General features: G+C 70.2%; 113 protein-coding genes and 1 tRNA gene (1 of these 114 running past the window's edge). 41 read left to right on the top strand and 73 right to left on the bottom strand.

The window, feature by feature from the left end:
- Positions 1–513, bottom strand: partial view of an ROK family glucokinase gene (locus RWN05_RS12890; RefSeq protein WP_064297010.1) — the 5' portion only. It extends 441 nt beyond the left edge of the window; only the first 513 of its 954 coding nucleotides appear in the window; its start codon is at positions 511–513; its stop codon lies off the left edge, out of view.
- Positions 514–700: 187 nt separating this feature from the next.
- Here RWN05_RS12890 and RWN05_RS12885 point away from each other — a divergent pair, with 187 nt between their 5' ends.
- Positions 701–2,530, top strand: coding sequence for a long-chain fatty acid--CoA ligase (locus RWN05_RS12885; protein WP_079002576.1), 1,830 nt, complete (start codon positions 701–703; stop codon positions 2,528–2,530).
- 52 nt (positions 2,531–2,582) lie between these two features.
- Here the strand turns inward: RWN05_RS12885 and RWN05_RS12880 are convergent, their stop codons facing one another.
- Complete coding sequence (locus RWN05_RS12880; RefSeq protein WP_064297012.1) at positions 2,583–3,074, bottom strand: peptide deformylase; 492 nt, start codon at positions 3,072–3,074, stop codon at positions 2,583–2,585.
- A gap of 89 nt (positions 3,075–3,163) precedes the next feature.
- Positions 3,164–6,571: a pyruvate carboxylase gene (locus RWN05_RS12875; RefSeq protein WP_314139786.1), complete on the bottom strand. Its 3,408-nt coding sequence runs from the start codon at positions 6,569–6,571 to the stop codon at positions 3,164–3,166.
- Positions 6,572–6,644: 73 nt separating this feature from the next.
- Between RWN05_RS12875 and RWN05_RS12870 the strand changes: the two genes are divergently transcribed.
- On the top strand, positions 6,645–7,511 hold the full coding sequence (locus RWN05_RS12870) for a ParA family protein (protein ID WP_079002579.1): 867 nt from the start codon (positions 6,645–6,647) through the stop codon (positions 7,509–7,511).
- Positions 7,512–7,684: 173 nt separating this feature from the next.
- On the opposite strand, the gene RWN05_RS12865 is transcribed toward RWN05_RS12870, so the two are convergent.
- The 4 genes from RWN05_RS12865 to RWN05_RS12850 form a co-directional block, all read right to left on the bottom strand.
- Entirely contained in the window at positions 7,685–8,233 is a 549-nt protein-coding gene (locus RWN05_RS12865; RefSeq protein WP_064297014.1) for a MerR family transcriptional regulator, read from the bottom strand.
- 202 nt (positions 8,234–8,435) lie between these two features.
- Positions 8,436–9,140 (bottom strand): MerR family transcriptional regulator, encoded by a 705-nt coding sequence (locus tag RWN05_RS12860; protein ID WP_079706024.1) that lies wholly within the window; start codon positions 9,138–9,140, stop codon positions 8,436–8,438.
- The gene (locus RWN05_RS12855) at positions 9,140–9,661 is read right to left on the bottom strand and encodes an FHA domain-containing protein (protein WP_314139783.1); all 522 of its coding nucleotides are present in this window, start codon (positions 9,659–9,661) and stop codon (positions 9,140–9,142) included. The genes RWN05_RS12860 and RWN05_RS12855 overlap by 1 nt, the downstream gene beginning before the upstream one ends.
- Entirely contained in the window at positions 9,654–10,352 is a 699-nt protein-coding gene (locus tag RWN05_RS12850) for a CDP-alcohol phosphatidyltransferase family protein (RefSeq protein WP_314139781.1), read from the bottom strand. The genes RWN05_RS12855 and RWN05_RS12850 overlap by 8 nt, the downstream gene beginning before the upstream one ends.
- A gap of 38 nt (positions 10,353–10,390) precedes the next feature.
- Here RWN05_RS12850 and RWN05_RS12845 point away from each other — a divergent pair, with 38 nt between their 5' ends.
- The 3 genes from RWN05_RS12845 (at position 10,391) to RWN05_RS12835 (ending at position 12,173) form a co-directional block, all read left to right on the top strand.
- Positions 10,391–10,762: an RNA-binding S4 domain-containing protein gene (locus tag RWN05_RS12845; protein ID WP_079002582.1), complete on the top strand. Its 372-nt coding sequence runs from the start codon at positions 10,391–10,393 to the stop codon at positions 10,760–10,762.
- Between the two features lie 97 nt (positions 10,763–10,859).
- Complete coding sequence (locus tag RWN05_RS12840) at positions 10,860–11,315, top strand: VanZ family protein (protein ID WP_314139780.1); 456 nt, start codon at positions 10,860–10,862, stop codon at positions 11,313–11,315.
- Positions 11,316–11,426: 111 nt separating this feature from the next.
- Positions 11,427–12,173 (top strand): GTP pyrophosphokinase family protein, encoded by a 747-nt coding sequence (locus RWN05_RS12835; protein WP_082916274.1) that lies wholly within the window; start codon positions 11,427–11,429, stop codon positions 12,171–12,173.
- Here the strand turns inward: RWN05_RS12835 and RWN05_RS12830 are convergent.
- Entirely contained in the window at positions 12,170–12,634 is a 465-nt protein-coding gene (locus RWN05_RS12830) for an N-acetyltransferase (protein WP_064297018.1), read from the bottom strand. The two genes, RWN05_RS12835 and RWN05_RS12830, sit on opposite strands and share 4 nt — an antisense overlap.
- Positions 12,635–12,784: 150 nt before the next feature.
- Between RWN05_RS12830 and RWN05_RS12825 the strand changes: the two genes are divergently transcribed.
- From RWN05_RS12825 to RWN05_RS12795, 7 genes are all read left to right on the top strand, one after another.
- Positions 12,785–13,549, top strand: coding sequence for a DUF1684 domain-containing protein (locus tag RWN05_RS12825; protein WP_285039621.1), 765 nt, complete (start codon positions 12,785–12,787; stop codon positions 13,547–13,549).
- Positions 13,550–13,609: 60 nt separating this feature from the next.
- On the top strand, positions 13,610–15,103 hold the full coding sequence (locus RWN05_RS12820) for an ABC transporter substrate-binding protein (protein WP_285039620.1): 1,494 nt from the start codon (positions 13,610–13,612) through the stop codon (positions 15,101–15,103).
- 62 nt (positions 15,104–15,165) lie between these two features.
- Positions 15,166–16,134, top strand: a complete 969-nt coding sequence (locus tag RWN05_RS12815; protein ID WP_314139777.1) for an ABC transporter permease — start codon at positions 15,166–15,168, stop codon at positions 16,132–16,134.
- Positions 16,131–16,997 carry an ABC transporter permease gene (locus tag RWN05_RS12810; RefSeq protein WP_314139776.1) on the top strand — a complete coding sequence of 289 codons (867 nt, stop codon included), beginning with the start codon at positions 16,131–16,133 and terminating at the stop codon, positions 16,995–16,997. The genes RWN05_RS12815 and RWN05_RS12810 overlap by 4 nt, the downstream gene beginning before the upstream one ends.
- Positions 16,994–17,815 carry an ABC transporter ATP-binding protein gene (locus RWN05_RS12805; RefSeq protein ID WP_064297022.1) on the top strand — a complete coding sequence of 274 codons (822 nt, stop codon included), beginning with the start codon at positions 16,994–16,996 and terminating at the stop codon, positions 17,813–17,815. Before RWN05_RS12810 ends, RWN05_RS12805 begins: the two co-directional genes overlap by 4 nt.
- A complete protein-coding gene (locus RWN05_RS12800; protein WP_071260309.1) occupies positions 17,812–18,594 on the top strand; it encodes an ABC transporter ATP-binding protein in 783 nt (260 codons plus the stop codon). The genes RWN05_RS12805 and RWN05_RS12800 overlap by 4 nt, the downstream gene beginning before the upstream one ends.
- Positions 18,595–18,709: 115 nt before the next feature.
- Positions 18,710–20,212 (top strand): MFS transporter, encoded by a 1,503-nt coding sequence (locus RWN05_RS12795; protein WP_240555467.1) that lies wholly within the window; start codon positions 18,710–18,712, stop codon positions 20,210–20,212.
- Positions 20,213–20,219: 7 nt separating this feature from the next.
- Here RWN05_RS12795 and RWN05_RS12790 read toward each other — a convergent pair whose 3' ends face one another.
- From RWN05_RS12790 to RWN05_RS12780, 3 genes are all read right to left on the bottom strand, one after another.
- Positions 20,220–22,403, bottom strand: a complete 2,184-nt coding sequence (locus RWN05_RS12790; protein WP_071260311.1) for an ATP-dependent DNA helicase RecQ — start codon at positions 22,401–22,403, stop codon at positions 20,220–20,222.
- A gap of 91 nt (positions 22,404–22,494) precedes the next feature.
- A complete protein-coding gene (locus RWN05_RS12785) occupies positions 22,495–22,977 on the bottom strand; it encodes a VOC family protein (RefSeq protein ID WP_371743530.1) in 483 nt (160 codons plus the stop codon).
- 32 nt (positions 22,978–23,009) lie between these two features.
- Entirely contained in the window at positions 23,010–24,020 is a 1,011-nt protein-coding gene (locus RWN05_RS12780) for a Ku protein (protein ID WP_314139774.1), read from the bottom strand.
- A 111-nt stretch (positions 24,021–24,131) separates the two neighbouring features.
- Between RWN05_RS12780 and RWN05_RS12775 the strand changes: the two genes are divergently transcribed.
- The gene (locus RWN05_RS12775; RefSeq protein ID WP_079002592.1) at positions 24,132–26,576 is read left to right on the top strand and encodes an ATP-dependent DNA ligase; all 2,445 of its coding nucleotides are present in this window, start codon (positions 24,132–24,134) and stop codon (positions 26,574–26,576) included.
- Positions 26,577–26,603: 27 nt separating this feature from the next.
- Here the strand turns inward: RWN05_RS12775 and RWN05_RS12770 are convergent, their stop codons facing one another.
- The gene (locus RWN05_RS12770; protein ID WP_079002593.1) at positions 26,604–27,338 is read right to left on the bottom strand and encodes a LuxR C-terminal-related transcriptional regulator; all 735 of its coding nucleotides are present in this window, start codon (positions 27,336–27,338) and stop codon (positions 26,604–26,606) included.
- Positions 27,339–27,442: 104 nt separating this feature from the next.
- Between RWN05_RS12770 and RWN05_RS12765 the strand changes: the two genes are divergently transcribed.
- Entirely contained in the window at positions 27,443–28,657 is a 1,215-nt protein-coding gene (locus RWN05_RS12765; protein ID WP_079002594.1) for a sensor histidine kinase, read from the top strand.
- 6 nt (positions 28,658–28,663) lie between these two features.
- Here RWN05_RS12765 and RWN05_RS12760 read toward each other — a convergent pair whose 3' ends face one another.
- Positions 28,664–29,713 (bottom strand): LLM class flavin-dependent oxidoreductase, encoded by a 1,050-nt coding sequence (locus RWN05_RS12760; protein WP_079002595.1) that lies wholly within the window; start codon positions 29,711–29,713, stop codon positions 28,664–28,666.
- 197 nt (positions 29,714–29,910) lie between these two features.
- On the opposite strand from RWN05_RS12760, the gene RWN05_RS12755 reads away from it, so the two are divergent.
- Positions 29,911–30,372: a DUF3817 domain-containing protein gene (locus tag RWN05_RS12755; protein WP_064296132.1), complete on the top strand. Its 462-nt coding sequence runs from the start codon at positions 29,911–29,913 to the stop codon at positions 30,370–30,372.
- A 42-nt stretch (positions 30,373–30,414) separates the two neighbouring features.
- Here the strand turns inward: RWN05_RS12755 and RWN05_RS12750 are convergent, their stop codons facing one another.
- Positions 30,415–31,188, bottom strand: a complete 774-nt coding sequence (locus tag RWN05_RS12750) for an alpha/beta hydrolase (protein ID WP_314139771.1) — start codon at positions 31,186–31,188, stop codon at positions 30,415–30,417.
- A gap of 159 nt (positions 31,189–31,347) precedes the next feature.
- Here RWN05_RS12750 and RWN05_RS12745 point away from each other — a divergent pair, with 159 nt between their 5' ends.
- Entirely contained in the window at positions 31,348–32,346 is a 999-nt protein-coding gene (locus RWN05_RS12745; protein ID WP_240555469.1) for an NAD(+)/NADH kinase, read from the top strand.
- A 38-nt stretch (positions 32,347–32,384) separates the two neighbouring features.
- Here the strand turns inward: RWN05_RS12745 and RWN05_RS12740 are convergent, their stop codons facing one another.
- The gene (locus RWN05_RS12740) at positions 32,385–33,224 is read right to left on the bottom strand and encodes a siderophore-interacting protein (RefSeq protein WP_153303437.1); all 840 of its coding nucleotides are present in this window, start codon (positions 33,222–33,224) and stop codon (positions 32,385–32,387) included.
- Between the two features lie 67 nt (positions 33,225–33,291).
- Between RWN05_RS12740 and RWN05_RS12735 the strand changes: the two genes are divergently transcribed.
- The gene (locus tag RWN05_RS12735; RefSeq protein ID WP_121290535.1) at positions 33,292–33,690 is read left to right on the top strand and encodes a hypothetical protein; all 399 of its coding nucleotides are present in this window, start codon (positions 33,292–33,294) and stop codon (positions 33,688–33,690) included.
- Between the two features lie 66 nt (positions 33,691–33,756).
- Here RWN05_RS12735 and RWN05_RS12730 read toward each other — a convergent pair whose 3' ends face one another.
- The 5 genes from RWN05_RS12730 to RWN05_RS12710 form a co-directional block, all read right to left on the bottom strand.
- The gene (locus tag RWN05_RS12730) at positions 33,757–34,272 is read right to left on the bottom strand and encodes a CarD family transcriptional regulator (RefSeq protein ID WP_064296128.1); all 516 of its coding nucleotides are present in this window, start codon (positions 34,270–34,272) and stop codon (positions 33,757–33,759) included.
- A 65-nt stretch (positions 34,273–34,337) separates the two neighbouring features.
- Entirely contained in the window at positions 34,338–35,063 is a 726-nt protein-coding gene (locus RWN05_RS12725) for a TetR/AcrR family transcriptional regulator (protein WP_079002599.1), read from the bottom strand.
- Between the two features lie 158 nt (positions 35,064–35,221).
- On the bottom strand, positions 35,222–36,418 hold the full coding sequence (locus tag RWN05_RS12720; RefSeq protein ID WP_314139770.1) for a DUF222 domain-containing protein: 1,197 nt from the start codon (positions 36,416–36,418) through the stop codon (positions 35,222–35,224).
- 116 nt (positions 36,419–36,534) lie between these two features.
- Entirely contained in the window at positions 36,535–37,017 is a 483-nt protein-coding gene (locus RWN05_RS12715; protein WP_314139769.1) for a hypothetical protein, read from the bottom strand.
- 56 nt (positions 37,018–37,073) lie between these two features.
- A complete protein-coding gene (locus RWN05_RS12710; protein ID WP_079002602.1) occupies positions 37,074–37,499 on the bottom strand; it encodes a VOC family protein in 426 nt (141 codons plus the stop codon).
- A 136-nt stretch (positions 37,500–37,635) separates the two neighbouring features.
- Between RWN05_RS12710 and RWN05_RS12705 the strand changes: the two genes are divergently transcribed.
- The gene (locus RWN05_RS12705) at positions 37,636–38,868 is read left to right on the top strand and encodes a glycosyltransferase (protein ID WP_314139767.1); all 1,233 of its coding nucleotides are present in this window, start codon (positions 37,636–37,638) and stop codon (positions 38,866–38,868) included.
- A complete protein-coding gene (locus RWN05_RS12700; protein ID WP_314139766.1) occupies positions 38,865–39,632 on the top strand; it encodes a PIG-L family deacetylase in 768 nt (255 codons plus the stop codon). Before RWN05_RS12705 ends, RWN05_RS12700 begins: the two co-directional genes overlap by 4 nt.
- On the opposite strand, the gene RWN05_RS12695 is transcribed toward RWN05_RS12700, so the two are convergent.
- On the bottom strand, positions 39,629–40,852 hold the full coding sequence (locus RWN05_RS12695; protein ID WP_314139764.1) for an MFS transporter: 1,224 nt from the start codon (positions 40,850–40,852) through the stop codon (positions 39,629–39,631). The genes RWN05_RS12700 and RWN05_RS12695 overlap by 4 nt on opposite strands.
- A 21-nt stretch (positions 40,853–40,873) precedes the next feature.
- The gene (locus tag RWN05_RS12690; RefSeq protein WP_064296121.1) at positions 40,874–41,917 is read right to left on the bottom strand and encodes an NAD(P)-dependent alcohol dehydrogenase; all 1,044 of its coding nucleotides are present in this window, start codon (positions 41,915–41,917) and stop codon (positions 40,874–40,876) included.
- A 260-nt stretch (positions 41,918–42,177) separates the two neighbouring features.
- On the opposite strand from RWN05_RS12690, the gene RWN05_RS12685 reads away from it, so the two are divergent.
- Positions 42,178–42,498, top strand: coding sequence for a Fe-S cluster assembly protein HesB (locus RWN05_RS12685; protein ID WP_314139761.1), 321 nt, complete (start codon positions 42,178–42,180; stop codon positions 42,496–42,498).
- Between the two features lie 64 nt (positions 42,499–42,562).
- Here RWN05_RS12685 and ligD read toward each other — a convergent pair whose 3' ends face one another.
- From ligD to RWN05_RS12670, 3 genes are all read right to left on the bottom strand, one after another.
- A complete protein-coding gene (gene ligD, locus RWN05_RS12680) occupies positions 42,563–43,588 on the bottom strand; it encodes a non-homologous end-joining DNA ligase (protein ID WP_314139760.1) in 1,026 nt (341 codons plus the stop codon).
- A gap of 70 nt (positions 43,589–43,658) precedes the next feature.
- Positions 43,659–45,140 (bottom strand): MFS transporter, encoded by a 1,482-nt coding sequence (locus RWN05_RS12675; protein WP_314139759.1) that lies wholly within the window; start codon positions 45,138–45,140, stop codon positions 43,659–43,661.
- A 173-nt stretch (positions 45,141–45,313) separates the two neighbouring features.
- Positions 45,314–46,246, bottom strand: a complete 933-nt coding sequence (locus RWN05_RS12670; protein ID WP_314139758.1) for an alpha/beta hydrolase — start codon at positions 46,244–46,246, stop codon at positions 45,314–45,316.
- Between the two features lie 116 nt (positions 46,247–46,362).
- Between RWN05_RS12670 and RWN05_RS12665 the strand changes: the two genes are divergently transcribed.
- Positions 46,363–47,199, top strand: a complete 837-nt coding sequence (locus tag RWN05_RS12665; protein WP_314139757.1) for a DUF1206 domain-containing protein — start codon at positions 46,363–46,365, stop codon at positions 47,197–47,199.
- 92 nt (positions 47,200–47,291) lie between these two features.
- Entirely contained in the window at positions 47,292–49,130 is a 1,839-nt protein-coding gene (locus RWN05_RS12660; RefSeq protein WP_079002607.1) for a DEAD/DEAH box helicase, read from the top strand.
- Between the two features lie 84 nt (positions 49,131–49,214).
- Here RWN05_RS12660 and RWN05_RS12655 read toward each other — a convergent pair whose 3' ends face one another.
- From RWN05_RS12655 to RWN05_RS12645, 3 genes are read right to left on the bottom strand one after another with little or no spacing between them, the layout of a single operon-like run.
- Entirely contained in the window at positions 49,215–49,778 is a 564-nt protein-coding gene (locus tag RWN05_RS12655) for a hypothetical protein (protein ID WP_079002608.1), read from the bottom strand.
- 57 nt (positions 49,779–49,835) lie between these two features.
- Complete coding sequence (locus tag RWN05_RS12650; RefSeq protein WP_314139755.1) at positions 49,836–51,194, bottom strand: HAMP domain-containing sensor histidine kinase; 1,359 nt, start codon at positions 51,192–51,194, stop codon at positions 49,836–49,838.
- Positions 51,187–51,864: a response regulator transcription factor gene (locus RWN05_RS12645; protein WP_064295445.1), complete on the bottom strand. Its 678-nt coding sequence runs from the start codon at positions 51,862–51,864 to the stop codon at positions 51,187–51,189. Before RWN05_RS12645 ends, RWN05_RS12650 begins: the two co-directional genes overlap by 8 nt.
- A 122-nt stretch (positions 51,865–51,986) precedes the next feature.
- Here RWN05_RS12645 and RWN05_RS12640 point away from each other — a divergent pair, with 122 nt between their 5' ends.
- The 6 genes from RWN05_RS12640 to RWN05_RS12615 all read left to right on the top strand — a co-directional run bounded on the left by RWN05_RS12640 (position 51,987) and on the right by RWN05_RS12615 (position 57,233).
- Positions 51,987–52,814, top strand: coding sequence for an AraC family transcriptional regulator (locus RWN05_RS12640; RefSeq protein ID WP_071260670.1), 828 nt, complete (start codon positions 51,987–51,989; stop codon positions 52,812–52,814).
- A 239-nt stretch (positions 52,815–53,053) separates the two neighbouring features.
- Positions 53,054–54,079 carry an iron-siderophore ABC transporter substrate-binding protein gene (locus tag RWN05_RS12635; protein WP_314139753.1) on the top strand — a complete coding sequence of 342 codons (1,026 nt, stop codon included), beginning with the start codon at positions 53,054–53,056 and terminating at the stop codon, positions 54,077–54,079.
- The gene (locus RWN05_RS12630; protein WP_254773596.1) at positions 54,079–55,122 is read left to right on the top strand and encodes an iron ABC transporter permease; all 1,044 of its coding nucleotides are present in this window, start codon (positions 54,079–54,081) and stop codon (positions 55,120–55,122) included. Before RWN05_RS12635 ends, RWN05_RS12630 begins: the two co-directional genes overlap by 1 nt.
- On the top strand, positions 55,119–56,171 hold the full coding sequence (locus tag RWN05_RS12625) for an iron chelate uptake ABC transporter family permease subunit (RefSeq protein WP_314139752.1): 1,053 nt from the start codon (positions 55,119–55,121) through the stop codon (positions 56,169–56,171). Before RWN05_RS12630 ends, RWN05_RS12625 begins: the two co-directional genes overlap by 4 nt.
- A gap of 34 nt (positions 56,172–56,205) precedes the next feature.
- Positions 56,206–57,009: an ABC transporter ATP-binding protein gene (locus RWN05_RS12620; RefSeq protein ID WP_071260675.1), complete on the top strand. Its 804-nt coding sequence runs from the start codon at positions 56,206–56,208 to the stop codon at positions 57,007–57,009.
- 38 nt (positions 57,010–57,047) lie between these two features.
- Entirely contained in the window at positions 57,048–57,233 is a 186-nt protein-coding gene (locus RWN05_RS12615) for a hypothetical protein (protein WP_079002613.1), read from the top strand.
- 6 nt (positions 57,234–57,239) lie between these two features.
- Here the strand turns inward: RWN05_RS12615 and RWN05_RS12610 are convergent, their stop codons facing one another.
- Together RWN05_RS12610 and RWN05_RS12605 are read right to left on the bottom strand one after the other, a co-directional pair.
- The gene (locus tag RWN05_RS12610; protein WP_079002614.1) at positions 57,240–57,704 is read right to left on the bottom strand and encodes a carboxymuconolactone decarboxylase family protein; all 465 of its coding nucleotides are present in this window, start codon (positions 57,702–57,704) and stop codon (positions 57,240–57,242) included.
- A 101-nt stretch (positions 57,705–57,805) separates the two neighbouring features.
- A complete protein-coding gene (locus RWN05_RS12605; protein WP_079002615.1) occupies positions 57,806–58,024 on the bottom strand; it encodes a hypothetical protein in 219 nt (72 codons plus the stop codon).
- 25 nt (positions 58,025–58,049) lie between these two features.
- Here RWN05_RS12605 and RWN05_RS12600 point away from each other — a divergent pair, with 25 nt between their 5' ends.
- Positions 58,050–58,595, top strand: coding sequence for a CGNR zinc finger domain-containing protein (locus tag RWN05_RS12600; RefSeq protein WP_079002616.1), 546 nt, complete (start codon positions 58,050–58,052; stop codon positions 58,593–58,595).
- Here the strand turns inward: RWN05_RS12600 and RWN05_RS12595 are convergent.
- From RWN05_RS12595 to RWN05_RS12565, 7 genes are all read right to left on the bottom strand, one after another.
- A complete protein-coding gene (locus tag RWN05_RS12595) occupies positions 58,584–59,768 on the bottom strand; it encodes an ATP-binding protein (RefSeq protein ID WP_079002617.1) in 1,185 nt (394 codons plus the stop codon). The two genes, RWN05_RS12600 and RWN05_RS12595, sit on opposite strands and share 12 nt — an antisense overlap.
- A gap of 123 nt (positions 59,769–59,891) precedes the next feature.
- Positions 59,892–61,073: a M20 family metallopeptidase gene (locus RWN05_RS12590; RefSeq protein ID WP_314139750.1), complete on the bottom strand. Its 1,182-nt coding sequence runs from the start codon at positions 61,071–61,073 to the stop codon at positions 59,892–59,894.
- Complete coding sequence (locus RWN05_RS12585) at positions 61,070–62,740, bottom strand: amidohydrolase (RefSeq protein ID WP_079002619.1); 1,671 nt, start codon at positions 62,738–62,740, stop codon at positions 61,070–61,072. The genes RWN05_RS12590 and RWN05_RS12585 overlap by 4 nt, the downstream gene beginning before the upstream one ends.
- A complete protein-coding gene (locus tag RWN05_RS12580; protein WP_079002620.1) occupies positions 62,740–64,203 on the bottom strand; it encodes an amidohydrolase in 1,464 nt (487 codons plus the stop codon). Before RWN05_RS12580 ends, RWN05_RS12585 begins: the two co-directional genes overlap by 1 nt.
- Complete coding sequence (locus RWN05_RS12575) at positions 64,200–64,874, bottom strand: FMN-binding negative transcriptional regulator (protein ID WP_314139749.1); 675 nt, start codon at positions 64,872–64,874, stop codon at positions 64,200–64,202. The genes RWN05_RS12580 and RWN05_RS12575 overlap by 4 nt, the downstream gene beginning before the upstream one ends.
- Positions 64,871–65,827, bottom strand: a complete 957-nt coding sequence (locus tag RWN05_RS12570) for a hydroxymethylglutaryl-CoA lyase (RefSeq protein ID WP_314139748.1) — start codon at positions 65,825–65,827, stop codon at positions 64,871–64,873. The genes RWN05_RS12575 and RWN05_RS12570 overlap by 4 nt, the downstream gene beginning before the upstream one ends.
- Before the next feature lie 20 nt (positions 65,828–65,847).
- Complete coding sequence (locus RWN05_RS12565; RefSeq protein ID WP_079002623.1) at positions 65,848–67,122, bottom strand: hydroxymethylglutaryl-CoA reductase, degradative; 1,275 nt, start codon at positions 67,120–67,122, stop codon at positions 65,848–65,850.
- Positions 67,123–67,324: 202 nt separating this feature from the next.
- Between RWN05_RS12565 and RWN05_RS12560 the strand changes: the two genes are divergently transcribed.
- Positions 67,325–69,130 (top strand): GAF domain-containing protein, encoded by a 1,806-nt coding sequence (locus RWN05_RS12560; protein ID WP_071260734.1) that lies wholly within the window; start codon positions 67,325–67,327, stop codon positions 69,128–69,130.
- Positions 69,131–69,144: 14 nt separating this feature from the next.
- Here RWN05_RS12560 and RWN05_RS12555 read toward each other — a convergent pair whose 3' ends face one another.
- The 9 genes from RWN05_RS12555 to RWN05_RS12515 form a co-directional block, all read right to left on the bottom strand.
- Complete coding sequence (locus RWN05_RS12555) at positions 69,145–69,570, bottom strand: cupin domain-containing protein (RefSeq protein WP_079002625.1); 426 nt, start codon at positions 69,568–69,570, stop codon at positions 69,145–69,147.
- 36 nt (positions 69,571–69,606) lie between these two features.
- Positions 69,607–70,380 (bottom strand): ABC transporter ATP-binding protein, encoded by a 774-nt coding sequence (locus tag RWN05_RS12550; protein WP_079002626.1) that lies wholly within the window; start codon positions 70,378–70,380, stop codon positions 69,607–69,609.
- Positions 70,377–71,246 carry an ABC transporter ATP-binding protein gene (locus tag RWN05_RS12545; RefSeq protein WP_079002627.1) on the bottom strand — a complete coding sequence of 290 codons (870 nt, stop codon included), beginning with the start codon at positions 71,244–71,246 and terminating at the stop codon, positions 70,377–70,379. Before RWN05_RS12545 ends, RWN05_RS12550 begins: the two co-directional genes overlap by 4 nt.
- Positions 71,247–71,303: 57 nt before the next feature.
- Positions 71,304–72,875 carry an ABC transporter substrate-binding protein gene (locus RWN05_RS12540; protein ID WP_064295464.1) on the bottom strand — a complete coding sequence of 524 codons (1,572 nt, stop codon included), beginning with the start codon at positions 72,873–72,875 and terminating at the stop codon, positions 71,304–71,306.
- Complete coding sequence (locus RWN05_RS12535; protein WP_064295465.1) at positions 72,872–73,852, bottom strand: ABC transporter permease; 981 nt, start codon at positions 73,850–73,852, stop codon at positions 72,872–72,874. The genes RWN05_RS12540 and RWN05_RS12535 overlap by 4 nt, the downstream gene beginning before the upstream one ends.
- On the bottom strand, positions 73,849–74,799 hold the full coding sequence (locus RWN05_RS12530) for an ABC transporter permease (protein ID WP_071260690.1): 951 nt from the start codon (positions 74,797–74,799) through the stop codon (positions 73,849–73,851). Before RWN05_RS12530 ends, RWN05_RS12535 begins: the two co-directional genes overlap by 4 nt.
- 4 nt (positions 74,800–74,803) lie before the next feature.
- Positions 74,804–75,964 (bottom strand): N-methyl-L-tryptophan oxidase, encoded by a 1,161-nt coding sequence (solA, locus tag RWN05_RS12525; RefSeq protein ID WP_079002628.1) that lies wholly within the window; start codon positions 75,962–75,964, stop codon positions 74,804–74,806.
- 129 nt (positions 75,965–76,093) lie between these two features.
- The gene (locus tag RWN05_RS12520) at positions 76,094–77,797 is read right to left on the bottom strand and encodes an AarF/UbiB family protein (RefSeq protein WP_314139746.1); all 1,704 of its coding nucleotides are present in this window, start codon (positions 77,795–77,797) and stop codon (positions 76,094–76,096) included.
- A gap of 61 nt (positions 77,798–77,858) precedes the next feature.
- Positions 77,859–78,446, bottom strand: coding sequence for a PadR family transcriptional regulator (locus RWN05_RS12515; protein WP_399543004.1), 588 nt, complete (start codon positions 78,444–78,446; stop codon positions 77,859–77,861).
- A gap of 103 nt (positions 78,447–78,549) precedes the next feature.
- Here RWN05_RS12515 and RWN05_RS12510 point away from each other — a divergent pair, with 103 nt between their 5' ends.
- Positions 78,550–79,422 carry an oxidoreductase gene (locus RWN05_RS12510; RefSeq protein WP_314139745.1) on the top strand — a complete coding sequence of 291 codons (873 nt, stop codon included), beginning with the start codon at positions 78,550–78,552 and terminating at the stop codon, positions 79,420–79,422.
- A gap of 21 nt (positions 79,423–79,443) precedes the next feature.
- Here RWN05_RS12510 and RWN05_RS12505 read toward each other — a convergent pair whose 3' ends face one another.
- Entirely contained in the window at positions 79,444–79,929 is a 486-nt protein-coding gene (locus tag RWN05_RS12505) for a glutathione peroxidase (protein WP_121290470.1), read from the bottom strand.
- Positions 79,930–80,114: 185 nt separating this feature from the next.
- Between RWN05_RS12505 and RWN05_RS12500 the strand changes: the two genes are divergently transcribed.
- The 3 genes from RWN05_RS12500 to RWN05_RS12490 are packed head-to-tail and all read left to right on the top strand — an operon-like array spanning position 80,115 to position 82,518.
- A complete protein-coding gene (locus RWN05_RS12500; RefSeq protein WP_314139744.1) occupies positions 80,115–80,741 on the top strand; it encodes a dihydrofolate reductase family protein in 627 nt (208 codons plus the stop codon).
- Positions 80,738–82,150 (top strand): NAD(P)/FAD-dependent oxidoreductase, encoded by a 1,413-nt coding sequence (locus RWN05_RS12495; RefSeq protein ID WP_314139742.1) that lies wholly within the window; start codon positions 80,738–80,740, stop codon positions 82,148–82,150. The genes RWN05_RS12500 and RWN05_RS12495 overlap by 4 nt, the downstream gene beginning before the upstream one ends.
- A 44-nt stretch (positions 82,151–82,194) precedes the next feature.
- A complete protein-coding gene (locus RWN05_RS12490; protein ID WP_314139741.1) occupies positions 82,195–82,518 on the top strand; it encodes a YciI family protein in 324 nt (107 codons plus the stop codon).
- Positions 82,519–82,639: 121 nt separating this feature from the next.
- Here the strand turns inward: RWN05_RS12490 and RWN05_RS12485 are convergent, their stop codons facing one another.
- Together RWN05_RS12485 and RWN05_RS12480 are read right to left on the bottom strand one after the other, a co-directional pair.
- Positions 82,640–83,200: an NAD(P)H-dependent oxidoreductase gene (locus tag RWN05_RS12485; RefSeq protein ID WP_314139740.1), complete on the bottom strand. Its 561-nt coding sequence runs from the start codon at positions 83,198–83,200 to the stop codon at positions 82,640–82,642.
- Positions 83,201–83,361: 161 nt separating this feature from the next.
- Positions 83,362–84,219 carry a helix-turn-helix transcriptional regulator gene (locus RWN05_RS12480; RefSeq protein WP_314139739.1) on the bottom strand — a complete coding sequence of 286 codons (858 nt, stop codon included), beginning with the start codon at positions 84,217–84,219 and terminating at the stop codon, positions 83,362–83,364.
- Between the two features lie 174 nt (positions 84,220–84,393).
- On the opposite strand from RWN05_RS12480, the gene RWN05_RS12475 reads away from it, so the two are divergent.
- Positions 84,394–85,314, top strand: a complete 921-nt coding sequence (locus RWN05_RS12475; protein ID WP_314139738.1) for an SDR family oxidoreductase — start codon at positions 84,394–84,396, stop codon at positions 85,312–85,314.
- Positions 85,315–85,435: 121 nt separating this feature from the next.
- Here RWN05_RS12475 and RWN05_RS12470 read toward each other — a convergent pair whose 3' ends face one another.
- Positions 85,436–86,425 (bottom strand): YafY family protein, encoded by a 990-nt coding sequence (locus tag RWN05_RS12470; RefSeq protein WP_314139736.1) that lies wholly within the window; start codon positions 86,423–86,425, stop codon positions 85,436–85,438.
- A gap of 96 nt (positions 86,426–86,521) precedes the next feature.
- Between RWN05_RS12470 and RWN05_RS12465 the strand changes: the two genes are divergently transcribed.
- A complete protein-coding gene (locus tag RWN05_RS12465) occupies positions 86,522–86,905 on the top strand; it encodes a VOC family protein (protein ID WP_314139735.1) in 384 nt (127 codons plus the stop codon).
- Positions 86,906–87,037: 132 nt separating this feature from the next.
- Positions 87,038–87,589: an AAA family ATPase gene (locus RWN05_RS12460; protein WP_079002635.1), complete on the top strand. Its 552-nt coding sequence runs from the start codon at positions 87,038–87,040 to the stop codon at positions 87,587–87,589.
- A 73-nt stretch (positions 87,590–87,662) separates the two neighbouring features.
- Here the strand turns inward: RWN05_RS12460 and RWN05_RS12455 are convergent, their stop codons facing one another.
- The gene (locus tag RWN05_RS12455; protein WP_314139734.1) at positions 87,663–88,292 is read right to left on the bottom strand and encodes a helix-turn-helix domain-containing protein; all 630 of its coding nucleotides are present in this window, start codon (positions 88,290–88,292) and stop codon (positions 87,663–87,665) included.
- A gap of 86 nt (positions 88,293–88,378) precedes the next feature.
- Here RWN05_RS12455 and RWN05_RS12450 point away from each other — a divergent pair, with 86 nt between their 5' ends.
- Positions 88,379–89,341: a zinc-dependent alcohol dehydrogenase family protein gene (locus tag RWN05_RS12450; RefSeq protein WP_314139733.1), complete on the top strand. Its 963-nt coding sequence runs from the start codon at positions 88,379–88,381 to the stop codon at positions 89,339–89,341.
- A gap of 34 nt (positions 89,342–89,375) precedes the next feature.
- Here the strand turns inward: RWN05_RS12450 and RWN05_RS12445 are convergent, their stop codons facing one another.
- Complete coding sequence (locus tag RWN05_RS12445; RefSeq protein ID WP_079002637.1) at positions 89,376–89,741, bottom strand: DoxX family protein; 366 nt, start codon at positions 89,739–89,741, stop codon at positions 89,376–89,378.
- A gap of 119 nt (positions 89,742–89,860) precedes the next feature.
- On the opposite strand from RWN05_RS12445, the gene RWN05_RS12440 reads away from it, so the two are divergent.
- Complete coding sequence (locus RWN05_RS12440; RefSeq protein ID WP_079002638.1) at positions 89,861–90,235, top strand: helix-turn-helix domain-containing protein; 375 nt, start codon at positions 89,861–89,863, stop codon at positions 90,233–90,235.
- 63 nt (positions 90,236–90,298) lie between these two features.
- Here the strand turns inward: RWN05_RS12440 and RWN05_RS12435 are convergent.
- A tRNA-Pro gene (locus RWN05_RS12435) sits at positions 90,299–90,375 on the bottom strand.
- Between the two features lie 231 nt (positions 90,376–90,606).
- Here RWN05_RS12435 and RWN05_RS12430 point away from each other — a divergent pair.
- On the top strand, positions 90,607–90,807 hold the full coding sequence (locus tag RWN05_RS12430) for a hypothetical protein (protein WP_153303440.1): 201 nt from the start codon (positions 90,607–90,609) through the stop codon (positions 90,805–90,807).
- A gap of 84 nt (positions 90,808–90,891) precedes the next feature.
- Here the strand turns inward: RWN05_RS12430 and RWN05_RS12425 are convergent, their stop codons facing one another.
- From RWN05_RS12425 to RWN05_RS12410, 4 genes are all read right to left on the bottom strand, one after another.
- Positions 90,892–92,586, bottom strand: a complete 1,695-nt coding sequence (locus tag RWN05_RS12425) for a long-chain-fatty-acid--CoA ligase (RefSeq protein ID WP_399543022.1) — start codon at positions 92,584–92,586, stop codon at positions 90,892–90,894.
- Positions 92,587–92,865: 279 nt separating this feature from the next.
- On the bottom strand, positions 92,866–94,386 hold the full coding sequence (locus tag RWN05_RS12420; RefSeq protein WP_079002641.1) for a flotillin family protein: 1,521 nt from the start codon (positions 94,384–94,386) through the stop codon (positions 92,866–92,868).
- A gap of 46 nt (positions 94,387–94,432) precedes the next feature.
- Positions 94,433–94,921, bottom strand: a complete 489-nt coding sequence (locus RWN05_RS12415) for an NfeD family protein (protein ID WP_079002642.1) — start codon at positions 94,919–94,921, stop codon at positions 94,433–94,435.
- Between the two features lie 100 nt (positions 94,922–95,021).
- Positions 95,022–95,936, bottom strand: coding sequence for an NUDIX domain-containing protein (locus tag RWN05_RS12410; RefSeq protein ID WP_079002643.1), 915 nt, complete (start codon positions 95,934–95,936; stop codon positions 95,022–95,024).
- 146 nt (positions 95,937–96,082) lie between these two features.
- Here RWN05_RS12410 and RWN05_RS12405 point away from each other — a divergent pair, with 146 nt between their 5' ends.
- Positions 96,083–96,730, top strand: a complete 648-nt coding sequence (locus tag RWN05_RS12405) for a TetR/AcrR family transcriptional regulator (RefSeq protein WP_167620468.1) — start codon at positions 96,083–96,085, stop codon at positions 96,728–96,730.
- 93 nt (positions 96,731–96,823) lie between these two features.
- Here RWN05_RS12405 and der read toward each other — a convergent pair whose 3' ends face one another.
- The 16 genes from der to RWN05_RS12325 form a co-directional block, all read right to left on the bottom strand.
- Entirely contained in the window at positions 96,824–98,332 is a 1,509-nt protein-coding gene (der, locus tag RWN05_RS12400) for a ribosome biogenesis GTPase Der (protein ID WP_079002645.1), read from the bottom strand.
- Positions 98,319–99,056 carry a (d)CMP kinase gene (gene cmk / locus RWN05_RS12395; RefSeq protein WP_064295487.1) on the bottom strand — a complete coding sequence of 246 codons (738 nt, stop codon included), beginning with the start codon at positions 99,054–99,056 and terminating at the stop codon, positions 98,319–98,321. Before cmk ends, der begins: the two co-directional genes overlap by 14 nt.
- An 8-nt stretch (positions 99,057–99,064) precedes the next feature.
- On the bottom strand, positions 99,065–100,165 hold the full coding sequence (locus RWN05_RS12390; protein ID WP_079002646.1) for a prephenate dehydrogenase: 1,101 nt from the start codon (positions 100,163–100,165) through the stop codon (positions 99,065–99,067).
- Positions 100,162–100,983 carry a pseudouridine synthase gene (locus RWN05_RS12385; protein WP_079002647.1) on the bottom strand — a complete coding sequence of 274 codons (822 nt, stop codon included), beginning with the start codon at positions 100,981–100,983 and terminating at the stop codon, positions 100,162–100,164. The genes RWN05_RS12390 and RWN05_RS12385 overlap by 4 nt, the downstream gene beginning before the upstream one ends.
- A complete protein-coding gene (scpB, locus tag RWN05_RS12380) occupies positions 100,949–101,584 on the bottom strand; it encodes an SMC-Scp complex subunit ScpB (RefSeq protein ID WP_079002648.1) in 636 nt (211 codons plus the stop codon). Before scpB ends, RWN05_RS12385 begins: the two co-directional genes overlap by 35 nt.
- Positions 101,577–102,344: a ScpA family protein gene (locus tag RWN05_RS12375; protein WP_064295504.1), complete on the bottom strand. Its 768-nt coding sequence runs from the start codon at positions 102,342–102,344 to the stop codon at positions 101,577–101,579. Before RWN05_RS12375 ends, scpB begins: the two co-directional genes overlap by 8 nt.
- Before the next feature lie 103 nt (positions 102,345–102,447).
- Positions 102,448–103,323 (bottom strand): ParA family protein, encoded by an 876-nt coding sequence (locus RWN05_RS12370; RefSeq protein ID WP_071260744.1) that lies wholly within the window; start codon positions 103,321–103,323, stop codon positions 102,448–102,450.
- Positions 103,324–103,408: 85 nt separating this feature from the next.
- A complete protein-coding gene (xerD, locus tag RWN05_RS12365) occupies positions 103,409–104,344 on the bottom strand; it encodes a site-specific tyrosine recombinase XerD (RefSeq protein ID WP_064295491.1) in 936 nt (311 codons plus the stop codon).
- 3 nt (positions 104,345–104,347) lie between these two features.
- Positions 104,348–104,986, bottom strand: coding sequence for an NUDIX hydrolase (locus RWN05_RS12360; protein ID WP_314139730.1), 639 nt, complete (start codon positions 104,984–104,986; stop codon positions 104,348–104,350).
- A complete protein-coding gene (locus RWN05_RS12355) occupies positions 104,979–106,673 on the bottom strand; it encodes a CTP synthase (RefSeq protein ID WP_314139803.1) in 1,695 nt (564 codons plus the stop codon). The genes RWN05_RS12360 and RWN05_RS12355 overlap by 8 nt, the downstream gene beginning before the upstream one ends.
- 86 nt (positions 106,674–106,759) lie before the next feature.
- Positions 106,760–108,457 carry a DNA repair protein RecN gene (gene recN, locus RWN05_RS12350; protein WP_079002651.1) on the bottom strand — a complete coding sequence of 566 codons (1,698 nt, stop codon included), beginning with the start codon at positions 108,455–108,457 and terminating at the stop codon, positions 106,760–106,762.
- Positions 108,454–109,464 (bottom strand): NAD kinase, encoded by a 1,011-nt coding sequence (locus tag RWN05_RS12345; protein ID WP_079002652.1) that lies wholly within the window; start codon positions 109,462–109,464, stop codon positions 108,454–108,456. The genes recN and RWN05_RS12345 overlap by 4 nt, the downstream gene beginning before the upstream one ends.
- A 4-nt stretch (positions 109,465–109,468) precedes the next feature.
- A complete protein-coding gene (locus RWN05_RS12340; protein WP_314139728.1) occupies positions 109,469–110,320 on the bottom strand; it encodes a TlyA family RNA methyltransferase in 852 nt (283 codons plus the stop codon).
- A 3-nt stretch (positions 110,321–110,323) separates the two neighbouring features.
- The gene (locus RWN05_RS12335) at positions 110,324–110,482 is read right to left on the bottom strand and encodes a hypothetical protein (protein ID WP_167620469.1); all 159 of its coding nucleotides are present in this window, start codon (positions 110,480–110,482) and stop codon (positions 110,324–110,326) included.
- Between the two features lie 91 nt (positions 110,483–110,573).
- The gene (locus RWN05_RS12330) at positions 110,574–111,575 is read right to left on the bottom strand and encodes an HAD-IIA family hydrolase (protein ID WP_240555473.1); all 1,002 of its coding nucleotides are present in this window, start codon (positions 111,573–111,575) and stop codon (positions 110,574–110,576) included.
- 4 nt (positions 111,576–111,579) lie between these two features.
- Positions 111,580–112,248, bottom strand: coding sequence for a hypothetical protein (locus RWN05_RS12325; RefSeq protein WP_314139727.1), 669 nt, complete (start codon positions 112,246–112,248; stop codon positions 111,580–111,582).
- Between the last annotated feature and the right edge of the window lie 923 nt (positions 112,249–113,171).

Genomic DNA, 113,171 nt, shown 5'->3' with positions numbered 1-113,171 from the left:
GCCGCAGCCGCAGGGCAGCCCGTCCGGGATGAGGCGCATGTGTCCCAGTTCCGCACCGCTGCCGAAACCACCGGTCAGCAGCCGGTCGTCGAGGACGATCGCCCCGCCGACACCCGTGCCGATCGTCACCATGACCATGCTGCGTTCCTCGCGCCCCGCACCGAACCGGAACTCGGCCCAACCCGCGGCGTTCGCGTCGTTCTCGATCGTCACGACCTTGTCGGGCAGCCGCGCGGCCAGCCGGGCCTGCAGGGGCTCGTTCCGCCAGGCGATGTTCGGCGAGTAGTAGACGGTCGAGCGCGTGGCGTCGAAGAACCCCGGCGCTGCGACGCCCACGCTCGAGATGCTGCCGTCGTCCAAGGACCGGACCATGGCGACGACGTCGTCGATGATGGCGTCGGGATCGGAGGCCTGCGTCGGCGTGCGCCCGGCCGCGAGGATCCGGCCGTCGTCGTCGACGACCCCGCCCGCGATCTTCGTCCCGCCGATGTCGATGCCGATCGCGTTTGCCATAACGGTGCCGTCTCCCTGTCCTGATGTCGCCGATACCGGCAGCGGCGTGTGACCGACCGTCAGTCGAGTCGGTCGCCCGCGCGCCGCAGTCGAGTCTACTGAGCGTCTGCGCGCCACAGAAACCGCGCAAACACCCGTGCTCTAGGATGGAGCAACATCTTGCCGACCTGGTACCGAAGGAGTTGCCGTGGAACAGTTCGACGTCCCTGCAGTCGTCGCAGCAGACCCATCCGCCAATGCGACCGATCTGCTCGTGAAGCGCCTGGCTGCTGCGCCCGACGCCGCGCTGTTCGCACTTCCCCGCGGGTCGGAGTGGGTGGACGTGACCACCGCCGAATTCCACGCGCAGGTCGTCGCCCTGGCGAAGGGCCTCGTCGCCGCGGGGATCGAACCCGGCGACAAGATCGGGCTCATGTGCAAGACCCGGTACGAGTGGACCCTCATCGACTTCGCCGTCTGGTTCGCCGGAGCACTCCTCGTCCCGATCTACGAGACCAGCTCGCCGAGCCAGGTGCAGTGGATCCTCAGCGACTCGGGAGCGACCAGCGTGCTGGTCGAGACACCCGACCAGTTCGCCCGCTTCGACGAGGTGCACGGTGACCTCCCCGACGTCGCGCGGGTCTGGCAGATCGATCTCGGTGACCTCGACAAGATCGCGGCCGCCGGCGTCGACGTCCCCGACGAGGAGATCGAACGCCGTCGCAACCTCGCCGTGGGTTCCGACATGGCGACCCTCATCTACACCTCCGGCTCGACCGGTCGGCCGAAGGGGTGCGTCCTCACCCACTCGAACTTCGTCGAGCTGTCGCGGAACTCGGCAGTCGCACTCAAGGACGTCGTGTCCGCTCCCGGTGCCTCCACCCTCCTCTTCATCACGACGGCGCATATCTTCGCGCGCTTCATCGCCGTGCTGTGCGTGCACTCCGGCGTGAAGACGGGCCATCAGCCCGACACGAAGCAGCTGCTCCCCTCGCTCGGCACGTTCAAGCCGACGTTCCTCCTCGCGGTCCCCCGGGTCTTCGAGAAGGTCTACAACTCCTCCGAGCAGAAGGCGGAGGCCGGCGGCAAGGGCAAAATCTTCCGTGCAGCCGCCGAGACCGGGATCGCCTACTCGAAGGCCCTCGAGAGCGGTTCCGTACCGTTCGGCCTGAAGGTGAAGTTCCGGGTCCTCGACCGCCTCGTGCTGTCGAAGATCCGCACGGCCATGGGCGGCCGGGTGCGGTACGCGGTCTCCGGCAGCGCTCCACTCGGTCCGCGACTCGGTCACTTCTTCCATGCGCTTGGCATCGTGATCCTCGAGGGCTACGGCCTCACCGAGACCACCGCGCCCGCGACGGTCAACCTCGCCCAGAAGTCGAAGATCGGGACGGTCGGACCGGCACTCCCCGGCGTCTCCCTCCGCATCGCCGACGACGGCGAGGTCGAGGTGCGCGGGATCAACGTCTTCAAGGAGTACTGGCAGAACCCCGAGGCGACGGCGGAGGCCTTCGACGACGGCTGGTTCCGCACCGGCGACATCGGCTCCTTCGACGCCGACGGCTTCCTCACGATCACCGGGCGGAAGAAGGAGATCATCGTCACCGCCGGCGGGAAGAACGTCGCCCCGGCGGCGCTCGAGGACCCGATCCGCGCGACCCCGGTCGTCGGACAGGTCGTCGTCGTCGGCGATCAGAAGCCGTTCATCAGCGCCCTCATCACGCTCGACACCGAGATGCTGCCCTCATGGCTCGCCAACAACGGCCAGGACGCGTCAATGAGCGCCGCCGAGGCTGCTCGGAACCCCGCAGTGCTCGCCGCCGTCCAGCGCGCCATCGACGAGGCCAACACCAAGGTGTCCCGCGCGGAGTCGATCCGCAAGTTCGTCATCCTCGACGACGAGCTCACGGAGGCGAGCGGTCACCTCACGCCGAAGCTCAGCATCAAGCGGAACGTGATCCTCAAGGACTTCGCGGAGACCATCGAGGGCATGTACCTCGGAGCGGGTTCGCCCGAGACCCAGGGGATGTCCCTGAAGTAGCGCCTCGACGGGCTCGGCGGTCGGTCGACGACCGCCGGGCGTCGACCGGCGTCTAGAACCAGTCGCTCTCGCGGACCTGCTTCATCGCCTCGCGGCGGTGCTCCTTCGACAGCCGGTCGAGGTAGAGCATGCCGTCGAGGTGGTCGGTCTCGTGCTGCAACGCCTGGGCGAGGAGTCCTTCACCCTCGACGACGAGCTCCTGCCCGTCGAGGTCGATGCCGACGGCACGGGCGTAGGGATGGCGCGGCGTCGGGAACCAGAGTCCGGGCACCGACAGGCAGCCCTCGCCGATCTCCTCGAGTTCACCGCGCACCTCGACGAGCTTCGGGTTGATGAGGTACCCGATGACGCCGTCGACGTTGTAGCTGAACACGCGGAGTCCGACACCGATCTGCGTCGCGGCGACGCCGGCACGGCCGGGGAGCTCCACGCTGTCCACGAGATCGCGGACGAGGCTGCGGATGTCGTCGTCGATCGTGACGACCTCGGCCGTCGGAGCCTTCAGGACCGGGTCGCCGAAGTGTCTGATGGGTCGTGTCGTCACGGGTTGGATCCTTCCGGGCGGGACAGGTGTGGTGGACGCGGAGACCGGCCGCGTCGCCTCGAGGAGGGACGCGGCCGGTCTCGGGAGGGTCAGGCGCTCGGCTTCACGACGACGAGCAGGTCGCCCGCCTCGACCTGCTGGGTCGCCGGGATGGCGAGGCGATCGACGACGCCGGCGACGGCGGTCGTGATCGCCGCCTCCATCTTCATGGCCTCGATCGAGGCGACCGGCTGGCCGGCCTCGACGCGGTCGCCGACGGCGACCTTGACGGTCACGACACCGGAGAACGGCGCGGCCACCTGACCGGGGACGGAGGTGTCGGCCTTCTCGGCCGCGCGGGAGTCGACCTCGATGCCGCGGTCGCGGACGAACACCGGCCGCAGCTGACCGTTGAGGGTCGCCATGACGGTGCGCATGCCCTTCTCGTCAGCCGCACCGATCGCTTCGAGCCCGACGAACAGCCGGACGCCCTTGTCGATCTCGACGACGTGCTCCATGCCCGGCTCGAGGCCGTACAGGTAGTCGGCGGTGTCGACGACGGAGAGGTCGCCGTACAGGTCGCGCTGCTGCTCGAACTGCTTGGTCGGCGCCGGGAACAACAGGCGGTTGAGGGTCGAGCGGCGCTCGGCGGACCCGCCGTCGAGCGAGGCCTGGTCCTCGGCGGAGATCGGCGTGATCCCGATGTCGACCGAACGACCGGCGAGGACCTTCGAGCGGAACGGCTCCGGCCATCCGCCCGGGAGCTCCCCGAGTTCGCCCGCCATGAACCCCACGACGGAGTCCGGGACGTCGTACTTGTCGGGGTTGGCCTCGAAGTCCGCCGGATCCGCCTTGACGGCGGCGAGGTGGAGGGCGAGGTCGCCGACGACCTTGCTCGACGGGGTCACCTTGGGCACCCGACCGAGGATCTTGTTGGAGGCCGCGTACATGTCCTCGATGAGCTCGAAGTGGTCTGCGAGTCCGAGCGCGATCGCCTGCTGGCGGAGGTTCGACAGCTGACCGCCCGGGATCTCGTGCGTGTACACGCGACCGGTCGGGCCCGCGAGTCCTGACTCGAACGGCCGGTACATCGCGCGGACGGCCTCCCAGTAGGGCTCGAGGTCGGCGATCCCCTGCAGGGAGATGCCGGTGTCGCGCTCGGTGTGGGCCAGCGCGGCGACCAGCGAGGAAGCGGACGGCTGACTCGTCGTGCCGGCCATCGGCGCGCTCGCGACGTCGACCGCGTCGGCGCCCGCGTTGCTCGCCGCGAGGAGGGTCGCCAGCTGTCCACCGGGGGTGTCGTGCGTGTGCACGTGGACCGGCAGGTCGAACCGCTCGCGGAACGCCGCGACGAGCTTGGCCGCCGCGGATGGACGGAGGAGCCCCGCCATGTCCTTGATGGCGAGCACGTGGGCACCGGACTCGACGATCTTCTCGGCGAGACGGAGGTAGTAGTCGAGGGTGTACAGGTCCTCGGCCGGGTTCAGCAGGTCGCCGGTGTAGCAGACCGCGACCTCTGCGACGGTCGTCCCCGTCTCCAGGACCGCATCGATGGCCGGGCGCATCTGCGACACGTCGTTGAGGGCGTCGAAGATCCGGAAGATGTCGATACCGGTGTCGGCGGCCTCCCGCACGAAGGCGTTCGTCACCTCCGTGGGATAGGGCGTGTAGCCGACGGTGTTCCGGCCGCGCAGCAGCATCTGGATAGCGATGTTCGGCATCGCCTGACGCAGCGAGGCCAGTCGCTCCCACGGCTCCTCACCGAGGAAGCGGAGGGCCACGTCGTACGTCGCGCCACCCCAGGCCTCGACGGAGAGCAGTTCGGGGGTGAGCCGCGACACGAACGGTGCGACCGCGAGCAGGTCCTTCGTCCGGACGCGCGTGGCCAGGAGCGACTGGTGGGCGTCGCGGAAGGTGGTCTCGGTCACGGCGAGGGCGGTCTGGGCGCGGAGGGCGTCAGCGAAGCCCTTCGGCCCGAGCTCGAGCAGCCGCTGACGCGAGCCGGCCGGGGCGTCGGTCGTGATGTCGATCGCGGGCAGCTTCTCGACCGGGTCCGGTCCGGACGGACGCGACCCGTTGGGCTGGTTGACCGTGACGTCGGCGAGCCAGTTGACGATCTTCGTCCCGCGGTCCTTCGAGACGTGCCCGCGGAGGAGCTGCGGACGCTCGTCGATGAAGGAGGTGCTGAGGTCGCCGGCCACGAACGAGGCGTCTTCGAGGACCGCCTGCAGGAACGGGATGTTCGTGGAGACGCCACGGATGCGGAACTCGGCGAGGGCGCGCTTGGCGCGGGTGACGGCCGCCTCGAAGGTGCGCCCGCGGCAGGTGAGCTTCGCGAGCATCGAGTCGAAGTGGGGGCTGATCTGGGCGCCGGAGGCGACCGTACCGCCGTCGAGTCGGATGCCGCCTCCGCCCGGAGAACGGTAGGTCGTGATCTTCCCGGTGTCGGGACGGAAGCCCGCCGTGGGGTCCTCGGTGGTGATGCGGCACTGGAGCGCGAAGCCGCGGAGGTGCAGGGACTCCTGCGTGAGGCCGAGGTCGCCGAGCGACTCGCCGGCGGCGATGCGCATCTGCGACTGGACGAGGTCGACGTCGGTGACCTCCTCGGTCACGGTGTGCTCGACCTGGATGCGCGGGTTCATCTCGATGAACACGTGCTGGCCGGCCCGCTCCCCCGCGGTGTCGAGGAGGAACTCGACCGTCCCGGCGTTGACGTAGCCGATCGACTTGGCGAACGCGATGGCGTCGCGGTACATCGCCTGACGGGTGTCCTCGTCGAGGTTCGGGGCCGGCGCGATCTCGACGACCTTCTGGTGTCGGCGCTGCACCGAGCAGTCGCGCTCGAAGAGGTGGATGGTCTCGCCGTCGGCGCTCGCCAGGATCTGGACCTCGATGTGCCGGGGGCGGACGACGGCCTGCTCGAGGAACATCGTCGGGTCGCCGAAGGCGCTGTCCGCCTCGCGCATGGCGGCTTCGAGGGCTCCGCGGAGGTCCTCGGCGTTGTCGACGCGGCGCATGCCACGTCCACCACCACCGGCGACCGCCTTCGCGAAGATCGGGAACCCGATGTCGGCGGCACCGGCGAGCAGCTCCTCGATGTCGCGGCTGGCCGGCGTCGACTTCAGGACCGGGACCCCGGCCGCGATGGCGTGCTCCTTGGCGGTCACCTTGTTACCGGCCATCTCCAGGACGGAGGACGGCGGACCGATGAAGGTGATGCCGGCTGCCCGGGCGGCCTCGGCCAGTTCGGGATTCTCTGAGAGGAAGCCGTACCCGGGGTAGATCGCGTCGGCGCCCGACTCCTTCGCGACGCGGATGATCTCCGAGACGTCGAGGTAGGCGCGCACCGGATGACCCTCCGTGCCGATCTGGTAAGCCTCATCGGCCTTCAGCCGATGCATCGAGTTGCGGTCCTCATAGGGGAACACCGCAACCGTCTTCGCCCCCAGCTCGTACGCGGCACGGAACGCCCGGATGGCGATCTCTCCGCGATTGGCGACAAGAATCTTCCTGAACATGGAACCCTTCCCACAACAGCCAACTCAGCAAACGTTGAGATTCCCTAGCCTAGTCACGGTAACGTTGAGCCTTGTGCATGTACTCAGCGTTAGCTCCCTGAAGGGGGGCGTCGGCAAGACCACCGTCACCCTTGGCCTGGCTTCCGCCGCGTTCTCGAAGGACATCCGCACGCTGGTCGTGGATCTCGACCCCCAATCCGACGTCTCGACCGGCATGGCCGTCGACGTCGCAGGGCACCTCACGGTGACGGATGTGCTGACCTCGCCGAAGAAGAAGATCGTCGAGCAGGCGATCGTGGCGAGCGGCTGGACGAAGATCCACCCGGGCAAGATGGACGTCATGATCGGCAGCCCGTCTGCGATCAACTTCGACGGCCCGCACCCCAGCATCCGCGACATCTGGCGCCTGGAAGAGGCGCTCGCGCACGTCGAGGAGGAGTACGACCTCGTCCTGATCGACAGCGCCCCCTCGCTCAACGCGCTCACCCGCACCGCCTGGGCGGCGAGCGACCGCGTCGCCGTCGTCACGGAGCCGGGCCTGTTCTCGGTCTCCGCAGCCGACCGCGCCCTCCGCGCCGTCGAGGAGATCCGTCGCGGGCTGAGCCCCCGGCTGCAGCCGCTCGGCATCATCGTCAACCGGGTGCGTCCGCAGTCGATGGAGCACCAGTTCCGCATCAAGGAACTGCGCGACATGTTCGGTCCCCTCATCCTCAACCCGCAGCTGCTGGAGCGCACGTCCCTCCAGCAGGCTCAGGGTGCCGCCAAGCCCGTCCACGTGTGGCCGGGTGACACGGCGCAGGAGATGGCGAAGAACTTCGACTCACTCCTCGACCGCGTGTTGCGCACGGGCCGCGTCGGCGAGTACGCCGACGGCGCTCCCCCGGAGCCGGCTGCCGTCACCAGCCCCGCCGCCGTCGAAGCGCCCTCCACCGACAGCTGAGGTCGCGGCGAGAACGCTCGGCCGCCTCCCGGCCCAGGCGCTCGCTCGGGTCGCCCTTCGACAGGCTCAGAGACCGGCAGGAGCACCAAGTACCCGGGATGCGTGCTCAGGGAACGTGTGGCGCGCGTCGGTGAGCCCTTCGACAGGCTCAGGACCTGCGCCTTCGGCTCGGGTCAGGCGCTACGAGCGGAGCGACGTGCTGCGAGCTCGTCCATGGGGTCGGCCGACTGTGCGTCGAACTCGATGAGCGTGGACTCCACCTCGCGCAGCACCTTGCCGACGGCGATGCCGAAGACGCCCTGTCCGCGGCTGACGAGGTCGATGACCTCGTCGTTCGAGGTGCAGAGGTAGACACTCGCGCCGTCGCTCATGAGCGTGGTCTGAGCGAGGTCGACGATGCCCGCTTCGCGGAGCTGGTCGACCGCCGTGCGGATCTGCTGCAGGGAGATGCCCGTGTCGAGCAGTCGCTTGACGAGCTTGAGGACGAGGATGTCGCGGAAGCCGTAGAGGCGCTGCGTTCCGGATCCGGATGCACCGCGGACGGTGGGCTCGACCAGACCCGTCCGGGCCCAGTAGTCGAGCTGGCGGTAGCTGATGCCGGCTGCGCGGGCGGCGACCGCTCCGCGGTAGCCCTGGCCCTCTTCGAGTTCTGGAAGCCCGTCGGTGAACAGCAGCCCGAGGTCACCGTACCGTGACGCCCCGTCGCGACTGAGTTCACTCATGTCTGCTTCTCCTCGATGTTCGCTGCACGGTCGGTACGGTCTCGACGGGGGCGTCGAGACGGCTTGACCACTCCCACCACGCTACCGATCCGCCCCGGTCAACGCTGCGACATCCGTTCGAAACGGACGGCGTGTCGTGACGAGTGATCGAACTGTGACCTGGCCGTGATGGATGAGGGCAGTCTACGCCCTGGGAGGTCGATCAGGAGGATTGGTGTCGCTCGAGTGCCGAGCGGACGAGGTTCGACCGCACACCCTCGAGCTGTGCGGCGATCTCCAGCGCCCGGTCGGCGGTGCGTGCCCGGCCGGCGGCGTCGTTCCGCTTGGCGACGGCGCTCAACGCGCTCTCGATGAGCCCGACCTCGCGCTCGATCGAGGCGCGGAACCCGCGGAGGTGCCGTGGTTCGATGCCGGAGCGCTGCAACTCCACCAGGATCCGCAGGAGGGACGCGACGTCCTCGCCGTAGTTCTCGGCGGGCAGGATCAGCGACGCGCTCACGGCGTCGTTGAAGAGCATCGGGGTGGCGCCGGCTTCGCGGATCAGTTCGTTCCGCGAGAACCTGCGAACGCCGGGATGGATCGACGGCGCGCCGACGGCCTGCCCGCTGCCCGGGAACAGGGGCGACCGTCCCGCGTCGACCTCGACGAGGTAGGTGCGGATGACCTTGAGGGGGAAGTAGTGGTCGCGCTGCATCGACAGGATCAGCCGCAGACGTTCGAGGTCATCACTCGAGAACTTCCGGTAGCCCGACTTCGTCCGTGCCGGGGACACCAGCCCCTGCTCCTCGAGGAACCGGAGCTTCGAATTGCTCAGTTCGGGGAACTCCGGAGTGAGGCGTGCGAGCACCTGCCCGATGCTCAGCAGCGGAGCGCCGTCGCTTCGCGCGTTCGCGCTGGCTGCCGCCACTAGCTTCCCAGCTGGGAGGCGAGGTCGATCCGCGACGCGTAGAAGGTGAGGCGGAACTTGCCGATCTGCACCTCGGCGGCGTCACGCAGGATCGCCTTGTCGATGCGGACACCGTCGAAGTACGTGCCGTTCAGCGAGTTGAGGTCGCGGATCTCGAACGCGGTGCCGTGACGGTGGAACTCGGTGTGCCGACGCGACACCGTGACGTCGTCGAGGAAGATGTCGGCCTCGGGGTGACGTCCGACGGTCGTGACGTCGGCGTCGAGGAGGAACCGCGCACCGGCGTTCGGACCACGACGGACGATCAGCAGGGCGGAACCGGACGGCAGGGCCGCGATCGCCTCGTGCTCCTCAGTGGTGACGTCGGAGTCGATCGCCGCGAGGGCCGCTCCGAGGTCTTCACCGAAGGTGAGTGTCGTGTCGACTTCCCGATCGCCCGAGCCGCTCGTCGGGCCGCCGTCGTCGACAGCTCCCGGCGTGTACGCCCCGGTCGCGGGATACTTCTCATCGTGCTCAGCCACCGTCGACCTCCTCTCCGTCAAGCGTATCCGATGTGGCGTCGCTGTCGAGCCGCCGGGTCGAGGGTGACCCGCTGGATCCGGCCCGTTCCCGCTGCTTCGAACGGGCATCCCCCGCGATGCGCACGGTCTGCAGCAGATAGAGGATGCCGGCCCACCAGTAGAGCGTCGCTCCGGCGATCACCGACACCCAACCGAGCGGCGCCGCGATCATCGCGACGGCGGGGAACGCCTGGCCGAGCATGAGGACCGGGAGCCCGATGAAGAGCAGCGCCGTACCCCACTTCCCCACGCGGATGACCGGCAGCACGCCGGTGCCGGACCGGTGGAGCGCGACGGCGAGCCCGACGAGCAGCAGGTCGCGGGCGAAGACGACGACGAGCAACCACCACGGGATCAGTCCGCGGGCCGCGAGACCGATCAACGCCGCGAGGATGTAGAGGCGATCGGCGGCCGGATCGAGTTGACGGCCGAGCTTCGTCATCTGGTCGAACCGTCTCGCGATCCACCCGTCGAGCAGGTCGGTGACGCCGGAGAACGCGAGCGTCGCGAGGGCCAACAGGTCCTGCCCCTGCACGAGGAGGATCAGGAAGACCGGGACGAGGAGGATCCGGAAGACGCTGAGCGCGTTCGGGAGGGTGACGACGCGGTCTTCACCGGTCCGTCGAGCCCCGCGCCCCGCCCCGTCAGTCACGGGTCGAGTCTACCGACGGGCTGCTCTACCATCGGAGGATGGACAGCCCGTCGAGCGTACGCGTCGACGCATGGATCTGGGCGGTCCGGCTGACGAAGACCCGCTCGGCCGGCGCGACCGCCTGCCGAGCCGGCCACGTCCGGGTCAACGGCGATCGGGCGAAGCCGGCACAGGCCGTCAGGATCGGCGACGAGGTCCGGCTCCGCGTGGCGGGCTTCGACCGGATCGTGGAGGTCCGGCGCCTCATCGCGAAACGGGTCGGCGCCGACGTCGCGGCGGAGTGTCTCATCGACCGCTCTCCCCCGCTGCCGACGCCGGCGGAACGGCAGGTCGTGGCCGTCCGCGACCGGGGCGCCGGTCGACCGACGAAGCGTGAACGACGCGACATCGAGCGGTTGCGAGGGCGCTGACGCGCTGCTGACGATCCGACGGGCCTCATCGGCGACGCATCGACCCCGTCCAGGGAACACTCAAGCGCCGCCAAGGTGACTGGGGCATGCTGGGCCGATGTTCCGCCGCCATCCCGTGCTCAGCACCCTCACCGTGGTGTACCTCGCGCTCGTGGCGACCATCACCCTCGGCCCTCGGCCCTTCGACGGCAGGACCCAATCCCTCGTATACCGACTCGTCGACGTCCTCGCTCGGTGGGAGTCGACGGCTTGGATCACCTACGAACGCCTCGAGTTCGGGGCGAACATCGCCATGTTCGTCCCGATCGGCGTCTTCTTCCTGCTCCTGCTCGGACGGCGGCGCTGGTGGCTCGCCATCCTCGTCGCAGCGGCGCTGACGGTCGGCATCGAGGCCGCGCAGCTCGCGATCCCCGGACGCGTGAGCGATCCCCGCGACCTCCTCGCGAACACGTCCGGTGCCGTCGCCGGGGTCGTCCTCGGCCTGATGCTGACCGCCGGGCGCGCCCGCCGGCTCCAGGCCTCGTCACGCCGCCGCGCGGCCCTGCAGCACTGAAGCGCCCGGCACGGTCCTGATTCACAGGAGGCTGAGAGGCGTTCCAAGGCCGCTTCAGTAGAGTGCGAGCGGGCCGTCGGCCCGTCGGAGACAGAGCTGGAGTGCACGCCCATGACCGGACCAACGTCGTCGGACAACCTCGAGGAGCTGAAGCGCCTCAAGGACGAGTTCACGCGGTTCATGATGCTGTACAAGTTCGGCATCGACGAGATCACCACGAAGCTCAACATCCTCAAGGAGGAGTTCACGCAGATCCACGACTACAACCCGATCGAGCACATCAGCTCGCGGTTGAAGTCGCCGGAGAGCATCATCGGCAAGATCGAACGCAAGCAGTACGGGCAGGACATCGACGACATCCGCGAACACATCACGGACATCGCGGGCATCCGCGTCACCTGCAGCTTCATCTCCGACACGTACAAGGTGTTCGAACTCCTGACGAGCCAGCAGGACATCACCGTGGTGAAGGTCAAGGACTACATCGCGAACCCGAAGCCGAACGGGTACCAGAGCCTCCACGTGATCGTCGAGGTTCCGGTGTTCATGTCCGACGGCGTCGTACAGGTGCCCGTCGAGATCCAGTTCCGGACGATCGCCATGGACTTCTGGGCGAGCCTCGAACACAAGATCTACTACAAGTACGACAAGGCCGTGCCGGACAGTCTGCTCGCCGAGCTCAAGCACGCCGCCGAGGCGGCCTCCAGGCTCGACGCGAAGATGGAGCACCTCCACGGAGAGGTCCTCGCGCTCGACCGCGCGACGACCTCGCGGACCACCGCCGACGGGCACCCGAAGCCTCCATCACTCGCCGACCGGGTCATGACCGAGCTGATCGACGGGCTGGACCCGCGTTAGAGCGCCTTGCGCATCTGCACGGCCATCGTCTCGTAGCCGAGCGACTCGTACAGGCCGCGCGCGATCCGGTTGAACCCGAACACGTTCAGCCCCAGCGTCTTCGCGCCCTGCTCCTTGGCCGCCGTCTCGGCGAGCTGCATGGCCTGCCGACCGAGCCCACGGCCACGGAACGACTCGTCGATCTCCACGTCCCAGACCCACCACTCGTCCGGGTGGCTCGTGCTCCGCGGTCCGATCCAGAGCACGCCGACCGCGGCGTCGTCGAGGACCACCTCGAAGACGAGGTGTCCGACCTGGAGCCGGCCGGCCGGGAACGTCTCGGCGAGGGACTGCGCCGCCTTCGCCGTCGCCTCCGCCTCGGTCTCCCCCGCCTCGATGCGTTCGAGGCGGTACTGCGCGTTCGCGGCGAGCATCCACCCCCGCAGTCGATCGGCGGGCATGCGGACGAGCGTGGCGTTCATGAGGACATCCTCCCAGAACGGCGCGACCCCGTCGCTCGCCGTCCTGCGCAGGGTCGTCGCCGGGCTCGGGAATAGTTCCCGCCCGAAACGAGCTGGACTCCGAAGGACACACGATTGGGACCCGCCCGCCGTCATCCGGAGAATCGAGACATGCCGATCCACACCGCCCCGCAGCCGAACGCGATCGCCGAGCACGACGCCTGGCGCGACGACCGCCGAGCCGCCGTGACCTCGCCGCTCGGCAACCTCGCCCTCGTCGAGACACGGTGGCTCGCGGAGGAGACGCCGGCCACCGTCGACGAGGCCGCAGCCGCCATCGCCGCCGAGCAGCCGAGCGGCGTCACGGTGACGACGCTCCGCCGCACCCACCTCGACACGGGCCAGGACGAGGTCGGTGTCCGCCGCTGGGACGCGAACGCACCCGCCATCCGCGCGTTCGAGGGCATCGACGTCTTCCCGTACGACCCCGCCTGGGTCCAGACGGCGCGGTTCACGCCGGTCGACGGCTCGCGGACCGTGCCCTTCGAGCACATCCGCGACAACGGCGGATCACGGGAGCTCGTCGTCCCCGGCGACATCGTGTTCACGCGAGACGGGGTCGAGTACACGATGAGCGCCTTCGACGACGGCGGCACGCTGCTCCTCGTGTTCGGCGACGCGACGAACGGTCGCGACGACGAATCGGGCACCTACGGCGCCGGCCGGTTCCTGTTCGTGCAGCGGACCGACGACGGCGGCTTCGGCACGGCGGGCGAGGTCGTCCTCGACTTCAACCGCGCGTTCGTGCCGCCCTGCGGCTTTTCCGTGCAGTACAACTGTCCGATGCCGCCGCCGCAGAACCGGTTCGCCGGAGCGGTCCTCGCCGGGGAACGGATCGTCCGGTTCCGCGAGGGCTTCGACCTCTACGCCGTCTGACCCGTCCACACCGCCACAGCCCGCACCCAGCACCAGCACCCCCACACCACAGGAGTATCCGTGAAGAGAACCATCGGGCTCGTCGCCCTGTCCGTCGCCGCCGCCGTCGCCCTCGCCGGCTGCGCCGGTGGTGGTGGCGGCTCGGCGACGGGCGACGACGCGACCATCGCCGTCGGCTCGCTCTACGAGCCGCAGAACCTCAGCAACACCGGCGGCGGCGGCCAGGGCGTCACGGAGGCCTTCACCGGCAACGTGTACGAGGGCCTCTACCGCCTCACGGACGACGGCGAGGTCGAGCCCGTGCTCGCCGCCGACAGCACCGTGAGCGACGACGGCCTGACGTACACCTTCACCCTCAAGGACGGCGTCACCTTCCACTCCGGCGACCCGCTCACCTCGGCAGATGTGAAGTCGAGCATCGAGGCCGTGACCGCCGAGGACTCGCAGTCGGCGCGGAAGAGCAGCTTCGCGGTGATCTCGGACATCGCGACCCCCGACGACAAGACCGTCGTCATCACCCTCTCCGAGCGCTCCATCTCCTTCATCTACAACCTGAGCTACGTCTGGATCGTCAACGACGCGGCGAAGGACCTCAAGACGACCGAGGACGGCACAGGTCCGTACACGCTCGGCGACTGGAAGCGCGGCAGCACTCTGAGCCTCGAGCGCTGGGACGACTACTGGGGTGAGCCCGCCAAGAACGCGGAGGTGGTCTTCACCTACTTCACCGACGCGACCGCGCTCAGCAATGCGCTCGTCACGAAGCAGATCGACATCATCACGAGCGTGCAGAGCCCCGACCAGCTGAGCCAGTTCACCGACAACGCGGACTACGTCGTCTCCGACGGCGACTCCACGACGAAGGAGCTGCTCGCCTTCAACGACCGGGTCGCCCCGTTCGACCAGGCGCTCGTCCGGAAGGCCGTGTACTCCGCGATCGACACCAAGAAGCTGCTCTCGTCCATCTGGGGTGACTACGGCACACTCATCGGGTCGATGGTCCCGCCGACGGACCCCTGGTACGAAGACCTCACGCAGGTGAACCCCTACGACCCCGAGCTCGCCAAGCAGCAGCTCGCCGAAGCGGGCTTCGCCGACGGCTTCACGTTCACGCTCGACACCCCGAGCTACGACCCGCACCCGGCCGTCGCCGAGTTCCTCCAGAGTGAACTCGCGAAGGTCGGCATCACGGTCGAGATCAACACGATCAGTGCGGACGAGTGGTACTCGAAGGTGTTCAAGGAACGCGACTTCCAGGCGACGCTCCAGGAGCACGTGAACGACCGTGACGTCGTCTGGTACGGCAACCCGGACTTCTACTGGGGCTACGACAACCCCGAGGTGACCCAGTGGGTGTCGGAGGCAGAACAGGCGACGACCACCGAGGAGCAGACCGCGAAGCTGAAGCTCGTCAACGAGCAGATCGCCGAGGACGCGGCGAGCGTGTGGCTGTACCTCTACCCGCAGATCGTCGTCGCCGCGAGTGATGTCTCGGGATACGGCGTCAACGGCCTGAACTCGCAGTTCTTCGTGGCGGACATCGTCCGCAAGTAGTCGTCGCCCGGGCCGACCGGCACCGCCCGGTCGGCCCGGGCCTCGCTACGCTGAGGTCCACCATGCTCGCTTACCTGCTGCGCCGATCCGCGTTCCTCGTGGTGTCGTTCCTCGTCGCCATGACCGTGCTGTTCGTGCTGCTCCGCCTGCTGCCGGGCGACCCGTCGAACGCCCTCCTCTCGGTGAACGCCACGCAGGAGCAGATCGACGCTGCACGCGAGCAGGTGGGAGCCGACCGGCCGCTCGGCGAGCAGTTCGCGGCCTGGTTCGGCGGCGTCCTGACCCTCGACCTCGGTTCCTCGTTCGTGAGTTCGCTCCCGGTCGGGCCCGAGATCGCGTCGCGCCTCCAGGTCACCGTGCCGCTGACGCTCCTCGCGTTCCTCCTCGCCGTGGTGCTCGCCCTCGTGGCCGGTGTCGTGTCCGCGCTGCGAGCCGACCGCTGGTACGGCATCGCGTTGTCCGGCCTCTCGCAGCTCGGGATAGCCGTGCCGGTGTTCTGGGTCGGCATCCTGCTCGTCAGCGTGTTCGCGGTGACGCTCCGGCTGTTCCCGTCCGGCGGCTTCCCGCGCGACGACTGGGCCGACCCCGCCGCGGCGCTCACGAGCCTCGCCCTTCCGGTCATCACCATCGCCATCGTCATGAGTGCGTCGATCACCCGGTACGTCCGTTCCGCCACGCTCGACGTGGTCGGCAGCGACTACCTGCGGTCCTCGCGGGCGCAGGGAGCCGGCTTCGGCGAGGCCCTGCTCCGACACGGCGCCCGGAACGCCGCGGTGCCCGTCGTCGCGATCCTCGGCATCGAGCTCGCCACCACCTTCCTCGGCGCCGTCGTGGTCGAGAGCGTGTTCAGCCTGCCGGGCCTCGGGTCGATGCTCCTGACGGCGATCCAGCAGCACGACTACCCGAACATCCAGGGCATCCTCCTCGTCTCGACCCTCGTCGTCCTCCTGACTGGCTTCGTCGCCGACATCGCGCAGCGGCTCATCGATCCGCGTCTGCGCACCTCGATCTCGGGGAACGGGCTCCGATGAGCGCCGTCGACGCCCAGACCGCGCTCACCGACCGCCGCCCGGTGCGGCGACGCGCCAGGTCCGCGACGCTGACCGTCGGACTGGCCCTCGTCGGCGTCATCGCCGTCCTGGCGGCCGTCTCGCTCGTGTGGTTGCCCTTCGCCCCCACGGACACCTCCGGCGGTCGTCTCGAAGGTCCGACCGGCACCCACTGGCTCGGTACCGACAAGCTCGGTCGCGACCTCATGACCCAGCTCATGATCGGCGCGCGCATCGCGCTCGTGACCGGCGCCGGGGCCGTCGCGGTCGGGGCGGTCATCGGGATCGCCGTGGGACTCGCCGCGGCCTTCGCATCGGCCTGGCTGGACGACACGATCTCCGCCGCGCTCGACGTCGTGATCGCCTTCCCGGTGCTCCTGCTCGCCATGCTCATCGTGGCCGCGCAGGGCGCGTCACTCGGCACCGCGATCATCGCGATCGGACTCGCCATGTCGGCCATCGTGGCCCGCCTGACCCGGATCCTCACGAAGCGGGTCCTCAGCGAGCAGTACGTCGTCGCGGCCAGGACCGCCGGGACGAGCTGGGCCGGTGTCATCGGCCAGCACGTGCTCCCGAACATCTGGCCCACCCTGAGCGTCAACCTCGCACTGCAGTTCGGCATCGCCGTCCTCGCCGAAGCGAGCCTGTCGTACCTCGGCCTCGGTGCGCCACCGCCGAACGCCTCCTGGGGACGCCTGCTGCAGGAGGCCCAGGCCACCGTCACGACGGCACCGATCGGCGCGATCGCTCCGGGCGTCGCCGTGGTGATGCTCGTGGTGGGTGTGAACTTCATCGCGGACGGCCTGCGGGACCTCGGCGATCCGACGAGGAGGCGCGGCGCATGAGCGATCTCCTCGACATCTCCGGCCTGACCATCACCCGAGGCATCCGGCGCGGAGCTCCCGACGGCACGGACCGGCCGCTCCTCGACGGGCTGGACCTGACCATCGCCGCCGGGGGTCGCCTCGGCCTCATCGGCGGTTCCGGGTCCGGGAAGTCCTTGACCTCCCTCGCAGTGATCGGGCTGCTCGGCGAGCAGCTGAGCGCGAGCGGCAGCGTCGAACTGGCCGGCACCCAGGTGATCGGCGCCCCGGACCGCGCGCTGCGGCCGCTCCGCGGCCGGGTGGCGGGACTCGTCTTCCAGGAGCCGCTGACCGCACTCGACCCGCTCATGCGGGTCGGCGCCCAACTCGCCGAGCCCCTGCGTCGCCATCTGGGGCTCCGGGGCGAACGGCTCGAGGAGGCCGTCGAAGCGGCCCTCGTCGAGGTGTCCCTCACCGACACCGCCCGCATCGCCGCCTCCTACCCCCATGAGCTGTCCGGCGGGCAGCGGCAGCGGGTCGCGATCGCCATCGCGCTCGCCGGTCGCCCGCAGCTCCTGATCGCGGACGAGCCGACGACGGCGCTCGACGTGACCGTCCAGGCGGAGGTGCTCGCGCTCATCGACCGGCTCGTCCGGGAACGCGGCATGGCGCTCCTGTTCATCAGTCACGACCTCGCCGTCGTGTCGGCCATGGTCGACGAGGTCGTCGTGCTGAGCGATGGTCGGGCCGTGGAACGCGGCGCGGTGGCGCAGGTGCTGACGGCGCCGCAGCACGAGGACACCCGTCGTCTGGTCGCCAGCGCCCGCGCGCTCGACGACGCGCTGGAGGACCCGCGATGACCGATGCACCGATCACGGCGACGCCGATCCTCGAGCTTGACGCGGTCGGCTTCCGGTACCGCGGTGGTCAGGAGGCCCTGGACGACGTCTCGCTGGCCGTCGGCGCAGGCGAGGCCGTCGGGATCGTCGGGCAGTCCGGCGCCGGCAAGAGCACCCTCCTCCGACTGCTGCTCGGCCTCGACCGGCCGACCTCGGGCTCGGTCCGGTTCGACGGTGGCGCGCTGGACCCCCGCGACCGGACGCGGGTCCGTCGATTCCGCACATCGGTGCAGGCCGTCTTCCAGGATCCGTACTCCTCGCTCGACCCGCGGCAACGTATCGGGCGCATCGTGGCCGAACCGTTGCGCTCCCTCCGGCTGGCGACCACCGAGCAGGCGGCCGTCCGCGCGTCCGCGGCGCTCGAGGCGGTGGGACTGCCCGCCGACGCGGCGTCGCGGTTCCCGCACGAGTTCTCGGGCGGCCAGCGGCAGCGGATCGCCATCGCCCGCGCGATCGTCCCGAACCCCCGGCTCCTCCTCGCCGACGAGCCCGTCAGCGCCCTCGACATGAGCACCCGGATCCAGATCATCGAGCTCCTCGCCGAGCTGCGGGCTTCGAACGGCCTGGCCCTCGTCATGGTCTCGCACGACCTCGGCACGGTGGCAGCGCTGTGTGAACGCACGGTGGTCCTCCGACACGGGCAGGTCGTCGAGGCCGGCGCCACCGCTCAGATCCTCCATGATCCCGCCGAGGCCTACACGAAGCAGCTCATCGCGGCGATCCCCCGCCTCCCGCGCTGAACCGACGACGAGGCCGGACGACATCGGCCCGGCCGAGCCGGGAATACCGCGCCGGCGGACGGTGTTCGACTCCGAGTGGCCTCGGCCGCATCGACTCTCCACAGGAACAGGACCCGTGACGCAGGATTCAGCGCAGCCCGACGACCACGACGAGGACCAGCCTGAGGCCGAGCGTCCCTGGCTCAGCGACGAGGAGCGGGAGGCACTCCGCAAGCCGCTTCCGGAGCGCGCGGTCGTCACGAGCCTCGCCTTCACCGGTCTCGTCGCGGCGTTCATGATGACACTCGTCACCCCGCTCGTGCCGTCGCTCCCCACGATCCTCGGCGTGCACGCCTCCGACAGCATGTGGGTCGTGACGGCGACGCTCCTGTCGGCCGCGGTCGCGACCCCGATCGCCGGTCGGCTCGGCGACCTCTATGGCAAACGACGGATGGTGCTCGTCCTGCTCGGGATCATGATGGCCGGTTCGGTGCTCGCCGCCTTCTCATCCACGATCGTCCCGCTCATCGTCGCCCGGGCCCTCCAGGGGATGGCGATGGGCGTGATCCCGCTCGGCATCAGCATCCTGCGCGACGTGCTCCACGCGAAGCGGCTCGGCCCCGCGGTCGCGCTCGTGAGTGCCACGCTCGGTATCGGTGGTGCCGTCGGTCTGCCGATCTCCGCGGTGATCTCGCAGTACCTCGACTGGCACGTGCTGTTCTGGGTCGCCGGCGCCCTCGGGCTCATCGGCTTCGTCCTCGTCGCACGCTTCGTCCCGGTGAGCACCCTTCGGAGTGAAGGTGGTTTCGACTGGATCGGCGCGATCGGTCTCGCCGCCGGCCTCGTCCCCATCCTCCTCGCCGTCTCGAAGGGCAACGAGTGGGGTTGGACGAGCGTCGGGACGCTCGGCTGCTTGATCGGCGGCGTCGTCGTGCTCCTGCTCTGGGGGTGGTTCGAGGTACGCTCCGCCAGCCCACTCGTCGACCTGCGCATCGCCGCCAGGCGGACGGTGCTCTTCACGAACCTCGCGTCCATCACGGTCGGCTTCGCCTTCTTCGGCAGCACGGTCGTCCTCCCAGGCATCCTCGAGGCGCCGGTCGGCACCGGGGTCGGTCTCGGGCAGAACATGCTCATCGCGAGCCTCTGCCTCATGCCGAGCGGTCTCATCATGTGGGCGATGTCGCCGGTCGCCGCGCGGTTGACCGCAGCCAAGGGCGCCCGATTGAGCCTGCTGATCGGCATCGCGATCATCGCGGTCGGGTACGCGATCGCGATCGGACTCATGACCGAGGTCTGGCACACCGTGCTCACGGCCACCGCGGTCGGCTTCGGAGTGGGGTTCGCCTACGCCGCCATGCCGACGCTCATCATGGGTGCCGTCCCGCCCAGCGAGACGGCGGCGTCCAACGGACTCAACTCCGTCATGCGGACGCTCGGTTCCACGATCGCGAGTGCGGTGATCGGCGCCATCCTGGCCTCCCAGGTCGTGACCGACGGAGCTGTCACGACACCCAGTGCGGACGCCTTCCGCCTGAGCTTCGCGATCTGCGCTGCAGCAGCCGTCGTCGGACTCGTCTGCACGATCCTGCTGCCGCGGCACCTGGCCAAGGACACCCGCTCCAGTCTCCACGAGGGCTGACGGGCGATCAGCCCACGATCCCGAGCGCGAACGGGAGGACCGGGCCGGCCCCTGCGCGGCGGAGCGCGCGACCGGCGACGGTGAGCGTCCACCGACTGTCGGCGCGGTCGTCGACGAGCAGGACCGGCGCACCCTCGAGCGCTGCGAGCTGCGCCCGGAGTTCGGATCCGACGGTGAAGGCGTCCCAGACCCCGGCCAGCCGGTAGGCGCTGTTGCCGCCGGGACCACCGCGCGGGCCGTCGCCGACGAGGTCGAGCTCCCCGAGGTAGGGCAGTCGCCCGAGCGACGCGATGCCCCTCGCCACGGAGTCGACCAGCTGCGGACGCGACCGTGACGGCACACTGACCACGGCGGCCGGTCGTTGCGTCCACGGCCAATCCGCCAGGACGCGGACGCTCGCGTCGATGACCGCGCGGGAGGCGGGAGCATCGGGCGCGCCGGCGGCGAAGAGCTCGCGGAGGACACCGCCCCAGCCGAGGTCGGTGAGCCGAGCGAGGGCGCGCCCGGCCTCGAGGCGGTCCTCGAGCGCGATGCGTCCCTTCACCGCTGCGCCGTCCGCGGTGACGCCGAGGCGGTCGGCTCCCGTCGGCCATTGCGCCCGCGGTTCGAGCTCGACGCCCACCCGCCCGAGCGCCTCCGACGCCGAAGCGGCCGCCGCACTGTCGAGTTCGGTGGGGAACCACGGCCCGGCGCACCGGTCGCATCGGCCACAGGGCACCGCGCTCGCGTCGTCGAGCTCACGTTGCAGCACGAGCATCCGGCACTCGTCGCCCCGCTCGTAGGCCAGCATCGCCTGCTGCTCCGCCACCCTGGCCTCGGCGATCCGCCGGTACCGCTCCCGGTCGTAGACCCACGGCTGCCCGGTCGACACCCACCCCCCGGCCACCCGCTGGACCGCGCCGTCCACGTCGAGCACCTTGAGGAGGAGTTCGAGGGGTGTGCGACGCAGGTTCACGAGTGCCTCGAGCGCGGGCGTGGACCGCGGCTGGCTGTCGAGTGCGTCGAGGACCGCGGTGGCCCGCGCTTCGTCCGGCATCGACGCGGTCGCGAAGTACTGCCAGATCTCCTCGTCCTCCGCTCCGGGCAGGAGCAGGACGTCTGCGTGCTCGGTGGCACGGCCCGCACGACCGACCTGCTGGTAGTACGCGACCGGCGAGGACGGAGCGCCGAGGTGCACGACGAACCCGAGGTCCGGTTTGTCGAACCCCATGCCGAGCGCGCTCGTCGCGACCAGCGCCTTCAGGCGGTTCTCCTTGAGGAGCCGTTCGGACTCCTCGCGTTCGTCGGGATCGGTCCGGCCGGTGTACGCCCGGACCTCGTGACCGGCCTCGCGCAGCAGCCGCGCGGTGTCCTCCGCGGCGGACACCGTGAGCGTGTAGATGATGCCGGACCCGGTGAGCCCGCCGAGGTGGCTGAGCAGCCAGGTGAGGCGGTCCCGTGACTCCGGCAGCCGGAGCACGCCGAGCCGGAGGGACGCCCTCGCGAGCGAGCCACGGATGGTGAGCACCTCGGCTCCGCGGGAGGCTGCGGCACCGGGTGCGGTGAGCTGCTCGGCGATGTCGCGGACGACGCGTGCGTTGGCCGTCGCGGTGGTCGCCAAGACCGGGACCTCGGTAGGAAGACGCCCGATCAGTTCCGCGAGCCGCCGGTAGTCGGGTCGGAAATCGTGACCCCAGTCGGAGATGCAGTGCGCCTCGTCCACCACCAGCATGCCCGTGCGGGCCACGAGGGTCGGGAGCTGCTCATCGCGGAAGCGCGGATTGTTGAGCCGCTCGGGTGAAACGAGCAGGACGTCGACCTCGTCGGCCTCCAGCCGCGCCCGGACGTCGTCCCATTCGTGCGCGTTCGCCGAGTTGATCGCCACCGCGCGCACACCGGCGCGCTCGGCGGCCGCCACCTGGTCGCGCATGAGCGCGAGCAACGGCGAGACCAACAGGGTCGGCCCGGCGCCCCGTCGGCGCAGGAGGGCGGTCGCGATGAAGTAGACGGCGGACTTGCCCCAACCGGTGCGCTGGACGACGAGCGCACGACGATGTTCGTCGACGAGCGCGAGGATCGCCTCGAGCTGACCGTCGTGGAACGTGGCCCCCGGAACGCCCGTGAGTGCGGCGAGCGCCGATGTGGCCTCGGCGACCGATCCGGTGGGGGCTGGTTCGGGGTGGGCGGGGGTGGGCGTGCTGGGGTGGGACATGCGGCAAGTCTGTCAGGAGCTGCTGACGGTGGACTGCGTCGGTGTCTCGGAGGGGCGGTGTCCCGTCGGTCGGTCGGTTGTGGAGGAGCCGCTAGCGATCGTCCGCGGCGGCGACGAGTTCGGCGATGACGAGCTTGGTCTGCCCCATCATGCATCGCATGGCTCGTGCCGCGCGTTCACGGTCGGGGTCGTTCTGCAGTTCGGCGAGGATGCCGGGCACGATCTGCCAGGACAGTCCCCAGCGGTCCTTGAGCCAGCCGCATTGGCTCGGGGCGCCGCCGTCGGCGATGAGGGCGTCCCAGAGTCGGTCGATCTCGTCCTGGGTGTCGGCTCTGACGGAGAAGGAGAACGCCTCGGTGAAGGAGAAGATGGGCCCGGCGTTCATCGCGCTGACGGGGAGGCCTTCGAGCTCGAACTCGACGACCATCGCCTGACCGGCCGGCATGGGTCCGCCTTCCGGGTAGCGGCTCACCGAGGTGATCCGGGAGTCGGGGAACAGCGACACGTAGAAGGTCGCCGCCTCCTCGGCCTGTGAGTCGTACCAGAGGAACGGGGTGATGCGGTGCTCCATCATGTCGTGCTCCCTCTCGGCCCGGGCGTCGTCGCTCAGGCGCTCTTCTTGCGTTTCGTCGCGGTCGACGCTTTCGACGGCGCGGTCTTGGCGGTACCGGTCTTCGCGGTACCGGTCTTCGCGCCACTCGTCTTGGCGGTACCGGTCTTCGCGGTACCAGTCTTCGCAGTACCGGTCTTCGCCGAGCGGCTCGTCGCTGCGGGCTTGGCGGTGCCGGATCGCTTCGCCCCGCTCGCCGTCTTCGCGCCGGTCGTGCCGCGTTGCCGTTCGATACTGCGCTGCAGCACCTCCATGAGGTCGATCGGCTCGGCGCCCGTGTCGTCATCGGGCTCGGGCTGCTCGCCGAAGGTGGCGGCGGTGTCGAGGGCATCGCCCTGCTCGAGTTTCGCCTCGATGAGCTTCCGGAGCTGTGCCTGGTATTCGTCGACGAACGCGTCCGGGCGGAAGCGCGACGAGAACGACTCGACGAGCGCCTCCGACATCTCGAGTTCCTTGGCGGAGATGCGGACGCGTTCCTCGAGTGCCGGGAACCGCACCTCGCGGACCTCGTCCTCCCAGAGCAGCGTCTGCAGGAGGATGACGTCCTCGCGCACCCTGAGGGCGCCGAGACGCGTCTTCTGGCGGAGGGCGAATCGCACGATGGCCGTGCGGTCGGTCTCCTCGAGCGTCCGCCGGAGCAGGACGTAGGCCTTCGACGAGGAGGAGTCGGGTTCGAGGAAGTAACTGCGGTCGAACATGATCGGGTCGAGGTCGTCGCTCGGCACGAACTCGACGACCTCGATCTCGCGGCTGCGTTCCTCGGGGAGCGATGCCAGGTCGTCTGCGGTGAGGACCACCGTCTGCTCGCCGTCCTGGTAGGCCTTGTCGATGTGGTCGTAGCTGACGACCTTGCCGCAGACCTCGCACTTGCGCTGGTACCGGATGCGCCCGCCGTCGGCGTCGTGGACCTGGTGGAGTGACAGGTCGTGGTCCTCCGTGGCGCTGTACACCTTCACCGGGACGTTCACCAGGCCGAAGGTGACCGCACCCTTCCAGATCGCGCGCATGACCGCTCCCGTCCGCCGGCGGATCCGCCCGCGCTGTCGTGGTGACCAGTAGACACCCGGAGCGGCGTCAAGGGCTAGCCCTTGACGGCCGTGGGCGGCAGGCTGATCGCCATGGCGAGGACGAGCGGTGGCGGCGCGCAGTCGCAGTGGGTCGACGTCGACGGACGCCGGATCCAACTCACCCATCTCGACAAGGTGCTGTACCCCGAGACCGGCACGACGAAGGCCGAGGTCCTCGCCTACTACGCCGCGGTCGCCGAACACCTCCTCCCGCACCTCGCCGATCGGCCGGTGACCCGGAAACGCTGGGTGCACGGCGTCGGGACGGCTGCGGCGCCGGAGTCGGGGTTCTTCCAGAAGGATCTGGGCACCGCGGCTCCCGACTGGGTCCAGCGGCTCCCCATCGAGCACAGCGATCACACGAACGAGTACCCGATCGTCGACGATCTCGCGACGCTCACGTGGCTGGCGCAGTTGGGTGCGCTGGAGCTGCACGTGCCGCAGTGGCGGTTCGACCGATCCGGCGAGCGCCGTCCGCCCGACCGTCTCGTCCTCGACCTCGATCCGGGTGAGGGGGTGTCCCTCGCAGAGTGCGCTGGTGTCGCGGGCCTGGCGCGGGCGGTGTTGGTGGACATGGGGCTGGATCCGGTCCCGCTCACGAGTGGGAGCAAGGGGATCCACCTGTATGCGGCGTTGGACGGCCGGCAGAGTTCCGAGGAGGTGTCGCTCGTGGCGCATGAGCTCGCGCGGGCGCTGGCCGCGGACGAGCCGGGCCTCGTGGTGAGCGAGATGTCGAAGCAGCGACGCACGGGGAAGGTCTTCGTCGATTGGAGTCAGAACAACGGATCGAAGACGACGATCGCGCCGTTCTCGTTGCGTGGTCGGTCGCGGCCGACGGTGGCGGCTCCCCGCCGGTGGGAGGAGCTCGACGATCCGGGGCTGGTGCAGCTGGAGTTCCCTGCGGTGCTCGAGCGTCTGGCGGACGGTGAGGACCCGATGCGGGTGCTCGGCGACCCGCGTCCGTCGATCACGATCCGCCCGTCGGAGCACGAGGACCGGCTCGTGGAGTACCGGCGGAAGCGGGACGCGGAGCGGACGCCCGAGCCGGTCCCGGATGGACCGCCGTCGCCTGCCGCTGCTGGGACACCGCCCTCGTTCGTGATCCAGCGACACGAGGCGCGGAAACTGCACCATGACTTCCGGCTCGAGCACGACGGTGTGCTGGTGTCGTGGGCCCTGCCGAAGGGGGTCCCGACGGATCCGAGCAGCAACCACCTGGCGGTGCGCACGGAGGACCACCCCATCGAGTACGGCAGTTTCGAGGGGACGATCCCGGCTGGGGAGTACGGGGCCGGTGAGGTGACCATCTGGGACGCGGGCACCTACGAGCTGGAGAAATGGCGCGATGACGAGGTCATCGGGACCCTGCACGGCCGGGCGGGAGGCGCGCTCGGCGGGCCGATGCGGTTCGCGCTCATCCGGACCGCGGGCGGGACGGGACGGGAGGCGCCGTCGTGGCTCATCCACCGGATGCGCGCGCCGGGTGACCCGCCGGCTCCACCGGTCGTACGGCCTCGTGGGATCCCCACCCCCATGCTCGCGAGTGTCGCGGCACCCGGCGAGCTGGTCGACGACGGATCCTGGGCGTTCGAGATGAAGTGGGACGGCATCCGTGCGATCGCGAGCGTCGACGGCTCGACGGGGCGGGTGCGGTTGTCGAGCCGGAACGGCAAGGACCTGACGATGGCGTACCCGGAGGTGGTCGAGGAGCTCGCGACGTCGCTCGCCGGCCGTGCGGTCGTCCTCGACGGTGAGATCGTGGCGTCAGGGCCTGACGGCCGTCCCGACTTCTCGCTCCTGCAGCGTCGGATGCAGCTCACCGCGGAGCGGGACGTCGAACGGGAGCGCCGTCGGACACCGGTCCGTCTGCTGCTGTTCGACCTGCTCGCGCTGGACGACACGGATCGGACGGAACTGCCGTACCGGGAGCGTCGGGAGCTGCTCGAGCGGACGATCGCGTCCGGGACCGTCGTCCAGGTGCCGCCGACGATCGACGGCTCGCTCGACGATGCGCTCGAGGTGAGTCGGGGGTTGCGGTTGGAGGGGGTGATGGCGAAGGAGCTCGACGGCCGCTACCGACCGGGTCGGCGCAGCAGCACCTGGGTCAAGTTCAAGCACGAACGCATGGAGGAGGTGGTGGTCGCGGGCTGGCGTCCCGGTCGGGGCGGGCGCTCGGGTGGGATCGGGTCGCTCCTGCTCGGGGTGCCGGGCGCGGATGGGCTGCTGCACTACGCGGGGCGGGTCGGGAGCGGCTTCAGCGATCGGGAGTTGGCGGCGACCGCGCTGCGCTTCGAACGGTTGGGTCGGGCGTCGACGGCTCTCGTGGGTGTCCCGCCGGCCGACGCGGCCGACGCCAACTGGGTGGAACCGGTCCTCATCGGGGAGGTCCGCTTCAGCGAGTGGACACCGGATGGACGGTTCAGGCATCCGGTCTGGCGCGGATGGCGCCCTGATCGGACGGTGGACGACCTCGAAGCGCCGGACCGCGGACGCTGAGCCCGCGCACCGATCGCGGACGTCGGGTCAGGACAAGCGGCCGGATTCGGAGAGGAGGGCGAGAACGGCCGACACCCGTGGGTTGCTCGAGGTGTCATGCTCGATCCCGAGTGCGGCGTAGATCGCCGTGAGGTGGTTCTGAACGGACTTCTCCGCGATCCCGAGCCTGGTCGCGATCCCCGTGTTCGAGCGACCGGTCGCGAGCAGCTGCAGCACGGCGTACTGCCGGTCGGTGAGCGACTCGAGACTCGACCCCGCCCTGGGCCTGGTCCGGTCGATGAGTTCGGGATCGAGCATCGTCTCGCCGCGTGCGGAGACCCGGATGGCCTCGAGGAGGATCTCGCGCGTGAGTGACGAGGTCTTCGACAGGTAGCTCCACCCTTCGCGGACGTCGGCCGGCATCTCGAGCAGCATGTCCATGAGGTCGTAGGCGGACAGCAGGACGACACCGAGGCCGGGTTGCGCCCGGCGGAGGGAGACGCCGAGGCTCACCCCGTTGCCGTCGGGCAGCTCGATGTCCATGGTGAGCACGTCCACCGTCCCCGGGAGGAACAGCCTGCGGGCCTCGGCGACCGTACCCGCACGCCCGACGAACGTCACGCCTGGCGCCCCGTCGAGCAGCTCGGCGAGCATGCCGCCGAGCAGCGGCTGGTCCTCGATCACCCCGACACGCAGCGGCCTGGTGGTCGCGGCGTCCGTCGTCGCATCGTCGACCGTGGACAGCGCGGCGGGCGAGGGGTCGGAGTGCGACTGGTGGTGCATGTTCCGAGTATCCCGGATCGAGATGGGAACGACCGAGGGGGAAGCTCCCGAGCGACCGCACGTCGATGTCGGCGGTGGCGCGCACGGCAGGTCAGAATGGAGCCATGACCCAGGAGGCCCGGACCGCTCGCGCTGAGCGCTGGAGCGACAGCCGGGCGTTCATCACGGCCAGTGGTGCCATGGCAGCGGTCTTCGGACTCGCGGTGTCCTTCCAGAGCGTCTACATCTACACCTGGGTCGCCCCGGGTGGGACGCGTGGCATGCTCGCCGAACGGGTCACCGCCAACCTCGTCTCGTTGAGCGCGGCGATCCTCGTACTCGCACTCCTGCTGTGGTCGAGGTGGGGGCCGTCGCTCCACGAGTGGTGGCGCCCGAAGGTGCTCGGGGGTGTCCTCCTCGTGGCGGTGCTGACGGGGCTGCTGCGAAGCGGCCTCCAGCTCCTGCTGGGCGTGTACCGCGACCCGAGCTTGCAGACGGTCCTCGTCGAGGCCGGGACGACGACGCTCGCCCTGGCGGTCTGCGCGACGTTCGGGTTCAGCCTCAGTGCCGCCCGGCGACGCGCCCGCGAGCAGGAGCGCGCGCACGCCGATCAGCGACACCGGGCCGACCTCGCCCTCCAATCCCTGCAGGGTGAGGAGCTGCGGGTGAAGCGGGAGGTCGCGGAAGGGCTGCACGGCACGTTGCAGCAGCACCTCGTCCTGATCAGCGCCCAGCTCGCGTCCGTCACGACAGCACTCGAACAGGGCGGCCCGGACGTCGGGTCGGATGCGGCCAGGACCCTTCGGTCCCTCGGCGAGGAACTCCGGACCGTGCGCGAGCGCGACGTCCGCGAGCTCAGCCGGCTCCTGTCACCGCCGCTGCTCGAGGTCGGGATCGCACCGAGCATCCGCGCGATCCTGCAACGGCTCCCCCCGTCGATCACCACCAATCTCGACGTCTCGCCGGACTTCCGGCTCCTCGACGACCCGATCGACAACGTCTTCACGACGGCGGAGCGCGCGGTCGTCGTCCGCACGCTCGAGGAGGGCGTCACGAACGCGCTGACCCACGGGGCGGCCGATCGACTGGTCGTGGACCTCCGGGTCTCGTCGCCAGCCACCGAGCGGCGAGGGACGATTGCGGGCGCCGTCGAGCTGCGCGTCGTCGACAACGGCTCCGGTCTCCGCGAGGGCACCGAACCGTCCGGCGGCCTGCTGCAACTGGATCGACGGGCCGGCGCCTTCGGCGGGTCCCTCAGGGTCGGCCCGGCAGCCGACGACGAGACCGGCAGCACCGTCCTGACGCTGACGATGCCCTACCGCCCGCCGGCGATCCGCTGAACCGGATCAGGCGGTCGAGGCCTCGGTCAGCAGTTCGCGGACGCGCGGGACGACCACGGAGCCGTACAGCCCGATGCTGTCCATGAGGTGCTCGTGCGATAGCGAACCGTTGCTGATCTTCAGATCCACGCGGGACAGCCCCAAGCCGTCGACCGCGGTCGCGACCTTCCGTGCGACCGTCTCCGGCGAACCGACGAACAGGGCACCCTCCGGGCCGGCCTCCTGCTCGAAGTGCCCACGGGTCATCGGGCTCCAGCCCCGCTCGCGGCCGATCCGGTCCATCATCGCCCGGTAGTGCGGCCACAGCTGCTCCTGCGCGAGCTCATCGGTCTCGGCGATGTGCGCCGGAGAGTGCATGCCCACGGGCTGGGTCGGCAGCTGGAACTGCGCGAGTGCGCGGTGGTAGAGGTCGACGAAGGGGGCGAACCGCAGCGGCCCACCACCGATCACGGCCAGCATCATCGGCAGGCCGTATCGAGCGGTCCGCACGACCGACTCGGGGCTTCCACCCACACCGACCCACGTCTTCAGCTTCCCGTGTTCCACCCGCGGGTAGACCGACTGCTCCCGGAGCGGCGCGCGCGTCTTGCCCGACCAGGTGACCGGTCCCTGCTCGAGGAGGGCGACGAACAGCTCGAGCTTCTCCTCGAAGAGCTCCTCGTACTGCGACAGCTCGTACCCGAAGAGCGGGAACGACTCGGTGAAGGATCCGCGGCCCAGGATGGCTTCGGCCCGCCCTCCCGAGATGCCGTCGAGCGTCGCGAACCGCTGGTAGACGCGCACCGGGTCGTCGGAACTCAGCACCGTGACGGCGGATCCGAGACGGATGCGCTCGGTGCGGGCCGCGATCGCCGCCAGCACGACCTCGGGTGACGAGACCGCGAAGTCCTCACGGTGGTGCTCTCCCACCCCGATGAAGTCGAGGCCGACCGCCTCGGCGTGGACACCCTGCTCCACGACGTTGCGCAGGACCTGCGCCTGGGACAGTGGTGCGCCGTCGGCGTCGACCGTGACGTCACCGAAGGTGTCGATGCCGAACTCGAGGGGTGTGGTCATGGGGTTCTCCAACGTCGTGTGGCTCGCCGCGAGCTGTCACGGCGATTGTATGTGTTTGCATACATCTCGGTGAACCGCGTCGCTCCGACGCGTATTCCCGATCCACCCAGGGTGGCAGAACCGGGCGCCCGCTGGGAGCACCCTCTCAGCAGTGCCTGGCAAGCTGGAAGACCTGCACCCCGAGCCTTGGAGCCCCTGTGTCGCCGCGCCGCCTCTTCCGCCTGATCGCGATCGCCGAGGCGATCACCTGGACCCTGCTCATCATCGGGATGATCCTCAAGTACGTCACGAAGACGACCGACCTCGGCGTGAGCATCGGTGGCGCGCTGCACGGCTTCGTGTTCCTCGTCTACGGCGCGACGGTCCTGCTCATCGGGATCAACCAGCGCTGGCCCATCGGCACGATCCTCGTGGGCCTCGTGAGCGCCGTCGTCCCGTACGCGACCATCCCCTTCGACCTCTGGGCGGACCGCACCGGCCGACTCGACGGGACATGGCGCCGTGAGGCGGGTGCCGACCCGCGCGACCAGCGCGTGCTCGACCGCCTGACCCGCTGGCTCGTCCGACACCCGGTCCTGCTCGTGGTCGTCGGCGGCCTCGTGGTCGTCGCCGTCTTCACGGCCCTGCTCGTCGTCGGGCCGCCGGTCCCGAAGGGCTGATCGTCAGGGTCCCTGCGGACCGCCGGGGCCCACCCCGTCCGCTCAGCCGAGCAGCTCGACCAGATTCCGCGTGATCTCGGAGCGGGCCTCATCACTGGAGATCGTCGCCGAACCGTCACCGGGCTGCACCCCGTAGTCACCGAAGCTCGCGTGGTTCGCCCCGCCGATCTCGACCATCGTCGCGTCGGCGGGCAGCCGGACGCGCGCGTCGGCGACCTTCTCCGGGGTACTCAGTCCGTCATCGCTCCCCGCGAGGCTCAGCACCTCGAGAGCCGAGCCGGAGAGGTCGTTCGCGCAGTAACTCCCGAACAGGACGAGACCCGTCACCGCGGGATCCTCTGCGAGCTGGCAGGCGCGCACCCCGCCGAGCGAGTGGCCGCCGACGAACCAGGTGTCGACGTCCGGGGCGGCGGCGGTGAACGTCTCCAGCGGCCGCTGGTCGAAGAACGCCAGGTTGAGCGTCGGCTTCGTGATGACCACGGTCACGCCGGCCTCCTCGACGACGCCGGACAGCTTGTACAGGTAGGCGTAGGGGTCGACCTTCGCCCCGGGGATGAAGACGAGACCGGTACCGGAGGCCGGACGCTCGGCGTCCGCGGTCGGGGCGAGGACCACGGCGTCGCCGACGTCGGTGACGGAGACCGCAGGGTCCTCCCACACCGCGAGTGCGGCGGGACGGGTGCCCTGCATGACGATCTGGGTCCAGACGACGAACCCGAGGACGACGACGAGCACCGCGCAGAGGATTCCGATGAGGATCGACGTCAGCCGCCCCGCCCGCCGCGGTCGGCCAGGGTGCTCGGTCACTTCGCTCATGTCGTTCCTCCACGCTCGGCGCCCCGCGAGGATCACGGTGGACCGGCTCCCTCCAGTATCCCAAACCGGCCCGGCGCGCGTCAGTCGTGAGGCACGCCACTGCCCGCCGGGAGCCCGGGTCCCGGTCGCGCTGTCAGGCGATCCGCCTATGCTCGACGGGTGACCACCACTCGCACGAAGCACCCCAGCGGGCCGTCGATGACGATCGGCCTCATCACGCACCCGACGAAGAACATCGACGACTCCGTCCGCATCCTCCGCTCATGGCAGCTCGAACACGGCGCGCGCCTCGTCGGACTCCGCGCGGAGGCCAACCGGCTCGGCGACGACGTCGAACTGCTCGACGAGGACGCCTTCGCGTCGTCGGTCGACGTCGCCGTGGCGATGGGCGGCGACGGCACGATGCTCGGCGCGATGCGGCTGCTCGCCGGCCGATCCGCACCGGTGCTCGGCGTCAACTACGGCAACGTCGGCTTCCTCGTCGAGGTCGAGCCGGCCGCGCTCGCGGAGGCACTCCAACGGGTCAGCGACAACGAGTTCTCCCTCGAACCGCACCACGGCCTCGAGGTGACGATCACCACCGGCGAGCAGGTCGCCCATCTCCTCGCCTTCAACGACGTCTCCATCGCCCGGCGCCCGGGAACCGGCGTGGTCATGGCCGACCTCGCCGTGGACGGCACCGCCTACGGGTACTTCAAAGCCGATGCGATCGTGATCGCCACCCCGACCGGATCGACGGCCTACAACTACGCGGCCGGCGGGCCGGTGCTCTCCCCCGCCGTCGCCGCCACCGTCGTCACGCCGGTCGCGCCCATGTCGGGCATCGACCGCTCGTTCATCCTCGGGCCGGCGGAGCGCCTGCAGTTCTCGATCGGCACGGCGACGAAGCAGGCCGCCGTCGAGATCGACGGCCAGGTCCTGTCCGATGTCGCAAGTGGCGCGGTCGTGACCGTCCGGCTCGTGCGCGACGCAGCCAACGTCGTGCGACTCGACCCGAGCCGGCACTCGCGCAAGGGCCGGATGAAACTCAGCCTGCTCGACCTCCCGTTGCGTCGCGATCAGCTGCTCGACCTCGTTCCACCGGACATCCGGGCACGCGTCGAGCGTCCGTCGCGGGTCCGCCGGACGCGCAGCAAGCCGGCCGACCCCTCACATTGAGTCAGGCGCCCGCCCGCAGCGCGGCGCCGGGGCGGGCGTCACGAGGCCGGCAGGACGACCCCGATCGGTTCGCGCTTCTCCGCCTGGAAGCGGTCTTCGGTGCGTCCGTAGGCCCAGTACCCGGACAGTGAGAGCTGGGAGCGGTCGAGCCCGCGCTGGGTGAGGAACACCTCACGAAGTGCTTTCATCGACTCCCGCTCGCCGTGGGCGAAGACCTGCACGCGTCCGTCGGGCCACGGGTGTCCGGCGATGGCGGTCGCGAGGAGCGCGACCGTCGATTCGTCGCGGGCCGCACGGCCGACCCAGATGAGATGCACCCCGGCCGGGTGGTCGAGCTCGACGAGGTCGTCCCGCCCACCGATCTCGAGGAACGCGAGCCCCTTCGCTTCCGCCGGGAGCGCCTCGAGGGCGGCGGCGATCGCGGGGATCGCCGACTCGTCGCCCGCGAAGAGGTGCCAGTCGGCGGTCGGGTCGGGCCGGTAGGCACCGCCGGGGCCGGCGAGCACGACGCGGTCTCCCGGCTGAGCGGCAGCGGCCCACGGGCCGGCGATGCCCTCGTCGCCGTGCACCACGAAGTCGATGTCGATGGTGCCCGCCGCCTGGTCCACGCGTCGCACCGTGTAGGTGCGGGTGACCGGGAGGTCGGCGGGTGCCAGCGTCTCACGGAGCGCCGCGAGGTCATACGGTGGCTCGAGGCCGAGTTCGGGCTTGGCGAAGGAGATCTTCACGTAGCTGTCGGTGGCGTCCTTGGGCTGGAAGTCGGCGAAGCCTGGACCGCCGAGGGTGAGGCGCACGAGGTGCGGTGTGACCCAGGAACTGCGGACCACCTCGAGGATGATCTGTGGACGTGGGGCTCGAGGTCGCGGTGTCGTCGTCATGATTGTCTCCATTCTGCCGCCCATCGGACGGTCTCGGCATCCCCGATCCCGCTGTCATACTTGAGGGATGGCTACGACCGCAGGCTGGTACCCGCACCCCGACGACCCGACGAAGGAACTCCACTTCGACGGCGAGACCTGGGGCGACTCGAGGGTGCTGCGGTTCCAGCGGGACAAGCCGTCGCAGGCCGACGCCGCGGGCTGGTACCCGCACCCGACCGACGAGGAACGCCAGGTCCACTTCGACGGACGAGCATGGACGGACACGCGGGTGTTGCAGCTCAGCGGCGGCGCGTCCGCTGACGGCGGGCAGGCTCCGGTCTACGTGTCGCCCGCCGAACTGCCGGCCCCGGAACGCGAGAGCCGTGCCTGGACGATCACCAAGGCCGCCCTGTCCTTCGGGCCGATCATCGCCATCGCGGTCGTCGGCGTGCTGGCGATCGTCAGCGGCAACACCGGGAGCTGAGGCACCCTCCACGACGACGAAGAGCGCCCCACCGAACCGGCGGGGCGCTCTTCGTCTGCATGGGTCCTACTTGGCTGCGACGGCCTCGGGGGTCGCGATCGACGAGGCGAGCACCTCGTCGAGGCCCGCGGACGCCTCTTCGTCGGTCATCGACTGCGCGAGCGCGAGTTCGGAGACGAGCACCTGGCGCGCCTTCTGGAGCATGCGCTTCTCGCCGGCCGACACGCCGCTGTCCTGGTCGCGACGCCACAGGTCGCGGACGACCTCGCCGACGCGGTGGACGTTGCCACTGGCCATCTTCTCCTGGTTGGCCTTGTATCGACGCGACCAGTTGCCGGGCTCCTCGACGAACGGCTCGCGGAGCACGCCGTAGACGGCCTGGACGCCGTCGTGGTCGATGACGTCGCGCACACCGACGAGGTCGGCGTTCGCGATCGGCAGCTTGATGGTGAGCTCGGACGTGTGCACGCGAAGCGTCATGACGTCCTGCTCGACACCCTTGATCGTCACCTTCGACAACTCGGTGATGGTGACCGCTCCGTGGTGCGGGTAGACCAGGGTCTCTCCAACGATGAACTGCATGGTTCCTCTTCTCTTCTCAGGTCGTCACCGGTACTCGCGCACCGGCGTCGTCGTGCTCCGGCGGTTCAGCGGCCGGATGGTTCGGGGGTCGGTGGTGGCGGTGACGCGCCGACGGATCGTTCGTCGAGCAGCCAGGCGGGCAGCAGGGCGACCAGGGCTTCGACCAGTTCGTCGTCCGAGACGTCGATGCGTCCGCGGCGCCAGCCGTCGACGAGGGAGAGCGTGCCACCGGCGACATAGGCGGAGACCAGGCCCGCCGGGATGCCGACCGGGACCTCGGCGCGCTCGAGCAGCGAGCCGATGAGGTGGTCGGCGTGCTCGCCGACGAGGTCGTCGAACGCGCTGCGGGCGACGGGGAGCTCGAGCACGCTCGAGTAGAGCGGTGCGTCTTCGAGGAGCTGGGCGACGAGGCGTCGGTAGGCTTCGCGGGCGCGCTCGGCGCTACCCAGCGACTCGCCCGCGGGCCGCACCGAGACTCCGGACGCGGCAAGGCCGGCGAACTGCACCCGCAGGTAGGCCGCGGTGAGGTCGTCGAGGCTGGCGAAGTGGGCGTAGAACGAGCTGCGGCTGATCCCGGCGACGCGGACGATGTCGCCGACGGACACGCGTTCCGGCCGACCGGCGAGGATGGTGGCGACGGCGTCGAAGATCGTCTGCCTGGTGCGCTCGGCACGTGGGTCGCCCGTCGCTCGGAGGACGGGAGTGAAGCGCTCGACGCGCGACGGCGGAGCGGGACGTTCTGTGGTGGACTGCTCGACACCGAGGGCGGGAACTCCTGATGTGCGAGGCATTCCCACCAGTGTACCACGACTTCTCGGACAGCTGTCCGAGACAGCACCTGTCGGCTTCGAGTGGGTCCCTCCTCCAGGTCCATCCGGGCACACCTCTCTCCCCCGAGCCGAGGCAGCGCGACCCGAGTGCCCTTCGACAGACTCAGGACCGGCGCAGGTCAGAACGGTGCGGGATCCGGTTCCGTCCGATGATGTTTCCCGTCGGGTGTCGTCCAGTCGAGTACTCCGCCGGGTCCGTGGTCGAGGTTCCATCCGGGGAGGTGCTTCATCCGGTGGTGATGTCGGCACAGGCAGGCGAGATTCGCGACATCCGTGGTGCCGCCGTCCTCCCACGCGACCGAATGATCAAGATCGCACGCTCTGGCCCGTCTGCCGCAGCCTGGTGCGCGACAGGTGCCGTCCCTCAACCGCACCGCGCGTTGCAGGTCGGCCGGAACGCGATACTGGTTCCGGCCGACGGAGAGGACCGCACCGGTTTCCGCCTGGACGAGGATCCGGGTGAAGTTGGGCGCGTTCACCGCGATACGTGCAGCGGTCTCGGGGTCGATTGGCCCGTAGCCGTCCAGGGTCGCCGGGGCATCGGAGACGCCGGCCGTGCTGAGCGCAGGGACCGTGATCTGAACCGAGGGCTTGATGTGTTCCTGCACTTCGATCGGGTGCGGGAGCACCGGGCTCGACATGACGCCTTCAGGCGTCACACCGGTCAGGGCGAGCGCCGCCAGGGCGTCGGCCTGCAGTTGTGCGCACGTGCGAGTGTCGCCCACGGCGCGTGACTCCGCTGCCGCCGCTTCGATCCGCTCGGAGACGCCCTGCGCGATCGGTGCCGTCGTGAAGAGGTGCACCCACGCCATCCCGTCGGCGGCGGGCTCGAACTCGACCCGGCGGTCGGCCTCGGAGCGGACGGCTCGGGCGGTGATGGATTCGGGGTGGAGGCGCTCGCGCAGGACGCGGGCGCGCTTCCGGAGGCACGCATCGGTGGATTGTTCGGCGACCGGCAGGACCTCGGCGAGGAACACCGCCCGCCCCTCGACCGGCACGTCACTGAGTTGGTCGATGATCGTCTGCGCGTGCCGCGCCGAGATGCGCCCGGCCTCAAGTGACGCCAGCACGGCCGGCGCGTCGTTGACGAGGCGCTCGGCATCGTTCGTCGCACACTGAACCGTCCGCTCCGGGATCCGGGTCGCCATCGCGAGGGCTGCACAGGTGGAGCGACGGGACAGGGCCTGGCGCTCAACCCGCGGGAAGATCGCCGGGACGGTGGCGTCGGCGAAAGCGTCCGCGTAGGCAGCTGAGCGGGCGAGGAGGCGCGCCTTGCGTGCGTCCAGGACGGCCTGCTGGCGGTGGAGTTCCGCCACTCGTCCGAGAACTCCGCGAGGCGCGCCGCGCAGTCGTCGCTCGCGCGGATCGCGCTGTGCTCGACGGCCGGGAGGGGGTGCTCGGAGTCGCTGTGGCGCTCAGGGGTCGGAGGAGACTACCGGAGGATCTCCACGAGCAGCACCCATGCACCGACCACGGAGCCGATGAACACAAGGATGAAGCCGGCAGCCAGCCAGCCGAGACCGACCGACGAACCGAGGAGGAGCAACACACCGCCGATCACGAACGGGATCATCTGCAACACCGGCACCGCAGCCTTGAGGGCGCGCGGTCCGTGCTCGGCATCCTGGTGGCGGAGGATCCGGACCGCGGCGTCGATCGCGAACCACAGGGCGAGGGCGGTCAGGAGCAGGACCTCGACACCGTACAAGACGTCGGCCTGACCCGGGATGAGTCCTGCGGCAGCGACGACGACGATCAACACCAGGGAGCTGATCGTCGCCGCCGCCCGCGCCGGCATGGACGGGATCTCGATGATCTTGGCGATGTTCACGGACATCGCGACGATGATGAGTCCGGCGAGCGCCGCCGCAGCGCCCGCGGTCGCCACGAAGAAATCGTTCCACGCTTCAGCCATCGCTGCTCCTCGGGAAGCCGATGTCCCCTCGCGACACCACCGCCGTCACGCTCACGTCACCCCTCTGCAGGGGCGGCGATGTTCACCAGCCAGGTGATCCCGAAGCGGTCCTGCACCATGCCGAAGGAGTCGCCCCAGGGCGCCACGGTCAGCGGCTGCTGGACGGTGCCGCCATCAGAGAGCCGCTCGAAGTACTCGCGCAGTTGGGTCTCGTCGGTGTCCGACCCACTCAGCGACATCGAGAAGTTGCTGCCCTCGCGGTAGTCCATGTGCTTCGGCGTGTCCGACCCCATGAACACGACCCCGGCGTCGCCGGTCAGCTGGGAGTGCATCACCAGATCGACCTCGTCCGGCTCGACCGCGGCACCGAAGTCGCCGAACGTCGACACCGTCAGTTCGCCGCCGAAGACCCCCTGGTAGAACTCCATCGCCTCACGGGCTGTCCCGCGGAAGCCGAGATACGGGTTGAGCGTCGTCATGATCGTCCCTTTCGCCTGGACGGGCGCATCGTCGCGCTCGTCTCGCGATCATTCTCACGCTCCGGCGTCGGATGTGCGAGCACGTTCTGGTGTCTCCGTCACGAGGGGCTGGGACGCCCACGGCTACTAGGCTCGTCTGGTGCCCTCGCAACCCCAGCCCCTCCGCATCGCGATGATCTCGCTCCACACCAGTCCCGGTGACGAGCCGGGTTCCGGTGACGCCGGCGGGATGAACGTCGTGGTCCGTCATCAGGCCGTCGCGATGGGCGCAGCGGGCCACGAGGTCGACGTCATCACCCGGCGGTCCTCTGCCGACCAACCGTCCGCCGCATCCCTCGCCCCCGGCGTGACCCTGCGCTTCCTCGACGCCGGTCCCGCCGAACCGGTCGCGAAGGGTCGGCACGAAGAGTTCGTCGACGACTTCCGCTCGGAACTCGCCCGACTGTCGCGATACGACGTCCTGCACGCCCACCACTGGTTCTCCGGCATGGCCGCACTCCCCCTCGCGCGGGAACTGGGGATCCCGCATGTGCAGAGCTTCCACAGCATCGCCGCCGAGTCCACCACCCCGCTCTCGCACGGCGAGCGCGCCGAGTCCCCCGGGCGCCTGGCCGGAGAGGCACGGCTCGCCGCGGAGTCGGACGCGGTCGTCGCGATCAGCGCGGCCGAGGCCGACACCGCGATCACGCGGCTCGGAGCCCGCCCCGATCGGGTGTCGATCGTGCCACCCGGTGTCGACGGGACGCTGTTCCACCCGCTGGACGGTCCTCGTTCCGGTCGCCCGACCGCGGTGGTCGCCGGTCGCCTCCACCCGCTGAAGGGCTTCGACCTCGCCATCGAGACCATCGCCGCGGTCGCGCCCGAGCTCCGCCCCGAACTCGTCATCGCCGGGGACGTCTCCGTCGACTACGACCGCTACGCCGAGGAACTCGCCGCCCTCGCCCGCGACCTCGGTGTCGCCGACGACGTCCGCTTCGTCGGGCCGCAGTCGCGCATCGGGCTCGCCACGCTGTTCCGCGAGAGCACGCTCGTGCTCGTCCCCTCGCACTCGGAGACGTACGGTCTCGTCGCGCTCGAAGCCGCGGCGAGCGGCGTGCCGACCGTCGTGGCCGCCTCAGGCGGATTACGGGAGGCCGTCGTCGACGGAGAGACGGGCATCGTCATCGACTCCCGCGACCCGCACATCTGGGGCGCTGCGGTCTCGTCCATCCTGGGCGACCCGAAGCGGCTCGCGCAGCTCGGTTCGGCAGCGCGACGTCGGGCGGAGCGGTTCGACTGGCAGCGCTCGGGAGACGCCCTCGTCGACGTCTACCGGACCCTGCTCGAGACCGCTCCCGCCGTCGCCACCGCCCCGGCGACCTCGACCTCGTGAACCACGGACTCCTCCCGCTCATCGACAGCGGGCGCACCGTCCTGTTCGCGCACGCGCATCCGGACGACGAGACCCTCGCTTCGGGCGCGCTCATCGCCGAACTCGCGGACCACGGTGCTCGCGTCGTCCTCGTGACGGCCACGCGAGGCGAGCGCGGCGAAGTCGTCGACGGCCCGCTCCGGTCCCTCGCCGGAACCGCTGCTCTCGCGTCCCACCGCGAGTCGGAGCTCGCCGCCGCCTGCCGCACGCTCGGCGTGGCCGAGCAGTTCTGGTTGGGGACGGGTCCGGCGGCCCGGCCGGGGACGTCGACGCGATACGTGGACTCGGGCATGCGGTGGGTGCGCGAGGGACTCGCCGGCCCCGCTGACGACGTCTCCCCCGGTGCGTTCTCGCTCGCTCCGCTCGACGACGTCGCGGACGACCTCGTCGCGGTCATCGGACACGCCTCGCCAGACCTGGTCATCAGCTACGACCACGGTGGCGGGTACGGGCACCCGGACCATCTCCGGATGCACGAGGCCGCGATCGTCGCCGCGCGGAGGAGCGGGGTGCCCTTCGCGGAACTCGTGCACCACCGCACCGATCTGGAACCGCTGGGCGACGACGCCGTGTGGTTCCCACTCGGGCACCGCCTCCCGATCGTCGCCGCGGCACTCGCGGAACACGCCAGCCAATTGACGGTCGACGGCGAGCAGCTCGTCCACTCCGGCGGCCAGCGCGAGGACATCACCACCTCGGTGGGCCTGCGAATCCGGTCCCGCTAGGCGGTCGTCGGATGGTTCCGGTGCTCCCGCGGCATGCGGGTCGCGAGCACGGGGACGAGCAGCATGAGCACGACCGCGGAGCCGAACGCCGCGGGGAACGAGAAGGCGTCGAGCAGTGCGCCGGCGACCAACGGGCCGACGATGGCGCCGAGGTCGGACGTCGCCTGGAAGACCGCGACGGCCCGACCACCCCGACCGCCCGCGGCGTCTCCGACGGCCGCCGCCGGAGCGGTCCCGAGGAAGGCCGCCGCGACACCGTAGACGCAGAGGGCGACGACCAGCAGCCAGAGCTCGCCGACGAACGGCATGGCGAGGAGCGCCGCCGCCGCGACCGGGAACGCGACGAGCATCGCGGGTCGTCGTCCGACGGTGTCGACGAAGCGGCCGGCGGGACCGAGCGCGAGCGTCTGCGCGACAGCGGCGATCGCGAAGGCGATCCCGGTCCAGGCCGCTTCCTCATGGAGCGCCTCCACGACGAGGACCGGAACGAGTGCGCCCCGGACGCCCATCGACGCCCAGCCGTTCGCGAAGTTCGCGAGGAGCGCCGCCTGGTACCGGCGATCGGCGAGGACCGTGCGGAAGGGCTCGGCCTGCGTGGCGGTCTCGACCGGCGCGGCGATCCGACTGCCGCGCAGCATCACGAGTCCGAGGACGCCGGCGACCGCGAGGGTCCCGGCGTAGAAGAAGAACGGTGCCGTGAGCGAGATGGTCGCGAGCAGGCCACCGACGGCCGGTCCGGCCATGCCGCCGACGAGGAACCCGCCCTGGTAGAACCCGACCGCCCGCCCGCGACGGTGCGGCGGGGTGGTGCGCAGCAGCAGTGTCATCGCGGCGACGGAGAACATCGCCGACCCGATCCCTCCGACCCCGCGGAGCAGGAGCAGCTGCGGATAGTCCGCCGCGAGCCCGACGAGCGCGCTCGACACCGCCACGATGCCGATCCCGGTGGCCAGCACCACCCGCTCGCCGATCCGATCGACGAGCGCACCCACGAACGGGTTCGCGATGAGCCGCATGAGCGCGAAGACGGAGACGACCGCGCCGACCTCGAGGTAGCCGACGCCGAAGCTGCGCACGTACACGGGCAGGACCGGGATCACGACACCGAACCCGAGCATCACGAAGAACGCGACACCGCCGAGGACGAGGACCTCGCGGCCGAGGGGTTCACGAGGAACGGCTCCCGCTCCGCCTGGACGACGGAACGGGAGCCGGATCATGCTCTCAGGGTATCGGTGCGATCAGCCGATCGTCGCCGTGTCGATGACGAAGCGGTAGCGGACGTCGCTGCGGACCACGCGGTCGTAGGCGCCCTCGACCTCGTCGGCACCGATGAGCTCGATCTGCGAACCGATGCCGTGCTCGGCGCAGAAGTCGAGCATCTCCTGCGTCTCGCGGATGCCGCCGATGTTCGAGCCGGCGAGCGAGCGGCGGCCACCGACGAGCGAGAACACCCGGAACTGCTGCGTGTTCTCGGGCAGTCCGACGAAGACCATCGAGCCGTTGAGCTTGAGGGTCGACAGGTAGGCGTCGATGTCGAGGTCGGCGGAGACCGTGTTGATGATGAGGTCGAAGCGTCCGCGGAGCGACTTCAGGGTGCCCTCTTCGCCGGTCGCGTAGTAGTGGTCGGCCCCGAAGCGCTTGCCGTCCTCCTCCTTCGAGGTCGTCTGGCTGAGCACGGTCACCTCTGCGCCGAGGGCGTGGGCGATCTTGACGCCCATGTGCCCGAGGCCACCCATCCCGACGATGGCGACCTGCTTGCCGGGACCGGCACCCCAGTGCTTCAGCGGCGAGTAGGTGGTGATCCCGGCGCACAGCAGGGGTGCCGCGACGTCGAGCTCGATGCCCTCGGGGATGCTCAGCACGTAGTTCTCGTCGGCGACGATCTGCTTGCTGTAGCCGCCGTACGTGGGCTCGCCGTCGTACTCACGGCCGTTGTAGGTGGCGACGTTGCCCTTCAGGCAGAACTGCTCCTCGCCGGCGAGGCAGTTCTCGCACTCGCGGCAGGAGTCGACGAAGCAGCCGATGCCGACGCGGTCGCCGACCTGGTGCTTGGTGACCGCGTCGCCGACCTCGGTGACGATGCCGGCGATCTCGTGACCGGGGACCATCGGGAAGATGGCCTTGCCCCATTCCTCGCGGGCCTGGTGGATGTCGCTGTGGCATATGCCGGCGTAGTGGACGTCGATGACGACGTCGTTGGCGCGCGGCGCACGGCGTTCGATGGTGCCGACCTCGAACGGCGCGTCTGCGGTGGGCTTGATGATGGCGGCGACGGTGGTCATAGGACTCCTCGGGCTGGGGTGTTGGGGGTGCCGTGGGGCGGGATGCACGCGCCGGACAGCACGTTCGACGCTAGCAGCCCACTCCACCGGACGGACCCCCAAGGGACGATCGCCCGAGCTGTGCTACGAGCGGCGCGGAGGTGTGAATCCCTGCAGAGTTGCTTGGCAGTTCCCGCAAAGGATCGGCCTCGGGGTGGCATCTCGCCGAGAACCCGAGCATGGTGGGGAACTCGTATTCGCGAACGGAACGGAGAACACACATGCTCACCCTGACCGAGAACGCCGGCCGAGTCGTCAAGACCCTCGCCGAGAACGCACCACTCACCCCGGGACTGGTCGTCCCGGACGACGCGTCGTCGCTCACGCACGGCGCCGGACTGCGCATCAGCAGCAGCTCCGACGACAACAACTTCGAAGTCACCATGACGGCGACACCGCACGAGGCCGACCAGGTCATCGAGAGCGCCGGAGCGACCGTCTTCCTCGAGGAGTCCGCAGCCATCGCCCTGAGCGACGCGGTCCTCGACGCGCAGATCGACGAGCAGGGCGGCGTCCGCTTCGCCCTCGGTAAGGCCGAATAGCGCCCTGAGTCCAGAGAACGCCCGGTGATCCACGATCACCGGGCGTTCGTGTGTCCGGGTGGGCTCAGTCCTCGGCGTGTCTGGCGCGACTCGGCTGCACCCGTGGCGGCTCGCCCGGCATCTTCGGGAAGTCGGGAGGGAACGGGAGCTCGCCCAGCCCCTGCTCGAGGTCCCGCTCCCACCACTGCAGGAGGACGTCGATGCGCCCAGCGGTGTCGTGCATGCCGGCCCACGGGTCGCCGGTCGTCCGGAGTCGCTCCGGGACGGTCCGCACTGTGAAGGCACCCGGGTCGATCTCGGGGAGTTCGTCCCAGGTCACCGGGCACGAGACGGACGCCGAGGCCAGCGCACGCGGGCTGTAGGCGCCGGCCATCGTCCGATCGCGGTTCGCCTGGTTGTAGTCGACGAAGATGCGTTCACCGCGCTCCTCCTTCCACCACGAGGTCGTGACCCGGTCGGGATCCCGTCGCTCCAGTTCCCGAGCCGCCGCGATCACGGCGTGCCGGACGTCGAGGAACTCGTGCTCCGGCTCGATGGGCGCGAACACGTGGACACCTCGGTTGCCGGAGGTCTTCACGAACCCCGTCAGACCGACCTCCGTCAACAGCTCCCGCAGCGAGCCCGCAACGCGCACGGCGTCGGCGAAGTCGGTTCCCGGCTGCGGGTCGAGGTCGATCCGCAGTTCGTCCGGATGGTCGGTGTCCGACGCCCGTGACGGCCACGGGTGGAACACGACCGTGTTCATCTGCGCAGCCCAGACGACCGCAGCCGCCTCGTCGAGGACGAGTTGCGGATGCCGCCGGCCACTCGGATACACGACGTCGACCGCCCGGACGTACTCCGGCGCCCCCTTCGGCGGGTTCTTCGAGAAGAACCACTCGCCGTCCACGCCGCCTGGGAACCGCTGCAGGGACACCGGACGGTCGCCGTTGGCGGCGAGGAAGGCCGGCGCGACTTCGATGAGGTATTCCGCGAGCTCCCGCTTCGTGACGCCGGACGCCTCCCAGAGCACGCGGTCGGGACTGGAGAGCCGCACCTCGCGGTCGCCGTGCGGTCCGGGGACGGTGAGGACGATCGCGGTGCTGGCCATGTCGGACACGGTACGCCGACGGCACCCTGCTGTCAGGAGGCTTGCGCTCGACGAGGCAGGGCCGTCCCGCTCAGCCCAGGTGGACGGCCTGCTGGTCGCCCGAGGGCAGGAGGTCCTCCTTGCGACCGCGGATACAGACGATGGCGATGACGCTCGCGATCACGAGGCCGACCGCAGCCGCGATGAACGCCGCCGAGTAGCCCTGGGTGAACGCCACGAGCTGCGAGGCCTGATCCGTGACCGTCGCCTGGTCGGTGACACTCGCGTAGACCGTGGTGAAGACCGACAAGCCGATCGACCCACCGATCTGCATGGAGGCGTTCGCCGTGGCGGAGGCCGCACCGGCGTCGTGCGGGGCGACGCCCGTCAGCGCGAGGTTCTGCATCGGGACGAAGATCATCGCCATGCCGATCCCGAGCACGATCAGCGCCGGCAGCACCTGGACGAAGTAGTCGCCGTCGGCCGTGATGCGGCTGAGGTACACGAGGGCGGCGGCCGCGACGAGCGGACCGACGATGAGCAGCGGGCGCGGGCCGATGGCCGGCAGGAGCTTCGTGGCGATCGGGGCGACGATCATGATCGCGACGGTCATCGGGAGGGTCGCGATGCCCGCCTCGAGCGGCGGGAAGCCGAGCACGATCTGCAAGTGGAACGTCAGGTAGAGCAGGGCACCGATCATGACGCTGCCGACGATCATCTGCATGAGGAAGGCACCGCCGCGGACCCGGTCCGCCACGATGCGCAGCGGGAGCAGGGGCTGCGCGACACGCATCTCGATGAAGACGAAGAGGGAGAGGAGTCCCGCACCGAGCGCGAGGAAGCCGATGGTGTCGGCGCTCCCCCAGCCGCCCTCGGCCAGCGTGAAGCCGTAGACGAGGGAACCGAGGCCCAGGATGACCGTGATCGCACCGAGCCAGTCGTAGCGGTTGTCGCCCTCGGCCTTGCTCTCGGTCACGAGGATGAGGCCGGCGATGAGTCCGACGATCACGAAGGGCACGTTGACGAGCAGGCACCAGCGCCAGTCGACGAACTCGGTGAGCACGCCGCCGAGGATCAGGCCAACGGCCGCCCCGGCACCGGCGACGGTACCGAAGACGGCGAAGGCCGTGTTGCGGTCGCGGCCGTGGGCGAAGGTGACGGTGAGGAGCGCGAGTGCGGCGGGCGCCATGAGTGCGGCGAACACGCCCTGCAGGCCGCGCGCGATGATGAGTTCGGTCCCGCTCTGGGCGAACCCGCCGAAGGCCGATGCGGCGCCGAAGCCGACCATGCCGACCAGGTAGGTGCGCTTCCGGCCCCAGTAGTCGGCGATGCGGCCACCGAGCAGCAACAGCGCGCCGAACGCGAGGGCGTAGGCCGTGACGACCCACTGACGCTGCGTGTCGGACAGCTCGAGCTCCTGCTGCGCTGCCGGAAGGGCGATGTTCACGATCGTGCCGTCGAGGACGACGATGAGCTGCGTCATCGCGAGGACGACGAGGACCCACCAGCGGCGGGCCGGGGAACCGGACGGTGCTGTGGTGGGATGCGATGCGGTGGCTGCGGATGCAGACAAGGAGGACCTCCGTGCGAGGGGTGTGGGTGCTGGGGGTTTCCAGCCCCAGATCGATGCTCGACACACGGCGCGGGTGCAGCACGGTGCGGACGATCAACCACCCCAACCACGAAGTCGGGCAGAGGACCAGGATAGCGGATGCCGACGTCGCTGCACCCGTGAGGCAACGCGGATCACTCCGAGGTGAAGAGATCGAGCACGGCCTCCGGGTGTTCCACCGCCGCGAAGTGCCCGGTCGCCGGCAGGGTGCGCAGTCGCAGGTCCGGGACAAGAGCGGTGAGGACGGCTGCATCGTCGGGCCCGATGAAGACGTCGCGGTCGCCCGTCATGCAGCGGACGGGACACCGCACGCCGCGCCAGACGTGCAGGTCGTAGGCGGCGGCCGCTCGGGCCGCCAGGAGGAACGACGCCGGCCGGACGTCGGCTGCGAGCGCGTCGACGACCGAGCGGTCGAGGTCCCGGCGTCGTCCGAACAGGGGCGACATGAGCGGTGCGAGCAGACCGATCCGGTTCAGCGCGCGGACGAGCACTGGCCCGCGTCCGCCGAGTGCCTGCAGCATCCGCATCGCGAGGAGCATGCCCGCGAACCACGGGAGCCGGGCGCCGCCACCGAGCGGCTGCCGGATCGCCTCGACGACCCCGATCCCCGTCGGTGAGACGAGGTCGACCCGGATCGTCGCCTCGGGTTCACGGACGGCGAGATCGAGCGCGACGAACCCGCCGAGCGAATGCCCGACGAGACGCCAGGACCGGTAGCCGAGCGAGCGGGCGACGGTCGCGACGGCGGTGGAGAGGTCTCCGACCGTCACCGGATCGGCGGCGGGAAGTGCCGATGCACCCCACCCCGGGAGATCCACGGCGATGACGTCGTCGACGACCGCACCCCGCTCGTCGTCGGCACGCAGGAGCGGTGACCACGTCGTCCACGAACCGGCGGCGCCGTGGAGGAGGATCGTGGCCGGCCCGCCCGCCTCACGACCCGCGTGGACGGTGACCGGTCCGAGGCCCGTGTCGACCGTGACGCGTCCCAGTCCGAGCGCGGTCGCGTCGGCGGAGATGGCGGAAGGGAACTCCTGCGGGGCAGGACGAGCGGAATCGACGGACATGCGCATCATTCGGAATCGAGGGACCACTCGGATCGGTGTCCGACGGGCGGCCCCGGACCGTGGCGACGCCGCGCAACCCCCCTGTGGTCCTGATACCCGGCCGCTACCGTGGTCTGATGCCTGAGAACGCGCGCGCCGCCGCAGACCAAGCCGCTGGGACCGCCCAGAACAGCACAGCCCTCCGTAGCCTCGCCCGCACCGGCCACGCCGTCAACGGCCTGCTCCACGTCCTCATCGGTGGGATCGCGATCTCCATCGCCCTGTCCGGCGCGAGCGGTGGATCCGGCGGCGGCGGTGACGCGGACCAGTCGGGTGCGCTCAAGACGCTTGCAGGCACGCCCGGCGGGATCGTCATCATCTGGGTCGTCGCCGTCGGCCTGTTCGCCCTCGGTCTCTGGACGGCGATCTCCGCCTTCCTCGTGCGCGAATCCGACACCCGCAAGCGGTGGAGCAAGCGGATCTCGACCGCCGGACGTGCGATCGCCTATCTCGCCGTCGGATCGACCGCGCTGACCTTCGCCCTCGGCGGCAGCCAGGAGTCCTCGCAGTCCAGCCAGGGCCTCACAGCGACGCTCCTGTCCTCCCCCGGCGGGGTGTTCGTCGTCATCGTCGTCGGCCTCGTGGTCATCGGCATCGGCGGCTACTTCGTCTTCAAGGGCGTCACGCGGAAGTTCCTCGAGGACGTGCACCCGCCCACCGGCACGACGAAGCGTGCCGTCGTCGTCCTCGGCGTCATCGGATGGGTCGCCAAGGGGATCGCACTGGTCACCGTCGGCATCCTGTTCCTCGTCGCGGCCGCCACCCAGGACCCCGAGAAGGCCTCCGGCATGGACGGTGCCATCTCGGCATTGGCCGCGCTCCCGTTCGGCGTCGTCATCCTGCTCGTGGTCGGCGTCGGGCTCATCGCCTACGGACTCTACTGCGGTGCCCGGGCGCGCTGGGGCAGCCTGTAGGACGGTGAGGCCGGCGCCCCGGGCGACGGCGCGGACCGGTCGGCTCCAGACCATGTCCTGCAAACGCTTGCGTTGCGACTACCGTTAGGAGTATGACGTCTTCTGATTCCACGACGCAGCCCGAGGCGGAACCCGCCGGCGCTACGCAGACCTTCTCCGACCTCGGCCTCGACGACGCGGTGCTCAAGGTACTCAAGGACGTCGGCTACGAGACCCCGTCCGCCATCCAGGCGGCCACCATCCCGCTGCTGCTCGAGGGACGCGACGTCGTCGGCCTCGCACAGACGGGCACCGGCAAGACCGCGGCGTTCGCCCTGCCGATCCTGTCCCGCCTCGACATCACGCAGAAGACGCCGCAGGCGCTCGTCCTCGCACCGACCCGTGAACTCGCCCTCCAGGTCTGCGAGGCGTTCGAGAAGTACGCCACCCACCTGCGCGGCGTCCACGTCCTGCCCGTCTACGGCGGCCAGGGCTACGGCGTCCAGCTGTCGGCCCTCCGTCGCGGCGTCCACATCGTCGTCGGCACGCCGGGTCGCATCATGGACCACCTGGAGAAGGGCACCCTCGACCTCACGGAGCTCAAGTACCTCGTGCTCGACGAGGCCGACGAGATGCTGAAGATGGGCTTCGCCGAGGATGTCGAGACGATCCTGGCCGACACCCCGAAGGACAAGCAGGTCGCGCTGTTCTCTGCGACGATGCCGTCGTCCATCCGTCGCATCTCCGCGAAGTACCTGAACAACCCGGAAGAGATCACGGTCAAGACGAAGACCACGACCTCGGCCAGCATCACGCAGCGCTACCTGACGGTCTCCTACCCGCAGAAGGTGGACGCGCTGACCCGCATCCTCGAGACCGAGAACTTCAGCGCGATGATCATCTTCACGCGCACGAAGAACGAGACCGAGACGCTCGCCGAGAAGCTCCGCGCACGCGGTTACTCGGCTGCCGCCATCAACGGCGACGTCGCCCAGGTGCAGCGCGAGCGGACCGTCAACCAGCTGAAGGCAGGCAAGCTCGACATCCTCGTCGCGACCGACGTCGCCGCGCGCGGTCTCGACGTCGAGCGCATCAGCCACGTCGTCAACTACGACATCCCCGTCGACACCGAGTCCTACGTGCACCGCATCGGTCGCACCGGCCGCGCCGGACGCACGGGCGACGCGATCAGCTTCGTCACACCGCGCGAGCGCCACCTGCTGAAAGCCATCGAGCGGGCCACCCGTCAGCCGCTCACGCAGATGCAGCTGCCGAGCGTCGACGACGTCAACGCGACCCGCCTCACCCGCTTCGACGACGCGATCACCGAAGCGCTCGGCCAGACCGAGCGCATCGAGCGTTTCCGCGAGATCATCGGCCACTACGTCTCGCACCACGACGTCCCCGAGGCCGATGTCGCCGCGGCCCTGGCCGTCGTGTCCCAGGGCGAGACGCCGCTGCTCCTCTCCGCGGAGGACGAGCGCCGCCGTCGTGAGGAGTTCGACAACACCAACCGTGGCAACGACCGCGCCGGTCGCGACCGTCGCGACTCCGGTGACCGCGGCTCGCGCTTCGACCGCGGTGACCGGAACGACCGCGGCGATCAGGGCGACCGCCCCGAGCGTCGCAGCCGCCCGTCCAGCGGACCGATGGCCCCGTACCGCATCGCCGTGGGTCGTCGCCAGAAGGTCGACCCGCGTCAGATCGTGGGCGCGCTCGCGAACGAGGGTGGCCTGAAGCGCGAGGACTTCGGCGCGATCCAGATCAAGCCGGACTTCTCGATCGTCGAACTGCCGGCGAGCCTCGGCAACGACGTGTTCGACCGTCTCGAGAACACCCGCATCAGCGGCAAGCTCATCGAGCTCCGTCCCGACCGCGGCGGCCCGGCCCGCCGACGCGACGACGAGGGCGGCACGGGCGGCGGCTCGTACGACCGCAAGCCGCGTTCCTAGCACGCCACACACACGACGAGAGCCGGACGGAATCCTGGGATTCCGTCCGGCCCTCGTCGTTCCGCACCCGGCGGGGTGCGTCCGTCAGTCGCGCGGGTCGAGCACGCTCGTGACCACGGCGTAGTCCGCGTCGAGCGCGATCTCGAGCTCGTCGCCGTTCTCGAGGAGGACGTCGACCTCGAACGCCTCGCCGGGGTCGTCGCTGCGGTCGACGTCGGTCACGGTACCGCCCTTCGCCTCCGCGAGCGCCGCCTTCGAGGCCGCGTCGAACTCGGTGTCGGTCAGCGGCACGTCGTCGGCGTCACGGGCGTCGCGGTCGTCGGTCGCCGCCGTGGTGTCACCGTCGTCGACGGCGGTGCCACCGTCGCGGTCGGTGTTCGACGCCGCCGTGACGCGGTCGTCGTCGGCGTCGCCGAACTCGTCCACGGCGTAGGCGGCACCGGCTCCACCGAGGGCGAGGGCCCCGACGACGATCGCGGTGATCCACACGGGCTTCCGGCGCCAGAAGGCCGGCTTCCCGGAGGTCGCCGGGGTCGCGGGGATGGCGGTGTGATCGGTCGTCTCGACACGGTCGATGGGCTCGATGCGCTCGGTGGCTGCGGTGTCCTGCGTACGATCGGTGGGCTGGGAGGCGGTGTTCTCGTTCATGTGCCCCAGACTGTCCGAGGAGCGCTGAAGCGGACCTGAAGCGAGCTGAAGCCGCGTTCAGGAAGCGGACGACGCCGGGAGCGTGACGATGAACGCCGCACCGCCGAGCGCGCTGTCGACGAGTTCGATCGACCCACCGTGCAGCCGCACGACGTCGGCCACGATCGCCAGGCCCAGGCCCGAACCGCCGGCGTCACGCGAACGGCTCTCGTCGAGGCGGACGAACCGTTCGAACACGTGTGCGCGGGACTCGACCGGCACGCCGGGGCCGTCGTCCTCCACGGAGATCCTGACGAACCGACCATCGGTGGCGGATCCCAGTCGGACCACGGAGCGCGCGTGCCGGACGGCGTTGTCGACGAGGTTCCGCACCACCCGGGCGAGCAGGACGTCGTCGCCGTCGACCCTCGCCGCCGCGACGGCCGCGGACTCGACACGCAGTCCGCCTGCAGACCGAAGGCGAGCGGCCTCCGCCAACAGGAGGTCGTCGACGTCGACCGTGCGCCGCCCGGTGCCCACCGCCCCTTCGTCGAGCTTCGCGAGGAGCAGGAGCGACTCGACGAGCCCCTGCATCCTGGCACCCTCCTCGAGGACCGTCGAGGACAGCTCGGCCGGATCGACCCGGTCCGGGTGGAGCGCCGCAACCTCGGCGTACTGCCTGATCACCGCAAGCGGTGAGCGGAGCTCGTGGGAGGCGTCCGACACGAACCGCCGCTGCGCCGTCTGGGCGTCCTCGAGCCGCTCGAGCATGCCGTTCATCGTCCCGGCGAGGCGACCGATCTCGTCGCCCGTGGCCGGGACCTCGATCCGTCGATGCAGTTCGCCGGCCCCCAGTTCCGAGACCTCACGGCGGATGCGTTCCACCGGCGCCAGCGCACGCCCGACGAGCAGCCAGGTCAGGCCGCCGACGAGGGCGACGAGCACGGGCACCGCGATGAGGAGGAGCATCGACACGAGTCCGACGGCGTCGTCGGTCTCCTCGAGGGAACGGCCCGCGAGGACGACGAGGTCACGGCCGTCGACGTCGACGTCCTCACTGGCGAACACCACCGGCTCGTCGTCGACGACCGAGACGAACACGTCACCGTCCGGGATCGGCGTCGGGAGCTCGATCTCGTCGTCCGTCCGGTCCACGACACGTCCGTCCTCGACGAGCACCAGGAGTCGACCGTCGTCCTCGGGCAGCGTCGTCGCGTCGGCCGCGACGAGCTGTGCCGAGACGCTCTCCGCCTCGGCCGAGGCGCTCTGTTCGACGCCGGAACGCAGCGCCGCGGAGAACAGGCCGACGAACGCCACGGAGCCGACCCCGAGGAAGACTCCGACCGCGAGCACCGATCCGAGTGCCGCGCGGGCTCGGACGGAGCGCCACGGCCGCCGCCGGAGCGCGACCGCTCCGTGCTGCCCGCCGTCAGCCACGCCCGCCCGCCAACCGGTATCCGAACCCGCGCACGGTCTCGATCGAAGCACGCTCGAAGGGGCGGTCCACCTTGTTCCGGAGGTGACCGACGTAGACCTCGACGATGTTGGGGTCGCCCTCGAAATCGTCGTCCCAGACGTTCTGCAGGACCTCGCGTTTCGACACCACCTCGCCCCCGCGTCGCATGAGGAACTCGAGGACCGCGAACTCGCGCGAGGTCAGGTCGATCGGGACGTCGCCCCGGTGGACCTGCTTCGACGCCGGGTCGAGCCGCAGTTCGCCGACCTCGAGCACCGTCGGCCGCTCCCGCGATCCACGCCGGACGAGTGAGCGGATCCGCGCGACGAGCACCGCGAAAGAGAACGGTTTGCTGAGGAAGTCGTCGGCACCGGTGTCGAGGGCCTCGACCTGGTCCCAGTCGCCGTCCTTCGCCGTGAGCATGAGGATCGGGGTCCAGTCACCCGCGTCGCGGAGCTGCTGACAGACGCGGTAGCCGCTGAGGCCCGGCATCATGATGTCGAGGATGATGGCGTCGTAGCGATGCTCGCCGGCCATCCACAGGCCGTCGACACCGTTCGCAGCGACGTCGACCGCGAAGCCCTCCGCCTCGAGCCCTCTCCGAACACCGTCGGCGAGTCGCACCTCATCGTCCACGACGAGTATCCGCATCCGGTGCAACCTCCAGGCTCCGTGCCGGTCGACGGTCGAGCGGCGCGTCCCAGTCTGGCGCGGACGAGCTGAAGCAGTGCTGAAGCGGGACGGTCCGGCGCGGACCCCCGTACGCTGGAGCGGTGCCAGTCCCCGCCGCCGCCGACCCGTGGGAGCAGTCCCTCGACGCGACGGACACGGCTCCGGCGCGCCGCCGACTCCCCCTCTACGAGGCCGGCGCGATCCCCGTGCCCTTCGTCATCCGCGGCAACACCGAGCGGATCGCGCGGGACACGCACTGGGACGAGCACTCCCACCCCACGCACGAGCTCCTGTGGAACGATCGCGGCGCATCCACCGCGAGCGTCGACGAGCGTGTCTGGACCGTCACCCCGCACCACGGTCTCTGGATCCCTGCCGGTGTCCGCCACACCGGATGGACCCCGGCGGGCACCTGGCAGCGGGCCGCGATGTTCAGTGTCGATCGCGTCCCCACGATCTCCGAGCAGCCGACCGCGGTGGAGGTGACGCCTCTGCTGCGTCTCCTGCTCGATCGGCTCAGCGACGCCGAGCTCGAGGACCGCGCGCGTGCCACCACCGAGGCCGCCATCGTCGACGTGCTGGAGCCGGCCGAGCACGAGCTGCTCCTCCGAGTCCCCCGGTCGGCGCTCCTGGCACCCATCGCCGAGCGCATACGCATCGACCCGTCCGACACGACCTCGCTCGTCGACTGGGCCACCCGATTGGGCGTGAGCACCCGGACGGTGACGCGCGCCTTCGAATCAGAGACCGGGTTGGGGTTCACCCGCTGGGTCGCCGCCGCCCGTGCCCAGCACGCGATCACCCGGCTCACGGCGGGTGACAGCATCGACGAGGTCTCGACCGCCGTCGGGTACCGCTCGTCGACGGCGTTCGGGACCGCGTTCCGCCGCGTCACCGGCATGAGCCCCGGGCGATTCCGGAACCGCTAGGACGGATCGGTGGATCCGCGATCGGTTGTCCGATTCGCGAAGGAACACGTCGGATCCGCTCGATTGCGCCAGGATCGGTTGCCAGCTAACTTTGGTTAGGCAACCCTTCATCGCCTTCTCCTCGTGCATGATGCCGGCCGCTCACGGTCGCCATACCCGACCCCTCGACGACGTCCTCCGGCGCCGTCGTTCGTCGTGCCCGCACGCAGGTGTCAGCCAGCAGCACCCGAAAGGACCCCATGCAGCGCGCACCACGTCTCATCGCCCTCTCCGCGGCGGCGTTCCTCACCATCGGCCTCGCGGCCTGCTCGTCGTCGTCGGCCGACGAAGGCACCGGCAGCAGCGACGGCTTCACGCCGATCACGATCGAGCACGCCCTCGGCACCACGACGATCGACGCCAAGCCGGAGCGCGTCGCCACCGTGAACTGGGCGAACCACGAGGTGCCACTGGCCCTCGGCGTCGTGCCCGTCGGGATGGCCGCTGCGAACTTCGGTGACGACGACGGCGACGGGATGCTCCCCTGGGTCGAGGAGAAGCTCGAAGCGCTCGACGCCGAGACCCCGGTGCTCTTCGACGAGACCGACGGGATCGACTTCGAAGCCGTCGCCGACACGAACCCCGACGTCATCCTCGCCGCATACTCGGGGCTCACCCAGGAGGACTACGACACCCTCACCGAGATCGCCCCCGTCGTGGCCTACCCGGAGACCGCCTGGGGCACGTCCTGGCGCGACACCATCCTGTTCAACAGCGAGGCGATGGGCATGGCTGACGAGGGCGAAGCACTCGTGACGCAGCTCGAAGACGAGATCAGCGACGCGGCGGCGGCGTACCCGCAGCTCGAGGGCAAGACCGCGATGTTCCTCACCCACGTCGACACCAGTGACCTCAGCGAGGTCAGCTACTACACGACCCACGACACCCGCACCGCGTTCTTCGAGGACCTCGGCCTCGCGTTCCCCGAGAGCGTCGCGGCGGCCTCCGCCGAGACCGAGTCGTTCTCCCTCACGCAGAGCGCCGAACAGGCCGACGCGTTCAGCGACGTCGACATCATCGTGACGTACGGTGGCGACGAGCTCATCGCGGCGCTCGAGGCCGACCCGCTGCTGTCGCAGATGCCCGCGGTCGCGAACCGCGCCATCGTCGGCCTCCCCGGCACCAGCCCCCTCGGAACCGCCGCCAACCCGACGCCGCTCTCGATCTCCTGGATCCTGGACGACTACCTGAAGCTGCTCGCGCAGGCGGCTGACCAGGCGGCGTGATCACCGGCACCGCCACCCCACCCGCCTCGGGTGTCGCCGTCGTGCGACGCCCGAGGCGGGTTCGTGGGCTCTGGCTCCTCGTCGCAGCCCTCGTCCTCCTCGCCGCGATGGTCGGTTCCGTGACGATCGGCTCGCGCGACGTCGACTGGTCGGCGGTCCTCGGTGCCTTCGCGGGTGGCGTGGACGGCTTCGACCAGGCGGCGGTGGCCAAGCGGATCCCACGCACGCTCCTGGCGGTCGTGGCCGGTGCGGCGCTCGGTGTCTCCGGCGCCGTCATGCAGGGCGTGACCCGCAACCCCCTCGCCGACCCGGGCATCCTCGGGATCAACCTCGGCGCCTCCCTCGCCGTCGTGACCGGTCTCGCCTACTTCGGGCTCGCAGCGGCGAACACCACCGTCTGGGTCGCGATCATCGGTGCCGGAGCCACGGCGGTCTTCGTGTACACGGTCGGCTCGCTCGGCCGCGGTGGCGCGACCCCGCTCAAGCTCGCCCTCGCCGGGGCCGCGACGTCGGCCGCCCTCGCCTCCGTCATCACCGCCGTCGTGCTGCCCCGCGGCGACATCGCGAGCAGTGTGCGGTCCTGGCAGATCGGGGGCGTCGGTGGCGCCACCGTCGTCCAGCTCGAGCAGGTCCTCCCGTTCCTCGTCGTCGGGTTCCTCGTCTGCCTGCTGTCGGCCCGCGGCCTCAACTCCCTCGCACTCGGCGACGACCTCGCCGCCGGCCTCGGCGAACGGGTCGCCATCGCACGCGGTGCGGCGGCCCTCGGTTCGGTGGTGCTCTGCGGGGCGGCGACCGCGGTCACCGGTCCCATCGGCTTCGTCGGGCTCGTCGTACCGCACGCCTGTCGGCTCATCGTCGGCGTCGACCACCGGTGGCTCCTCCCCTTCTCCGCCGTCGTCGGGGCGATCCTCCTCACCGTCGCCGACGTCCTCGGCCGCATCGTGGCCCGCCCCGCGGAGATCGACGTGGGCATCATCACCGCGCTGATCGGCGCACCGATCTTCATCGCGATCGTCCGACGCCAGAAGGTGAGCGCCCTGTGACCGGCGTCGACGAGCAGACGCCCTCGACCATCGACCGCGTCGTCGGCGGACGCCGGGTGCGCCGTCGTCGCCGGGTCGCCGTCATGACCGCCCTCGCCGCGCTCATCGTCGCGGTCTTCCTGATCTCGCTGATGGTGGGCAACACCTTCTATCCGCCGAGCGACGTCGTGCGCGTCATCCTCGGTCACGACGTGCCGGGCGCCTCCTTCGCCGTCGGACGGTTGCGGCTCCCCCGGGCGGTCCTCGCGGTCGTCGCCGGCGCCTCGTTCGGCCTGGCCGGCGTCACCTTCCAGACGATGCTCCGGAACCCCCTCGCGAGCCCGGACATCGTCGGCATCAGCGCCGGGTCGAGCGCAGCCGCCGCCTTCGCGATCGTCACCCTCTCGCTCGGCGCGACCGAGGTGTCGGTCTTCGCCATCGTCGTCGGCCTTGCGGTGGCGGTCCTCGTCTACGTCCTGGCCTACCGCGGCGGCGTCGCCGGAACCCGACTCATCCTGATCGGCATCGGTGTCGCCGCCATGCTCGACAGCGTCACGACGTACATCCTGTCGCGGGCGGCCCAGTGGGACCTGCAGGAGGCCACCCGGTGGCTGACCGGCAGTCTCAACGGGACGAGCTGGTCGCAGCTCGGTCCGGTCGTCGTGGCACTGCTCGTGCTCGGCCCCGTCCTCCTCGCCCAGTCCAGGGACCTCGCCGCGACTCAGCTCGGCGACGACACCGCCGCCGCGCTCGGCGTCCGCGTCGACCGGACCCGGTTGATCATCATCGTCGCGGCCGTCGGGCTGATCGCGTTCGCGACCGCGGCGTCGGGTCCCATCGCGTTCGTCGCGTTCCTCTCCGGCCCCATCGCCTCGCGGATCGTCGGCCGCGGCGGGTCGATGCTCGTGCCCGCCGCGCTCGTGGGCGCCCTCCTCGTCCTCGTGGCCGATCTCACCGGGCAGTACCTCCTCGGCGCACGCTACCCCGTCGGCGTCGTGACCGGGGTGCTCGGGGCACCGTTCCTCATCTGGCTCATCATCCGCACCAACCGCGCCGGTGGCTCGCTGTGACCGGCACGCCGCCCGACCATCCCGGAGGCACCCTGTGACCACGGAACACCAGCTCCTCGTCGAGCGACTCGCACTCGGCTACGGCGACCGGACCGTCATCGACGGACTCGACCTCCTCGTTCCGCCCGGTCGGGTGACGGCGATCGTCGGCGCGAACGCCTGCGGCAAGTCGACGCTGCTGCGATCGATGTCCCGCCTGCTGACGCCTCGGAGCGGCCGCGTCGTCCTCGACGGCAAGGACGTGCACCGACTGCCGGCGAAGCAGCTGGCACGCACGCTCGGCCTGCTCCCGCAGTCGCCCATCGCGCCGGAGGGGATCACGGTCGCCGACCTCGTCGGCCGGGGCAGGCACCCGCACCAGGGCTTCCTCTCGCGCTGGAGCACCGAGGACGACGTCGCTGTCGCCGCAGCCCTCGACGCCACCGAGACGAGCGAGCTCGCGGACCGGCACGTCGACGAGCTGTCCGGCGGACAGCGTCAGCGCGTGTGGATCGCGATGGCGCTCGCGCAGCAGACCGACCTGCTCCTCCTCGACGAACCGACCACCTTCCTCGATGTGAGCCACCAGGTGGAGGTGCTCGACCTCCTCACCGACCTCAACCGTTCGCGCGGGACGACCATCGTCATGGTGCTCCACGACCTGAACCTCGCCGCACGATACGCCGACCACCTCATCGCCCTCGCCGGCGGCCGCGTCCATGCGGCGGGGACACCCCACGAGGTGCTGACGGAGTCGACGGTGCGCGCGGTGTTCGGACTGCAGAACCAGGTCATCACCGATCCGACCTCGGGCAGGCCGCTCATGCTGCCGATCGGCCGTCACCACGTGACGGTGTGAACAGGGGCGTCACCGCCGACCGCGTCTAGGCTGGGCGCATGGGTGATGAGGACCGCCGGAAGCGAGCCGCCGAGCAGGAGGCCCGGGCACTGCGTGCGCTCGAGTCGATCAGGAACGGTGGCGATCTCGGCCAGGAGACGCTCGACCTCTCGAACGAGTACTCCGACGGGCTGGGCACCCGCGTCGCAGCGTGGTTCCGCGGCGCGAGACGTCAGAAGGACTGACCGCCGTCAGTCCGCCTGCTCCGGGCGCACCGGGTAGTGGCTCGTGATCGAGACGCGGTTGAAGGCGTTGATGACGATCGCCAGCCATCGGACGGCGGCGATCTGACCGTTCGTGAGCGTCGACAGGTCGTCGTCCGGCAGTCGCCGGCGATGTTGCACGTCCGCGATGAGGGTGACGTCCTCGGTGATCGCGAGGGCTGCCTGCTCCACCGGGCTGAAGTACTCGCTGTCGCGCCAGGCGGACAGGATGGCGAGGCGTTCCGTGGTCTCGCCGAGCGCGATCGCATCGGCGACGTGGATGCGCAGGCAGTACGCGCAACCGTTGATCTGCGAGGCCCGGATCCGGATCAGCTCGATGAGCCGCTTGTCGACGCCGGTGGCGAGGGCCGCTCGACCCGCGGCGCGTCCGGTCTCGACGAGCGCCTGATAGACCTCGGGTGATTCCTTGTCGAGCCAGACGTCGGCGCTCATGGGGTTCCTCTCGTCACTGGGCGGGCGCGGTCCCGCATGCATGCGTCTAACGCTAACGCGCGCGGCGGGAGGACGTCACCGTGGTCCGTCTCGGTCCTGCATCACCGCGGCGGGATGTCCTGGCGCGTGACCGCGACCGCTGGTGCGTCGACGTGGGGTCGCAGTTCCACCCGACGACTGCCGCAGGCGGTACACCGGAGGTAGCGCAGCGACCCCTCCGAGGTGATGTGCGCCGACTCCGTCGCCCAGGTGTGGCGGCAGGCGTCGAGGGCGTTCGGCGACGGTTCGGAGGACTGCGGGGGTGCGTCGAGGAGGGTCATGACTCCACCATGATGTAATGGCGTTATGCATCTCAACCCTTACGGCTCGTACGCCGTCCTCCTGGCCGCGTCGCTGGCGAACGACTGGCCCGACGACCGGCACGGCATCGTCGCCCGCACCCGCGAGCACGGGATGACCATGCCCTTCACCGAGGTCACCGACGACCACGCCGGTGTCCGCCGGGTCGTCGACGACTGGCTCACCGTCGTCGACGCGGCCGACGATCAGGCCAGGGCGACCGCACTCAACCGTCAGATGGCGTCGGCGGCCGCGTTCCCGCGACTGACTGACCACGACGGCGAGGGGTGGCACCTGCACTACCGCGACGAGCATCAGGCGCTCCCCGAAGTCCTTGCCGCGGTGATCAGCGTCGGGACCGCCCTCCACCTGACGACGAGGGGCATGCAGCGGCTCGGTCGGTGTGCCGCGGGGACCGAACCCGGCGACACGTGCCGGCGGGTCGTCGTCGACGTCACCCGCAACGGCCGTCAGCGCTACTGCTCGGTGCGGTGCGCCAACCGGTCGGGCGTCCGCAGACACCGCGCACGCGCGGGCGGCTCAGCCCGCTGACCGGGCGTCGGGCAACAGGAACCAGACGCTCGCTCCCCCGAGCCCCGACTCGTCGATCTCGATGCGGCCACCGTGCGCCTCGACGATGCGTCGGCAGGTCGAGAGGCCGATGCCGAGGCCGGCGACCTCGCTCCCCGCCGCGCGTTCCATGAGGTCGAAGACGCGCTCACGCTGCTCCGGAGCGACGCCGGGACCGTTGTCCTCGACCGCGACCAACACCCCGGCGGAGACCCGCTCGGCCTGGACGAGCACGTGCGGGACGACTCCGGCGGCCGCACTGAACTTCACGGCGTTCGCGATCAGGTTCTGCAGCAGGGCTCGCAGCAGCGTCTCGTCGCCGTGCACCTGGAGGCGCGTGTCGACCTCGACGGTCGCGCCGGTCGAGGTGATGGTCGCGTCGAGGTCCTCGACCACGGAGGACACGAGCGGCTCGAGGTCGATCGGGACGCGTCGCGGACGGGCGCCACCGATCCGTGCGAAGTCGAGCAGGTCGGTGATCATCGCCGCCATCCGGTCGGCGGCGGACTCGGCTCGCGCGAGCGCCTTCGCCGCGTGTGGCGCGTTCACCATCTCCGGACTGTCGGTCGCGAGCTCGAGGAACCCGGAGACCGCCATGAGCGGGTTGCGCAGGTCGTGGCTCACCTGCCCGGCGAACTGGGCGAGCTGTTCGTTGGACTGGCCGAGCTCGTGCGTCAGGCGAAGCAGCTCGAGGACGTCGACGACCTGCCTCGCGAGGAGGTCCAGGGCTTTGCCCTGTTCCGGGGACAGCTCTCGGACACGGTCGTCGAAGATGCACAGGGTGCCGATCGGGACGCCGTCGGGGGTGATGAGCGGGCTCGACGCGTAGAAGCGGACGTTGGCGAGCTCACCGGTGACGAAGGGGTTCGCCGCGAAGCGTGGGTCCTCCCGAGCGTCCGAGACGATCGTCCGCACCCGCTGTTGGAACACGACTGCGCACATCGAGTCCTCGCGCGAGCAGCTCGCCGGTTCCAACCCGACCGCGGCGATCTGGTGCTGGAACCGGTCGTCGATGATGTTGATCACGGCGGTCGGCACGTCGCACATGGCCGCGGCGAGGTGGACGAGACTCTCGAGGTCCGTCTCGGGCGGACGACCGACGACCTGGTACTCGGCGATCGCGGCACGCCTCGTGATGTCCTCTGCGGTGATCACGCGCGGCCTTTCGTCGTCGGAATCCGGAACGTGTCCATGCTACCCATCCAGGGCACGTGCGCTGCTCCAGTTGTCGGGTTCGTCCGGGACGTCCCTCGTTGCACTCGGACGGTCGACCGTCGCTCACGCGAGCTGGAGACGCCTCCAGGCGAGTTCGGCGAGCACCGCGGCCTGCAGGTCCAGAACGCCGTCGTCGAACACCGCGCGTTCGGAGTGCAGGGCGACGGAGCCCTCGTCGGGGGCGGCGCCGACGAAGACGAGCGTGCCGGGGACCTCGTCGAGGATGTAGGCGAAGTCCTCGGACGCCATCGACGGCACCTCCTGGCGGATGACCCGGTCTGGCCCTACGAGCGCGTCGAGCGTGCTGAGGACGAACCGCGTCTCCTTCGGATCGTTGACGGTGACGGGGTAGGACGCGATGAAGGTCGACTCGAGGGTGCAGCCGTGCGCCTCGGCGATCGCGGTCAGCAGCTCGGGCAGCTGCTCGCGCACCGTGGTGAGCGTCGCCTTCGACAGCGTGCGGATGTTCGCCTCCAGGCTGACGGCCGAGGCGAGGACGTTGCTGGCCTCGGAGTCGCTGCTCAACCGGGTGACGGAGATGACGGCCTGGTCGGTGGCCGGGAGCCGACGGGCCGCGAAGGTCTGCACCGCGAGGATGAGGTACGCGGCGACCGGAACCGGGTCGACGGCGAGGTGCGGGAACGCCGCGTGACCGCCCGTCCCGCGCACGGTGAGCTGCAACGCGTTGGCACTCGCCATCATGGCGCCCTCCCGCGTGACGAGCTGCCCGCGTGGGGTGCTGCAGTCCACGTGCAGCGCGTACGCCGCGACGGGTCGCCCTCCGGCGAGGTCGATCAGACCTTCGTCGAGCATGAGCCGCGCGCCGGCCTGGCCCTCCTCCCCCGGCTGGAACATGAACACGACCGTGCCGGCGAGGTCGGCGCGACGGGCGGCGAGCAGGCGGACGGCGCCGAGGAGGCCCGCCATGTGGAGATCGTGGCCACAGGCGTGCATGGCTCCGGACGTCGACGCGAACGGCAACCCGGTCGCCTCGGTGACCGGCAGACCGTCCATGTCGGCACGGAGCAGCACGGTGGGGCCCGGAGCACCACCCCGGAGGACGGCGACGACCGAGGAGAGGCCGGTGCCCGTCGTGACCTCCAGGCCGAGCCCGGCGAGTTCGCGCAGGATGATCCCCTGGGTCGCGGGCAGGTCGAGGCCGACCTCGACGGCCTGGTGCAGTTCGCGCCGGACCGCCACGAGCTCGTCGCGTATCGCCGTCGCGTCCTCCTGGAAGCCGGTCACGAGCGCATCGCCTCGACGTGCGGCGAGCGCCGGTACACCTGCTCGCCGCAGATCCACGTCTCGGCGACCCTGACGGTGGCGATCTCGTCCGCGGGGATGGAGAAGACGTCGCGGTCGAGGACGGCGAAGCTGCCGTCGTACCCCGTGGCGATCCGACCGACGCTGTCGAGCGGCGAGAGCAGGCCGGCTCGTCCCGTGTACAGCAGGAGCGCCTGGGCGACGCTGACGGCTTCCTCGGGGACGAAGTCGGCGCCGTTGTAGGCCTGTCGTCGGACGGCGGCCTCGACGGACAGCATGACGTCGTCGGCGCCGCTCCAGGCGGTGGCGGGGCGGTCGGAGGAGAGCGCGAGTGGCCCGATGGTGCGGAACAACCGGGCGATCGGGTAGGCGTCGGGGACCTGTTCGGCGCGGAGTGCGAGTTCGTAGCCGTCGTATTCGGCGAAGAAGAACACGGTGTGGGTCGCGATCCCGAAGGTCATGCGCGCCGCGCGGAGCCGTTCGGCGTACTCCTCGCTGATGATGGTCGCGTGCTCGATGCGGACGGACGGGATGCCGTCGAGCCAAGGCTCCTGGTCTGCGAAGAGGCTCGCGACGCGGTCGAGCGCTTGGTCACCCATGGCGTGCACCGCGAGCTGGACGCCGTTGCGGCGAGCCCAGGCGCCGGCTGCGAGCACGTCGTCGTCCTCGACGAGTCGGAGTCCGTGGTCGCAGGATTCGGGATACGGTTCGGCGACCCAGGCGGTGCGGTTCGAGTAGGCCCCGTCGAGGACGACCTTCACCCCGCCGATGCGGATCCGCCCCTCGCGATCGTCAGGGGTCAGCTCGTCGAGTGGCGCGGAGGGGTCCCAGCCCGGGTAGAGGGCGACGCGGGTGCGGAGCCCCTTGGCGGCAGCGGCGCGGAAGGCGTCGAGGGGGTCGTGCAGCCGGTTGGACAGCAGGTCGCACACGGCGACGATCCCTCGCGAGGCCAGTTCCTCGCCGATCGCGACGAGCGAGGCGACCTGCTCGTCGCGTTCCGGCACGGGGATGAACCTGGCGACCGCATCGACCGCTGCGATCTCGGTGAGGACGCCGTTCGGTTCGCCGTCCGGTCCGCGTTCGAAACGTGCTCCGGCCGGGTCGGGCGTGATGGCCGTGATGCCCGCGAGGCGGAGCGCCGCGGTGTTGCAGACGGCGGAATGGGCGTCGCAGCGCCAGACGAGGACGGGGCGTTCGGCGGACACCGTGTCGAGATCGGCCGCGGTCGGCATCCGCCCCTCGGGGAACTTCGTGTCGTCAAACCCTCGGCCGAGCACCCAGGCGCTCGGCGCGGTCAGGGTCGCCTGGTGCTCACGCAGCCGCTCCACGAGTCCGTCGATCGAGACCACCGACGGCGGGAAGCACTCGGCGGCCACAGCGGTGGCGGCCATGAGCGCCGGGTGGGTGTGGCTGTCGATGAGGCCGGGGAGCACGGTGCGTCCGCCGAGGTCGACCGCGGGTTCCCCCGCGATGGCGGACGCTTCGCCCACCCAGTCGAAGCGGCCGTCGACGATGCGGAATGCGGAGGCGACATCCGTCTCGTCGGTGCCGGTGAACACCCGGGCGTTCGTGAAGAGCTGCGAGGTGGTCGGCGTCGCGGTGGGTTGCGGTGTCACGGTGGGGGTCTCCGTCTCGGTCTCGGCTGCCATCAGATCGCGCGCCAGGTGAATCGACCGCCGAGCAGGGTCGCGGCGACCGGCATCGACCGCAGCCGCTCGGCGTCGGCGTCGAACGGGTCGAGGTCCGTGATGACGAGGTCGGCGGGCTGTCCGACCGCGATCGACGTCCGGACGCTCGCGGCCAGGGCCACGTCCAGCGGGAGCCGTTGCTCGGGGTGCCAGGCGTCGCGGCCGTCTCGACTCCGGCTCGTCGCGGAGGCGATCGCCTGCCACGGATCGAGGGGCGAGACCGGAGCATCCGAGCCGAGTCGGAGGCCGACGCCTGCGCCGTGCAGGGATCCGAACGCGAAGGCGCGACCCGTGCGGCCGCTCCAGTGGCGGTCGGCGACGTCGCGGTCGTCCATCGCGTGCTCGGGTTGCACGCTCGCGATGAGCCCGAGGCTCGCGAACCGGGCGAAGTCCTGCTCGCGCACGAGCTGGGCGTGCTCGATGACCCCGCGCATGGCGAGCGCTTCGAAGGTGTCGAGGACCTCGGTGTTGGCTCGGTCGCCGATCGCGTGGACGGCAGCCTCGATCCCGGCGCTCCTCGCTCGTTCCAGCAGTCGGCGAAGCTCGTCGACGGAGACGCTCTCGACCCCGCAGGCGTGTGGGCTCGAGGGGTCGACGCCCGGATACGGGTCCCAGCACCAGGCGGTCCTCGTGTTGAGGGAACCGTCGACGACGACCTTGAGTCGTCCCATGGTGAGGAGTCCGGCCGGTTCGATCGCGTCGCCGGTCCGGAGTCCCGCCGCGATGACGGACTCCAGCCGGTCGGGCCACGCGGCGGCTTCGATCCGCAGGCTCGTCGCGCCGTCCGCGATGCGCTCGGACCACTCGCCGAGGTTGTCGGTGTTCTCGAACTCGACGACCCCGACGACGCCGCGGCGGGCTGCCGCGTCGGCGGCGTCCCGGTAGGCGTGCGCGGCGAGCCCGGAGCGCTGGTCGATCCGTTGCAGCGCCTCGATCCACGGTGCTTCGGCGACGACACCGCTCGCGTCGAGGTCCAAGCCGAGGCGTCGCGCGGCGCGCGTGTTCATCCAGGCGCAGTGCAGGTCGCCGCTGACGAGGACGACGGGTACGTCCGATTCGGTGGCCTCCAGCGCGGCGAGGGTCGCCGGCTGCGTCCACAGGCCGTCGCGGAAGCCGTACCCCATGAGGAACCCGTCGGTGAGGGGTGCATCGGTGTCGACCGCGCGACGGACGGCCGCGAGGACGTCGGCCGCGCTCGCGGTGGCGGTCAGGTCGATCCGGCGCCGCTGGATCACCCACTGGGTCATGTGGACGTGGGCGTCCCAGAGCCCCGGTCCGACGGTGCGTCCGGCGACGTCCACGACCTCGCCGGACGCCTGGACCGTCCCGGCCGGTCCGATCTCGGCGATCCGACCGTCGCGGACGAGGATGTCGACGGGCTCGCCGCCGGAGGGCCGTGCATTCCGGAGCGTGAGCTCGGTCACGGTGTCCGTGTCCCGTCGTCGGTGGTCGGCGCCGTCGTCCCCGTGTCGAGCCCGTGGAGGGCGGCCATGCGGGCGGCCAGGGTCACGTTCTGGTACGGACCCGGCTCCCCGAGCGCCGTGACGACCCGTTCGACGACCGCGGCCGGTTTGTCCTGGCTCATCTTCTCCTTGGCCTCGAACCGGGTCACGCGCAGGCGGAACCCGACCGTCCAGTGGACGATGCGCGCCGCGTACTCGCTGTTCGCGATCGTCCCGTTCATCAGGTACGGCTCGGGCAGCACACGCTCGAAGTGGGCGACGAGGCGGTCGAGTACCCGCAGGTTCTCCTCGTCCGAGAGCAGTTCGGGCACCCCGTACAGGTGAGCGACCGCGAAGTTCCAGGTGGGGACGGCCGGCGAGGTGTCGTACCAGCTCGGGGACACGTACCCCTGGGGCCCGTAGACGATCACCATGACCTCATGCTGGCCGAGCTCGTGCAGTCGCTCATCCGGCCGCCCGACGTGGCTGAGGAGCACGATCCCGTCCTCGTCCTCCTCGAGCAGGACCGGATAGTGCGACGAGACGAGCCCACGACCGGGCACGTGACTGACGACCGTCGCCCAGGGGTGCTCGCGCACGAGTGCGCGGACGGCTTCGACGTCGCCCTGGACGTACTCGGGGGTGTGCCTCATCTGCCGCCTCCTGCGGTGCTCGGGGTGTCGACCGCGGACGCTGCGGCCGCCAGGGCCGTCGCCACGTTCGAGGGGGCTGCGACGCCCCGGACGCGCGCCAACCAGGCGGTCGTCGTGGCGAGGGCCCCGAGGTCGAGCCCGGTCTCGATCCCGAGCCCGTGGAGCATCCACACGAGGTCCTCGGTTGCGAGGTTACCGGTGGCGCCCTTCGCGTACGGGCAGCGACCCAGGCCACCCACGGAGGAGTCGAACTCGGCGACGCCCAGGGAGAGCGCCGCGTACACGTTGGCGAGTCCCTGCCCGTAGGTGTCGTGCAGATGCAGCGCGACCGCCTCGACCGGTATTCCGGCGGCGAGCACGTCCCGGACGACGCGGGTCGTGAGCCCGGGCGTCCCCACGCCGATTGTGTCGCTGACGGCGACCGTCGAACACCCGGCGCGGTAGATCCGCACGGCGGCCTCGACGACCGTCGCCGGATCGACAGCACCCTCCCAGGGGTCCCCGAACGCCATCGACACGTAGCCGCGCACCTGGACGCCCTCCGCGGTCGCGGCGGCGACGACCTCCTCGGCCCGTTCGACGGCCCCCTCGCGCGAGGTGTTGAGATTGGCCCTGGCGAACGACTCCGACGCGCTCACGACCACGGAGACCTCCCGGACACCCGCGTCGATCGCCCGCTGCAGGCCGCGCAGGTTCGGCACGAGGGCGACGGCGCGTGCACCCGTCGGCACCTCGAGTCCCGCGACGAGCCGTTCCGCATCCGCGAACTGCGGGATCCAGGTGGCCGGTACGAAACTCGTCACCTCGAGGTCCCGCGACCCCGCCTCGTACAGGCGCCGACAGAGCTCCGCCTTCACCGCCGTGGGCAGGATGTCCGTCTCGGCCTGCAGCCCGTCCCGCGGTGCCACCTCGTAGACGCGCACCCGTGTCGGGAGACCGTCCACCGGTTCCATCCGGGGCTGCGGAAGGCCGCTCATGCCGACGTCGCCCGGAGCTCGTCGAGCACCTCACGCGCGTACTCGACCCGGATCCGACGGTCGGCGACGATCCTCGCCGCGACCGCCCCGATCTCGTCCACGGTCGCGCCGGCGCTCGCCGCGATCGTCCGGGCGTGCAGGGTCATGTGTCCGCGCTGGATGCCTTCGGCGGCGAGCGCCCGACACGCGGCCAGGTTCTGGGCGAGGCCCACCGAGGCGATGACGGCTGCGAGTTCCCGGGCTGTCCCCACACCGAGGAGGGTGACGCCCGCCTGCGCCGTCGGATGTGCCTTCGTCGCTCCACCGACGAGTCCGACGGCCAGTGGGACCTCGATCGTGCCGACGAGGTTCCCGTCGACGTCCTGCTCGAACTGCGACAGCGCCGAGTAGCGACCGGACCGCGCCGCGTGGGAGTGGCAGCCGGCCTCGACGGCCCGGGTGTCGTTGCCCGTGGCGAGGACGACGGCCGTGATGCCGTTCATGATGCCCTTGTTGTGCGTGGCCGCCCGGTACGGATCGGCCTCGGCGAACGCGCTTGCGGCGACGATGTCGGCGACGACCTGCGCACCACCGAGGAGGTCGGCGTCGAAGACCGCTCTCGCCCGGGTGATGCGCTGATCGGCCTTGTTCGTGAGGATCCGCAGGAGGGTCCGCGATCCGGCGATCTCGGCGATGCGGGGCGCGATCGCCTCCGCCATCGTGTTCACGGCGTTCGCGCCCATGGCGTCGCGGACGTCGACGTGGAGGTGGACGATGACCTGCGTCCCGACGCGCGTCGGCAGGATCCGGACGTCGATGTCTCGGGCGCCACCGCCGAAGGAGACGAGGATCGGGTCGAGCTCGTTCGCGAGGGCGAGCAGTTCGTCCCGGGCCTCGAGGACACGGAGCCGCGCGGCGTGCGGGTCGACCGCGTCGAGGACCTGGATCTGCGCGATCATGACGTCGCCCGACGACGACGTCCGGAAACCGCCGTGCACGCGCGCGATGCGGGCGGCGTTGGAAGCCGCGGCGACGACGCTCGGCTCCTCCGTCGCCATGGGGACGAGTCGGTCCTCGCCGTCGATCGTGAAGTTCGTCGCGACGCCCACCGGGATGGCGATGACGCCGACGACGTTCTCCACCAGGTGGTCCGCCTGGGCGATCGACAGGCCGGCGTCGGGGCGCAGTGCGGCGAGCGCCTCCGCTTCGATCCCGGCCCCCTCGGCGACGAGCTCGAGCCGCTCGTCCGGCGTGTGGTCGCGCAGCCCCTGGATTCGGCTGTTTCTCGGCATGGGTCGCCCTTCGGTACAGGCAGACACCGGATCCTCGGTGCTGCGGTCAAGACGACCCTAGGAGCGGTGATCGTCGACGACGATGGGTGGATGACTCAGCGGATCAACGATCGTGTGGGTGGATCCCACACCCCGCTGGACCGGCCGTCGCTCTAGACTCCTGAGGGACCAGTCAGGAGACCCGATGCGAGAGCCTGCCGACATGCGAACGGCCACCGACCTCGTCGACGCCGACCCCGTCCACGACACCGAGCGGGAGCTGATCCGGCTGCGACGCCGCGAGCACGAGCTCTCCGCCCTGTTCTCCAGCGCCCGTGAACTGGCCGAGCTCCGCGACAGCGACGCCGTGCTCGCCAGGCTCGTCCAGCGCGCCCACCAGATGATGGGTGTCGATCTGGCCTACCTGTCCGAGTTCGACCCGGTCACGCACGAGTTGCGGGTCCGCGAGACGAGTGGCTCCGTCAGTCCGTCGTTCCAGACGCTCCGGGTGCCTCCCGGGCGAGGGCTCGCGAGCGTCGTCGTCGAATCGCGCACGGCCCAGTGGGTCGCGGACTACTCCGACTACTCGACCGACCGACACGAGCGCGGCATCGATGACGCGGTCGCAGCGGAGGGGCTCGTCTCCCTGCTCGGCGTGCCGATGCTCACGAGCGACGACGTCCTCGGCGTCCTGTTCGTCGGCAACCGCGACCGGAAGGACTTCTCCCCCGACGAGGTCGCGCTCCTGGCGGCGCTCGCGGACCACGCCTCGGTCATCCTCCAGACGACGCAGACCCTCCGCGACCTGCAGGACTCCGAGGACGCCAGCCGACGGAACCTCGCGGACCTCACCGCCCACCTCGTCGAACGCGACCGGGCGAACACCGTCCACCAGGAACTCGTCCAGGCGGTGCTCGCCGGGGGCGGATTCGCACCCGTCGCGGAGACGCTCGCCACCGCACTCGGCCGTGCGGTCGCCGTGACCGACGCGCAGGACCGGGTGATCGCGGCGGCCGGGCTCCCGCTCTCCCCCGGCATGCTCGACCTCGACGACGCCACCCGCGCAGCCATCACCGACAGCCGTCGCTCGGGCCACTGCGTCCTGGTCGCGAGCGGTGGTGTCGGAGCGGTCGCCGCCCTGTCCGCCGGCAGCCGGCACTTCGGCGTGCTCATCCTCGGTGACGGCGACTTCGAGCTCGGCGCCGTCGACCTCCGCACCGTCGAACGCGCGGCCCAGGTCGCGGCCCTCCTCGAGCTGCAGCAGGAGGCGGCCTCGGGCGCCGACCACCGCGTCCGCAGCGAACTCATCGCCGACCTCCTCGACGACGTGCCCGAACGCCGATCCGACGTCGAACGACGCGCCAGGCGCCTCGGCATCGACCTGCACGAACTCGACTCCCTGCTCCTCCTCGCCGTCCCTGGAGACCAGCAGACCACCGCCGCCCGGGCGCTCAGCCGCCGACTCGACGACCACGCGCTCGTCGGCGAGTACCGCGGGTACGTCGTCGCCGCACACGCCTCCGACCGTCGGCCGCTCGACGCCGACGCCGTCCGCCGACACGTCGCCGGCAGCATCCAGCAGCCCGTCGTCGCCGTCGTACCCCGCACCGCTCCCGACGCCCTCACCTCCGCGTTCACCAGCGCGATGCGCACCGCCAGACTCATCGCCGCGCTGGAACTCTCGGACCTCACCGCATCGACCGACGACTTCCTGCCCTACTCCGCGATCTTCGACACCGATGCGCGGGCGCTCGCCGACTTCCTGCGCGACACCATCGGACTCGTCCGGCGCTACGACGCCGAGCGGAACGCCGACCTGCTCGGGACGCTGCGCGCGTTCGTGCGGAACAACGCGAGCCCCACCCGCACGGCGCGCGCCCTGAACTTCCACACGAACACGATCCTCCAGCGACTCGACCGGCTCGACCAGGTGCTCGGAGCGTCCTGGCGCGAGGACGAGCGCATGTTCCGGCTCGGCATCGCCGTCCGCCTCGACGAGCTCCGTGAGCAGTTGCAGGCCGGGCGGTAGGCGAGGTCGCCGGATCAGTGGTCCGTGTCCGCGGAGAAGGCCTCCACGCCCGACTGCGGGAACGGGTTGCCCGTCGGTGGGCCGAAGACGAGGATCATCTCGGCCACGGCGTCGGACTCGTTGCGGACACCGTGGACGAGCCCGGCCGGCGCGTAGAACGCGTCGCCGGATCTCAGCAGCCTCCGGTGCTCACCCGAGGTCACGACGAGTTCGCCCGCGGTGACGACGTACAGTTCGTCGGAGCTGTTCGGCGAACAACTCGCGTCGTCACCCTCCAGGTGGAGGTGCTCTCCCTCAGCTGCTCCGGGTTCGAGGCGATACCGCATCACCGATGACGGCAGGGCCGTGGTCTGCTGGAAGTACCACTCCAGATCGATCCGGCCCGGGCCCTCGTACAGGGCCACCTCGTGAGCGTTGTCGCCGAGTCGTTGCACGCGCATCCGGTTCCTCCTGGTGGTCGACGATCGGTGGTGGGATCAGGTCCGGTAGAGGACGGGCATCGACTCGAGGAGTTCGCGCGTGTAGGCGTCCTGAGGCCGGGTCATGACCTGCTCCCCCGTCCCCTCCTCCACGACGCGACCGTTGCGCATCACCGCCACCCGATGCGCGACGTGATGGACGACCGCGAGGTTGTGGGTGATGAAGAGGTACGTCACACCCGTCTCCTCCTGGAGACGGACGAGCAGGTTGAGCACTTGCGCCTGCACGGAGACGTCGAGAGCCGAGGTCGGCTCGTCCAGGACGACGAACTCGGGCTTCGCCGCCATGGCCCTGGCGATCGCGATGCGCTGCCGTTGCCCACCGGAGAACTCGTGAGGGAAGCGCTCCGCGGCGTCCCCTGGCAACCCCACCTGGTGGAGTGACTCGACGACCCGGGCTCGACGAGCTGCCGCCCCCAGCCCTGCGGCGACGAGCGGTTCGGCGATCGAACGCGCCACCGTGAAACGCGGGTCGAGGGAGTCGTTGGGGTCCTGGAACACCATCTGCACCCGCCGCCGGTGCGTCCGCAGCGCCGACCCACGGAGCCGCGAGACGTCGCCACCGTCGAACTCGATGCGGCCCGAGCTCGGTCGCCGCATCAGGAGGATCGCCCGGGCGAGGGTGCTCTTCCCGGAGCCGGATTCTCCGACGAGTCCGAGCGTCTCGCCCCGACGCACTTCGAGCGACACGTCGTCGAGCGCGAGCGTCGCATGCTCGCCGTGGCCGAACCGTTGCGTGACGCCGTCGACGCGGAGCAGAGTGTCGCTCATCGGACCTCCTCCAGGACCGCCGGCGCCTCGGCGAAGTCGTTGTCGACGGGGATGACCGCCAACGGCGACCGCACCGGCACCGACGGTCGCGGAATGCTCTCGAGGAGCGCCCGGGTGTACGGATGCTGCGGGTCCGCGAGGACCCGCTCGGCGCGGCCGGTCTCGACGATGCGCCCGCGGTACATCACGGCGACCCGCTCACAGAGCTGCCCGATGACGCCGAGGTCGTGGCTGATGAACAGGACGCCCATCCCCGTCTCGTCGCGCAGAGTCCGCAACAGCTCCAGGATCTGCGCCTGCACCGTCACGTCGAGCGCGGTCGTCGGCTCGTCCGCGACGAGCAGGGTCGGTCCGGCGGCCACCGCGATGGCGATCACGACTCGCTGGCGTTGACCGCCGGACAGCTGGTGGGGGTAGTAGCCGAGCCGTCGTTCCGCGTCGGGCATCCGCACGAGGTGCAGGATCTCCAACGCCCGCGCCCGAGCCTGCCGTTTGTCGGCGATCCCGTGGATGCGGAGGACCTCGGCGATCTGCGCCCCGATCCGCATGCACGGGTTGAGGGCGGACATCGGCTCCTGGAACACCATCGAGGCGCGCGCTCCGCGGAGCCCCGACCAGTCACGTTCCGTGGCACCCTGCATGTCGGTCCCCGCGACGTCGAGGCGGGACGCCGTGACCGTCGCCGAGTCCGGCAGCAGCCCCATCATCGCGAGCGCGATGCTCGACTTCCCGCTCCCGGACTCGCCGATCACCCCGACGATCTCCCCCGGACCGACGCGCAGGGACACGTCCTGCACCGATGGCGCAGCGCCACCGTAGGCGATGCTCAGCCCCTCCACGTGGAGGGCGTCGACGTCTCGATCCATGGTCAGACCAGCTTTCGCTCGAGTGGTGCGGGAGGGACGGTGGGGTGGACGACAGGACTACTGGCTCAGCCAGGCCTCGTCGAGCCGGTACCTGGAGTAGTACGCGTCGCTCTGGTAGTCGTGCAGCTTGGCGCTGTCCCAGACCTCGAAGTAGACCGGGACCGCGACCGGCACGATCTCGAGCACCTGCTCGGCCGCTTCCTCTGCCAGCTGGTCGACGAGCTCGGCGTACTCGGCCGGGTCCGAGGCGCTCTTCGCCTGCTGGAAGAGCTCTCGAGCCGCATCCGCCTCGGGGTTCCCCTCCCAGTGGTTGTAGACCCCGCCGTCGACGAGCACGGGGTCGTAGTAGAACAGCGATGCCGCGCGGGGGCTGCCCGGAATGGCGACGAGGTCGGTCCAGCTCTCGCCGGTGGTGAAGACCGGGGCGATCTCCGACAGCGGCTTCGCGTCGAGCTTCAGGGTGATGCCCGCTTCGGCGAGCTGCTGCTGCATCATCTCGTAGACGGGGTGGTGCGACTGCGCGACGTCGCCCATGTAGCTGAGCGTGATGGTCGGGTTCGGCTGGCCGGCGTCCGCGAGGAGTTCCTTCGCCCGGCTGACGTCGCGCTCGTAGTAGGGCAGCCCCTTCGGGTCGAGCGCGCCGGGGTCACCGGCCGGTGGCACGAACGACAGCGCGGCGTAGCCGAGCATCGCCGTGTCGACGAGGGCCTGGCGGTCGAGGGACAGCGCGACGGCGCGACGGACGTCGATGTCGGCGAGCGGCCCGGTCTCCGGGTTGATGTAGATCGCGAGGTTCTGGCGGTAGGACGCCTCCCCGAGGGTGAATCCGGCCTGGACCGCCTGATCGGCGAGGCTCCCGTCCGTGAAGTACGCGGCCTGGATGCTGCCCTGCTGCAGCGCGGCGAGGCGTGCGGACTCGTCGGGGATGAAGTCGAAGACGATCTCGTCGAGGTACGGTTTCGTGTCCTGCCAGGCGTTCTCGTTCTTCGCCATCGTGACGCTGACACCGTCGCTCCAGTCGGTCACCTGGAACGCGCCGGTCCCGAAGGTGGTCCGCTGCCGCTCGTCCGGGGTCGCCGCGCCATAGCCCTCCTCGCTCACGATGAAGAACGTCTGGCGTGCGGAGACCGCGTCCACGAAGGTGCCGTCCGGTGCGCTGAACCGGAACGTAACCTCGGTCTCACCGGTCTTCTCGATGCTCGAGACGTTCGCCAGGTAGGTGCTCGCCGACGTGGTGGCCTCTTTCATGAGGGTGAAGGAGTAGACGACGTCGTCGGCGCTGAACGCGCTGCCGTCGGCGAAGGTGACATCGTCGCGCAGCTCGAAGACCCAGGTGAGTTCGTCCGGTTGCGACCACTCGGTGGCGAGCGCCGGGATGACCTCGCCGTCGTCGTCCTTCGCGAGCAGCGTGTCGTACGCGACGGCGTTGATGACCTCGGCGGCGATCGCGCTGGCGGCCATCGGGTCGAGTCCGCCGGCCGACGGCTCGGCCGGGACGCCCCAGTGCAGGGTGCCGCCGGCGACCGGGTCACCGCCCGCGTCGGCCGTGGATCCGCCGGGCGCACAGCCGCTGAGCGCGAGGGACGCCGCCACGATGGCGACCGTCCCCGCGAGGATGCGTGTCTTCATTGCTGCCTCTTCTCTGGAGCGTCGTCCGTGGACGCCGCGTCGATGGTGGTGCGGGATGACGTGCCGTGGTGCGCCACTGCCGTTCCCCGACGCCCGCGTGGGCGGCCGAGCGAGAACGCGGGCTCCCGCCTCGGGGCGAAGTGGTCCTGGAGCCCGTCGGCGAGGAGGTTCCAGGCCGCCGAGAGCAGGATGATCACGAGGGAGGGCAGGACGATGAGGAGGGGCTGCACCTGCATGAAGCGCGTGAACTCGCTGATCATGCGGCCGGCCGAGGGTTCGGGCGCCTGGACACCCTGACCGAGGTAGCTGAGCGCGGCTTCGATGAGGACCACCTGCGAGGCGACGGACGCGAACTGCACGAAGAGCGGCGTCAGGACGTTGGGGAGCAGGTGCTCGACGATCACCCGATGTCCCCGCACGCCACTGAGCGTCGCTGCGAGGACGAAGTCCCGTTCGCGCAGCGCGATGACCGGGGCTCGCATGACCCTGGCGAATCCCGGCGCGAACACGAGGCCGAGGGCGATGATGAGCGGCCACGGCCCTGTGCCGATGACGACCCCGACGACGAGCGCGACGAGGATCGCCGGCAGGGCGAGCGCCGCGTCCACGATCCGCATGATGATCGCGTCGACCCAGCCGCCCAGGTACCCGGCTACGAGCCCCAGCGCGGTGCCGATGACCGCACCGAGCAGGGCGGCGGCGCCCGAGATGAGCAGACTCGTCCGTGCGGCGAGCGCCAGCCGGGTGAGGTTGTCGCGGCCGAGGTTGTCGGTGCCGAGCAGGTGGTCGAGGCTCGGCGCGGCGAGGGCCGGTCCGGAGGCGGCGAACGGGTCGTAGGGCGGCGCGAGGGTCATCCATCCAGCGAGCAGGAGGATGCCGACGAGGATGCCGGATCCACTCCAGAAGGCGGGGCCGAACCCGTTGCGACGGCGGCGGCCGTCGATCTTCGCGAGCGCGATGGCGCGGGTGACCGTCATGACGTGTGGACCCTCACTCGTGGGTCGATCAGCGGGTAGATCAGATCGACGATGAAGTTGATGAGCACGTAGACCGCACCGATGAGCAGCACGGTCGCCTGGATGATCGGGTAGTCGGACGAGCGGATGCCGGTGAGGAGGAGCGAGCCCATCCCGGGGAGCGCGAACACGGTCTCGATGACGACCGTCCCGCCGACGAGCGCGGCGAGTTCGATCCCGATCACGGTCGTGACCGGGATGAGGGCGTTGCGCAGCGCGTGCCGGCCGACCAGTCGGGACGGTGACGCCCCTTTGGCCCGCGCCGTGCGGACGAAGTCCTGTCCGAGCGTGTCGAGCAGGGTGCCGCGGGTGTACCTGGCGACGATCGCCGCGAGGACGAGACCGATGAGGAGCGCCGGCAGGACCAGCACGCCGACGAGTCGCAGCGGATCCCCGCTCGCCCCAGCCGTACCCACGAGCGGCAGGCGCAGGGTGAGTGAGTTCACGAGGATGAGGACGGTGCCGAGCACGAACGGCGGCGTCGCGAGGAGCACGAAGGACAGCCCTCGGACCGCGTTGTCGGGGGCCCGACGCCACCGGGTCGCTGCGAGGACACCGGCCGGGATGCCGAGGACGGTCCCGAACAGGGTCGCCATGACGGCGAGGGTGAGGCTGAGCGGGAGGCGCTGGGCGATGAGGTTGGACACCTCGTTCGGGACGGTGATGGCTCGTCCGAAGTCACCCTGCAGGACACCGAGCAGCCACGCGAGGTACTGCGTCAGCCAGGGTCGATCGAGGCCGAGCTCCGTGCGGAGGGCGTCGAGTGCGGCCGGGTCGGGGTTCGAGGGGTCCGCGAACGCCGACAGGGGGTCGCCCGGGATCACCCGGACCATCGAGAAGACGAGGACGGACAGGACGAACAGGACGAAGAGCGACGACAGGACCCGGGAGACGATGTATCGCGCCATGGGATCAGCTCACGGAGGTCGGCATCGGTGAGACGCGGTCGGCGCTGCGGGCGTGGGACGGGGCGAAGCTCGAGATGTCGTCGCTCGTCCGCCCGTCGAGTGCGAGCTCCGCGAGGATGCGTCCGAACGCGGGCGTGAACTTGAAGCCGTGACCGGCGGCGAGGGCGACGATGACGTCCGGGTGCTCCTCGAGCGGGCCGAGGACGAAGTTCCGGTCCGGGGTGAGCGCGTACTGGCACGTCACCGTGCGGAGCTCGCGGCCCGACGCCGGCACGAGGTCCGCCATGAAGTCGGCCAGCTGCCCGGTGAGCTCCGGCGACGGGACGAAGGTGCGCTCCGCCGGTGACATGCGGTTCTCCGAGACGTCGCGTGCGGCCTTCACGGTCGGTTCCCCGAAGGTCGGGAAGCCGTAGTAGCACTCCTCGTCCTCCCAGATCCACACCGGGAACCGCTCGCGATCGAGCTGCTCGGCATCGGACGGGCGGAAGTAGGTGACCTGCTCCTGCATCACGTCGAGCGGGATCGCCGCGTCGAGCGGCTCGAGCAGCTCGTTCGCCCAGGCGTCGGCGGCGAGGACGACCTTGCCGGCACGCACCGGCCCGCTGGAGGTCTGCACGACGACACCGGCTCCGTCAGGGGTGAGTGCGTCGACCCGGGTGCGGTCGCGGATGTCCGCCCCGAGCGCCCGAGCACGGAGCTGGAGCGTCGCGACGGTACGGGCCGCGTGGGCGATGCCGGTGTCGGCGGTGTAGACCGTCTCCACGTTCTCGGGGATCCGGAACTGCGGCCAGCGCGCCTGCACCTCGGCCGGCGTCAGCAGCTCGTGCGGCACCCCGCACTCATCCAGGGCCGCGGTGAAGTCGGTGGCCGAGTAGGGTCCGTCGACCGGCAGGAAGATGACGCCACCCGTGATGGTGAGCAACCGTTCGCCCGACTCCTGCTCGAGGTCAGCCCAGTCGCGGTACGCCGACTGCGCGAGTCGCACGTACTGCGGAGCCCCGTACGACGTCCGGACGATCCGCGAGGTGTCATGCGAGGCGCCGCGGACGTGCCCGAGTTCGAACTGCTCGAAGGCGACGACCTTCGCGCCCCGACGGGCGAGGTGGTAGGCGGCGGCACTGCCGAGAGCTCCCATGCCGACAACCGCGACGTCGAACGATTCCATCCGGTGGTGCTCCTTCGTGCTTGCCCGATCGATTCAGGCAAGTGTGCTGGAGCTCCGGAGACCGGCCTATGGACCGATGACCCAGGTTTTCGCGTCAGGAATGTGCCGTGGCGACGACCGCACGCCGGGTCAGCGCCCGCGTCGCCCTGAGAACAGTGCGTGGAGGAGCGGCACGGCGGAGACCACCATGAAGACGGTGCCGAGGACGGCGTCGTCGGCTCGGAGGACAGCGCCGGCGACGAGCAGCGCGGCGAACAGCACGGCCGAGACGACCCGGCCCGTCGTGCGGTCGAGCCGCGCGATCCGCTGTTCCAGTCTCGGGTTGGTGGTCGCGACCGCGCCGGCCTCCACCCGCGTGATGACCGCGTCGAGACGCTTCGGCAAGCGGACGGCGACCGTGGCGATGTCGAGCGCCTCGCGACCGAGGTCCTGGACGACGTTGCCGCGTTCGTCACGGAGCAGCTGCGCGGCGTAGGGCTCCACGGAGTCCCAGAGGTTGAACTCGGGATCGAGGGCGCTGCAGACACCGGAGGTGAGCGAGATCGCACGGATGATGAGCAGGAAGTTCTCGGGCAGCTGGAACGGCAGCGTGCGGATGACCTCGCTGAACTGGTTGCCGAAGTCGCGGAACTCCTTCGGATCGACGTCGCGCAGTTCCGCGAACCCCATGCCGCCGAATCGCCCGAACAGCGCGGTCATGGCGCGTTCGAGCTCGGTCGTGTCGGCCGAGGGCAGGAGGACACCGAGGTCGCGGATCGCGTCGACCAGGCCTTTGCCGTCGCGGGAGGCTGCGGCGATGAGGAGCTTCCGGAGGCCGCGTCTCGTGGTCGGCGGGACCTCGCCCATCATCCCGAAGTCGATGAAGGTCAGCTTCCAGGGCCGCTCGCCCGGCGCGGCGGCGACGGGCGTCACGAAGATGTTGCCGGGATGCGGGTCGGCGTGGAAGAACCCGTTGGCGAAGAGCTGGTCGAACATGACGGCGGCGAACACGGGTGCCACGTCGACCGGATCGATGCCGGCGGCGCGCAGGGCGTCCGCGTCGGTGATCTTGATGGCGGTGACGTCTTCGAGCGTCAGGACGCGCTGGGTCGTGCGCTCCCACACCACCGCGGGTACGGAGACGCGGTCGTCGCCCGCGAAGTCTGCGGCGAACCGCTCGGAACTCGAGGCCTCATGGAGGTAGTCGATCTCCTCGAGGCTCGTCGCGGCGAACTCCTCGACGAGTGCGGGCATGTCGACGCGGTCGGAGACGAGCCGGACACGGCGCAACCAGCCGCCCACCTTACGCAGGGCGGCGAGGTCGACTGCGACGATCTCGTCGATGCCCGGCCGCTGGACCTTGAGCACGACGGCGTCGAGCCCCGTGTCTGCGGCGAGCGCCGGAGCGAGCAGGGCGCGGTGCGCCTGGCCCAGCGAGGCCGCTGCGACGGGGCGTTCGTCGATGCCGGCGAAGACCTGCGAGAGCGGCACACGGAGTTCCGACTCGGCGAGCGCGCGGATGCGAGGGAAGGCGACGGGCGGGACTTCGTCCTGCAGGCCTTCGAGCTCCTTCGTGATCTCCGGCGGGAGCACGTCGAGGCGCGACGACATGAACTGGCCGACCTTGATCATGAGGCCGCCGAGGTCCACGGCGAGCACGTGGAACCGACGTGCGAACTTCTGCATGCGGCGCGTGCGGGTCCGCTCCGTCAGCTTGATGAGCCCGAACCGCGGCAGGACGATCTCAAACCACCAGGCGGCGGCCAGGTGCCAGCTCGCGAAGCGGAGGATACGACGGTACCGGGCGCGCCCGTGCGCGGGCGGACCGGCAGGAACGCCGGTCCGCCCGCTCATGGGGAGCTCGCCGAAACGGGACGCCGAGTCGCTGGGCGTCCCGCCGGTCGACGACACTCGGTCAGTCCTGGGCGAGGATCGCGTAGAGGCGCTTGCGAGCGTCGTCGAGGATGGTGACGGCCTGCTGGACCTGCTCGGGCGTTCCGGTGCGGCCGACCTGGGCTGCGGCCTGGGCCAACTCGACGCCGGCCTTCGGCAGGGCGGTGAAGCCGGGGTGCTCGGACGACTCGGCGTTCTGCCACGGAGCGGATGCGCCGGACTCGGCGACCTCGTCGCGACCGGCCTCGGTCAGCGCGTAGGTCTTACGGCCGCCGGACTCCTCAGCCGTGATGATGCCCTCGTCGGAGAGGAGCTGCAGCGTCGGGTAGACCGAGCCTGCGCTGGGCTTCCAGGAGCCGCCGCTGCGCTCCTCGATCTCGCGGATGATCTGGTAGCCGTGCATCGGCTGCTCGGCCAGGAGGGCCAGCACGGCGGAGCGGACGTCGCCGCGGCCGACACGGGAGCCGGCGCTCTTCTCGAACTTCGAACGCAGCTGTTCCATCATCTGCCACATGCCGTCGGTCCCGAAGCCGGCTCCGCTGCCGAAGCCTCCGCCGTTACCGAACCCTGCGCCACCGAATCCTGCGCCACCGCTTGGGAATCCACCCATGATTGCTCTCCTCCGTCGTACGTGAACGATGCTCAACGATATATCGGTGAAGCTGTGAACGATATGTGTAATCGGAAGATCGTGATGGCGTAACGTCGCCCTCATGAGCCCCTGGACCGCAGCAGACATCCCCGACCAGCACGGCCGCGTCGCGATCGTGACCGGTGCGAACAGCGGGATCGGCGCGGTGACGGCCCGTGAGCTCGCCGGCCGCGGTGCCGCCGTGATCCTCGCCTGCCGCGACACGGAGAAGGGCGCGCGGGCGGCGGCGACGATGACCGGCGACGTCGAGGTGCGGCAACTGGATCTCGCCGACCTGGCGTCCGTCCGTCGATTCGCCGACGGGGTCGAGCGGGTCGACGTACTGATCAACAACGCGGGCGTCATGGCGGTCCCCGAACGCCGCACGACCGACGGCTTCGAGATGCAGATCGGCACGAACTTCCTCGGGCCCTTCGCACTCACCGGCCTCCTGATCGACCGCATCACCACGCGGGTCGTGACGCTGTCGAGTGCCGCGCACCGGGCCGGCAAGATCGATCTGGCCGATCTCAACTGGCGCAACCGGACGTATCGACGCTGGTCCGCCTACGGCCAGTCGAAGCTCGCCGACCTGATGTTCTCGGCCGAGTTGCAGCGACGCCTCACGGCGGCGGGGTCCTCGGTGCTGTCCGTGGCCGCGCACCCCGGCTTCGCGTCGACCGAGCTCCAGTCGCACACCGAGTCCGCACAGGGTCCGCTCCTCGCATGGGGAACCCGGCTCCTCGGTCAGAGCGCGGACATGGGTGCACTTCCGACGCTGTATGCGGCGACCTCGCCCGACGTCGAGCCCGGCGGCTACTACGGTCCGAGCGGCTTCGGCGAGATGCGTGGTGGTCCGAAGCCCGTCGGCCGGACCTCGGCGGCCCGCGACGAGCACGTCGCCGCCGAGCTCTGGACGACGGCCGAGGCGCTCACCGGCATCACCTACCGGTGAGCGCGCCCGGCCGTCCCGGCGTCACGCGGGAAGGCTCTCCTCGATCGCGGCGATGACCTCGGGGGCGTCCGGCTCGGTCGTCGGACGGAAGCGGTGAACGGTGCCGTCGGGCGCGATGAGGAACTTCTCGAAGTTCCACTTGACGTTGCCCGCCTTCCCGTTGGCGTCCGCGGTCTTCACGAGCTCCTGGTACAGCGGGTGCCGGTTGCGGCCGTTGACCTTCACCTTGTCCATCATCGGGAAGGTGACGCCCCAGGTGGTGGAGCAGTACTCGGCGATCTTCTCGTTGTCGCCGAGCTCCTGCAAGAACTGGTTGCTCGGGAACCCGATCACCGTGAAGCCGCGGTCGGCGTACTCCTTCTGGAGTGCCTCGAGCTTCTCGTACTGCGGTGCGAGGCCGCAGCGGCTCGCGACGTTGACCACGAGTTTGGCCTTCCCGTCCCACTCAGCGAGGGTCGTGTCCCGGCCGTCGAGGGTGGTGACGGGGATGGTGTCCAGATCGGTCATGGTGTGATGCCTCTCATCTGTCGAACGACGTCCTGCTCGAGCACCGTTGTGCGCAAGCGGATCCACTCCGAACGCTACTCGCCCGGGGCGCGACCGGCGCCCTTTCGGCAGGGCGTTCCCAGCCGACAGGCGTTGACACCGCCTGCCCGCCGGTGGATCGTGAGTGCAGCAGATCGGAGCAGGACATGGGACGCATCCACATCGACCTCTTCATGACCCTCGACGGCGTCGCGCAGGCACCCGGCGGGCCGGAGGAGGACCCCAGCGACGGGTTCGCGTTCGGTGGCTGGCAGGCGCCGCTCATCGACGAGGTCGACGGGGAGCAGATCGACGCCGGCATGGTGGGTATGGACGCCCTCCTGCTCGGGCGCCGGACCTACGACATCTTCGCCGGGTACTGGCCGCACCAGGAGGGTGGCCAGGACGACGCCATCGCGAGGCTCTTCAACCGACTGCCGAAGTACGTCGCGTCACGCGAGCCGCAGGAGCTGGGGTGGGGGAACTCGACGCAGCTCGGACCGGACCTCCCGGAGGCCGTTCGCGCTCTGCGCGAGCGTCACTCGCAGATCCACGTCATCGGCAGCCTCGACCTCGTGCAGACCCTGCTGGCCGACGCGCTCTTCGATCAACTGAACCTCTGGGTGTACCCGATCACGCTCGGCACCGGGAAGCGCGTCTTCGCGACCGGCACGGTCCCGTCCACGCTGCGCCTGCTCGGCCCCGCGACCACTTCCCCCGCAGGGACCGTACACCTTCGCTACGAACGGATCGACGGCACACCGGCCACCGGCGACATGGGCGACCCGCGATGAGCGCGTCGGACGAGGCGTCGGCGCAGCGGCCCGAAGCAGACACCCGCTTCGACACGGTCGTCGTCGGTGCCGGCGTCGCGGGGCTCGTCGCCGCACGGTTGCTCGCGGCCGCCGGACGCGCGGTGGTCGTCGTCGAGGCCCGCGACCGGGTCGGCGGGCGGGTGTCGACCGAGCGTCGCGACGGGCGGGTGACCGATCTCGGCGCGTCATGGGTGCACGGTGTCGATGACAGCGCGGTCGCCGCGGCGGTCGAGGCGTTCGGGATGCGGACGGTCGAGTTCACCGTCGGTGGTTACCAGCCGGACAGCCGACCGATCGCGTACTACGGTCCCGACGGCAGGCGCCTGTCGGACGCCGAGGCTCGCGGTTTCGCCGAGGACGTCCATGCCCTCGATGCGACGCTGCTCGGTGTCGTCGCCGAGTCGGCCCCGGACGCGTCGTACCGTGACGTGACCGAGGCGGCACTCGCCCTGCAGGCGTGGGAAACCGAGCGGGCGCAGCGGGTCCGTGAGTACCTGGAGCATCGTTCGGAGGAGCAGTACGGCGCGTGGATCGAGGACCTCGCGGCGCACGGGCTCGACGACGACGCGATCGACGGTGACGAGGTCGTGTTCCCCGACGGCTACGACGTGCTCCCGCGACGGCTGGCCGAGGGGCTCGACGTGCGCCTGGAGCACGTGGTGACGAATGTGCGGTGGTCCACGGACGGCGTTGAGGTCTCCGCACAGGGACCGACGGGCGAGGTGGTGCTGCGCGCGGGCTCGGTGGTGGTGACGGTGCCCGTCGGGGTCCTGCAGTCGAAAGAGTTCGCGATCGATCCCCCGCTGCCGGAGCCGGTCGCCGGCGCCCTCTCACGATTGCGGATGAACGCGTTCGAGAAGGTGTTCCTGCGTTTCGAGCGACGGTTCTGGGACGACGGCGTCTATGCGATCCGCCAGCAGGGGCCGGAGGGTCGCCGGTGGCACTCCTGGTACGACCTGACGACGGCGCACGGCGCCCCGACCCTGCTGACGTTCGCCGCCGGCCCGACGGCCGTGGAGATCCGGGACTGGGACGAGTCGCGCGTCGTCGAGTCGATCCTCGACCAACTGCGGCGTCTGTACGGCGACCGTGTCGAGGAGCCGACGGAGGTGCACGTCACCCGGTGGCAGGACGACCCGTTCTCCCGCGGGTCCTACGCCTACATGACCGTCGGATCGACGACCGACGACCACGACGCCCTCGCGACCCCGGTCGGCGGCGTCCTGCACCTCGCGGGCGAGGCGACGTGGACCGACGACCCCGCGACGGTGACGGCGGCATTCCACTCCGGCCACCGGGCCGCCGAGCGCGTCCTCGGTCGGTCGATTCCCATCGAGACCCTCTGGCGCGACGAGAGCGCAGTACCGATCGTCGACCCGGTCCGGTGACGACCACGAGTGCGCTCTCGCGAGCGTCGAAGGAGAGGAAACGTATGCGATTCATGATGTTCGTCCTCACGGACCCCGTGCCCGACGAGCCAGCCGATGGCGCGGACGTCGACCACTGGGTCCAGGAGCTGGACACGACGGGGCGTCGTCTTCTCGGCGACGTGCTGGATCCGAGCGAGGCGCGCGGCGTCCGTGTGCGCGCCGGTGAGCGACTCGTCACCAACGGACCGATCCCGGGAGCGACCGACACGCTCTGGGGCTTCGACATCCTCGAGTGCGCCGACCTCGATGAGGCGATCGACATCGCCGCCCGCCACCCGATGGCCCGCAACGGCCGCCTCGAGCTGCGCCCGTTCCCGGGCGCGTAGGAAGCCGACGGGCTGAGCGGACACCCGGGCACCGACCACGAGTCCCAGGAGCCCGCCGGCGTTGACCCATCGACCTCGGGCCGACGAGGGAGGCGGAATCGCCGAGCGTTCGGTCCTTCGATCAGGCGCGCAGCGGCTTCAGCGCGCCTGCCCACGCCTCGAGCTGGTCGAACAGCACCCCGGCGGCTTCGGTGTGCTGGGGTCCGGGCGTGAAGGTGCTGAAGTCCTCGAAGTCGGTGAAGAGCGAGAAACTCAACTGCTGCCGCACATCCGCGATCTGCAGTTCCGCGCTGATGCCGCGAAGGTGTTCGATCGCGCGGGCACCGCCGAGGCTTCCCCACGCCACGAACGCGGCGGCCTTGTTGTTCCATTCGGCGTACAGGTAGTCGATGGCGTTCTTCAGGACGGCGGAGGTGGAGTGGTTGTATTCGGGCGTGACGAAGACGAATCCGTCGTAGGGCGCGATCGTCGCCGCCCAGGCCTTCGTGTGCTCGTTCTCGTATGCCCCGAACGACGGCGGCGTCGGCTCGTCGAAGAGAGGCAGCGGGTGGTCGAGCAGGTCGATGAGCTCGTAGCTCGCGCTCCGACCGGCGGCTTGCTCGACGACCCAGTCGGCGACTGCCTTGCCGTTTCGGCCGGGGCGGGTGCTGCCGAGGATGATGGCGATTCGGAGGTCTGACATGGGGTGCTCTCCTTCGATGTGCGTGCCCGTCCCGCGAAGCACGGGACGTGGTGGTGCTTGGCTCGCACTGTAGCCGGGAGGCTGGGCAGGCGCCTCCGTCCGGGGTGGGGCTTGCCGAAGGGCTCCGGGCGTGCTGGGAGCGGCGAACCCGGGCGTCAGGCTCAGGAGCCCGCCGGCCGGCCCGGCAGGGTCTGCGCACCGATGACGGCGAGGAGTCGGAGTTTCTCGGCGCTCTCACTCCCGGGCTCAGCGGTGTAGACGAGCAGCCGGTGGGACTGCTCGGGGTCCAACAGCGTCTGGCAGTGCAGTTCCAGCTCGCCGACCTCGGGGTGGAGGAACCGCTTGACCTCCGTCGGCCGGAGACCGACCTCCTGCGCGGCCCACAACTCGCGGAAGTCCTCGCTCCGTTCCAGCAGTGCGTTCGCGAGGCGTTCCGCACGCGATCCGGGACCGCGCATCGTGACGACCTCGCGGAGCCCGGCGGCGTACACGCGCGAGAGCAGCAGGCGATCGGCGGGCGCGTAGGCCGCGCTCGCGGTCGGGTCGGTGAACCACCGGTAGCCCAGGCTCCGGTCGTCCCCGGTGAACCGGGAGGCGTCGCCGTTGAGTGCGACGGCCATCGGGGTCTGGCGAAGCGTCTCGCCGAGTTCGTTGATGATCTCGGCGGGGGTGTCCTGCAGGCGGTCGAGGATCCGCAATAGACCGGGGCCGACGTGGTCGCCGTGCGCTCCACGCGCGGGAGGCGTGCGCCCGGCCAACCGGAAGACGTGGTCCCGTTCATCGAGGGAGAGACGCAGGCCCTGCGCGATCGCCGCGATCATCTGCTCGGACGGCTGAGGCCCGACGCCGCGCTCGAGCCGCGCGTAGTAGTCGGTCGACATGTTGCAGAGCGCCGCGACCTCCTCCCGGCGGAGGCCGTCCGTCCGTCGCCGCGGACCGCGCGGAAGCCCGACGTCCTCCGGCTGCAGCTGGTGCCGGCGGTGGCTGAGGAAGGCCGCCAGGCCGTGCCGATCGATCATGTCGCGTCTCCTCGTCGTGCAGCGGTCCGTGGACCTCCTTTCTATCGTGCGAGAGCGGTGCCAGCCACGGATCGCCGATCAGTGGATGAACCGGTCCTGGACCGGCCGAAACCGACCGTCGAGAGTGGTTCCCACACGCCGGACCACGGCGACACCCACGATGAAGGAACGACCATGCCACGAACACCCGCGTTCACCATCCCCGACCTGACCGGGTCGTTCGCCGTCGTCACCGGCGCGAGCGACGGCCTCGGACGGGTCATCGCGACCGAGCTCGCCCGGGCGGGTGCCGAGGTCGTCCTGCCCGCGCGCTCGACCACGAAGGGCGCGCACGTCGCCGACGACATCCGTGCAGCGGTTCCGGGCGCGGCGGTCTCGGTTCGCCGTCTGGACCTCGCCTCTCTGGGTTCCGTCACAGCGCTCGTCGAGCAGCTCACCGCCGAGGACCGCCCGATCGACCTGCTCATCAACAACGCCGGCGTGATGACGCCGCCCGAGCGGCAGGAGACGCGGGACGGCTTCGAGCTGCAGTTCGGCGTCAACCACCTCGGCCACTTCGCGCTGACCCTCGGTCTGCTACCGCTGCTCAAGGCCGGTGGAGCGCGCGTCACGCACCAGACGAGCATCGCCGCCCGGAGCGGATCGATCAACTGGGACAACCTCGACTGGAAGAGCAGCTACGACGGGATGCAGGCCTATCAGCAGTCCAAGATCGCCGTGGCATTGTTCGCCCGCGAACTCGATGCTCGGAGCCGAGCCGGCGGCTGGGGTGTCTCGAGCAACCTGTCGCACCCCGGCGTCTCCCCCACCAACCTGTTGGCCGCCCAGCCGGGCATGGGCCGACAGCGAGACACCGGAGCCCGTCGTGCGGTCCGCCTGCTCTCACGCATCGGCGTCGCAGGCACGGTGTCGAGCGCCGCTCAGCCCGCGCTCATGGCCGCGACGGCACCGACCGCGCGAGGCGACGAGTTCTACGGCCCGGTCCGCACGATGGGTGGCCGACCCGCGCTCCTCCCGGCACTCTGGCCGCCGATGCGGAACCTGGACGACGCCCGTCGCCTCTGGGACGAATCCGAGCGGCTCATCGGACGGTGACGCGGCGGCTGTGCGCTGGTCGGACGGCCGGCGCTCCGAGCACGCCCGCCGGAACCCGTGGCGGTCACCGCCACCCTGGACGTCCGGCGGCGTGCTTCGACGTGATTCGCATGGTCGCGCCCTACGGGAGCGGAGGCGCCCCATCCGCGCCGCGTGCGATGCGGAGCATCCGCGTCGCTGTCGCGTGGAGGAGTTCGCGGAGATCCTCGGGCTCGTCGACGATCACCGCATGATCCCCCAGCCCGGCGATCACCGCTGGAAGCCAGTCGAGGCGTTTGGCTCGGATCGAGACCCGATGCCAGGCAGGTGCGTCATCGATCGACTCCACGACGGCCACGCTCTCCGGGAAGTGGGCCCGGATCTGCGGGACGTTCGCCTGGATGCGCAACCGGACGTGCCATCGGTAGTCCGCCCCCGCGAAGCGATCGACGAGTGGAGGGCGCTCCGCTCGAGCACCCGGGCCCGAGAAGACGCCGGGCAGCGTCCGCGCCGATCGGATGCGGTCGACCCGGAAGGTGCGCTCCTCCGCTCGCTCGACGTCGAACGCGTCCAGGTACCAACGACCGGCATGGACGAGCAGGTCGAACGGATGCACCGTGCGACGCGAGGGCGTGTCCTCCGCGTCGCGGTAGCGCAGTTCCACGGGGCGTCTCGCTCGGATCGCGTCCGACACGGTGAGCAGGACTCCCGCGTCGGGCACGTCGTGGCGCGACGGCCTCAGCGCTGCGGACTGCATGACCGCCTCGAGGCGATTCACGGACGCGGCCGGGAGGGATCGTCGGATCTTCGCGAGGGCGATCTGCGCTGCGACGTCCGGGGAGTCCGAGGACGATTGGGCTTCGCTCAAGCCGAGGAAGACGGCGACCGCTTCCTCGTCAGTGAGGATGATCGGCGGTACGCGTCGGCCGACGGCGAGGCGGTACCCGCCGTAGCGACCGCGCACCGACTCGATCGGGACATCCATGTCCACGAGACGCTGCACGGAGCGGCGCACGGTCCGTTCGTCCACGCCCAACCGCTCGGCGAGCTCTGGCACGCTGCGGATCTCCGCGGACTGCAGCAGCTCGAGCAACTGCAGCGCTCGAGCAGTCGGCGAGCCGGCATGTCCCATCTCAAGAGAATACCGGGCGAAAATAGTCCGGTATTGGCTCTATCGTCGTCACCGCCCCGCACCTGTGGGGGAAGACCACCAGCCAAGGAGACTCGCATGCACCTCGCAGCCACCCGGATCATCACCGACGACGTCGACACCCTGGTCGCGTTCTACGAACGGGTCACCGGTGCGACCGCGGCACGATTGCACCCGTTGTTCGCCGAGGTGCGCACCGACACCGGCACGCTCGCCATCGCCAGTTCAGCGACCGTCCCGCTGTTGGGCGAGGACGCCGCCGCACCGCGTGCCAACCGATCCGTCATCCTCGATCTGCTCGTCGAGGACGTCGACGCGGCCTATGCGACGCTCCAGGGCGTCGTGGCGACGTTCGTGAACGAGCCGACGGACATGCCGTGGGGCAACCGGTCGCTGCTGTTCCGCGACCCCGACGGCAACCTCGTCAACGTCTTCACCCCGATCACCGTTGACGCAGGGTGAACGCGTCGACTCGTGACGTGCGCCCACGGCCTACGCCGGGATGACACGCTCGCCGGCTGTGGGAGGCGTCCGAGCAGCTCATCAGCTGACGCGCCAGAGCCGGCGAGCGGAACACGGTCTATCCTCGGTCCCGTGAAGATCGTCGTGTCGGGCACCCACGCCAGCGGGAAGAGCACGCTCATCGCGGACTTCGCGCTCCGCCACCCGGAGTTCACGGTCCTCGGGGAGCTGTTCGACCTCGTGGAGGACGCCGGAGACGTCCCAAGCAGCGCCATGTTCGCCGCCCAGCTACGCCTCTCGGCGGAACGACTGCTGGACGAGTCGGATGACGGAGACGTCATCGCGGAACGCGGGCCACTCGACTTCCTCGCATACCTCCTCGCGTCAGCGGAACTGGCCGGCACCGACCTCGACACCGGGTTCCTCGAGCGGGCGACTTCCCGCACCGCCGCGGCGCTCCAGACGGTGGATGTGCTGGTGGTCCTGCCGTTGACGCCGAACGACGGGATCCACGTCGGCGCGGACGAAGACCTGGAGCTGCGGACGGCCATGAACGCCGTCCTGCTCGATCTCGTCGACGAGCCCGATCTCATCGCCGACCACGTCACGGTCGCCGAGATCACCGGCGACTCGTCAGACCGATTGGCCGCCCTGGAGGCTCTGGTCGCGTCGCAGCAGCGCTGACCTGCCACCGGACACGCCCACGACTCGGTGCCTGGTGGTGGTCATCCGGGTCACCGCGGGCACGGGCACACGCCTACGCCGGGATGACGCTCGACATGAGTCGCGGCGCTGGCGGGAGCGCTTCGTGCCGGTCTGACGCACGCAGGCCGTCGATCACGAGTGCGGCGTAGCGTCGTGCAGCTCGGACGCGCTCCGTCTCCGACGTCGTCGAGAGTCCGCGAGCCGCGAGCAGGACCACGAGGAAGTCGTCGAGGACGAAGTCCGGGCGCAGCGCGCCGGCGTCGATGGCACGACGAGCGACGGCGGTGATCGCCCGCACGGCCTGTTCGCGCTGGGTCCGGAAGTCGACGGCATCGGGGTAGGCGGCGAGGAACGCGTCCGTGAACCCCTGGTTGCGGGCGTTGAGGACCAGGACCTCCTCGATGATGCTGCGGAAGGCACGCCAGGGGTCGACGTCCGCGAGGGCATCGACCACGATCGAGCGGCACGCGCCGAGCTCGTCCACGAAGGCGGCCCTGACGAGATCGGCTTTGGTCGGGAACCGTCGATAGAGGGTGGCCGGCCCGACACCGGCTCGGCGGGCGATCTCCCGCATCGTCACGTGGAGGCCGTCGGTCCCGAACAGGTCGCGGGCTGCGGCGAGGACGCGGTCACGGTTCTCCTGCGCGTCGGAACGCAGGTTCTGAGGCAGTGGCGCGGACATGTGTCTCACATTACTCAAGTGGACGGGTGCGTCCGTTACGTTACGGGAGGCGGGTCAGATCCCCCGCCGTGAAACGGAGTGCACCCATGCGCGCAGTGATCATCCGGACCTTCGGCGACCCGAGTGGAATGGAGGTGACGGACCTTCCCGTCCCCACGCCCGGGGTCGGTGAGGTCCTCGTTCGAACAGAGGCCGCCGGCGTCGGCGGGGTCGACGTCGTGATCCGCCGGGGCGGGATCGCCGAAGCAGCCCGGGACTCGGGGATGACCACGGGAAGTGAAGCCGCCGGCGTCGTCACCGCGACCGGGCCCGACGTCGACCCCGCATGGGTCGGTCGACGGGTCTGGGCGTTCACGGGGGCCTCGGGCGCGTACGCCGAGTACGTGACCGCGCGCGCCGACGAGATCGTCGAGCTGCCGTCCGACCTGACGTCCGTCCAGGCGGTCACGCTGGGCAGTGCGTTCCCGGTCGCGCACTTCGCGCTCGATCGCGCTCGCCTGACCGAGGGCGAATCCGTCCTCGTGCGCGGCGCCGCCGGGAGTATCGGCCTGGCCGGCGTCGAGCTGGCCGCTCGTGCCGGCGCCGGGGTCATCGCCGTCACCACCTCGTCCTCCGAACGCGGGGAACGTCTGCGGGCGTTCGGTGCAACCCACGTGCTCGACCGCTCCGGCACGGGCGATGAGGACGCCCCGGTGGAGTTCGACGTCATCCTCGACATCGTCGGCGGGCCCAACCTCCCCCGGTTCATCGAGCGGCTCTCGCCGAACGGCCGTTTGATCGCCGTGGGCGTGGTGGGTGGGTTCCCGCCCGCCGACTTCGGCACGGCTCTCCTGGCCGGCTTCCGCCGATCGATCACCTTCGGGACCCTGAGCCTCGACACCGTGCCGCGCGAGGAACTCGCCCGGGTGCGAGCCGAGGTGTTCGACGACGCCGTCCGAGGCACGCTCTCGCCGGTGGTCCACGACACCCTGCCGCTGAGCGACGCAGCCGAGGCGCACCGTCTCATGGACGTCGGGGACGTGTTCGGGCGCATCGTGCTCGTCCCCTGAGTCGGCTGACGAGGCAGGCACAGATCCGCCACCGCTACAGCCAGATCGTCGCCAGCCAGACCTCGACGGCGGCGAGCACGAGCAGGGCGACGTTCAGCCCGAGGACCCGGAACTCGCCGCGACGCACGTGCACGGTGATGCCACCGATCTGTACGAGGACGAGGCCTACCGCGGCCGCGACGGTCAGCCAGGTGAGGACGCCCACGAGCGGTGGCAGGATCAGGCCGGCCACGCCCAGTATCTCGAGGGCTCCGATCACGCGGACGGCCGAGAGCGGCATGGTGTCGACCCAGGCCATCATGGGGCGCAGCTGCTCCGCCGAGCGGACGAGCTTCATGCCGCCCGAGTACAGGTACATGACCGCGAGCAGTCCTGCGACGATCCAGTAAGCGACGACCATGTGCAACCTCCGAGTGCGTGTGTGCGTTGATGGTTACGATAGGTAACCGACGCAAGTGTGGACCGGTTCGGACCGGCGTACAAAAGGCACACGCGTGTGACCGAGCCGCGAGGGGTGCCGTGTTCCGCTACCAGAGGCTGTGTTCCGTCCGGGGCGACCAGGGCAAGGCCATCCGCTCACTCCTCGACCGCATCGCCGACAAGTGGGCGCTCCTCCTCATCGCGACGCTCCATGACGGCCCGTTCCGGTTCACCGAGCTCGAGCAGCGCATCCCGGGCATCTCCCGACGCATGCTCACCCTCACCCTCAGGAACCTCGAGCGCGACGGACTCGTCACCCGCACCACCTTCGCGGAAGTGCCACCGCGGGTCGAGTACGAGCTGACAGACCTCGCCGAATCGCTCATCCCGCACGCGATGGCGCTCGCCGAGTGGGCCGGTGAGCACGTCCCGACGATCGAGGCGAGCCGCAGGGCGTTCGACGAGCGGTCCTGAGCGCCGGGCGTGGTGCGGACCAACGGAAAAAGTCCCGGAAACCAGACGGTTTCCGGGACTTCCTGGTCGGGCTGACAGGATTTGAACCTGCGACCCCTTGACCCCCAGTCAAGTGCGCTACCAAGCTGCGCCACAGCCCGATGCCATCTCCGCGGGCGGAGAAGACAACTCGAACAGTCTAGCGGATTCCGAGAGCGCTCCGTGACACGACTCCGGGGACGGCAGATCGGCCCAGACAAGCCTCGGACAGGCCGCACTCGTCGGGTGGGAGGTCTCCCCTGCCCGCCCCCGGACGGGGCACGCTACCGTGACTCGTCCGCACCCGCGCGACAGGACGAACGGACCGATCCGGCCACCCGATGGAGGACCCCATGCGCTACAGCCACTACTGGAAAGAGGTCCGCGTCGCGGCACTCACCGCCCTGCCCGTCGCGATCGTCTCCGGCATCGTGCAGGTCAGCCGCAACACGCCGATCGACGACGCCGTCATCGGCGGTGCCATCACCTTCGTGGCACTGTCCCTGCTCATCCCCGTCGTGCGCCACTGGGTGCACCCCGAGTCCCGCGGCTGATCACTGCGGCACTCCGAAGCACCCGCGGCACGCCTTGCACGACGCGCCACGAGGACGGGCAGGGTGCCCGGCGGCAGCGCAGCGCTACTCGGCCTTGCGGTCCGCGACGAGCTGGTCGCGCACCTTGCGCCGCAGCACCTTGCCGATGAGCGACGTCGGCAACTCGTCGAGCTGCACGACCCGCTTGGGCACCTTGTACGCCGTGAGGCGGGTCCGGCAGTAGTCGCGCAGCGAACCCGCGTCGAACACCGTTCCGGCGCGCATGACCACCGCGGCCGTGACATCCTCGCCACCGGAGTCGCGCGGCAGGCCGACCACGGCGGCCGACTCGACGTCCGGGTGCGACAGGAGCGTCTCCTCCACCTCGGACGGGCTCACGTTGAACCCACCGGTGATGATGAGCTCCTTCACCCGGTCGATGACCGTCACGAAGCCGTCCGCCGACACCGTCACGATGTCGCCGGTCCGCAACCAGCCACCCTCGAGCAACGCCTCGCGCGACTCGTCCGGACGACCCCAGTACCCCTGGAAGACCTGCGGGCCACGGAGCAGCAGCTCGCCCGACTCCCCCGCCGCACGATCGACCGACGGGTTCTCGGGATCGACGACGCGGATCTCGGTGCTCGGGAACGGCACACCCACGGTGCCCGGCCGACGCGACGGACCGATCGGGTTGCCGAGCGCCACCGGCGACGACTCCGTCATCCCGTAGCCCTCGACGAGCAGACCGCCGGTCGCCTCCTCCCACCGCGTGACCGTCGACACCGGCAGGCTCATCGCACCGGAGATCGCGAAGCGGACACTCGTCAGGTCGACGCCCTTGCGGCTCGACGCACGCGACAACGCGTCGTAGATGGGCGGTACCGCCGGCAGGAACGTCGGCGGCGACTTCTTCGCCGCCGTGAGCACCAGCTCCAGGTCGAACTTCGGGAACAGCACGAGCCGCGCCCCGATGCTCATCGCGAACGTCAGGCACAGCGTCATGCCATAGGCGTGGAACAGCGGCAGCACCCCGTAGAAGACCTCGCCACCCTCGCTCAGCCCTGGCACCCAGGCGCGACCCTGCGCCGCGTTCGCCCGCAGATTGCGGTGTGTGAGGATGGCCCCCTTCGGCGCCCCGGTCGTCCCGCTCGTGTACTGCAGGAGCGCGGTGTCGTCGAGCGTCGGACGCACGACCCGCTTCGACAGCTTCCGTCCGCCGATCAGCCGCTCCCACGGAAGCACGTGCTTCGCCGACGGGGTCGCGGTCATCGCCGCACGCGACTCGCGGGCACGCTTCACCGGCAGCCGGAGCGCCAACCGCTTCGACAACGGCAGGGCCTGAGTGATGTCGACCGAGACGATCCGCCCGCGCATCACGTCGGCCGGGAGGTCGGCCACGAGGTCGTAGACCTTGTCCCACACGATCGCGACGTGCGCACCGTGGTCCTCGAACTGATGCCGCAGCTCCCGAGCCGTGTAGAGCGGGTTGTGCTCGATGACCGTCGCGCCGAGCCGGAGCGCCGCGTAGAACGCGACGACGTGCTGCGGACAGTTCGGCAGCACGAGCGCCACGCGGTCGCCCGGCTTCACACCGAGCTTGCGGAGCCCTTCGGCCACTCGCGCGACCTGTTCGCCGAGCTCGCTGTAGCTGGTCTCCGCGCCGAAGAACTCGAGGGCGATGCGATCACCGAAACGCTTGACCGAGGTGTCGAGCAGGTCGACGAGCGTCTCGGTGACCTCGTCGATGTCGGCTGGCACGCCACTGGCGTAGGACGACAACCACGGCCGTTCGGCCAGACGCTGACGCTGTGCCTCTCCGGCCTCGGTCGGCTCCGACGACTGCTCGCCCTCGCGCTGCTCGGCTGTGTTTCCTCGATGGTCCACGATGATCCTCCAGATGACACCGCGCGCACCGCACGCATGCCTCCACCCTAGGCGGGCGCGTATGCCCGACCGGGGATGCGACCGGACTGCTTGACAAGCTCCAAACCGACACCGGTGAATCGCCCGAGGAACGGTGGAACAACGCCAGGAGCCGGCCACCCGAAGGCGACCGGCTCCTGAGGATCGAACGACTCAGACGGCGTCGGGCGACGCCGGGGTATTCGGCTGACGCTTCGCGGCCGCAGCGGCGTTGTCGGACATCGCCTGCTGGAGGTTCTCCCCCAGCGCGCCACCGGCGACCCCACCCAAGAGGGCGGACAGGTCGAGCCCGGTGATGTCCTTGACGACCTTCGGCACCTCGCTGACGACCTGGCCGACCGTCTTCGTGACGGCTGACGCACCCTCGGTCGAGATGACCGTGAGGTTCGAGATGTTGCCGAGCGGCTCGGACACGGCTCGCGTGATCTCAGGCAGACGAGCGATGATCTCGGATGCGAGTCCGGCCTCACCGTACTTCTTCAACGCCTCCGCCTTCGCGTCGATCGCCTCAGCCTCGGCCAGACCCTCCGCGGCAACCGCCGACGCCTTCGCGTCACCCTGGGCGCGGATACCCTCGGCCAGCGCGATCTGCTTGTCGCGCTCAGCGGTACCGGCGAGGCGCACGGACTCCGCAGCGGCCTGGGCGTCCTGCACGGCCGCGACCTTGTTCGCCTCGGCGATGGTCTTGCGCTTGAACGCGTCGGCCTCCGTCGCGGCATTGGCTGCGTCTCGGGCCGCCTGCGCGCGCTGGACCGTCGCGTAGGCGTCGGCCTCGGCCGGCTTGCGCACCTCGATGTCGAGGCGTTCCTGCTCCACCTTCGCCTTCTCGGCGAGCGCCTCACGCTCCTGCTCCGCGACCAGACGGTCCTGCTGCGCCGTGGCCAGCTGACCGGAGGCCTCGGCCTCGGCGTTCGCGCGGTCGGTCTCCGCCTTGATCGTCGCCTGCTTGAGGCTCAGCGCCTTCTGACGCTCCGCGACCTGCTCCGCCGCTTCGATCCGCGCGAACTCGGACGCACGAGCGGTCTCGGCTTCCTTGATCTCGGCGTTCTGCCGAGCGAGCGCGTTCTCCGCTCGACCGAGGTCGGCGAGGTAGTTGGTGCCCGGCGTCGAGATGTCGGAGATGTTCAGCAGGTCGACCTGGAGGCCCTGCTCGGCGAGATCCGTCTTGGTCGCCTCGACCACCGCTTCGGACAGGGCGTTGCGGTTGGAGATGATCTCCTTGATCGGCATGTTGCCGATGATGGAACGCAGCGACCCCTCGAGGGACTGCTGGATGATCTGCGTCAGCGACCCCTGCTGGGAGAGGAAGCGCTGCGCGGCACGGCGCACACCCTCCGGCGTGCCGGAGACCTTGAAGTTCACGCTCGCCTGGATGGCGACCTTGATGAAGTTGGTGTCGACACCCTCCACGACGATGCCGATCTGACGCTGCTCGAGCGAGATCGGGAAGCCCTGCTGCAGGATCGGCCAGATGAACACCCGCCCACCGATGACGACGCGCTGACCGCCATCGGGCTCACCCGTCTTGGCGCCGGCCCCCCGACCGACGATGACGAGCGCCTGGTTCGGCGGCACGCGCTTGATGCGTCCGGCGACGAACGCGACGATCGCGAGCGCCACCACGACGAGTGCGATCACGGCGATCACCGTGATGTTGGTGGTGATGAAGTCCATAGGGCAGGTGCCTTCCCCTCGAGGGCGTGCTGGTGGATGGATGGAATCAGGGCTGCGTGTCGGCAGCGGCTCCGCTCGACACGGGTTCGACCTTCACGCGGGAACCCTGGAGCTCGACCACGCGGATCCGGCTGCCCGTTTCGATCCGCGTGTCGGAGAACGCGAGGCGCGTCTCGATCTCGTGCGGGCCGTCGAGGCTGACCTCGCCGAAGGACGCCGAGATGGTCGACCGGGCGACCCCGTAGAGACCGAGCGGTGAACTCGGCGTGCCGTCCTCCGAACGCTTGAAACTCCGGATCATCAGCTGGACGCCGACGAGCACGAGGACACCGATGACGGCCGAGATGACGTAGGCGGACCAGACGGGCAACCCGTTCGCCAGCACGATCGCGCCGACGGCGCCGAAGACGGTGAACGCGCTCCCCAACGCGGTGGCCGAGACCGCCCCGTCCAGGAAGTCGAAGATCTCACCGAAGACCAGGGAGATGAGGACGATCACGAGACCGACGGCGCCGACGATGATGAACAGGGTCATGCCACCAACCCTACTGAACGCCCAGGCGACGTGCAGGAAAGCGGTCTCCCGTTACGACGGCGACGGGTTGCGGGCCCCTGTGGAGCGACTGCAGCGGCCCTCAGCCCACTGCGTCGAGCAGCTCCGTCAGCCAGCCGGCACCGCGCGTCGTCGCGCCCAGACGCTCGACGCGTTCGCGCAACCCGCGGTCCGAGGTGACCACCACGACCGCCCCGTCGAGTTCACGGACGACGTCCACGATCGCGTCGTCGCCACTCCCCGCAGCGTCGACGATCGAGACGCCGGCCCGCAGTTCGTGCCCGGGCTCTCGTACGCTGTCATCGGTGTGGACGCCGCGGGCCTGTCCTTCCACGACGGCGACGTAGGCCGGCCACCAGCGGTCGAAGTCGAGGTCGAGCGCCTGGGCGTCGAGACCCTCGTGCGCGAGGCGGCCGAGGCGCGCGACGAACCGCTGTGCGGCACCCGCACGGTCCTTCCACCACCCGTCGGGTCGCGAGCCGACGACGTTCGCGACGTCGACGACGACCGTGACGCGGCGCTCGAGCTGCGACCGCAGGCCGGGCCACGAATCGGCGAAGCCAGGGTGCAGAGGCAATGTCTCGACCTCGGCGAGCGGCACCCAGGCGAGAGCGATACTCTCCGGGTCGGACACCACGGGTTCGAACGGCTCGACCGCCTCGACGATCACCGTCGTGTACGACCAGAACCCGAGATCGAGCACGGAGTCGAACCGCAGCTCGATCGACTCGGCGGGGACACCCGCCTCCTCGTGCGACTCGCGGACCGCACCGTCGACAGCGCTTTCGAACTGGTGACGCGCGCCTCCCGGGATGCCCCAGGTGCCGCCGAAGTGGCTCCAACCGGCCCGGTGCTGCAACAGCACGCCGCGCGCCCGATCGTGCACGAGGAGTCCTGCTGCACCGAACCTCCCCCAGAACTTGCGGCCGTCCCCGGATTCGACCCAGGCATCCCCGGCGTCCCGGAGGGGGCCGCCGGGAGGATGCGCATCAGTCATTGGACCAGCCTGGCACGAAACGCTGGGCGGCACCCCCTTGCCCACCGTCATCTCCACACCACGTGCAGAATATGTTATATATTGAACTCCAGTATTGCATCGGCAGCGCTCGCGCCCGCCGCACCGAACCCACGCGAAGGACCCTCATGGATGCACGTCAACGCCGGACGCGGGCACGGCTCGCGCGCACGATCCTGCAACTCGCCGCCGAACGCCCCACCTCCGAGATCTCCGTCTCGGAGATCGCCGCACGCGCCGGCATCAACCGATCGACCTTCTACCAGCACGCGGCGGCGCCGTGCGAACTGCTCGAATCGGTCCTCGCCGAGGAGCTCACGGAACTGAGCATGACCCACCTGGCGACCGTCTCCGCGGACGACGCCCCGGCGGCGATCACCAGCGCCACAGTCGCCGCGCTCCGCCACATCGACGAGCGCGCCGACATCTACCGCGTCGGTCTCGGCGACGACCTCATCGGTGCGAGTCTGCAGCCGATGCTCAACCGCGTCTTCACCTCGACGGTGCTCGAGATCTTCGAGCGCGGGGCGATCACCATCCCCCACGCCGAATGTCTGAGCGAGGAGCAGCGCGAGCTGTTCACGCGATCGGCAGCGCACTTCGTCGCCGCGGGCTCCGTCGCGGCGTTCCGCGTCTGGCTCGACACCCCTGCACCACGCGACATCGCGTCGTTCCTCGAGGTCATCGGCGAGCTGCTCCCGAGCTGGTGGCCGTTCCAGGCCCAACACGAGCCCGCCTTGGCGCCAGCGGACGAGCCCGCCCTCGCTCGCCCCTGATCACGCCTCGACCAGGACGACGAAGGCCCGGGACCACTTCATGGAGTGGTCCCGGGCCTTCGTCGCCACCGTCAGGCAGACGGACGCCGCGGTTCAGCGCTGGCGCTTCTCGCGGACGCGCATGTTGACGTTGATCGGCGTGCCCTCGAAGCCCCAGATCTCGCGCAGGCGACGGACCACGTAGCGACGGTAACCGGGATCGAGGAAGCCGGTCGTGAAGAGCACGAAGGTCGGCGGACGGCTCGCGGCCTGCGTGCCGAACAGGATGCGGGGCTGCTTGCCACCGCGCAACGGGTGCGGGTGCGCCGCCGTGAGCTCGGCGAGGAAGGCGTTGAACTTGCCGGTGGGGATACGCATGTCCCACGACTCGAGGGCGACCTCGAGGGCTGGGACGAGACGCTCCAAGTGGCGGCCCGTGCGCGCGGAGATGTTGACGCGCGGCGCCCAGGACACGTGCGAGAGGTCCTGTTCGATCTCGCGCTCCAGGTACTTCCGGCGTTCGTCGTCGAGCTGGTCCCACTTGTTGAAGGCGAGCACGAGGGCGCGACCGCTCTCGAGGACGAGGTCGATGATGCGCACGTCCTGCTCGCTGATCACCTCGGTGACGTCGATGAGGACGACGGCCACCTCGGCCTTCTCGAGCGCCGTGCTCGTGCGGAGCGACGCGTAGAAGTCGGCACCCTGCGACAGGTGCACGCGACGACGGATGCCTGCGGTGTCGACGAAGCGCCAGATCTTGCCGCCGAGCTCGATCTGCTCGTCGACCGGGTCGCGGGTGGTCCCGGCGAGGTCGTTGACGACGACGCGCTCCTCGCCTGCGGTCTTGTTGAGCAGGCTGGACTTGCCGACGTTCGGGCGTCCGAGGATCGCGACACGGCGGGGGCCGCCGAACTCGTCCTTCGCGACGGCCGAGACCTGCGGGAGGACCTTGAGGATCTTGTCGAGGAGGTCGGCGACACCACGACCGTGGATCGCGGAGACCGGGTGGGGCTCGCCGAGGCCGAGGTTCCAGAGCGCTGCGGCCTCCGGCTCCTGACGGGCGTCGTCGACCTTGTTGGCGACGAGGAAGACGGGGCGTCCGGTCTTGCGGAGGAGCTTGACGACCTGCTCGTCGGTCGCCGTGGCACCGACCATGGCGTCGACCACGAAGATCACGACGTCGGAGAGGTCGATGGCGATCTCGGCCTGGGCCGCGACAGATGCGTCGATGCCCTTGGCGTCGGGCTCCCACCCACCGGTGTCGACGACCGTGAAGCGACGGTCGTTCCACTCGGCCTTGTAGTTCACGCGGTCGCGGGTGACACCGGGGGTGTCCTCCACGACGGCCTCACGACGGCCGAGGATGCGGTTCACCAGCGCGGACTTGCCCACGTTCGGTCGTCCGACGATCGCCACGACGGGCAGCGCCGGCAGGAAGCGGATCTCGTCCGGGTCCTCCGTCGCGCCGTCGAGGATGTCGAGGTCGTCGCCCTCGAGGTCGTAGTCGGCCAGGCCGGAGCGGAGGGACGCGGCCCGCTGGGTCGCGAGCTCCTCGTCCATGTCCTGGAGGCGGTCCGCGAGGTCGTCGGGGCCTCCGTCGAACTGCTCGTCATCGTGAGCCATGGGAGTTCCTTGCTGTGAGGGATTCGGTGACGCGGACGACCGCGTCGACCGTCTCGTCGAAGTCGATGTGCGTGGAGTCGACCGTGGTCACTCCGTCCGCCGCGTTCATGAAGTCGACGACCCTGGAGTCCGCCCGATCACGCCGCTGCAGTTGTTCCGCGACGTCGCCGGCAGGGTGGCTCTCGAATTCCGCTGAACGCCTGGCCATTCTAGCCGCTTCGGATGCCGTGAGCAGGATCCGAGCCTGAGCATCCGGTGCGACCACCGTGGTGATGTCGCGTCCCTCGACGACGATGCCCGGGCGGTCGACGTCGGCGATGAGCGATCGGAAGGTCTCGTTGATCCATGCACGCACCTCCGGGACACGGGCGACGGCGGACACGACGGCCGTCACGCGAGGGCCGCGGATCTCGTCCGTGACGTCGCGATCACCGAGCGTGAACGCGGTCACGTCCGGGTCGAGTGAGACGGTGAAGGCGCCACCGAACGCGTCGAGCGAGCCGATCACCGCCGCCGAGTCCTCCGGGTCGACGTCTGCATCGAGCGTGTGGAGCGCGAGCGCGCGGTACCAGGCGCCCGTGTCGAGGTAGCGGTAGCCGAGCCGACGGGCGACGGCCTTGCTCACGCTGGACTTGCCGCTGCCGGCCGGTCCGTCGATCGCGACCACGACGGGTGCGTCCGGCGTCGTCGACGCGTCGGTGCTGGTGGGGTGCTGTTCGGTCATGTCTCTTCCTATACTTCCGCGATGCGCCAGCCGCGCGACTCGAGGTCGTCGACGGTGCGCTGCTTCACCTCGGGGAGGACCTGGACCTCCGCGAGACCGATGTTCGCGCCGGGCGAGTGCTCCAGACGCAGGTCCTCGATGTTGACGCCGATCTCGCCGAGCTCGGTGAACAGGGCGCCCAGCTGGCCGGGGCGGTCGTCGAGCAGGACGACGATGCTCGCGAACCGGCGGTTCTGGCCGTGCTTGCCGGGGAGCCGTGCGACGCCGGTGTTGCCGGCGGCGATCGTGTCCGCGATCGTGCGGCGAGCGCCCGGCACCTCCGGGTCCCGGAGTGCCGAGATGACGGACGCGAGGTCGGTGGACAGCTGCTCGAGCACCGGGAGGACCTCGGCGTGGTTGGCGCTGAGGATCTGGACCCAGAGCTCCGGCGCGCTCGAGGCGATGCGGACGGTGTCGCGCAGCCCCTGTCCGGCGAGCTGGATGGCGCCCTCCTCGGCGTCCTGCAGCTGGGCGGCCAGGAGGCTCGCGACGAGCTGCGGCGTGTGCGAGACGAGCGCGACGAAGCGGTCGTGTTCGTCCGGCGTCATCTCCATCGGGATGGTGCCGAGGTCGAGCGCGAGGCCCTCCACCTGCGACAGCGCCCAGGCGGGTGTCTCGGCGTCGCGGCAGATCACCCACGGGCGACCGAGGAAGAGGTCGGCTCGCGCCGAGATCGCTCCCCCGCGCTCACGGCCGGCGAGCGGGTGCGAACCGATGTACCGGGTGAGGTCGACACCGCGCTCGAGCAGTGCGCGGTACGGTTCGAGCTTGACGCTCGCGACGTCGGTCACGACGGCGCTTGGAAACGCGGCGAGTTCGGCCTCGATGACGCGAGCGGTGACGTCCGGCGGGACGCAGATGACGACGACGGACGGGTCGTCGGAGGGTTCCGCCGCACGACCCGCGCCGTAGTCGATGGCGAGGCGCAACTGGCTGGGCGACGCGTCGTCGAGGATGATGTCGACGCCCTTGGCGCGCAGTGCGAGTCCGATGCTCGCGCCGAGGAGGCCGGCTCCGACGATGCGGACCGAGCCCTGCACGCGCGCGGGAGCTGCGCTCAGGTCGCTCATGCCGTCGGCTCCGGCGCCTCCGCTGCCGTGCCGTCGGCCGCGCGGGCTTCAGGACCGTGTGCGCGGGCGATGGTCAGGATGGCGCCGAGTTCGTCCTTGCTGAGCTCGCGCAACTGGCCGGATCCGAGCGTCCCGAGGTGCAGCGGACCGAACTGACGGCGCACGAGGTCGACGACCGGGTGGCCGACGGCGTCGAGCATGCGACGGACGATGCGGTTCCGCCCGGAGTGCAGCGTGAGCTCCACGAGACTGGAGCCGTCCTCGGTGCCGAGCAGGCGGGCCTTGTCGGCGGAGATCGGTCCGTCCTCGAGTTCGATGCCCGCGGTCAGCTTCGCGAGGACCTGCGGGGTCACCTTGCCCGTGACCTTCGCGATGTACGTCTTCTGCACACCGAAGGAGGGGTGGGCGAGCACGTGCGCGAGGTCGCCGTCATTGGTGAGGATGAGCAGACCGCTCGTCTCGGCGTCGAGGCGGCCCACGTTGAACAGTCGTTCCTCGTACTGCTCGGTGAAGCGGCGCAGGTCGGGGCGACCGCGGTCGTCCTTCAGCGAGCTGTAGATGCCCACCGGCTTGTTGAGCATGAGGTAGCGCTTCGAGGCGTCGAGCTGGATGGCGCTGCCGTCGACGGACACGAGGTCGTGCTCCGGGTCGATCCGCGAGCCGAGCTCGGTGACGACGACGCCGTTCACCTCCACGCGGCCGTCCTCGATGAGCTGCTCCGACACGCGCCTCGAGGCGACGCCGGCGTTCGCCAGCACCTTCTGCAAGCGGATGCCCTCTGATTCAGTGCTGGTCACTGTCGAATCCTTCCCGGCCATCGTCGAGCAACGGCGAGATCCGCGGCAGCTCCTCGATGGCGTTGATACCAAGTTGGGTGAGCAGGAGATCGGTGGTGCCGTAGTTGATGGCACCCGTCTCACTGTCGGTGAACATCTCCGTGATGAGTCCACGCCCGAGGAGGGTGCGGACGACGGAGTCGACGTTGACGGCGCGGATCGAGGCGATCGCGCCGCGGCTGATCGGCTGCTTGTAGGCGATCACGGCCAGGGTCTCGAGCGCCGCCTGCGAGAGCTTCGTCGGGTTCTGCGTCACGACGTAGTCGGTGACGAGCGCGTCGTAGTCGGCTCGGACGTAGATCCGCCAGCCGCCGCCGACCTCGCGGAGTTCGAATCCGCGTCGGACGCCACCGCGTTCGCCGTCGTAGTCGGCGACGAGGTCGGCGATGGCCCGTCGGACGGCTCCGACCGGCACGTGCACGGCAGCGGCGAGGTTCACGAGGCTCTGCGGTTCGTCGGCGACCATGAGGATCGCCTCGAGCGCCCGTGGGACGTCCGGTGCGGGCACCGGCGCGGGCTCGGGCGGCAGGCTCTCGGCGGCGTCCGTCGGCCGCTCGATCGACTCGGGTGACGCGTCAGGCATCGTAATCGGCTCCCAGGTTGGCGAGGCTGTCGTCGTTCCAGGTCTCGGCGGTCCAGCGGAGGGTGAGCTCGCCGAGCGGTTCGATCTGCTCGAAGGACAGCGCGGCGTGCCGGTACAGTTCGAGCACGGCGATGAAGCGCGCGATGACCACGCCCTTCAGCTCCGCACCGGCCACGAGCTCGCGGAAGGTGTGGGACCCGCCGCGGCGCAGGATGGCGACGACGTGCGCCGCCTGCTCCCGGATGCTCACGAGCGGTGCGTGCAGGTGGTCGAGACCGACGGTCGGCACCTCGCGTGGCGTGAACGCGAGCGTCGCGAGTGCGCCGAAGTCCTGCGCGGTCAGCGTCCAGACGAGTTCCGGGGTCTGCTGGCGGTACTGCTCCTCCAGCCGGACCGCCCGGAAGTGGCGCGCCGCCTCCAGGTCGAGGCGCTCCGCGAACCACGCGGACGCCTGCTTGAACGCGCGGTACTGCAACAGGCGGGCGAACAGCAGGTCCCGCGCCTCCAGCAGGGCGACGTCCTCCGCGTCGACGAGTTCGCCCTGCGGCAGCAGCCCCGCGATCTTGAGGTCGAGCAGGGTGGCCGCCACGACGAGGAACTCGCTCGCCTGGTCGAGTTCGTCATCGGCCTCGAGCGTCCGCAGGTAGGCGATGAACTCATCGGTCACGCGGCTGAGCGAGACCTCCGTGATGTCGAGTTCGTGCTTGCCGATGAGGGTCAGCAGGAGGTCGAAGGGTCCTTCGAAGCCCTCGAACGACACCCGGAACGACGGTGCCGGTGCGGGGTCGACGGTCGTCGCCTCATCGGAGCGCGAGCCGGTGTCGCCGGCCGGAGGGAGGACGGCAACGGGCGTCCGCGCGGGATCAGGCGATCGCGCCACGGGAGATGAGCTCTCTCGCGAGCTGACGGTAGGCCTTCGCGGCGGCGTGCTCCGGTGCGAACTCGGTGATCGGGGTTCCGGCGACGCTCGCGTCGGGGAACTTCACGGTCCGTCCGATGACCGTCTCGAGGACCTTCTCGCCGAACGCGTCGACGACGCGCTCGAGGACCTCGCGCGAGTGCAGCGTCCGGGAGTCGTACATGGTGGCGAGGATCCCGTCGAGCTCGATCGCCGGGTTGAGGCGGTCGCGCACCTTGTCGATGGTCTCGATGAGCAGCGCGACACCGCGAAGCGCGAAGAATTCGCACTCGAGCGGGATGAGCACCCCGTGGCTGGCGGTGAGGGCGTTGACCGTGAGGAGGCCGAGCGAGGGCTGGCAGTCGATCAGGATGACGTCGTAGTCGTCGGACACCTTGCGGAGCACCCGGGCCAGGATCGTCTCTCGCGCGACCTCGTTGACGAGGTGGACCTCGGCGGCCGAGAGGTCGATGTTGGCCGGAAGCACGTCGAGACCCTCGATGGCGGTGTGCTGGATGACCTCGGCCGGGTCCTTCACGGTGCCGAGCAGCAGGTCGTACACGGTGTTGGAGTCGTGGGTGGAGATGCCGAGACCGGCGGACAGCGCACCCTGCGGATCGAAGTCGACGACGAGCACCCGGCGGCCGTATTCGGCCAGCGCGGCGGACAGACTGATGGTGGTCGTCGTCTTGCCGACCCCGCCCTTCTGGTTGCAGAGCGAGATGATGCGTGCCGGTCCGTGCTGCGCCAGCGTGGGCGGCACCGCGAACTCACGACGCGGGCGGCCGGTCGGGCCGTTCGGGTTCAGTTCGGCGGCGGTCTTGCGCGCAGAATCCTGCACTGCGCTCGTGTGCTTCGTACCGGCCACCGGTGTTGCCTCGCTCCCGCTTGCTGTCGTTCGAGTGACGAGTCTACCGGGCCACGGGTCAGGCCTGCGGTGCCGCTCCGCCCGCGGTCCATCTCGCCCGGGGATGGGACTGCGTGTACACATCACGGAGGTTGTCGACCGTCACCAGCGTGTACAGCTGCGTCGTCGCCACCGAGGAGTGACCGAGGAGTTCCTGCACGACCCGGACGTCGGCTCCGCCCTGCAGCAGGTGCGTCGCGAAGGAGTGTCGGAGGGTGTGCGGCGACACGTGCGACTCGAGTCCGGCGCGCTCGGCGGCACGCTGGAGGACGAGCCATGCGCTCTGCCGGGACAGTCGCGCACCGCGCTGCCCCAGGAACAGCGCCGGCGTGGAACGACCGAGGCCGGAGAAGACCGGCCGGACGCGCACGAGGTAGCGGTCGACGGCGTCGCGGGCGAAGCTGCCGAGCGGCACGATCCGCTGCTTGCCGCCCTTGCCGAGGAGTCGGACGATGTCGGTGTCGATGACGTCGTCGACGTTCAGGCCGACGGCTTCCGAGACCCGGGCTCCGGTCGCGTAGAGCAGTTCGAGGAGCGCCTTGTCGCGGACGGCCAACAGGTCGTCGCCGTCGGTCGTCTCGAGCAGCGCGCGGACCTGGTCGATCGTGATCGCCTTCGGGAGCCGCCCCGGGAGCTTCGGCGGCCGCACCTCACGTGCGACGTCGACCTCGACGAGCTGTTCGTCGAGCAGGAACCGGTGGAGACCTCGGATCGACGACAGCACCCTGGCGAGCGAGGACGCACGCACCGGCTGCCCCTCGGGTGTCCGGAGCGATGCCGTGTACTCCGACACGTGCGCAGCGGTGACGGCCGGAGCCTCGACGACGCCGTGCGCCCCGAGCCAGGCGAGGTAGCCCTCGAGATCACGCCGATAGGCGGCTTGCGTATTGGCCGACAGGCCGCGCTCGATCGCGATGTGCCGCAGGTAGTCGGCGACCGCGCGATCGAGCGCCACGCCTCAGGCTCCGCCCGGCCCGATCGTGGAGTCGCCGCTGTCGCGCAGCGTCGACCACCCGCGATCCCGAGCCGCGGCGGCTGTGAGGACGCCGAGCATCAGGATCGAGTTGTGGAGCCGGCCGTCGAGTACCGCGGCCACGGCGTCGTCGAGCGGCACCCACTCCACGAGGATGTCCGCCTCCTCCTCAGCACGGGCGAAGGCCTCGGCGGTCGCGGTGAGGTCACGCGCGAGATAGATGCGGATCGACTCGTTGCTGCCACCGGGCGTCGTGTAGAACTCCGTCAGCAGCTGAAGCGAACCGGCGACCAGATCGGCCTCCTCCTCCAGCTCGCGACCCGCGGCCACGGCCGGGTCCTCCCCCGCGATGTCGAGCAGGCCGGCAGGCAGCTCCCAGTCGCGCTCCCCGATCGGGTGACGGTACTGCTGGATGAGCAGGACGCGCTCGTCGGCGTCGAGCGCCAACACCGCCACCGCCCCGGTGTGGTCGACGAACTCGCGCACGACCTCCCCGTCACCGTAGCGGAACGTCTCCCGACGGATGCCCCACACCTTGCCCGCGAACGCGCGCTCCGAGGACACCACCTCGACGGGGTGCGACTCGTCGCGCAACGACGCGGCGCCGCCGGTCGACTCAACCATTGGCGACGTCGAACAGCCGGCTCGCCTGCTGACGCTCGAGCGAAGCACCGACGAGGCCGGCGAACAGCGGGTGCGCGTGGTTCGGGCGCGACCGCAGCTCGGGGTGCGCCTGCGTGGCGACGTAGAACGGGTGCACCTCGCGCGGCAGCTCGACGTACTCGACGAGCGTGCCGTCGGGCGACAGGCCGGAGAACTGGAGGCCGGCGTCCGCGATCTGCTGGCGGTAGCCGTTGTTCACCTCGTAACGGTGACGGTGACGCTCGGACACCTCGTCCGCACCGTACAGCTCGGCGACGATCGAGCCCTCGTCGAGCTTCGCCGCATACAGACCGAGGCGCATCGTGCCGCCGAGGTCGCCGCCGGCGATGATCTCGACCTGCTCGGCCATCGTCGCGATGACGGGGAACTGCGTGTCGGGGTCGAACTCGGACGAGCTGGCGCCCTCGAGCCCGACGACGTTCCGGGCGTACTCGATGACCATGCACTGCAGGCCGAGGCAGAGGCCGAGCACCGGGATGCCGTTCTCGCGGGCGAACTTCAGGGCGCCGAGCTTGCCCTCGATGCCGCGGATGCCGAAGCCACCGGGGACGCAGATGCCGTCGACGTCGGCGAGCGCCTCGATCGCTCCCTCGACGGTCTCGCAGTCGTCGGACGGGATCCAACGGATGCTGACCTTCGTGTCGTGGGCGAAGCCGCCGGCCTTGAGCGCCTCGGTCACCGACAGGTAGGCGTCGGGCAGGTCGATGTACTTGCCGACGAGGCCGATGGTGACGGCGTGCTTCGGGTGGTGGACGGCCTCGAGGAGGTCGGCCCAGCCGCTCCAGTCGACCTCGTTGGTGACGAGACCCAGGCGGTCGGCGATGTAGGCATCGAGGCCCTGGTCGTTCAGCATGGTGGGGATGTCGTAGATGCTCGGGACGTCGACCGCGTTCACGACCGCGTCCTCGTCGACGTCGCACATGAGCGCGATCTTGCGCTTGTTGCTCTCGGTCACCGGGCGGTCGCTGCGGAGCACGAGTGCGTCGGGCTGGATGCCGATGGACCGGAGGGCCGCGACGGAGTGCTGCGTCGGCTTCGTCTTCTGCTCACCGGAGGCGCCCATGTACGGCACGAGCGAGACGTGGACGAAGAACACGTTGTTCCGGCCGAGCTCGTGGCGGATCTGCCGTGCCGACTCGATGAACGGCTGCGACTCGATGTCGCCGACCGTGCCACCGATCTCGGTGATGATCACGTCGGGCTGGGGGGTCTCGGACGCTTGGAGGCGCATGCGGCGCTTGATCTCGTCCGTGATGTGCGGGATCACCTGCACGGTGTCGCCGAGGTACTCGCCGCGACGCTCCTTGGCGATCACGGTCGAGTAGATCTGACCCGTCGTCACGTTCGCGGCCTGGCTCAGCTCGATGTCGAGGAACCGCTCGTAGTGGCCGATGTCGAGGTCGGTCTCGGCGCCGTCGTCGGTCACGAAGACCTCGCCGTGCTGGAACGGGTTCATCGTGCCCGGGTCGACGTTGAGGTAGGGGTCGAGCTTCTGCATGACCACCCGGAGCCCGCGCGCCGTCAGCAGGTTGCCGAGGCTGGCTGCGGTGAGCCCCTTGCCCAACGAAGAAACGACACCACCAGTCACGAAGATGTGCTTGGTCGTGCCGTTGGAGCCCGAGACGATGCCGTCGATCGGAGAGTTCAGGTTGCCCGCTTCAGAAGTATTCACCACGGGCTTTTATCCTACCATCCAGTTCGGGTCCATGTGTCGCTTCCTTCGCGGTCGCGTCGTCAGGAGGCTGCGAGGGCGAGCAGTTCGCGGGCGTGGGCGAGGCCGCTGTCGGACTCCGCGAGCCCGGAGAGCAGCCGCGCCATCTCCGCCTCCCGCTCGGCGCCGACGAGCTGGCGCACGCTCGACGCCGTCACCGAACCGTCTCCGCCCTTGACCACGCTCAGGTGGTTGTTCGCGAAGGCCGCGACCTGCGCGAGGTGGGTGACGACGATCACCTGCGAGCGTTCGGCGAGGGCCGCGAGGCGACGCCCGATCTCGATCGCCGCGGCTCCGCCGACGCCGGCGTCGACCTCGTCGAACACGAAGGTCGGTACGGGGTCCGCGCCGGCGATGACGACCTCGAGGGCGAGCATCACCCGGGACAGCTCTCCGCCCGAGGCGCCCTTGCCGAGCGGTCGGGGCTCGGCACCGGCGTGCGGCCGGAGGAGGAAGGCGATCACGTCCTTGCCATGCAGCGTGAGGTCGTCGCGATCGGACACCTCGACGACGAGCTCCGCCTCGGCCATGGCGAGCGAGCGCAGTTCCGCGCTCGCGGCTGCGCCGAGTCGAGCAGCGGCTTCGACCCGGACGGCGCTCAACGTCGCGGCAGCGGCATCGACCTCCCCGGAGAGCCGTTCGACGTCGCCCTCGAGCTGGGTGATGCGGTCGGAGTCGCCGTCGAGCTCCATCAGGCGGGTGCTGCCCGTCTCGAGCAGGTGCAGGACGTCGTCAGGCGTCGGCCCGTACTTCCTGGCGAGTGTCGCGAGCGTGGCACGGCGCTCCTGGACGACCTCGAGTTCGCGAGCGCCGTCCTCGTCGAGTCCGGCGAGGTAGCTCGAGAGCTCGGCGGCGATCTCCGCGGCCAGGTAGCTCGCGTTGGCGACACTCGCGGCGATCGCGCCGAGGGCGGGATCGTGCACCGAGGCACGGTCGAGCTGCCGCCGCGCGCCTTCGAGGAGTCCGACGACGTCGCTCTCCTCGCCCGCCTCGGCCGAGACGAGTTCTCGGGCGCCGGCAGCCGAGAGACGGAGCTCTTCGAGGTTCGTCAGTCGATCGGCGCGCTCGGCGAGCTCGGCGTCCTCGCCGGGCTGCGGGTCGGCCTGCTCGATCTCGGCGAGCGCGACGCGCAGTTGCTCGGCCTCGAGGAGCCGCGTGTCGCGCTCGTTCGTCAGGGTCTCGAGCTCCGTCCGCAGCTCGAGGAGCTCCGTGTAGCGCCGCTGGTAGTCGCCGAGGGCCCGCTGGAGCGGTTCACCGGCGAAGCGGTCCAGGGCGTCCCGCTGGGCCGGCGCGGCCCGCAGCCGGATCTGGTCGGACTGCCCGTGCACGACGACGAGCTGCTCGCCGAGTTCGGAGAGGATACCGATGGGCGCCGTCCGGCCACCGACGATCGCGCGGCCGCGGCCCTCGGCGGTCACGATCCGACCGAGCAGCAGCTCTGCCGCATCACCCGCGGGGTCGAGGTCTCCCCCGGCCTCGCGGACGCGCTCGGCGACCACGCCGTCGCCCGGCACCAACCAGCGTCCCTGGACACTCGTCTGCTTCTGGCCCGCTCGCACGACGCCGCTGTCCGACCGCTGACCGAGGAGCAGCCCGAGGGCGGTGACCACCATCGTCTTGCCCGCGCCGGTCTCACCCGTCACGGCGGTGAAACCGGGTCCGAGTGGGAGCGTCCCGGACGCGATGACGCCGAGGTCGCGGATCTCGATCTCCTCGATCATGCGGTGCCCTCCTGATCGCTGTGGTGCCGGGTGGCCGTGGAGGCCGGGACGTGAATGGTGCCGGTCATCGGCTCCTCGCGTCCGACGGGGCCGCGCCATCCGGTGACCGGCAGCCGGAACTTGTTGACGAGACGATCGGTGAAGGTGCTCTCGTGGAGGCGCGCGAGACGGACCGGCACCGAGGAGCGTCTGACGACCACCCGTGCGCCCGGCTGGAGGTCCTTGGCCCGGCGTCCGTCGCACCAGAGCACGCCGAGGCCGTCGGTGCGTTCCAGGACCTCGACGGCGAGGGACGACTCCGGGCCGACCACGAGCGGCTTCGCGAACAGGGCGTGCGCGCTGAGCGGGACGAGGGTGATGGCCTCCACCGACGGCCACACGACCGGGCCGCCCGCCGAGAAGTTGTAGGCGGTTGAGCCGGTCGGCGTCGAGATGACCACCCCGTCGCACCCGAAGGAGGAGAGCGGACGCTGATCGACCTCGATCACGACCTCGAGCATGCGTTCCCGGCTCGCCTTCTCGACCGTGGCCTCGTTGAGCGCCCAGGTCTCGTAGACGACCTCCGCGCCGACCTTGACCCGGACGGAGAGCGTCATGCGCTCCTCCACGAAGTAGTCGCGACGCACGACCCGTTCGACCGTCTCGGCGAGGTCGTCGCGCTCGCTCTCGGCGAGGAAGCCGATGTGGCCGAGGTTCACCCCGAGCAGCGGCGCCGCCGATCCTCGGGTGACCTCGGCCGCTCGCAGGATCGTGCCGTCGCCGCCGAGGACGATCGCCAGTTCGATGTCGCCGAGGGAGACCTCCTCGTCGAGGATGGAGACGACGTCGAGCTCCGGGTCGACGGCGATGAGGTCGGCCCGCTCCAGCGCGCTGAGGACCGGGCGGACGCCCGCCTCCAGGAGCAGCCTGGACACGAGCACGGCGGCATCGCGGGAGTCGTCGCGACCGGTGTGCGCGACGACCAGGATGTTCCTCGCCGCGACCGCAGGATCGGTGGAATGTGCCATCGGGTTACGCTCCAGCCATCGAGGTGATCTGCTGCATCCATTCTGTCGGATTGGTTCCGTGCTCGGCCGATATCCACACCACGTACTCGCGGTTGCCGTGGGTGCCGACGATCGGCGACGGGATGAGCCCGGCCGTCCCCAGCCCGAGGTCCCAGGCCGCCCACAGGACGCCTGCGACGGCGTCGGCACGGAGCGCGGGATCGGTGACGACGCCCTCACGGACGCCACCACGACCGACCTCGAACTGCGGTTTGACGAGCAGGACGAGTTCCGCCGGTGACGCGACGACCGACACGAGTGCCGGGAGCACCTGGGTGAGGGAGATGAACGAGAGGTCGCCGACCACGAGCGACGGACGCTCGTCGAGGCCGGTGAGGTCACTGAGCTGCTCCGGCGTCAGGAAGCGGACGTTGCACCCCTCCACGACCCGCACCCGCTCGTCGTCTCGGAGCTGCGGCACGAGCTGGTCGTGCCCGACGTCGAGGGCGACCACCCGACGCGCTCCGCGCTCGAGCAGGACCTGGGTGAACCCGCCGGTGGAGGCGCCGGCGTCGAGGACGAGTGCGTCGTCGACGACGACCGGGAAGGTGTCCAGGGCGGCGAGCAACTTGTGGGCGGCTCGACTGACGTAGTGGTCGGCGCCGGCGACGGCGACCCGCGCATCCGGGTGGACCCGGTGGGAGGCCTTCACGATCGTGCGGTCGTCGACGCTCACGAGCCCGTCGGCGATGAGCTGGGCCGCATGGGTTCTGGAGCGGGCGAGTCCTCGCGCGGCGAGGGCGGCGTCGAGGCGGGCGGGCTGCGCGGCGCCGTTCGGCGAATCGGCTGCAGCCGATGCTTCGGGTGTGTTCTCCATGCGTTACGCCGACGTCTTCGGCGAGTCGCTCCCCTCGAGCGTCGCCCGGAGTTCGTCGACGAGCTCACCGTACGCGGCGGCCCGCTCCTCGAGCGGCTGCTCGTCGATGAGGCGGACGCGGGACACGAGGCCGTCGGTCGGGTGCTCCGGTTCGTTCGTCACAGGGCAACCCTACCGGCCGCCACCGTCGCCGCCCGCGGGAACCGCTGTGGGCGAACACCGGTGGCGACCCGCGCCTCCCGAGGGGTGGGCATCACTCCGCGTACAGGTGCTCCGGGACGTTGAGCCCGTAGATGGCACGGCCGGACGCCCAGATCGCGGCGCACGCGGCACGCAGCAGGTCGATCCGGGAGGGGCCGTCGGACTCCACCACGACGTCGTTCCCACGGATCCGCACCGTGGCCGCACCGACCGTCGCCGCCTTGCCGTCGCGCGACATGGTGGTGGCCGGATAGGGCTCATGCAGCTGCCGCAGGTCCTCGAGGATGAAGGTCGGCCGGGAGTGCTGGTCGGCCGCGAGGACGTGCTTGGCCCGATCGATGCCGGTCAGGACGAGGGCCGACGCGATCCCGGCGCGGTTCGCGCCGAGGATGTCGGTGTCGAGTCGGTCGCCGATGAAGAGCGGCTTCGATGCGCCGAAACGCACCTTCGCCTCGTCGAAGATCGGAACCTCCGGCTTCCCGGCGACGGTCGCCAGACGGCCGACCGCCGTGTGGACGGCCGACACCAGCGTGCCGTTTCCCGGAGCGATCCCGCGAGCCTGCGGGATGGTCCAGTCCGTGTTCGTCGCGACCCACGGCAGCTCGGAACCGTCGGCGGTCGGCGTCTGCAGCGCGAACGCCGCTTCCGCCAGCTGCGACCAGCCGACCTCGGGAGCGAACCCCTGGATCACCGCAGCCGGCGAGTCCTCAGCCGAACGGGTGACGACGAAGCCACCCTTCTCGACCTCATCGACGAGCCCGGCGCCACCGACCACCAGGATCGTCGACCCGGCGGGCACGAGACCGGCCAGCAGTCTGACCGCGGCCTGTGGGCTCGTGACGACCTCTGCCGGCGCGACGCTGAGGCCGAGGTCGGTCAGGTGCTGCGCGACGGAGGCGTCCGTCCGGGAGGCGTTGTTCGTGATGTATCCGACGCGAACGTGTTCCGCCGCCAGGTTCAGCGACTCGACCGCGTGCGGGATCGGGTTCGGACCGGCGTAGACCACGCCGTCCAGATCGGCGAGGACCACGTCGACGCCGTCGAGCGGGGTCACGGGCTTAGGCCTTCTCGTCAGCAGCGGGCTCACCGGACGGCTCCTCCCCGGGCTGATCGTCGGATTCAGGGGCCACTGCCGCGGGCGACTCGGGTTCGTCGTCGAACTCGAGGAACTCCTCCACGACCACCATCGTCTCGCCCTCGTCGTCCGCAGCGGACTGCTCGAGCGCTTCGGAAGCGATCATCGCACGGTCGTGCCAGACGGCCGCTTCCTCCTCACGACCGAGGACCTCGAGAGTCTCGGCGTACGCGTTGAACAGCGCCGGGCTGTAGGAGAACGCGCGCTTCGGGTCGAGCTGCGGGATCTGCAGCTCGAGCAGCGCGTCCTCGGTCTGCCCGAGGTCGAGCCGGGCACCCGACATCGCGATCGCGAGGGCGACGCGGACCGGCACATCGAGGGTCGAGCGATCGACGGACCGTCCGAGTTCCAAGGCACGCTCCGGTCGGCCGACGCCGCGTTCACTGTCCACCATGAGTGGCAACTGGTCGTCCTTACCGGAGATACGGCGGTAGGTCCGCAGTTCGCGAAGCGCGAGGGCGTAGTCGCCGGTCTCGTACGCGGTGATGGCGAGGGTCTCGCGGACCATCGCGATCCGGCCGGCCCGACGGGCAGCGGACATCGCGTGGAGGTGGGCCAACGCAGGATCGCTGTCGATCAGTCGCGCCGCCATCGCCAGGTGCTGGGCGACGCCGTCGGCGTTCTCCTTGCTCAGGGTTTTCAGCTCGTTTCGCGCACCCTTGTCGAGGTCCTGCGGCGTGACGTCGTCAGGGATCTCCGGGTCGTCGTGACGCGGCCGGATCGACTTGAGCTCGAACGCGATGCGCTCTTCTTCCGTCAGCTCGCGCTCGCGTCGGAAGGCGTCTCGGTCGCCGCGGGCTGGAGCACCATCGCGCGTCCACAGCTCACGTCCACCGCTGTCGCGCCCGCGGTCGGGACGGCCACCGCGCTCAGAAGAGTGTCCACGGTCGGTCCGGTTCCCACGGTCCGGACGATCGCCGGACGACGGACGGTCGCCGCTCCGTGCAGGACGGTCGGACCGCTGCGGACGATCCCCCGACGCCGTGCGGTCCCGCTGCCAGGCAGGCCGATCTGACCGTTGCGGACGGTCGCCGGACGCTGGCCGATCCTTCTGCCAGGCCGGACGATCCGAACGCTGCGGACGGTCCCCTGATGACGGACGGTCACCGCTGCGCGCGGGACGATCCGAACGCTGCGGACGATCCCCCGCCGCCGGACGATCTTTCTGCCAAGCCGGACGGTCCGAACGCTGCGGACGGTCCCCTGATGACGGGCGGTCACCACTCCGTGCTGGACGGTCGGATCGCTGGGGACGATCGGTGCCACGAGCGCGATCATCGCGCCGTGCAGCACCACCGTTCCCACGGTTGTCACCGGAGGATCTCGGAGGACGTCGCTCACCCTTGTCGGGCTGGTCTGCTGACTGGTCACTCACGATGATCTCCACGGTGCTCGGACGCCGTCACCCGGCGTCAACCTACTGTTGAATTCTTGTCCCACGGTACCCGTGAAACGACGACTTAACGCAAAATGGCCACCCAAGAACCTTGGGTGGCCATTTCAACGAAGAAGTCC

This window comes from uncultured Plantibacter sp. (genome assembly GCF_963518075.1).
In the GTDB taxonomy this organism is placed as follows: Bacteria; Actinomycetota; Actinomycetes; order Actinomycetales; family Microbacteriaceae; genus Plantibacter; species Plantibacter flavus_A.
The sequence above is the reverse complement of the archived record's forward strand: the minus strand, read 5'-3'. Positions and strand labels throughout refer to the sequence as shown.

Coding starts and splice junctions, on each gene's coding strand:
- RWN05_RS12685 (WP_314139761.1), top strand. CDS start 42,178: ATGCTCACCCTGACCGAGAACGCCGGCCGAGTCGTCAAGACCCTCGCC.
- RWN05_RS12410 (WP_079002643.1), bottom strand. CDS start 95,936: ATGACTGATGCGCATCCTCCCGGCGGCCCCCTCCGGGACGCCGGGGAT.
- RWN05_RS12765 (WP_079002594.1), top strand. CDS start 27,443: ATGACCCAGGAGGCCCGGACCGCTCGCGCTGAGCGCTGGAGCGACAGC.
- RWN05_RS12665 (WP_314139757.1), top strand. CDS start 46,363: ATGCCTGAGAACGCGCGCGCCGCCGCAGACCAAGCCGCTGGGACCGCC.
- RWN05_RS12480 (WP_314139739.1), bottom strand. CDS start 84,219: ATGATCGATCGGCACGGCCTGGCGGCCTTCCTCAGCCACCGCCGGCAC.
- RWN05_RS12420 (WP_079002641.1), bottom strand. CDS start 94,386: ATGGACTTCATCACCACCAACATCACGGTGATCGCCGTGATCGCACTC.
- RWN05_RS12585 (WP_079002619.1), bottom strand. CDS start 62,740: ATGGCAGCCGAGACCGAGACGGAGACCCCCACCGTGACACCGCAACCC.
- cmk (WP_064295487.1), bottom strand. CDS start 99,056: ATGACCGAACAGCACCCCACCAGCACCGACGCGTCGACGACGCCGGAC.
- RWN05_RS12735 (WP_121290535.1), top strand. CDS start 33,292: ATGGCTACGACCGCAGGCTGGTACCCGCACCCCGACGACCCGACGAAG.
- ligD (WP_314139760.1), bottom strand. CDS start 43,588: ATGGCCAGCACCGCGATCGTCCTCACCGTCCCCGGACCGCACGGCGAC.
- RWN05_RS12475 (WP_314139738.1), top strand. CDS start 84,394: ATGCCACGAACACCCGCGTTCACCATCCCCGACCTGACCGGGTCGTTC.
- RWN05_RS12785 (WP_371743530.1), bottom strand. CDS start 22,977: ATGATGGAGCACCGCATCACCCCGTTCCTCTGGTACGACTCACAGGCC.
- RWN05_RS12540 (WP_064295464.1), bottom strand. CDS start 72,875: ATGAAGACACGCATCCTCGCGGGGACGGTCGCCATCGTGGCGGCGTCC.
- RWN05_RS12465 (WP_314139735.1), top strand. CDS start 86,522: ATGCACCTCGCAGCCACCCGGATCATCACCGACGACGTCGACACCCTG.
- RWN05_RS12560 (WP_071260734.1), top strand. CDS start 67,325: ATGCGAACGGCCACCGACCTCGTCGACGCCGACCCCGTCCACGACACC.
- RWN05_RS12805 (WP_064297022.1), top strand. CDS start 16,994: ATGAGCGATCTCCTCGACATCTCCGGCCTGACCATCACCCGAGGCATC.
- RWN05_RS12790 (WP_071260311.1), bottom strand. CDS start 22,403: ATGTCCCACCCCAGCACGCCCACCCCCGCCCACCCCGAACCAGCCCCC.
- RWN05_RS12490 (WP_314139741.1), top strand. CDS start 82,195: ATGCGATTCATGATGTTCGTCCTCACGGACCCCGTGCCCGACGAGCCA.
- recN (WP_079002651.1), bottom strand. CDS start 108,457: ATGATCGAGGAGATCGAGATCCGCGACCTCGGCGTCATCGCGTCCGGG.
- RWN05_RS12775 (WP_079002592.1), top strand. CDS start 24,132: ATGGCGAGGACGAGCGGTGGCGGCGCGCAGTCGCAGTGGGTCGACGTC.
- RWN05_RS12730 (WP_064296128.1), bottom strand. CDS start 34,272: ATGCAGTTCATCGTTGGAGAGACCCTGGTCTACCCGCACCACGGAGCG.
- RWN05_RS12825 (WP_285039621.1), top strand. CDS start 12,785: ATGCCGATCCACACCGCCCCGCAGCCGAACGCGATCGCCGAGCACGAC.
- RWN05_RS12740 (WP_153303437.1), bottom strand. CDS start 33,224: ATGACGACGACACCGCGACCTCGAGCCCCACGTCCACAGATCATCCTC.
- RWN05_RS12360 (WP_314139730.1), bottom strand. CDS start 104,986: ATGGTTGAGTCGACCGGCGGCGCCGCGTCGTTGCGCGACGAGTCGCAC.
- RWN05_RS12865 (WP_064297014.1), bottom strand. CDS start 8,233: ATGAGTGAACTCAGTCGCGACGGGGCGTCACGGTACGGTGACCTCGGG.
- RWN05_RS12470 (WP_314139736.1), bottom strand. CDS start 86,425: ATGGGACATGCCGGCTCGCCGACTGCTCGAGCGCTGCAGTTGCTCGAG.
- RWN05_RS12415 (WP_079002642.1), bottom strand. CDS start 94,921: ATGACCCTGTTCATCATCGTCGGCGCCGTCGGTCTCGTGATCGTCCTC.
- RWN05_RS12575 (WP_314139749.1), bottom strand. CDS start 64,874: ATGAGGCACACCCCCGAGTACGTCCAGGGCGACGTCGAAGCCGTCCGC.
- RWN05_RS12550 (WP_079002626.1), bottom strand. CDS start 70,380: ATGAGCGACACTCTGCTCCGCGTCGACGGCGTCACGCAACGGTTCGGC.
- RWN05_RS12800 (WP_071260309.1), top strand. CDS start 17,812: ATGACCGATGCACCGATCACGGCGACGCCGATCCTCGAGCTTGACGCG.
- RWN05_RS12695 (WP_314139764.1), bottom strand. CDS start 40,852: ATGATCCGGCTCCCGTTCCGTCGTCCAGGCGGAGCGGGAGCCGTTCCT.
- RWN05_RS12750 (WP_314139771.1), bottom strand. CDS start 31,188: ATGAGCGAAGTGACCGAGCACCCTGGCCGACCGCGGCGGGCGGGGCGG.
- RWN05_RS12455 (WP_314139734.1), bottom strand. CDS start 88,292: ATGTCCGCGCCACTGCCTCAGAACCTGCGTTCCGACGCGCAGGAGAAC.
- RWN05_RS12810 (WP_314139776.1), top strand. CDS start 16,131: ATGAGCGCCGTCGACGCCCAGACCGCGCTCACCGACCGCCGCCCGGTG.
- RWN05_RS12450 (WP_314139733.1), top strand. CDS start 88,379: ATGCGCGCAGTGATCATCCGGACCTTCGGCGACCCGAGTGGAATGGAG.
- RWN05_RS12690 (WP_064296121.1), bottom strand. CDS start 41,917: ATGACCACCGTCGCCGCCATCATCAAGCCCACCGCAGACGCGCCGTTC.
- RWN05_RS12565 (WP_079002623.1), bottom strand. CDS start 67,122: ATGCCGAGAAACAGCCGAATCCAGGGGCTGCGCGACCACACGCCGGAC.
- RWN05_RS12340 (WP_314139728.1), bottom strand. CDS start 110,320: ATGGAGAACACACCCGAAGCATCGGCTGCAGCCGATTCGCCGAACGGC.
- RWN05_RS12520 (WP_314139746.1), bottom strand. CDS start 77,797: ATGAGCGGGCGGACCGGCGTTCCTGCCGGTCCGCCCGCGCACGGGCGC.
- RWN05_RS12385 (WP_079002647.1), bottom strand. CDS start 100,983: ATGGCCGGGAAGGATTCGACAGTGACCAGCACTGAATCAGAGGGCATC.
- RWN05_RS12670 (WP_314139758.1), bottom strand. CDS start 46,246: ATGTCCGTCGATTCCGCTCGTCCTGCCCCGCAGGAGTTCCCTTCCGCC.
- RWN05_RS12610 (WP_079002614.1), bottom strand. CDS start 57,704: ATGAGCGCCGACGTCTGGCTCGACAAGGAATCACCCGAGGTCTATCAG.
- RWN05_RS12840 (WP_314139780.1), top strand. CDS start 10,860: ATGTTCCGCCGCCATCCCGTGCTCAGCACCCTCACCGTGGTGTACCTC.
- RWN05_RS12655 (WP_079002608.1), bottom strand. CDS start 49,778: ATGAACGAGAACACCGCCTCCCAGCCCACCGATCGTACGCAGGACACC.
- RWN05_RS12760 (WP_079002595.1), bottom strand. CDS start 29,713: ATGACCACACCCCTCGAGTTCGGCATCGACACCTTCGGTGACGTCACG.
- RWN05_RS12510 (WP_314139745.1), top strand. CDS start 78,550: ATGAGCCCCTGGACCGCAGCAGACATCCCCGACCAGCACGGCCGCGTC.
- RWN05_RS12530 (WP_071260690.1), bottom strand. CDS start 74,799: ATGGCGCGATACATCGTCTCCCGGGTCCTGTCGTCGCTCTTCGTCCTG.
- RWN05_RS12545 (WP_079002627.1), bottom strand. CDS start 71,246: ATGGATCGAGACGTCGACGCCCTCCACGTGGAGGGGCTGAGCATCGCC.
- RWN05_RS12430 (WP_153303440.1), top strand. CDS start 90,607: ATGCGCTACAGCCACTACTGGAAAGAGGTCCGCGTCGCGGCACTCACC.
- RWN05_RS12555 (WP_079002625.1), bottom strand. CDS start 69,570: ATGCGCGTGCAACGACTCGGCGACAACGCTCACGAGGTGGCCCTGTAC.
- RWN05_RS12830 (WP_064297018.1), bottom strand. CDS start 12,634: ATGAACGCCACGCTCGTCCGCATGCCCGCCGATCGACTGCGGGGGTGG.
- RWN05_RS12615 (WP_079002613.1), top strand. CDS start 57,048: ATGGGTGATGAGGACCGCCGGAAGCGAGCCGCCGAGCAGGAGGCCCGG.
- RWN05_RS12635 (WP_314139753.1), top strand. CDS start 53,054: ATGCAGCGCGCACCACGTCTCATCGCCCTCTCCGCGGCGGCGTTCCTC.
- der (WP_079002645.1), bottom strand. CDS start 98,332: ATGGCTCACGATGACGAGCAGTTCGACGGAGGCCCCGACGACCTCGCG.
- RWN05_RS12770 (WP_079002593.1), bottom strand. CDS start 27,338: ATGCACCACCAGTCGCACTCCGACCCCTCGCCCGCCGCGCTGTCCACG.
- RWN05_RS12345 (WP_079002652.1), bottom strand. CDS start 109,464: ATGGCACATTCCACCGATCCTGCGGTCGCGGCGAGGAACATCCTGGTC.
- RWN05_RS12485 (WP_314139740.1), bottom strand. CDS start 83,200: ATGTCAGACCTCCGAATCGCCATCATCCTCGGCAGCACCCGCCCCGGC.
- RWN05_RS12495 (WP_314139742.1), top strand. CDS start 80,738: ATGAGCGCGTCGGACGAGGCGTCGGCGCAGCGGCCCGAAGCAGACACC.
- RWN05_RS12390 (WP_079002646.1), bottom strand. CDS start 100,165: ATGAGCGACCTGAGCGCAGCTCCCGCGCGCGTGCAGGGCTCGGTCCGC.
- RWN05_RS12645 (WP_064295445.1), bottom strand. CDS start 51,864: ATGCGGATACTCGTCGTGGACGATGAGGTGCGACTCGCCGACGGTGTT.
- RWN05_RS12815 (WP_314139777.1), top strand. CDS start 15,166: ATGCTCGCTTACCTGCTGCGCCGATCCGCGTTCCTCGTGGTGTCGTTC.
- RWN05_RS12445 (WP_079002637.1), bottom strand. CDS start 89,741: ATGGTCGTCGCTTACTGGATCGTCGCAGGACTGCTCGCGGTCATGTAC.
- RWN05_RS12405 (WP_167620468.1), top strand. CDS start 96,083: ATGGATGCACGTCAACGCCGGACGCGGGCACGGCTCGCGCGCACGATC.
- RWN05_RS12500 (WP_314139744.1), top strand. CDS start 80,115: ATGGGACGCATCCACATCGACCTCTTCATGACCCTCGACGGCGTCGCG.
- RWN05_RS12605 (WP_079002615.1), bottom strand. CDS start 58,024: ATGACCCTCCTCGACGCACCCCCGCAGTCCTCCGAACCGTCGCCGAAC.
- solA (WP_079002628.1), bottom strand. CDS start 75,964: ATGGAATCGTTCGACGTCGCGGTTGTCGGCATGGGAGCTCTCGGCAGT.
- RWN05_RS12505 (WP_121290470.1), bottom strand. CDS start 79,929: ATGACCGATCTGGACACCATCCCCGTCACCACCCTCGACGGCCGGGAC.
- RWN05_RS12780 (WP_314139774.1), bottom strand. CDS start 24,020: ATGCGCGCGATCTGGAAGGGTGCGGTCACCTTCGGCCTGGTGAACGTC.
- RWN05_RS12535 (WP_064295465.1), bottom strand. CDS start 73,852: ATGACGGTCACCCGCGCCATCGCGCTCGCGAAGATCGACGGCCGCCGC.
- RWN05_RS12325 (WP_314139727.1), bottom strand. CDS start 112,248: ATGGCGGCGCGACTGATCGACAGCGATCCTGCGTTGGCCCACCTCCAC.
- scpB (WP_079002648.1), bottom strand. CDS start 101,584: ATGCCTGACGCGTCACCCGAGTCGATCGAGCGGCCGACGGACGCCGCC.
- RWN05_RS12875 (WP_314139786.1), bottom strand. CDS start 6,571: ATGTTCAGGAAGATTCTTGTCGCCAATCGCGGAGAGATCGCCATCCGG.
- RWN05_RS12715 (WP_314139769.1), bottom strand. CDS start 37,017: ATGGCTGAAGCGTGGAACGATTTCTTCGTGGCGACCGCGGGCGCTGCG.
- RWN05_RS12660 (WP_079002607.1), top strand. CDS start 47,292: ATGACGTCTTCTGATTCCACGACGCAGCCCGAGGCGGAACCCGCCGGC.
- RWN05_RS12570 (WP_314139748.1), bottom strand. CDS start 65,827: ATGGAACCGGTGGACGGTCTCCCGACACGGGTGCGCGTCTACGAGGTG.
- RWN05_RS12845 (WP_079002582.1), top strand. CDS start 10,391: ATGGACAGCCCGTCGAGCGTACGCGTCGACGCATGGATCTGGGCGGTC.
- RWN05_RS12835 (WP_082916274.1), top strand. CDS start 11,427: ATGACCGGACCAACGTCGTCGGACAACCTCGAGGAGCTGAAGCGCCTC.
- RWN05_RS12515 (WP_399543004.1), bottom strand. CDS start 78,446: ATGGGTGGATTCCCAAGCGGTGGCGCAGGATTCGGTGGCGCAGGGTTC.
- RWN05_RS12600 (WP_079002616.1), top strand. CDS start 58,050: ATGCATCTCAACCCTTACGGCTCGTACGCCGTCCTCCTGGCCGCGTCG.
- RWN05_RS12725 (WP_079002599.1), bottom strand. CDS start 35,063: ATGCCTCGCACATCAGGAGTTCCCGCCCTCGGTGTCGAGCAGTCCACC.